This window comes from Streptomyces sp. GL_140, from assembly GCF_057834465.1.
Genome location: NZ_CM174404.1, coordinates 6,694,254 through 6,808,540, shown reverse-complemented (window position 1 = coordinate 6,808,540; position 114,287 = coordinate 6,694,254). Strand labels below are relative to the sequence as shown.

Sequence of the window (114,287 nt, the reverse complement as noted above, 5' to 3'; positions counted from 1 at the left end):
CCGCCGGCGAGGTCGTGGGCCGCTTCCGCCCGCGCACCGAGCCCGAGTCCCCCGAGGTCATCGCCGCGATCGAGGCGCAGCTGCCGGCGTAAGTGCGGGCGCGGTTGCCGGCGCGGCTCCCCGCGCGGTTGCCGGCGTGGTTCCCGGCGCGGGCGTCCCCTTGTGCGGACGCCCGCGGTACGGGCACCAGCGGCGCGGAGGTCAGTTCACCTGCCGGTCGCGGCCCGACCAGTACGGGTCGCGGAGCTTGAACTTCTGGATCTTGCCCGTGGCCGTGCGCGGGATGACGTCGCGGAACTCGACCGTCGTCGGCGCCTTGTAGCCCGCCATGTGCTGCTTGCAGTGGGCGATGATGTCGGCCTCCTCGGCCGTGGCTCCCTCGGCCAGCACCACCAGGGCCTTGATCGTCTCGCCCCACTTCTCGTGCGGGACACCGATGACGGCGACCTCGGCGACCGCCGGATGGCTGAAGATCGTGTCCTCCACCTCGATCGAGGAGACGTTCTCGCCGCCGGTGATGATCACGTCCTTCTTCCGGTCGGAGATCGTCAGGTGGCCGTCGGCTCCGTCGACGGTTCCGCCGTCGCCGGTGTGGAACCAGTCACCCTCCAGCGCCGCCCCGGTCTCCTCCGGCTTGTCCCAGTAGCCGTCGAGCACCACGTTCGAGCGGGCCAGGACCTCGCCGGAGTCCGAGACCTTCAGCTTGACCCCGAGCGCGGGCAGGCCCGCACGGGACAGCTTGCGCGCACGCTCCTCGGCCGGCAGGGCCGCGTCGGCCGGCCGGGTCCGGTTGAAGGTGAGGAGCGGGGAAGTCTCGGTGAGGCCGTAGATCTGGGTGAATTCCCAGCCCAGCTCCTCCTCCACACGCTGGATGGTCCTGGTCGGCGGCGGGGCGCCCGCGCAGACGATGCGTACCGTGTCGCGGCCCGGGACGGCGCCCTCCCAGGTCGCCGCCGCGTCCAGCACCGTGTTCCACACGGCGGGCGCGCCGCACATCAGGGTCACCCCGTGCTCCTCCACGCGGCGCAGGATCTCCGTCCCGTCCACCTTGCGCAGGACGACCTGCTTCACGCCGAGGCCGGCCATGACGTACGGCATGCCCCAGCCGTTGCAGTGGAACATCGGCAGCGTGTGCATGTAGACGTCGCGCTCCCACACACGGGTGTGCAGGCCGAAGGTCAGGCCGTTCACCCAGATGTTGCGGTGCGTGAGCTGCACGCCCTTGGGGCGGGCCGTGGTTCCCGAGGTGTAGTTGATCGTCGCGGTGGCGTCCTCGTCCGGCCTCGACCAGGGGCGCGGCTCCACGCCGAAGCGCATCAGCTCGGTGTCGCTCTGGCCACCGAGGACGTAGCGGTGGCGCACCTTGACGCCGGAGAGCGACCGGTCCAGTTCCGGGTCCACCAGCAGGACCGAAGCACCGGACTGCTGGACCACGTACGCCACCTCCTCGGGCTTGAGGCGGAAGTTCACCGGCACGCAGATCCGGCCGCTCATCGGCACCGCGAACAGCAGCTCGAGCATCCGCGCGGAGTTGTGGCTGACCACCGCCACCCGCTCGCCCTCGCCGATCCCCAGCGCGTCCAGCCCCGCCTGCCAGGCCCGGACCCGCTCGCCCAGTCGCCCGTACGTCGACTCGGGCACCGGCGCCGCGGGCTGGTCGGGCTCGTCGACCACGCCGGGGCTGGAGGAGAACCCCAGCTCCGCCCGGTCGAGGAAGTCCGTGACGGTCATGGGAATCCGCATTGCTTGCTCTCTCCTATGTCCGGAACAGGTACGCGAAGCCGTTCGAGCCGTGCACGCCATGCGCGCACGGCGCACGCACGCACGCCGCACGCACGCCGCACGGTGCATGCATGACTCACGTCGCATCGTGCCGTGTCCGGAGGCCGGGCCACCAGAGCGGCGTCAGCCGTGGATTGACCCGAAGCGGACGGACCCCTCGGCGCCGTCCTCGACCATGGCGGCGAGGAGCCCCTCCCCCTCGGCGATGATCTCCGCCGTACGGGTCTTCGTAGCCTCGGCGAACAGCTCGACGGTGAGGGTGTTCCCGTCCAGCTTCCAGAGCCCGGCGAGGAAGCCGTCGAGCAGGAGGACGCAGTGGGCCTGGTTCACGGTCCAGGTGCGCCCCTTGAGCTCGGGGGCGATCACGCGGGTCCGGTCGGCGTGGGAGAGGAGCAGGTTGTCGAACTCGGGCAGGAAGCGCGGCGGCGCGGGCACGTCGGCGTCGGGGCGGGGCGCTTCGGGCAGATCGAAGAGTTCCACGCCGTTCTCGTCCCGGAAGACGACCAGCCGCGGCCGCAGCCGCTCGAAGGCTTCGCGCAACCGGGTGAGACCGGCCCAGGTCTGCATGTCCTTGACGGAGGCGGGCCCGAAGGCACCCAGATACCGCAGGACGGCGTCATCAACGGCCTCCACCCCGGCCCCACCCCTTCCCCCTCCCTCTCCTGCCCCCACCCCTGCCTCGACCTCGGCGCCCACCCACACCCCGAGGGTGGTGAGCCGCACCTGCCCGCTCCTCCCCCACACCCCGCGCGGGGTGATCTGCACGAGTGGCAGCCGGCAGCGCGCGGCGACGGACAGCGACTGCGGATCGGCATCGGGCCACTCCTTCAGCAGCTCCTCGCGGATCTCCCCCATGGTGCGGGGCTCCTCCTCCACGAAGTCCCGCGCGAGCCCGGCCAGCCGGTCCAGGTCGACCCCGACCAGGCCCTTGCGGAAGTTGTTGACCTCCCGGTCACGGGCGGGCTGCACGAGCGGCCGCAGCGTCAGCGCGTCGCGGGCCGTGTGGGTGTGGATGGTCGACCGCATGGTGACGATCCGGAGCACCTCCCGGGACTCCATCAGCCCGGCGAGCTCCGCGGGCCGGAATCCGGCGAGGCGGGCGTGGAGCTGGAAGTACGGCGGCTTCACGTTCTGCGCCTGCAGCCCGAGGAGATGTGCCACCGCATCCTGCGCGGGCATCTCGGTACGGCTGAGGAGCAGCTGGCGCGCGAGCGTGGCGCGGTTCAGCGAACGGGTATCAAGTACGGGATGCGTCGTCCTGGTGCTGGAGGCCATGACAGCAACCTAGCCACCCTTGCGGACAACTTCTGTCCGCAACCCAAACTCACCACCCACCCACCCCACACCCACCGCCCACACCCACCACCCACCACCCCATTCCGCCCTATATCCTGCCTCTTGCCCGCAAACCACACGACCGATCGCATCCGCCCGGGAGCTGCCTGCGATGTCACCCTCGATGTCGGAGCGCCCAGACCGCCGCCCCTCGTCCCCCGCCTCGCACGCGAAGCGCGCCGGTGGCTGGCGCCGACCGGGATCCCCTGCCGCGAGCCCCCCGGCCACACCCCCGCGGGCCCCGAAGGCCCCACCGGCCCCCACGCCCGCGGACCACCGCAGCGTGATCGACTCCGCCGTCTACCGCGACGGCGTCCGGGTCGCCTCCCCCACCACCCTCGCCGAAACCTTCCGCAGGCTGCGCGAACAGCCCGACGGCATGGCCTGGATCGGCCTGCACCGGCCCACCGAAGCCGAACTCCACTCCCTGGCCGCCGAGTTCAACCTCCACCCGCTCTCCGTCGAGGATGCCCTGGAAGCCCACCAGCGCCCCAAGCTGGAACGGTACGGCGACACCCTCTTCGTAGTGCTGCGCGCCGCCCGCTACTTGGACGCCCTGGAGGAGGTCGACTTCAGCGAGCTCCACATCTTCGTCGGCCCGGACTTCCTGATCACGGTCCGCCACGGCGCCGCCCCCGACCTCTCCGCGGTCCGCCGCCGTATGGAGGAGTCCCCGGAACTCCTCTCCCTGGGCCCGGAGGCCGCCCTCTACGCCATCCTCGACGCGGTCGTCGACGGCTACGCCCCGGTCGTCGCCGGCGTCCAGAACGACATGGACGAGATCGAGACCGAGGTCTTCCGCGGCGACCCCGAGGTATCCCGCCGCATCTACGAACTCTCCCGCGAAATGGTCGAGTTCCAGCGCGCCACCCGCCCCCTGGTCGGCATGCTCCACAGCCTGATGGCAGGCTTCGCGAAGTACGGCACCGACGAGGAACTCCAGCGCTACCTCCGCGACGTGGCCGACCACGTAACCCACACCAGCGAACGCGTGGACGGCTTCCGCCAGGCCCTCACCGAAATCCTGACGGTCAACGCCACCCTGGTCTCCCAGCAACAGAACGCCGAAATGCGCGCCCTGGCCGAAGCCGGCTTCGAACAGAACGAGGAAATCAAGAAGATCTCCTCCTGGGCCGCCATCCTCTTTGCACCCACGTTGGTGGGAACCATCTACGGCATGAACTTCGAGACCATGCCGGAACTGCATTGGGTGGCGGGCTACCCCTTCGCAATCCTGCTGATGGCAGTGGTCTGCGTCAGCCTGTACGTCATCTTCAAGAAGCGCGACTGGCTGTAGACCACACACTAGGACTGTTGATCAACTTAGCTCCTGCGAACGCAGAAAAATGGCCCGCAGGGCCTCTGGGGAGAATCTGGGGAGAATGCGCAGCCCGCCCATGCCGGCTCTCCCCCGCGCCTTGGGGCTGCCCCTCCCGCACCGCCAACCACCTCCGGACTTCATGTGGTCGCGGAGCGTAACGACAATGGGTGGCGCGAACCATCGTCCATTCCGAGATACAGGCAGGCTGCTGAGCGATAGATCGTGGCCAACAGGTGCTCGCCTACAGGGTCGGCAGTGACAGCCGTCAGGTACACGAACCAGTCGTGGACGGTGTCGCCGTCCCACACCGCCTCGATTGCCACGATGCGGCCGTCGCTCCCGGCAGCGCGGTAGGCCAGAGACTCAAGGTCAAGGGGACTGTCCGGCGTACGGGCGACTCTGTCGCCGTAGTGGAGATAGCGGTCACCGACTATGAGCTGTGCGGTACCAACCCCTATGCCGGCCATCAGGTATGTACTCGGGCACCGTGCCGAGCAGTGCGTCGATGGCCGCGTGGCCCTTGCCGCCGGCCTCCGGCATGAAGTGGGCGTAGTGATCGAGGGTGATGGTCGGACTTGAGTGACCGAGCCACCGGGCGAGCGTGACGACGGACTCGCCCGCACCGTCCTCCTCCCCGCCCGCCACTGCCCGGCGGACGGGACAGCCCGTCGGTCGCGGCACCGGAGGCGATCACCGCCGCCGAGGCGGGCAACGGCCCGATCCCATACGGGGCCGGGGCCCTTCTCGTATGCTCCGACGCATGCGACGCACCTTCGTACCGCTCGCCCTCGCCCTGACCGGGTGCACTACCGAACAGGACAAGGCCGCGAGGTACTGGGACGGCTACCGGTTCGGCGAGCAGACGGCGACGGACTCCTATGACGGACGATCAAGACCGTAGACCGTAGACCGTAGGCCTCAGACCGGTGCCCGGGGGCAGCATGGGCGCCCGGCGGCGCACTGACCGGCTGCTTCCTGGAGGCAGCCGCTCAGTGCGTCGGCGCAGGGTCCGGAATCAGTCGCGTGGCCGTGCGGATCAGGCTGGCGAGGGCGAGTGAGCGGCTGTGCGGGGGCCAGGCGATGTGGGTGTGGACGGGGGGTGCGTCGGTCAGGGGCACGGCGGCGTGTTCGTGCCACAGCCAGGTGCGCGCGGAGTCCGGGACGACGGCCATGGTGCGTCCGAGGGCGATCAGTTGGGCCAGCTGCGTGTGGTCGCGGACTTCCGGGCCCGGACCGGGTGCGTAGGCGCCGTGTCGTGGCCAGCGGGCGATCGGGAGATCGGGGACGTCGCTGATGTCGGCCATGGACAGGGCCTTGCGCGCCGCGAGCGGGTGCCTTGCGGGTAGGACGGCGATCCGCCCTTCGGTCAGCAGTTCCTCGCTGTCGAACCCGGCCAGGGAGTTGAACGGCACGATGAGGAGCGCTACGTCGGCGCGGCCGTCGCGCAGCATCTGTTCCTGCTCGGTGAAGCCGCCGGCCAGCACTTCGATCTCGGCGGCGTCGGGATCGGCGGCGTAGGCGTCGAGCAGCCGCTGCAGAAGGTCATGGGAGGCGGCGGCCTTGACCGCGATGACCAGGCGTTCCCGGGGGCCGCCCGGATGGTCCGCGCTGCCGGAGCGGCGGGTGCGTCGCGCCGCGGCGGCGGTCGCGTCCAGGGCCGCGCGGCCTTCGTGCAGCAGTACCTGGCCGGCGCCGGTCAGGCGCACGCCGCGGCGGTCGCGGTCCAGCAGACCGACCCCGAGGCGTTTCTCGAGCCGCTGGATGGCTCTGGACAGCGGCGGCTGGGCCATGCCCAGGCGTTCGGCGGCGCGGCCGAAGTGCAGCTCCTCGGCGACGGCGATGAAGTACCTGAGTTCGCGGGTCTCCAAGGCGTCCATGGCTGCCCCTTCCTGGGCTGATACCTGGTGGGTATCGCAGGATACCGTTTCGGTGTTGGACGCTCCGGTCGGCCGAGGGCGAGCATCGGCGGCATGAGCAAAGCGAAGATCGCGCTGGTGACCGGCGCTAACAAAGGCATCGGGTACGAAATCGCTGCCGGTCTGGGCGCCTTGGGACACCGCGTGGGCGTGGGAGCCCGTGACGACCGGCGGCTCGGGGCCGCCGTCGAGAAGCTGCGCGCCGCCGGGGTCGAGGCGTTCGGCGTGCCGCTGGACGTGACCAGCCGACGCAGCGTCACCGAGGCTGCCGAACTGGTCGAGCTGGAGGCCGGGGGCCTCGACGTCCTGGTCAACAACGCCGGCATTTCGGGGGAGATGGGGCCGGGATGGGAACAGGATCCGACCAGCCTCGATCTCGACGTGGTCCGGGCGGTGGTGGAGACCAACGTGCTGGGCGTCATCCGGGTGACCAACGCGGTGCTGCCGCTGCTGCGCCGCTCCAGGTCGCCCCGCATCGTCAACGTCTCCAGCGGCGTCGGCTCCCTGACCCGGCAGGCGGACCCGGACATCGAGATCGGTCCGGTCATGGCGGCCTACGCGCCGTCGAAGACGTTCCTCAACGCCGTCACCGTGCAGTACGCCCGCCAGCTCGCCGGCACGGACATCCTGATCAACGCCGCGTGCCCCGGCCTGGTCGCGACCGACTTCACCGGCTTCCACGGAACCCGCACCCCCGAGCAGGGCGCAGCCACGGCGATCCGGCTCGCCACGCTGCCGGACGGCGGCCCGACCGGTTCGTTCTTCGAGGACGACGGGACCATCCCCTGGTAATCCAAGTGATCCAACCCCGCACCACGAACCACCCCGACGGAACACCACCGGGGCCAACGCGCAGCAGCGTTGGCCCCGGCGGCATGTCCACGCCGACCTCTACGGCACGGCCATCACCGCCAAGCTCCGCGGAACGGGACGGCGCCGCTGATTCCAGGCACACCCCGTCCGCTCACATGAGGAACAGGGATTTCCATGTCGCCTTGAGATCGGCCGCACTTCGGAACTGCACCGCGGTAATACCAATTTCACCGGCCGCGTACACATTCGCCTCTTTGTCGTCGATGAATACGACTTCTGACGGGGAAGCCGATACGACGGAAAGGGCCTGCTCGAATGCGCGCGGGTCCGGCTTTTTCGCCCCGAGGTCACAGGAAAAGATCAGCTGGTCGAAGGATTCCGCGAGGCCGGGCATGACACGGGGCAGCGCGCGGAGCAGCAGCGCGTCGTTGTTGGTGAACAGGGCCGTCCGGCACGGACGGGACGCACGGACGAGGCGCAGTACGTCGTGATCGGGCTCGAAGGCCGTGCACCACAGGCGCTCCAGCTCAAGTGCACCCCCAGTGAAGCCGAGCCGGGAGCGAACCACTTCGTGGATGCGGCCGGCGGTCGCATTGCCGAGGTCCCATTGGCCGATGAGGCCGGAATCGTAAAGGGCGGCCCTTATGTCCTGCGGCGTAGCTCCGCACACGGTGGCCAGAATCTCCAGGCGCCGTTCCGGCACGAATCGGCAGACGACATCGCCGAGATCGAACAGAATGACCTTCGGGTTCATGGAGTTGGACCATAGCATGGCGCGATTTGGCGTGATTTCGGACCTGTATGGACAGTTGGAGAATTTTCGATCCATTGCGGAGGCGTCCCGCGGCCGGGTGGATGGGGTCGTCATGGCGCCCCTGTCCGACCGCCCGCGAAAGCCGGACTCGTCCCGGCAGAGGCCCTCGGCCGAGCCGTTCGATCCAGCTGTACGCCGTCCACCTCGCGGCCCTGCGCCGACGGACCCATCGGCTTTGGCCGGAGCGCAGCTCCGAGTCGACGTGGGCTTTCTCACTTCAGGGGGCGCCCTCAATTCCGGCGGCTCCGCCCGGCTTGGTTTCGGCCCAGATCGGCTTGATCTGCTTGGTGGGATGCACCCGGCGGCAGTCATGGGCGGGCGGGGCGGTGATGCCGTACGCCGCGGGTGGAACCCGATCCCGAGGGCCGTGGAATGGCGTCGAGCCGGGGCGTGCCGCGCTCCGCACCGTGGTCGGGGTGGACCTCGCGTCACCGGGGCTGTCGGGCAGCGACCCGGGTCGGTGGACAAATAGGGACAGAGGTCAACACGTCTACGGCATGGGCGACCTGGGCGCCGCCGACTGCCGGATGGGGACGTTCCGGGGGGGGGCGGTTGACAGCGGCTCGGATCGATGTGAGGGATCGCCGTCGCTCTCGTGAAGAACTGCTTAACGGATCGATGGCGAGGCGGGCGGGAGGAGGGTGGCCGGTAGTGGATGTGCGGAGTTGAAAGTCCATGTCAACCCGCCGCATTGGCGGCCTCGTTGGCCGAATATGACGCATTGGCAGGCGTCCGGTGGGCCGAAGATCCGGTGATAGCATCCCGGCATCTGTGATCTTGCTCCGTTTTGACGCAGATGCCGATCTGTGATCGGGGCATGCTCCCCGCGTAACCGCAGGTGAACCGTGCCGATCAGCTGTGTTGCGGGGCCTCGCGAGGTGCATCTGCAGCCGTCCGCATGACATGCGCCGGGAAAGGTTTCCATGAATCGAGACGCACTTGTGTGGTGCTTGGTTGCGGTGGCGGCGATAGCCGTCGTCGCGGTCGTGGCACTCGTCGCCCGCACCAGAGCGCTGGGGGCGAAGAAGGAGCACACCGAGGCCGAGCTGAGGCACCAGCTGCTCACGGCTGACAGTCACCTGCACTCCTCGCGCGCCGAACTGCAGAGGTTCCGCAGCGAGCAGGACGCCACGCTCCGCGCAGCCAAGGAAGCGGCGGAGGAGAACACCAAGGCCGTCCTCAAGGGCGCCGCCAGTCTTCTGCAGAGCCTCGCCGCCGAGCAGACGACGCTTCTGGACGGCATCCAGCGCAAGTACGGCGGACATGCCGTACTCGGCGACCTGTTGGACGTCAACCACTCCAACGCCCAGATGGCGCGCAAGGCCCAGGGCATCGCCGTCATGTGCGGTGCGCCGCTCGGCCGTCGAAACAGGCCCGCCAGCGTCTACGACGTGGTGCGCAGCGCCCAGGGCCAGATCCGCAACTTCCACCGGGTCGCCATCATGCAGCAGACCAGTCTCGCCCTGAAGGCGTACGCGGTCGCACCCGTGGCCCTCGCCGTGGCGGAGCTGCTTGACAACGCTGCCAGCTTCTCGCAGCAGGACGCACCGATTGAAGTGACGTTCCAGCGCGTCCAGAACAACCTGTGCATCGTCATCGACGACGCCGGCGTCAGCATGAACGACGAAGAGCGGCAGCGGGCGACCGCGCTGCTCTCCGGAGAAGTCGCCCCCCGTCTGTCGCAGCTCGGGACCCAGCCCAAGTTCGGCTTCCCGGTCATCGGCCTGATCGCACGTCAGCACGGATTCAGGGTCGACGTCACCGGAGTCTCCCGATACGGCGGCGTCAGGGCCGTCGTCCTCCTGCCCGAGGAGCTGTGGACCATGGAGGAGATACCGCCCGCGCAGGAGGCTCCGGTCAGCGACATCCGGCGCGTCGCCGAGAGTCGGCCCGAGAGTTGGTCGGAGAGCCGGTCCGAGAGCCGGTCCGAGAGTTGGTCCGAGAGCAGCCGTGCCCAGGGCGGCGAGATCAGACCCCAGGGCGCGATGTCGCGCACGATGCACGGTCTGCCCAAGCGCGGCGCGCGCCAGGCGCCCATCGCGAGCGTCCCCGATCCCGACACCACCTCGTCGGCGCCCCGGACCCCGGGGGACGCCGGCCGCGCTTCCGGGCGCAGCCTGGGCGCCTTCCAGCGCGGCACGCTCTCCGGCCGCAACCTTGACGCCACCTCGTTCGAAGGGCCCGAAGAGGTATGACCTCAGACCTGTCGTGGATGCTCGAGGACATCGTGCACAACGTGCCCCGTGCACGGCACGCCGTCCTGCTGTCCGCGGACGGCCTTCCCCGCGGCGCGACCGAAGGCCTGGCCGAAAAGGACGTACGCACCATCTCCGCGGCCATGGCCGGGATGCAGTCGCTCAGCCGGGCCACGGCCCACTTCGCCGGTCCGGAGGAGGACCGGCAGTGGAATCAGACCATCATCGAGTTCTCGCACGGCTGGAGCTTCCTGATCGGCGCGGGGCAGGGATCCTTCCTCGCCGCCGCGGCCGCGCCCGATGTGGACATGCAGCAGATCTCCTTCCGCATGCACCGCCTCGTCGCCCGGCTGGGCAACAACCTCACCTCGCCGCCCCGGGTGAGCACCGAGGACGCCGGAGGTCCGCGAGGGGACTCCCCCCGGCAGCAGGGCTCCGGTGACGCGGGATTCTTCCTCGGCGAGCTCGACCAGGTGATGTCCGAGGTCAAGGGCGCCCGCCACGCCGTACTGCTGGGATCGGACGGCCTTCCCCGCGGGGCGACCCACGGAATGAGCCGCGACCTCGCGGACACGATCTCCGCGGCCATGACGGGCATCCACGCCTACAGCCGGGTCACTTCCCAGTTCGCCGGGGTCGCCGAGGAACCCCATTGGCGTCAGACGGTCATCGAGTTCCAGCACGGCTGGATCTTCCTGATGGCGGCCGGCCCCGATGCCTTCCTGGCCGCTGCCGCCGAGCACGACTGCGACATAGAACAGTTCACCACGCGTCTGCACGAGGTGGTTCCCGGACTGACCGCGGCGGCGACACCGGGAAAGGGAACAGGCCGTGCCTGACGGGCCCGCACAGGACGAAGAGCTGGAACTGACGTCTCCATTAGTCCCGCTCTTCGTGATCACGAACGGACGAGCACTGCCCCCGGACCACGAGTACGAGCACACCACGCTCGTGACGGCGGCGGCGGAGGGCGGCCAGGTCTCGGCGCGCACGCTGTCCCCGGAAGCGGGGGCGGTCCTGGACCTGGTCGCGGACGGCTTCCTGGCCGTGGCCGAGGTGGCGGGGCACACGCACCTGCCCCTGGGCGTCGTCCGCATCCTGCTGGCGCAGTTGGAGGAGGACGGTCTCATCCTCACGAGGACACCGATACCGCGCGCCGAACGTGTCGACAGAGAACTGGTCAGCGCCGTCCTCGAGGGCCTGAAGAATCGATTCGGAGCGTAAACGCGTGTACCTGGATCCAGACGTCTCCCACGCGGTGAAGATCCTCATAGTGGGGCACTTCGGGGTCGGCAAGACCACCTGCATCGGCAGTCTCTCCGAGATCGAGCCCCTGCGGACCGAGGAGGAGATCACCGAAGCCAGCGTGGGCTTCGATGACCTGTCCGGTACCCCGGACAAGACGACCACCACCGTCGCCATGGACTTCGGCCGGCTCACCCTGAGCGACACCCTGGTGCTCTACCTCTTCGGAACGCCCGGCCAGGAGCGCTTCAAGGAGATGTGGGAGGAGCTCTCGCGGGGTGCTCTGGGCGCGCTGGTCCTCGTCGACCCGGAGCGCCTGCACGAGTCCTTCCCCGTCCTGGACCTCGTCGAACGTTTCGGCTTGACGTACGCCATCGCCGTGAACCACTTCGAGGGCACCACGCACTACCCGCTCGACGAGGTGCGCGAGGCCCTGAACCTCACCGCCGAGACCCCTGTCGTGGAGTGCGACGTACGGGACGAGAACTCCTCGGCGCAGGCCCTCATCACCCTCGTGAAACACCTCATGTCCCAACTCGGCTAGGAGCGCAGGAATGCAACAGCCACTTGACCCGCAGGAGATACCCCCCGGCTGCCCCGCGCACGGGAACGTCCAGATGTACGGGCCCTCGTTCGGAGCCGACCCCGACAGCCACTACGCGCAGCTGCGCGCGTACGGTCACAGCGCGCCCGTGGACATCGCCCCCGACGTCCAGGTCGAGCTCGTCACGAGCTACGACGCGGCCCTGTACGTCCTGCAGAACCCCACCTCCTTCGTGCGCGACTCCCGCCGCTGGAACGCCCTCAACGAAGGACGCGTCCCGGCCGACAGCCCGGCGCTGCCCATGATGGGCTACCGCCCCAACGCGCTCTTCAGTGACGGTGCGGCGCACGCCCGGCTGCGCCGGGCCGTCACCGACAGCCTCGCCACGGTCAACGAGCACCAGCTCATCAGGCAGACGCAGCAGTCCGCCAACTACCTGATCAGCCAGTTCAGCACCGACATCCTCGGCCAGGCGGAACTGATGGCCGAGTACGCCCAGCCGCTGCCCCTGCTGGTCTTCAGCGACCTGTTCGGCTGCCCGCCCGAGATCGGCGACCGCGTGATCGCCGGGATCAGCGGCATCTTCGAGGGAACGCCCGGGGCCGACGAGGTGCTCGGCGGAGCGCTCACCGAGCTGATCGCCCTCAAGCGACGGCGCCCGACGGACGACCTGACGACGCGCCTGATGGAGCACCCGGCCCAGCTGAGCGACGAGGAGGTGCTGCACCAGCTGGTCACCCTGCTCTCCGGCGGCACCGCGCCGCTGGCCGCGGCCATCGGCACCAGCAGCGCCCTGTACCTCGGAGAGGACTGGCAGGTCGGCCTCCCGGTCGAGGACGCGGTCTCCCAGGCCCTGTGGAACTATGCGCCGATCGCCAACTACGCGGCGCACTACTCGACTCACGACGTCGAGCTGGGCGGCAGGCTGATCCGTGCCAACGACCCGATTCTCGTCTCGTTCGCCGCGGCCAACACCGACCCGAAGCTGACCGAGCACCGCGAACAGCTCAGCGCCAAGGCGCACTTGGCGTTCGGAGCGGGTCCGCACGCGTGTCCCGCCAAGGACCCGGCCTTCATGATCGCCGTGACGGCCGTCGAGACGCTGCTCAACCAGCTCCTCGACGTCGAGCTGCGCGTCCCGTTCAAGTCGCTCACCTGGGCTCCGAGCCCGTGGAGCCGCTCGCTGGTCACCCTGCCGATTCGCTTCACCCCGAGGACCGTTCCCCAGGCGACCGGGTCGGCCGGGACCGCCGGAGCGTCCGGAGCGACCGCTTCGCACGCGGGCCAGCTGCCCCCGCAGCAGGCACCCGCCCCGTCGCCCTCCAACGCCGGTGCCGGGCGTCCGAGCGCCGCGCCGCAGCCCAAGGGAGGCCTGTTCAGCCGCTTCCTGGCCTGGACCAGGGGCGAATGAGGAATGTGTGATTCAGGTAACTCCCTGAGTGCTCAGTGACGGTGGATGCTTCAACGATCACATGGGTATGCATGGCGGCTGCTTCCCAGAAAGGAGCCGCCATCATGGGGGTTGCCACAACTCCGTCGTACGACCGCCGGGCGTCCGCCTCCCTCTTCTCCCGGCTGCGGACAGCCCGAGGGCAGGCCGACCCCTTCCCGGTGTACGCCGAACTCCTCGCGCGGGGCGAAGTGGTGCCCGCACCCTGGGGCGGCTTCGCCGTCACGGGCTTCGCCGCCTGCGACCAGGTCCTACGCAGCCGCCAATGGCTGGAGCCCGACAGGGAGTGGCGCGAGCGCCAAGGGCTGGGGACGCGCTGGAACGCGCCCTCCTCGCGCGAGATGAGCCATACGCTGGCCGCGCTCAACGCTCCGGACCACACCAGGGCGAGACGGGCGGCCGGCACCTTCGACCGGGGCACTGTGGAGCGCATCGGCCGCAATGTGACCCGGACCGCGGATCGCCTCCTCGACACCTTCACGGAGCGAATACGCACCGGCGAGGCGGACTTCTCGGAGCTTGTCTGCGAGGAGCTGCCGGTTGCCACCATCGGTGAATGGCTCGGACTGCCGCAGGCCGACTGGCCCCGGCTCCGGGAGTTGACGCACGACCAGGTATTCACCCAGGAGCTGCTGCCCTCGGCCAGCCAACTGGCGCTGTCCGACACGGCCACGGCCGAACTGCGCACCTACTTCACGGGCCTGGTGCGTGAGCGGCGCTCCCACCCCGGCGAGGACCCCGTCACCCGGTGGATCCAGATGTGGGACGCGATCGAGCCCGACCGGGACAAGGCCGACGAGGCCGTCTACTTCCTGGTGTTGTTCGTCCTGCTGGCCGCCCTGGAAACCACCGCGACCCTCCTCTCCTCGATGGCGCTCCGGCTCGTGGAGAGCCCGGAGCGCTGGGACATGATCGCCGACAACCCGGACCTCGTACCCGGGTTCGTGGAGGAGACGCTCCGCTACGACCCGCCCACCCACGTGATCAGCCGGGTCGCATCGCAGGACACCGTGCTGGGAGGCTTCGAGGTCCGCCGCGACGAGATGGTCCACCTCATGGTCGGAGCGGCCCACCGGGACCCCGCCAGACACGTCGACCCGGACCGGTTCGACCCCCGGCGCACACCCGACCACCTCGCGTTCAGCGGCGGGATCCACTACTGCCTCGGCGCGCCCCTGGCCCGCCTCGAAGCCCAGACCCTCCTGCGCCAGCTGCTCCGGCGCCTCCCGCGCCTCACCCTCGTACGCCCCCCGTCGATGGCGCCCCGCGTGGCGTTCCGGCGCCTGCTGAACCTGGACGTAGCACTCGCATGACCGAAGCGACCCCTGCCCCCACCCTCATCCCCACGCTCTCCCCCACCCCCACCCCCGCACCCGTGCCCGCCCGGACCGCCCTCAAGGCCATACGCACCGAGCAGGACGGCCCCGTACTGCACGTCCGCCTCAACCCCTGGGGGCAGGAGGACACGCTGGACACCGCGGTCCTCGACGACCTCATCACCCTGCTCGACGAGCTCCACGAGCGGCCCGACGTCCGGATCCTGACGCTGTCGTCACTGGGTACGGACTTCTGCCTGGGCGCCGACCGCAACGAGTACCAGGAGGCGCTGGCCGCCGATCCGTCCGGAGTGGGCCTGCGGCGCACAGCCGACAAGGCGCACCGCCTGTGCCAGGCCCTGGAGAACACCCACGCGGTCACCATCGCCCGGCTGCACGGACGGGTCGTCGGCGCCGGTCTGGCCCTCGCCTCCTTCTGCGATCTGCGCGCCGGCGCCGACACCAGCCGCTTTCGCATGCCGGAGGTCGGCATAGGGCTGCCGCCGGCGTGGGGCGGGGCGATGGGCCGGCTGGTCTCCGAGGCCGGCACCTCCAGGATTCGCGAGCTCATGCTCACCTGCGACGTCTTCGACGCCGACACGGCCCACCGGATCGGCCTGCTCCACCGGACCGCCCCGCTGGACCAGCTGGACAAGGTGATCGATTCCTGGACCAGGCCCCTCGTGCGGCGCTCGCCCGAGGCGCTCGTCCTGACCAAACGGATGCTGGCCGGCTACGCGCGGGCGGACAGGACGGCAGACGTCTCCCTGCTCGACTCCCACCTCCTGGCAGCCACCCTCCACCAGCACGCGAGGGGCTGATCCGGGCCCCGGCGGCCCGCCACGGGCCGCCGGGTCATGGCACGATGGCGCGCCGGGCCGTCTCCCCCGGCCGGCCGCCCACGAGGAGCTCTCATGCATCGGCAGCGCGAGGACGTCGACCGGCAGGCCGAGGACGTCGTCGACGGGCTGCTCCGGTCGGTCCGCGGGCGAGGGGCCGACGGCGCCGCCGGGGCTGCCGGGGTCGTCGGGGTCGTCGCCATCGACGGGGCCGGAGGGTCGGGCAAGAGCACGCTGGCCGCCGCCGTGGCCGGACGGCTCGACGGTTCCGTCGTCGTGCACGTCGACGACTTCTACCGACCCATGCCCGACCGCGAGCGGGAGCGGCTCGACGCGGAACAGGGCTACCACCGCTACTTCGACTGGGAGCGGCTCCGTGACCAGGTCCTGATCCCGCTGCGGGATCAGGACGCGGACGCGGTCGTCCCCTACCAGAGCTACGACTGGGCCACGGGACGGCTCGGAGCCTGGCACGAGATCGCCCCCGGAAGCCTGGTGATCGTCGAAGGGGTCTACGCCGCCCGCCCGGAGCTGGCCCGCTACTACCACTTCACCGTCTACGTCGACACCCCGCGGGACACCTGCCTGCGACGCGTGCGGGCCCGCGGGGAGAACCCCGAGGAGTGGATCGGGCGTTGGCGCGCCGCCGAGGACCACTACCTGCGGACCACATGGCCACAGACCAGGGTCGGACTCCTCGTCAGGGGCTACTGACGGACGCGGAGCGCACGACGACCGGGGCCTCGGTTCACCCGAACGGCTCGATTCGGGGTGTGCGGGCCGGGTAGGGGACGGGCCGTCCTTCCCCTATCAATCCGGAGGCATCCGTGCCCGACATGAACGGCCCCTACAAACCCGGTACTCCCTGCTGGATCGATCTGATGGTCCCCGACCAGCAGGCGGCGCTCGACTTCTACTGCGACCTGTTCGGCTGGCAGGGCGAGATCGGCCCCGCCGAGACCGGCGGATACTCGGTCTGCACGCTCAAGGGCAAGCCGGTCGCCGGGATCATGAAGGCGATGAACCCCGACGGCACGGTGCCCGACCCGATGCCGCCGACCGTGTGGACGACGTACCTGTCCACCGACGGGATCGACGCCACGCTCAAGTCCGTCACCGACGCGGGCGGCAGTGTCATGATGGGCCCGATGGACGTCATGGAGCTCGGGCGGATGGCCGTCGTCACCGACCCGACCGGCGCGGTCGTCGGGCTCTGGCAGCCCGGTTCCTTCGACGGGGCGGGCATCGTCAACGAGCACGGCGCGCTGATCTGGAACGAGCTGAGCACCGGTGACACCGATGCCGCAGCCGCGTTCTACTCGGCCGTGCTGCCGATCAGCCCGGCTCCTTCGCAGATGCCGGGCGCCGAGTTCTACACGGAGTTCAAGGTCGCCGGTCGCGCGGTCGCCGGAATGATGGACCTCTCGAACATGCCGGCCGGGGTTCCGCCGCACTGGCTGCCGTACTTCCACGCCGACGACGTCGACAGCGTCCAGGCGGCGGCGGTCCGGGCCGGTGGCAACGTCATGGCCCCCGCCTTCGACATGGCGGCCGGCCGGATGGCCGTCCTGACCGACCCGCAGGGCGGCGTCTTCGCGGTGATCACGGCCTCCGCACCGGAACAGCCCGCCTAGTACCGGCCACCGGCCTGCCGTACGGCCGCCCCCGCGACCTCCGACCGGACGTCGCGGGGGCGGCTGCCGGGCGCCGGCGGTTTGGAGGGTGGGGGGAATCTCAATACGATCCGGCGATGATCACTAGAAAATGGGTGGCGGCCGGCGCATGCGGCTTGCTGGTCACCCTGGCCACCGGGTTGTTCCCGGCAAGTGCCGTCGCCGGCGAACCGGTGGCGAAGGAAGCGCCCAAGGTCGAGTTGGTGCTCGACGTCAGCGGCTCGATGCGGGCGCAGGACATGGACGGGCAGTCCCGGATGTCCGCCGCGAAGCAGGCGTTCAACGAGGTACTGGACGCCGTGCCCGATGAAGTGCGGCTCGGAATACGGACCCTTGGCGCCAACTACCCCGGCGACGACAAGAACCTCGGCTGCAAGGACACCAAGCAGCTCTATCCGGTCGGTCCGTTGAACCGCACCGAGGCGAAGACGGCCGTGGCCACGCTCGCTCCCACCGGCTGGACCCCGATCGGGCCGGCCCTGCTCGGGGCCGCCGAGGACCTCAAGGGCGGCGACGCCACCCGGCGGATCGTGCTCATCACCGACGGCGAGGACACCTGCGCACCGCTCGACCCGTGCGAGGTCGCGCGGGACATCGCGGCCAAGGGGATCCACCTCGTCATCGACACCCTCGGGCTGGTGCCCGACGCGAAGACCCGAAACCAGCTGATCTGCATCGCGGAAGCCACCGGCGGTACGTACACCTCGGTGCAGCACACCGCAGAACTCTCGGGCAGAGTGCGCCAGTTGGTCGACCGGGCGGCCACTCCGGTGGTCAACCCGGTGGCCACCGAGGGCGCCAAGGAGTGCCAGGGCGCCCCGGAACTGAAGCCGGGCCTCTACAGCGACCGCGAGACCTTCGGGGAGCACCGCTGGTACCGGGTGGGTGTCAAGCCCGGCCAGGAACTGCGCGCTTCGGTCAGCATCGGGGCCGACCGCGCGGTCAACAACGACTACGGGATCCTGCTGCGCGCGACGACGCGGAGCGGACGGGAGATCGTACGCGGCCAGGAGGCGGGTGAGGGGCGCACCGACCTGATCTCGTCCGGGCTGCGCTATCCCAAGAGGGCGGAGAGCGGGGACGAAGCCGAGCAGCAGCCTGAGATCGTGTGCCTGCAGGTCAGCAACTCCTTCTCGGCTCCCGCCTCCGTCAAGACCACCCCGGGCATGCCCGTGGAGCTGACCATCGACGTGGTGGACGGCCCGGACGAGGCGAGCGACGTGGCCGCCTTCGGCCTCGGGCGCGGCTGGTGGCTGCTCGGCGCGCTCGTGCTCACCGGCTTCCTGGCCGGTCTGGTGTGGGGCTGGGTCTCCCGCTGGCGCATCGCGGTCTGGAGGACCAACTGATGAGTGACACCACTCGATACGCGCGGATCGCGCGAACCGTACGACGTGCGGCGACCGTCGGGCTGCTGGTCGGCGGCGGGCTGCTCGCCGTGGCAGCCTCGCCCTCGCCCTCGACGAGCCCGAGCGGGGACCCGAAGGCGCCGACCGAGGCCGGTACGGCCTTCCGTACCGCCACCCCGGTCAAGTTGGACCAGGAGGCCACGGCCGACGCGTCCACCGGCGACTACCTCTACTGGGTCCTCCCCCTCGACGCGGGACAGCGCCCCACCGTCCGGGCTTCGGTCACGCTGCCCGCCGCAGCCGGCCGGCACGCCTCCTCCACGTGGCAGCTCGACGTCTACGACGGCCTGCGCCGCCGCCAGCCCTGCATGTACGGCACGCAGACCGGCACGGCGGCCAAGGACGCCGCCACCGTCGAGCTCTCCTGCACCCTGCGCCCGGTCCACTCGGGCGCCGACCAGTGGAGCAACGACGCCCTGCCGGGGGCGTATTACATCCGGCTCACGGTCACCGACCTCGCACCGGAGGACCTCGGTCAGCCGGTACGGGCCCGCCTGCGGGCCGAGGCGAAGGACGTCGGCGGCGCCTACGCGGCCGACAACGCCTTGGCCAAGCCGCTCGTACCCGGCTCCGGTACGGCTTCCGCCCTGGAACCGGACGGCGGCTGGTCCGGCGGCTGGTGGTCCGACCGCTGGCTCTGGACGGCGGCCGGCGGACTCCTCGCCGCGCTCGCGGGCATCGGGGGCTACCGCCTGACCCGGGGCGCGGGCCACCCCGGACGGCGGGTACCGCCCACCGCCTGAGCCCGACGGCCCGGGTGCGGGGCCGACCAGCCCCGCACCCGGGAACCCTTGCAAACACCATGCTTCGGAGCCGTTGCCTCCCTTGCGCTGCGCCGAGATGATGCGCCCCAGGGCAGACTTGGGGGACCGCATGGACAACGGAGAAGCTCGGGGAGACCAGTACGACGACGAGTCGGAGGACTACGTCGGCTACTGGGAGGGGCGCAACTACGAGCACGCGGCGGAGATAGCGGCGGTCAAACGGCTGATCGGACAGGGCGGCGTCCGGTACGGGCTCGTATGCGAAGTGGGCGGCGGATTCGGAAGGTTGAGTCCGGTCCTCAAGGAGTACGCGGACCGGGTCATGATGTTCGACCCCAGCGCGAAGCACGTGGGCATCGCCCAGCGGCTCCTCGCCGGCCATCCCGGCATCACGGCGCACCTCATGCGCCCCGGGCAGATCCCGCTGGACGCCGGGGAGGCCGATCTCGTCTCCATGATCCGGGTCATGCACCACCTGCCCGACCCCGGCCCGACCCTGCGCGAGATAGCGCGCGTACTGAGGCCCGGCGGCCACGCCCTGATCGAGGTGGCCAACTCGGCGCACATGCTGAACAAGTTGCGCTACGCCAAGCGGCTGCGCGCGGTGCCGCGCCAGCCCGTGGACATCCGCTCCGCCGAGAAGGTGGCCGAGGGCAGCATTCCCTTCGTCAACCACCACCCGGACACCGTCGTGCAGCAGTTCACGTAAGCGGGACTGCACGTCGAGGAGAAGCTGTCCGTGTCGAACATGCGCAGCGGCCGACTCAAGCAGAGCGTGGGCGAGGAGCGGCTGCTGGCCGTCGAGCAGCGTATCCAGAGCCCGTTGGCCGCCCTCAACTTCGGACCGAGCCTGTTCTTCCTGCTGCGGCGCCGAAGCCCCTCCGCGTAGCGGCTACCCGGAGGGCGGGGTCGCGGGCGGGGTCCGGAAGGTCGCGGTGCCGCGCCCCGACAACAGTCCCTGCCAGTCGGGCGGAAGTTCGGACTCGTCGGCGAAGGACACGTCCGTGAACTCCGCGGCCTCCGCGAAGTCTGCCCGCTCGAAGGTGACTCCGGCCGCGAAGACCGCGTTCATGAACACCGTCGGCGCGGCGAAGGTGGCGCCCCGGAAGGAGGCACGGCCTTCGAAGCGGACTTCGTCGAACAGCATCTCGTCGGCCCAGACGGTGGATTCGAAGGAGACGGGCCCTAGGAAAGCCGCTCGGTCCCAGGCATTGCGGCTGTGGAACACGGTGTGGGTGAAGCCGGCCTTCCCCCGGACCCTCATCCGGCTCATGAGCGCCTCTCCCCACACCTCGGCCCAGGCCATGTCGAGCCCGCGGGTGAACATCGTGTCGGTGAACCCCGCACTCCCGCCGAAGTCCACCCTGTCGAACCGTGTTTCGCGGTCGAATGTGCTCCCGTCGAAGGCGCTGTCCCGGCGGAACACGGTCCGCCCGAAGGAAGCCGTCTCCCTGAACCGGGAGGTTTCGAAGCCCGCGCGGCCGTCGAACACGGCCCGGTCGAAGGAGACGCAGCCCTCGAACTCGGCCCCCACCGTGTTCCAGTCGTCGACGAAGTGCGCACGATCGAAGGTCGCGGTCCCCATCCGGACGTGGCCCGTCAGGGGGTCCCGCAGGCTGCGCAAAACGAGTTCGAGCAGACCGTCGGCGAAGGTGGTGCCCCGCAGGTCCACGGGGAGTCCGGGCCGCAACCTTCCCAGGTATGTCGCCTGTTCGGACTCTGCGGCATGGGCCAGACACCAGGGGTGGTTCGGCAGCCGGATGCCGCCGCAGCCCGCCGGATCCGCCGCGCCGCCCTGGTAGCCGCATCGCGGCCAGTCGACGGCCGGGTCGTCGCTCCTCAGCTCGGCGTCGGCCAGCGCCCGCGCCACTTCGACGGGTCCGTCCGAACAGATCCAGCCCGACTCGGCCTCCGGCTCCAGAGGCTCGGCCCTGAGGTCTTCCATTCCACTGACGGCGCGCAGCGACTCGCCCTGCACCAGGACGACGGGCCCACTCGTGCCCGTCCGCCTCAGCCGCTCGGTGACCGTCCGATGGCCGACCACGCGCAGCGCTTCGTCCGCCGCCCGTCCGTGCACCTCCCGTTCGCCGACCGTGAGCTCCCCTCTGGCGAGGCCCACCGCCAGGGAGACGTCCCATTCGCCGGAGCCCCCGCGCAGCCGGGCCAGCACCCCCGGCAACTCGGCGAGCAGCCGTCCGGACTTGCCCAGGGATCCGGGCCCCGGCACCGTGACGAGCAGTGCGGCACCACTGTCCGCGGCCGCGACCGTCCCGGTCACTGCGCTGTCCGCCTGTGCCCGCAGCAGGAGCTCGACGAGCTCGGGATGCAACGGCCGTCCGATGGGCGCCCTCTCCACCTCGGCCCGTACCGCCAGGCAGATCCCGGAATCCTCCGCCCGCGCCCTGGCATGGGCCGCCATGACTTCACGGAATCCGGGCTGTTCGAGCAGGGCCTGCCCGGAGAGGAACACCATCCGGTCCGGCCATACGGTGTGCACGATGCCCGCCAGCCGCCCGTCCCGGGAGACCGGGGCGCCGACATAGTGGGTCCAGGTTCCCGGTTCGTCCGAGAGCCGGACCAGCTCCCCGTTGCGCTCCCCCCGGTACGGAAGGAACTCGCCGGTCAGCGCGATCGGCTGGCCCTCGTCCGTACAGGCGTCGACCCTTAGTCGGGCGGCCTCCACGGCGGCGTCGGCCCACTCCGGCGGTGACCAGGTCCCCGGGTCCACCAGATCCTCGTCGGCCAGCAGCAGGAACACCGTGGGAGTGGCCTCGTCCCACCACACGGACCGGCTGGACAGCTCTCGGTCTCCGGTGCGGACCCAGGCGATCGCACTGCGCCCAAGCCTGTCCCCGACGGCGAGGACCATGCGGGGCGACAGCAGCACCCCCACCGCCTGCGGATCCCGCGCCGGCTCGAACCGGACGCGCACCACCCGGTCGGCCAGTCCGGGATCGGGCCGGGCCGCCGTGGCGAACGGCTGGGCCCCGTCGGGCACTTCGCGGCGGCCCTGCACTCCGTCGGTGAGGCGGATCGCCGTGAAGTCGGGGCCGGTGCCGCGGTGCCGGGACATGTACTCCCAGACCCGCCGACGCACCAGTTCCCGTACCGCGGCCACGTCCCCGCGCAGCTGCGATCCGAGCAGGGCTTCCCGTACACCCGGCAGGAACTCGAACTCGACCTGGTCCGCGATCTGTTCGGCGCCCCACGGCGCGAACAGCCCGCCCAGCGCCACCTCCGCGAGGTGGCTGTGCTCGGAGTCCCGCAGCAGGGAGCGGCGTACGAGGGTCATGACGGGCAGCGTCAGCGGTACGGCGGCCAGGTGGGCGGCGAGGCGCTGGGCGGTCGGCGAGGCGTTCGCACGGAAGCGTTCCACCGCCGCCAGGGGGTCCGGGAAGGGCTCCCGGTGGCCGGGGCTCTCGTACGGGGCCTCGTGCGCGGGCTCCGCGTCCAGGCGCAGGCAGGCCAGCCGCCGCCAGCGGCCGTCGCCGGACACCACGCGCACCAGCCGGGCCAGGCTCCCCGAGGCGATGCCGACCACCGGGACCACCGCGCCGCCCCCGCGGGCCCGCCGGACCAGGGGGACCCGCTGCCAGGACCGGGTGGCGGCCGCGGGCCGGTCCGCGCGGACCGCGAAGGGGACCGGGCGGACGGCGCCGCGGGTCCACAGCCGCTCGGGCAGGACGTTGAGCACCGCCACGGCGTTGTGCGCGGACCACTGCCGGAGCACACCGCGCAGGGGGGCTTCGCGCCAGCCGCCGCCCACCGTGTCGGAGAGGACGAGGATCAGCCGGCGGCCCGCCGGGTCGGCCAGTTCCATGGGGTTGCGGGGCGCGGTGGCGCGACCGCGCGTGACCATGGGCGTGCCGCCGGGGCCGGTACCCGTGAGCTGCCAGGTCCGTACGTCGCGGAAGACCCCGCTGCGCGTGAGGACCCCGCGGACCTCCTCCACCAGGTCGGACCAGAGCAGCATCGAGTGGTGGGTGTCGACGACCAGGGCCACGTCCAGCCAGCGGCTCTCGGCGGGGCGCAGGACCGGGGTGAGGACCATCCGCTCGATGCTGCGTTCCACGGTGAGCTGCTCGTCCAGCTCCTCCCCCGGGCCGCCGATGTTGCGGCGGCCGACCGGGCGCAGGGAACGCATCAGGGCCAGCGGGTCGTCGAGGGAGGCGGCGCGCGGCAGCCGCAGCGGCGTACCCCGGCGCCGGGGCGGTGCGGGGTCGTCGCCCGCGGCCTTGCCCTCCTCGGGGAAGGGATCGACGGATCCGGGGCGCGGACCGGGCGCCTGCGCCGGCCCCTGCGCCGGGAAGAACTGGGCGGCGGGCTCCGTTCCCCCGCGGGAGCCTCCGGGCAACTCCACCGAGGGCGCGGGCGGTGCGGGTTCGCGGGACGGCTCGGGCGGCGGCGGGAGCGGTCCGGCGGCCGGGCGGCGGGACTGCGCCGCGTCCACCCGGGTCGCCAGCCACAGGATGTCGGCGATCTCCTCGGCCCCCGCTCCGGGACGCGGGCCGCCGTTCTCGGCGCCTTCGGCGAAGGCGGCGAGGAGCTTCTCGATCACGCCGAGGGCCCGGTGAGGTGGTGCATGACGGTGGCGAGGAACCGGTCGCGGTCGCCGGGCGCGGACCAGGCTCCGGCCAGGCGGAGTTGGATGGCGTTGAGGAGCTGGTCGGTGGCCAGGTCCCCGTCGTCGGCGCGTTCGAGGAAGCTGGTGACGAGTTCGCGGTACTCGTCGCTGTGCTCGATGTCCACGCCGAGCCGCCCGCGCACGATGCGGGCGAGTTTGTCGAGTCCGGGCGGGTCCAGGTGGAGCCGGACGCAGCGGCGCAGGAAGGCGGGCGGGAAATCGCGTTCGCCGTTGCTGGTGAGGACCACGATGGGGAAGTACCGGCACTGGACGCGGCCTTCGGCGATCCGGACGGCGGCGTCCGGGTCGTCGTCGGTGCCGATGGCGACGGTCGGGTCCTCCTTCGCGAGCCGGGCGAGTTCGGGGATCACGAAGCCGCCGTCCTCGAAGACGGTCAGGAGGTCGCCGGGGAGGTCGATGTCGCTCTTGTCGATCTCGTCGACGAGCAGGACGCGCGGGCGGTCCTGCGGCAGGAGCGCCGTGCCGAGCGGTCCGAGGCGCAGGTAGCGGGCGATGGACGGACCGCCCGGGCCAGGGGCGGGGGCCGGGGGCGGGGCCGGGGCGCCGGTGCCGGGGGTTGCGGGATCCGGGTTCGCGGCGGGGTACCCGGCGGCGGCAGCGCCCGGCGTGCGCATCTGCTCCAGCCCGGCTTCCTGCAGACGGCCGATCGCGTCGTACAGGTAGAGCCCGTCGCGCAGGACGGTCCGGCTGGTGATCGGCCAGTGCAGTACGGGGCCCAGGTCCAGGTCCGAGGCGATGCTGTAGGCGAGCGTGGACTTGCCGACGCCGGGCTTGCCGGTGATCAGGAGCGGCCTGCGCAGGTGCAGGGCCGTGTTGACCACGTCCTTCTCGATCTCGTCGGGTACGTAGCCCTCGCCCCGCCTCCAAGTGCGGTCCCAGGCCGGGCCCGAGCACCCGGGGGGCGTGTATCCCGGGTCCGGGACACCGGTGAAATCCCGCCAGGGCGGTGGCGGTCCGGCTTCCAGCCTGGTCCGACGCTCGGCGGCCTCGCCGGTCCCGTGGTACAGCCACCAGTCCTTCACCACTGCCTCTGCCTCCATCGTCGGATGTCGCGGTCTGTCGTCGGGGTCGGTATCGGGTTCGGTGGCCGGCATCAGGATCGGGATCGGGATCCGGATCGGACGAGTGGTCGGTATCGGGATCGGTTCAGGCCAGGGGCCGCAGGGTGAGCGTGTCGTCGGGATCGTCCCACAAGAGCACCAACCGGTCTGCCCCCACTGCCTGTTGTCGACTGCCGTAGGGGGCGCCCGCACCCGCTCCGACGGCCGCCCGGCGCACCTCCCGTACGCGCGCCGGCAGTGTGCGCACGTCGAGTGCGCCGGGGTCGGGGCGCCCGCCCTCGCCGGCCGGCGCGAGCAGGGCGAGGAGACCGGGCGGAGCGGGGGAACCGGGGGGAGCGAGCTGGCCGGGCGGAGCCGGGGCACCGGGGGGACCGCCCGCGCGCCGCCAGACCGCCACCGGGACCCCTCCCTCCAGCACCGCCTCCACCACCGCCCCCGTCCGCGCCCCGCCCGGCGTGTGGGCCAGTACGCAGGCGGGTGCGAGCTCCGCCCCCAGCTCCACGCCGAGTCCGTCGTACACGTCCGCATCCGTCACCACCCGGACCGCGTCGGCGTGCCGCCCGCCCTGGGTCCACAGCCAGCGCCATTTGGTACGCCATTCCCTGCCCGTGTCCTCGCGCTCCTGCGGACAGCTCACCACCACCTGGTAGACGAGCCCCAGAGCCCTGGTCCGGCCGCCGGGGCCGCGCGGGACGAGCCACTGGTCGAAGTCGAGGTCCAGCAGCTCGTACGGGACGTGGAACTCGATCCGCTCCACCGCGTCGGAGGGCAGCCCGGCCTCCGGATGCCCCACCAATGCCCGCCCTACGGTGCCCAGTTGCCGTACGAGCTCGTTCCGTACTGCATCCAGCCGGACCGGCTCGCCCTCCGACTCCCAGATGTGCTCGGCCGTATCGCGCCGCAGCCACATCCGGGCCAGGAATCCGTCCTCACCGCCCGGCGGCGATTCCAGCCGCACGTGCAGGGCCGTTCTGCGCGGGGGCGGGGGCGGGGGCCGCAGCGCGGGCAGGGCCAGGCGTTCGCGGGTGCCCTGTACCCAGTCGCGCAGCCGGGCCGCCCAGCGTTCGTCGCCCGCGTCACCGGCGCCGGCCGCTGCGGCCCGGTCGCCGAGGAACCGTACGAAGGGCACCACGAGCGGCATCCCGCCCGGCCCACCGTGCCGCTCGTCCAGGTCCTGGACCACCTCCAGCAGACTGTCGCCCGGCAGGCCGCCGTGGACCGGGGGTGCGCAGCCGGTGGCCCTGAAGGCCCACAGGTATGCCTCGTAGGAGCATCGCGGCAGGTCGCGGCCCTCGAAGAGCTCGCCGAGTCCGTCCCAGGCCGTCTGGTCCAGGCGGGCCGCGCGGGGCGGCGGCGCCGCCCCGGGCAGGTCCTCGTCGAGGAAGGAACAGGCGTCCCAGTCCCGGTCCACGACGAACTGCGGGAGCTGCCAGCCCTCGCCGCGCTCCCGCCGCTCGCGGAAGGTGCGGTGGATGGAGCGGGCCGTGTCGGCGAGTGCGGCGGCGCCGTCGCGGACCGTGCGTTCGCCGAGTTCCCCGAGGAGGGCCTCGGTGAAGAGGCCCGCGCCGCGCTCGGCGTCGTTCTGCGCGGCCTCGCCCTCGCGGGAGGCGTAGAGCCGGAACTGCCTGCGCCCGGGGACCGTGGCTCCGCCGCCGTAGTCGTTGGCACCGAAGTTCCACCGGGTGTCGCGGGGCGCGTCGACCCGGCAGGCGTCCACCAGGGCCGCCTGGAGCGGGAACCGGCGGTGTTTGACCAGGTCGGTGCGCCACCAGCGCAGCGCGGAGTCAAGGTTGAGGTGGCGGATCTGGCCGGGGCTTGCGTCGGCGCAGGGGAGCATGAGTTCGCCGCCGCGCGGCTCGATGTAGCCGTGCCCCGCCCAGAAGATCCACAGCAGGTCCCCGTCGCAGGCGGGGAGTTCGTCGAGGAGCACCGCCTTCACGTTCTCCTCGGTGGCCGGCCGGTGGGTGGCTCGCAGGGCCTCCAGACCCGGGGAGGCCGACCAGCCGAGCGTGTCGGGGTCGTCCAGCGGGGACAGCAACAGCTTCACGTTGCCCGGCGGGACCTCCCCCGGCCCGGTCAGCCAGCGCGCGAACCGCAGGGCGTCGCGGGCCGGGCCGCGCAGGTTCCAGCGGTGGCTGACGGCATAGCTTTCGACCCCGGCGACGAGCGCGAAGGTGCGCCGGGGGCCGAGGGCGGGAGGGAGGAAGCCGGCCGGAATCACCCGATCTCCGCTTCGGCCACCGCCTGTTCGATGCGCGCGTAGAGCGAATCCTGTTTCCAGTAGGCGCTGTGGCAGGCGGGGAAGGGCTGGCGGCTGCCGATCTCGTGGTCGCTGACGCGCGGGTCGCCGGGGAAGACGGGCTCGGCGAGGTACGAGAGCACGTCCTGGCGGTCGTAGACGTTGAGCCAGCGCGGGAAGGCGTACGGGAGCTCGTGCCCGGCGCGATCCCGGTCAGCGCGCCGAGTTCGTAGAGGAACGGCGCCTGCGAGCCGACGGTGACGAGCAGCGCGGCCCCGGGGACGGGTTCGCCGCGGGCGGCGGCGAGCGCGAGCAGGTCCACGAGGGCGATCCCGCCGAGGCTGTGGCCGATGAGCACGGTCGGGCCGGGTTCGGCGGTGATCCGCTCGCGCAGGAACGCGCGCAGGTCGGCGCCCCGGGCCTGGTAGCGCAGGATGTCGCCGAGGGCCGGGGTGGCGCCGACGGTGAGGGAGCCGCGCCAGGCGTTGAGCAGGGGCTGGGTGCTCACGCGCATCGCGAGCCGGCCCAGGACCGCGGCGGCCCGGGCTCCGGGCACCCGGGCATCGCCGCCGAGCCGGGCGGTGAGCAGCTCGACCAGGCGGTCGCGTTCGGCCCCGGTGCAGTCGGCCTCGGCTCCGGCCGAGGCGAGCGCGGCGGCGGTCACCGCGCGGGCGAGAGCGGTGGCCAGCTCCCGGGCCTGGGGTTCCTCGGTGGCGCGGGCACCGGCGCGGGCGGCCTCGGCGGAGCCCGCGACGATCTCCAGCGCGGCGGGGAATCCGGCGGCGAGCCCGGTGCCGAGCAGCAGCGCGGCCTGCTCACCGGCGCCGGGCGCTCCGGGCGGCCCGGACACTCTGCCGCCCTCGGCCAGGTCGGCCGGAGCGGCCGGATCCGCCTGGTCCGCCAGGTCGGCCAGGTCCGCCAGCAGCTCCAGCACCCGGACCCCGGCGGACCGCACACCAGGCATGGCGAAGCCGTCGTCCTCCTGCCGGTCCCCGTCGGCGCCGGTGTCCCAGCCGGCTTCGGCCAGGACCCGCAGCTCGCAGAGCGGGTCGGCGATCAGCAGCCCCCACTCGGCGGTCCCGTCATCCCCCGGCCCCGGGGTCCCGTCGGGGAGCCGCAGTCCGGGTACGGAGCGGCCCTGGGCGCTGAGGGTGGCGCCGAAGCGTTCCCCCCAGAAGCAGGAGTCGACGGTCGCGTCGGGGAACCGTCCGGTCAGCCGGTCCCGGAGCAGTGCGAAGAGCTTGTCGTGCCGCTCGCGCCGCACCCCCGTGCCGTGCACAAACAGAAATCGCATCGCGGCTCCGCCCCCTCGCACCGTCTTCCCCCGCCCGGCACCATAGCGCCGCTCGGCGAACGGGGCCTCGGTAACGGCGAGTTCGGACCGTACGCACCCGGAAACCGGCGGCGCCGGATGCGGCTGGATTCAGCCGGTCCCGGCGCACATCCACACCTATCAATCACCTGTCACATGTGAAATATTACTCGCGCTCCAATCCGAACCCCCGGAAAGGTCCGCCACGTTGCGCCGACTCGCTGCGGTGGGAGCGGCGATATCCCTCGCCCTCCTCGCCGCCACCGCCACCACCCCCGCGCTCGCCGCCACCGCACCCCCGCCACCGGCCGGGCAGCAACAGCAGACCGGACAGCAGGAGGCCCCCGCCCCGCCACCCGCACCCCTGGAGGTCCAGCGCCAGGCCCTGCGCCGCCAGGCCCTCGAAGACGTCGCTTCGGGCCGGCCCGGCGGCCTGCGGGCCGAGGCCGACGGAACGCTGCCGCGCCAGGCCAAGGTCGGCAAGCGGTACGTCGAGCTGGCCCAGGAACGCAAGGACAAGGTCTTCGTGATCCTCGCCGAATTCGGCGACCAGGTGGACAACACCACCGAGTTCGAGGGCAAACCGCGCTTCGGCGGCACCCCCGGCCCCCTGCACAACACCATCGACAAGCCGGCCAAGGACGACAACCACACCCTGTGGCGCAAGGACTTCGACCGGGCCTACTACCAGCAGCAGTTCTTCTCCGCCGACCCGCAGTCGGCCTCCCTGCGCGCCTACTACAACCTGCAGTCCTCCGGTCGCTACGACATGGACGGAACCGTGAGCGCCTGGGTCAAGCTCCCCTGGAACGAGGCCCGTTACGGCACCGACCACTGCTCCGAGCCGGGCCAGTGCCAGACCAACTGGGACATGGCCCGGGACGCCACCGCCGCCTGGTACGACTCCGAACGCGGAGCAGGCCGTACGCCCGAGCAGATCAAGGCGGAGCTCGCCGAGTACGACGTCTGGGACCGCTACGACGCCGACCACGACGGCAACTTCGACGAGCCGGACGGCTATCTCGACCACCTCGTCGTGGTCCACGCGGGCAAGGACCAGACCTGGGGCGGCGGCGCGCAGGGCAAGGACGCCGTGTGGGCGCACCGCTGGTTCGCGTACTGGAACCAGGCCGGCAGCGCGGGTCCCCAGGGCAACAAGGCGGGCGGCACCCCGATCGGCGACACCGGCATCTGGGCCGGCGACTACCTGACGGGCGGGGAGAACAGCGGCGCAGGCCTGTTCTCGCACGAGTTCGGCCACGATCTGGGGCTGCCGGACCTGTACAGCTCGGACGGGGACAACAGCGTCAACTTCTGGTCGCTGATGTCCTCGGCCTCCTATCTCGGCAAGGGCCGGAACACCACCGGCCAGTTCCCCGGCGACCTCGACCCGTGGAGCAAGCTCCAGCTGGGCTGGCTCCAGTACACGGAGGCCGACGCGGGCCGCACCACGCGGGCCACGCTCGGGGTCTCGGGCTACAACACCGAGGATCCGCAAGCCCTGTTGGTCCATCTGCCGCCTTCGGTGACCACGACCGAACTGGGCGATCCCTACGAGGGCGGCAGCCAGTGGTGGAGCGGCACGGGTGACTTCATGGACAACACCCTGAGCCGCACCGTCGACCTCACGGCGACGGCGCCCTCGGACGCGGCCCGGCTCGATGCCCGGGTCTGGTACGACATCGAGCAGGACTTCGACTTCCTGACGGTGGAGGCCTCCACGGACGGCGGCGCGGGCTGGAGCGCCCTGCCGGGGACCGTGGACGGCACGGCGATCGGCGCGAAGGGGATCACCGGGACCTCGGCGGGATGGAAGCAGCTGTCGGTGCCGCTGGACCGGTTCGCGGGCAGGAGCGTGCAGCTGCGGCTGCGCGCCACCTCCGACAGCAACACCCACGGCAAGGGCGTCGCGTTCGACGACATCCGCGTCACCGCGGGTGGCCGGGAACTGCTGCGCGACGGCGCTGAGCAGGGTGCGAACGGCTGGACGGCGGTCAAGTGGTCGCGCACCCAGGGCCGCACGGGCAGCGAGGAGCACCCGCGCGCGTACTTCGTGGAGAACCGGCGCTACACCGGCTACGGCACCATGCTGAGGACCGGCCCGTACAACTTCGGCTTCACGGGCGACAAGGTGGAGTTCTTCCCGTACCAGCAGGGCGTGTTGATCTGGCTCTGGGACACCGCGTACAGCGACAACACCACCAAGGCGCATCCGGGCGGCGGGCTGCTGCTGCCCGTCGACTCCCGGCCCGAGCCGCTCGCCTACACGGACGGCACCCTGCTGGGCGCCCGCGCGCAGACCTTCGACGCCACCTTCTCGCTCCGCGCGAGCGAGAGGGTCGTCCTGCACAAGGCGGGGGTACCGGTGGTGATCCCGGCGCGGCCCGGGGTGGCGGTCTTCGACGACCGCCACGGCTCCTACTGGGACGCACGGCTGCCGCAGCTCGGGGTCAAGGTGCCGGACACCGGGACCCGGATCGCGGTGGCGAAGGAGGCCTCGGGCGGGACGGTGACGACGGTGCAGGTCAGCCCGTCGAAGCCGTGAACTCCCCCAGCTGAGCACGCGGGTTGAGGGAGGCGTACTCCAGTGGTGCGGACGGGTCGATGGTGAGCTCGTGGGGGGCGGGCTCCACGCCCGCCCGCACCAGGAGGTCCCCGACGGCGGCGATCATCGCCCCGTTGTCGGTGCACAGCGTCATCGGGGGCACCCGCAGTTCGATCCCGGCGGAGGCGCAGCGCCGCTCCGCGAGCTCCCGTACGCGGGAGTTCGCGGCCACCCCGCCGACCACCACCAGGGTCCTGACCCCGTACTCCTTGCAGGCCGCGACCGCCTTGCGGGTCAGTACGTCGGCCACCGCCTCCTGGAGCGAGGCCGCGCCGTCGGCGACCGGCGGCTCCTCGCCGCGCAGCCGGTGGCTCTCGGCCCAGCGGGCGGCGGCCGTCTTGAGCCCCGAGAAGGAGAACGAGTAGGCGTACCGGTCCTGCGCGCGCGGCCCGCCGGTCAGCGGGCGGGGGAAGGGGACGGCCTTCGGGTTGCCGCCCCGGGCGGCGCGGTCGATGGCGGGGCCTCCCGGGTAGGGCAGGCCCAGCACGCGGGCGACCTTGTCGAAGCATTCGCCCGCGGCGTCGTCCAGGGTGTCCCCGAGGTGCAGGATCGGCTCGCGCACGAGGTCCCGTACGAGGAGCAGCGAGGTGTGGCCGCCGGAGACGATCAGCACCATGCAGGGCTCGGGCAGCGGCCCGTGCTCCAGGGTGTCGGCGGCGACGTGGCCGGCGAGGTGGTGGACGCCGTAGAGCGGCAGGCCGAGCGCGTAGGCGAGGGTCTTGGCTCCGGCAAGACCGACCTGGAGGGCGCCGGAGAGGCCGGGGCCGGTGGTGACGGCGATCGCATCGAGCTGGTCGGGGCGGAGCCCGGCCTGGTCGAGGGCCCGGCGGACGACCGGGTTGAAGGAGTGCAGGTGGGCGCGGGCGGCGATCTCGGGTACGACGCCGCCGAAGCGGGCGTGCTCGTCCATGCTGGTGGCGACGACGTGCGCGAGCAGCCGGCCGTCCCACACGATGCCCGCGCCGGTCTCGTCGCACGAGGACTCGATGCCGAGCACCACCGGAGAGCCCATTGCGCCGCCACCTTCACCCTTATTGCGAACTAGTCGCAATAAGGGTACCGGTCGCGGACCCGCCCGCGTCCCCCGTCAGTCGCACACCAGGCAGAACGGGTGCCCTGCCGGGTCGGCGTAGACCCGCCAGCCCTCGGCCGCCCGGCTCTCGTCCAGCAGCTCGGCGCCGCAGGCCAGCACCTCCTCGTGGGCCCGGTCCAGGTCCGCGACGACGAAGTCGAGGTGGAGCTGCTGGGGACGTTCCGGATCCGGCCACTGGGGCCGGCGGTGGTCGTCGGCCCGCTGGAAGGCGAGCACGGAGCCCGCCGGGGTGTGCAGGGTCGCCCAGCGCGCGTCGGTCGTCCAGCGCCGGTCGGGCCGGTTGACCTCGCCGCCCGTCAGCGACTGGTAGAACGCGGCCAGCGCGGTCGGATCGGGACAGTCCAGCACCACGCACTGCATCTCAGCGATCATGGGCCGATCCTAGTGCCGGGTGCGGGGCCCGCGCCGGGGAGCTGTGAGGACGGACACGTTCCCCTTCCGGAACCGCGACCGCGTCGCACGTCTCCGTTCGGGAGACGGATGATTCGGATGATTCGGTCTTGACGCATGAGATTTCAGGGGCAGGAGCGCACCGCATGTTCACCAGGGTCCAGGGCAGGGCCGCACGGGGCCTCGTGCTGTCCGGCATCTGCTGCATGCTGCTCATCGGCGGCGCCGGGTACGTCTGGAAGCTGCGCGCACTGGCCGCGTACGTGGCCGAGGGCGACCCCGGCCGGGGCAGCTACCTCCGGGACCCCGCGAGCACGGACGACGCGGCGACGGTGACCGCGGTACTGAACGGCGCGCCGGACGGCGGGGCGGCGGCCGACGACAAGGGCCCGACGGCTTCCGCCCCCGCCCCGGGACAGCCCCTGGCGGCCGCGACGGTCCCCGCCGAGCCCGCCGTCGGCGCCCTGTTCTCCCCCGGCGACGACGGCGACTCCGGCCACCACTGCTCGGCGAGCGTGGTCCACTCCCCCGGCGGGGACCTCATCGTCACCGCCGCCCACTGCGTCTACCGCGGCGGCTTCCGCACCAACCTCGCCTTCGCCCCCGGCTACCGGGACGGCTCCTTCCCGTACGGGGTCTGGGTCCCGGACCGGATCGACGTGGACCCCCGCTGGATCGAGGACCGGGACCCCGACTACGACGTGGCCTTCCTGCGGCTGAGCCGCCCCGGCCATCCCCGGGAGCGGCTGGAGGACGTCACCGGCCCGGCCGCGACCATCCGGTTCGGCACGGAACTCCCCGTGCCCGCCCGGCTGATGGGCTACCCCAACACCTCCGAGGAGCCATTGGGCTGCCCGACCACCGCCGTCGCCGCCGGGCCCGCACAGGTGCGCCTCGACTGCGAGGACGTACCCAACGGGACCAGCGGCGGTCCGGTCCTGACCGACGGGAACACCCTGATCGGGGTGATCGGCGGCCGGGACGGCGGCGGCGACGACGAGACCTCGTACAGCTCCTACTTCGACCACGGCATCCGCGACCTCTACCTGCGCGCGATCGCGGGCTAGGTCGTGTCTGACGGTTCTGCGTGGGGAAGGAGCGGCGTCCGGTGCTCTCGGCGTGCCGGCCGAATGCGCTCGTACTGGTTGTACGTGGCCTTTCGGCCGGTGCGTCGAGAGTGCGTGCCGGGCGCCGCGACGCCGCGCAGAGCCGTCAGACACGGCCTAGGCCCGCTCGACGGCCGGTCCGTGGTGGGCCGGGTAGTCGGTGGTGTCCGGGGCGGTGGGCAGCCGCCACTTGGACAGGACGCGGATCATCGTGGCCGGACTGAGCAGGGTGTTGGGCGAGGCGGTCAGCGACAGGACCCCGAAGAACCGGCCCGAGATCACCGGGTCGGCGTTGGCGCCGACCATCACCCTGGACATGTAGTTCTGCAGGATCCGGGTGGCCCGGTCCGGCGGTGGCCCGTCCGTCACCGCGTAGCGCATGTCCTCGCTGGTGGCGATCTGCCAGGGCACGGCCGCCGCGGCCGTGGTGCTGCGCTGGATCCGCCGGGAGGCCGCGGCGATCTGCTCCGGGTCCAGGGTGCGGATCTCCTTGGCCAGGGCCTCCGCGGCGAGCGCGGCGACCGTCATCCCGTGCCCGTACACGGGGTTGAACCGGCAGGCCGCGTCGCCGAGGACCACCAGTCCGGCGGGCCAGCGCTCCATGCGCTCGTAGTGCCGCCATTCGTTCACGGTGCTCCGGAAGGCGGTGGCCCCCGAGAGCGGGGTCGCGTCGCGGATGGCGTCGTAGAGGGCCGGGCTGCGCAGGCTGCGGGCGAACGCGAAGAACTCCTCGTCCTTGACGGGCGGGGCGTGTTCGCCGTTGCCGATGAGCGTCACCAGCCAGCGGTCGTCGCCCTGCGGTACGAGCACACCGCCGCGCGGGAGGTCGGGCCGGCTCTGGACGTACATGCCGTGCCAGCGCCGCGCCGGATCGGCAGGCGTGGCGAAGTAGCGGCTGGAGTAGCCGAGATGGGGGTCGTAGCGGGTGACCTTCGGGGCCGGGTGGCCGAGGGCCGAGAGCCAGGCGGGGGCCTTGGAGGTGCGGCCGGTGGCGTCGACCACCAGGCGGGCGGCCAGCGGGGCGGCGTCGCGGAGCCGCACTCCGGCCACCGAGCGGCCGTCCGGTCCGGCCACGAGCCCGGTGGCCGTCGTACCGCTCAGGATCCGGATGCGCCCGTCCCGCAGGACCTCCTCGCGCACCGTCCAGTCGAGCAGGTCCCGGCCCCCGATCAGGACCTTGGTGCCCGGCACCGACTGGAACCAGTCCGCCGGGCTCAGCCAGAGGAAGTCCCGCGGGGTCTCCAGCAGACGGGCCCCGCCCTCCACCAGCTTCGCGGTGATGCCCGGCAGCATCTTCTCCATGAGGTCGATACCGCGCGACCACAGGATGTGCGCGTGTCTGGACTGCGGGATCCCGGACCGCAACTCCGGCCCGATCCCCGCCAGTTCGTCCCGCTCGATCAGAATGACCCGGGGGAACCTCCGGGCGAGGACCCGAGCGGCCAGCAGCCCGGCCATGCCCGCCCCGAGGACCACCGCGTGGCCCCCTGCCTCCGGATCGGTGTGTGGGTGGTTGTCCGTAGCGTCGTCGTCCATTCCGTCGAGTCTGCTGCGGGCGCGGCGGACCGGTCAGGGCCCGGACGGGGCGCCCGGAGGCTTCCCGGGGGCGGACGGGCTCATGGCGGGGCGCGCTCGACCTGGCCGACGTCCTGCCGGGTCAGGGGCAGAGCACGGTCCAGACGACCTTCACGTGCCCGCCGTCGTCCCCGTAGAACTCGCTGGTGCGGGTGCCGGGTTGGTCGGTCCAGGGGTCCCAGGCCACGGTGCCCCGGGCGACCAGGTCGTCGGCCGAGGAGGCGTCGTGGTCCCAGAGGTGGACGCCGACCTCGAACGGGCCGGGCGAGTACGTGGCCCCCGAGCCGACCCGCTGGTAGAAGTACGGGTCCGGGTTGCTGCGGTTGCCCTGGTTGGGGAAGGTCGACGGGTCGGACGCGGAGCGCGACCACACGGCGGTGCGGGCGCCGCCGCCGGTGCGGACCGCGATGTCCCCGTAGAGCGCGGGCCGGGTGGTGCCGTCGTCGAAGTAGGTCAGCTCCGCCTGGTCCACGCGGAGCCGGCAGGCGGGGGCGGCGGACTGCGCCGGGGTGACGGTGTAGGTGACGGCCGCCTCGCCGCCGTCCACGCCGAGGATCCTCGCGGTGAAGCGCCCGAAGCCGAGCGCCGGGTCCCAGTGGACCCGCCCGGCGGCCATCACGTCGTCGTTGTTCCCGGCGCTGTAGTCGGCGTCGGTGAGGTAGGCGGTGACGGTCGCCTCCGTGGTGAAGATCTGGCTCCGGGTGGTGTCGTCCAGGCCGAACCAGGGGTCGTGGTCGGGGAAGGCGGTGGCGCCGGCCCGGTCGCGGTGCCACAGGGTGCGGGCAGTTGCGTCGGTGGTGAGGGTGAGGCCGTCGTAGAGCTCGGGGCCGCTCTCACCGCTGGAGGTGAACCGGGCTGAGTCGACGGTGATGCGGAACGGGCCGCTCCTCAGGTCGACTTGGGAAACCGGGTCCTTGGAGAACTCGGCGACGATCTGCCGCCGGACCCAGTCGTCGGAGAGCAGTCCGTAGTGCGAGGGGCAGCCGCTGCCACCGACCGGCAGGACGTGGTTGACGGCGCCCGCCAGTTCGGTGGAGTGCGGGGCACGGCTGTCGCCGGGCGGGATCTGCTGGTCGCAGGAGGAGCTGAAGGTGGTGTAGCGGGTGGCGCCCGGGGTCTCGTCGCCCGCGTTGAGGGAGTTCAGGAAGGCACTGCCGGGGGTCATGTCGGCGAGGGAGGCCGCGTGGATGTCGCAGAAGCCGGCGAAGGGCCCACAGGGCGCGGCGTCGCCGGCGCCGTGGTTGGGACCGCCGAGGGAAACCCAGGCGCGGACCCGCGAACTCCCTCCGTCCTTGAGGTACTTGCGGGTGAGCAGCGAGCCCATGCTGTGCGCGACCACGTCGACCTGGCGGGAGCCGAACCGCTCGGAGAGAAAGGCTCCGAAGCGGGTGGCGTTGGACTCGTTGGTGGCGGCCCAGTCGTAGCCGAATTCGGCGAGGTCGCTGAAGAGCCAGCCCTGCGCGTGGAGGTAGTCCTCCAGCCCGTCCAGGGAGGCCGCGGTGTCACCGTAGCCGTGGACGAGGACGACGGGCGTACGCTGCTGCGCGCGGGCGGTGGCCGGTACGGACGCCCGCGCCGCCGGGGCGGCGAGGAGTGTTGCCAGGAGCGCGCCGAGCAGCCCGGCGACGGTGGCGATGAGCATCGGGGACAGCAGGCCAACGGGCAGAGGAACGGTGGGCAGGGCGGATCTGCGCATGGCTCTCCCGGGGGATGCGGCTCGACAGCCTGAAGTGACTGGGGAGTAGCAAGTTAGCCCCCGGGGATTCAGCGCGATAGGGACGCGTACGAGACTCCCGTGAGCTTTTCCGAGGCGGCCCAGAGCCGTTCGCCGGACTTGTCGTCCAGGGTCCATTTCGCCCGCCCGGAGCGGGCGGGCGCGCCGCGGAAGCTGAACCGCGGCCCGATGAACTCGTCCGGCCGGACCCCGGGCGCGGTCGCCGCGTACAGGGCGGGCAGCGCGCCGGAGGCCGCGGACTGGGCGATGATTCCGTTGCCGACGGCGATGCCGAGGCCGTTGGCGGCGACCGCGATCCGCGAGCCGAGGGTGGTGCCCGCCTGCGGGGCCGCGGCGACGTGCAGGTTGGTCGACGCGTAGCCGGGATGGGCGGCGGCCGCGACGATCCCGGATCCGGCGGCCTCGAGCCTGCGGGCGAGCTCGTGGGTAAAGAGCAGGTTGGCGGTCTTGGAGCGGCCGTAGGCGATCCAGCGCCGGTAGTTCCGCTCGCTGTGGAGGTCCGCGTGGTCCACGTCCCCGAACATGTGGAAGCCGCTGGAGAGACTGACGATCCGGGCCCCGGGCGCGGCGGCGAGGAGCCGGGGCAGGAGCAGCCCGGTGAGGGCGAAGTGGCCGAGGTGGTTGACCCCGAACTGGGTCTCGAACCCGTCGGCGGTCCGCCCGAACGGCAGGGCCATCACACCGGCGTTGTTGACGAGGACGTCGAGACTGCCGTGCCGCTGCGCGAAGGCCTCCGCGAACTCCCGCACAGTGGCCAGGTCGGCGAGGTCGAGCGGGATGAACTCCACCTTCGCACCGGGCACTTCGGCGCGCATCCGCACCTCGGCGGCCCGTCCGCGGGCGGCGCTGCGGCATGCCAGCACCACCGAGGCGCCGTGCCGCGCGAGTTCGAGGGCGGTGAAGTAGCCGATCCCGCTGTTGGCTCCCGTGACCACGGCCGTGCGGCCGCTCTGGTCGGGCATGTCCGACGCACGCCAGCCTGCCATTGCCCCCACCTCGTCCTGTCCTGCTCGCCGATTTCACCCGTCGGAGCCGGTGGCCGCCGACACCAGGACGTCCCCGGCCGCGACCCGGCTGTAGAGCACCGTACGCCCCGTGCGCCGCCGCAGGATCAGCCCGGCGGCCAGCAGCACCTTCAGCTGTCCGGCCACCGCGCCCAGGCTCAGCCCGGTCAGCGCCACCAGCTGCGTGGTGGACTTCGGGCTCGCCAGCAGCACCAGCACCCTGGACCGGACCGGCCCCAACAGCCTGACCAGCGACTTCGGGGCGTCGGCGGCGGCGTCGGCGGCGGGCTGCGCGGCCGTACCCGGCTGGACGGCGGTGCCCGGCTGCGCGAGCTGTCCCTCGGCCGGGTAGACCAGGGCGTGCCGGTGGGCACCGCGCCAGGCGACCCAGCCGTGCGGCGGCGTGACCGGGACGAAGACCAGCCCGGCGGCGCCCGACAGTTCGCGCGGCGGCCGGTCCTGGAGGTTGATCCGCAGCCGTCCCTCGCCGAGCCACGCCATGCCCGGCCGCATCCCCGAGAGGGCGGCCGCCCACCCGCCGCGGCTCAACTGCGCGGTGCGCAGCAGGATGTCGGCCTCCGCGACCCGGCGGCGGCGCTCCCAGTCGGGGCGGACCGTCTCGGTCCACACCCACTCCAGCAGCTCCGCCGTGCGCGGGCCGAGTCCCCGGGCCCGTGCGAGGTCCTCGGGCAGCGCACCGGAGGCGGCGCGCAGGTACGTACGGACCGCGGCGTCGGGCGTCGCGCGGATCGGCTCCAGTTCCTCCTCGAAGGGACCGCCGTGCGGCGGCGGGGTCAGGTGGTCGGCGATCCACAGCCGGCCGAGGGCGGCCCGTACGAGGTGGGCGGCGACGGGGTCGGCCGCGAGGTGCGCGCGGTAGGCCGGGAGCCGGTGCGCCAGCCAGGCCCGGTCACCGGGGTGCGCGGCGGACCGCCGGTGCAGCGCGGTCAGCGCGGCCGTGGTCTCGGCCAGCGCGGACACCACGAAGCGGCTCCCGGCCAGCGCGTCGCTGTCGATCCGCCAGTAGCCCATGCCCGTCCCGCCGTCCCCTCCGTCGTCCCCTCCGCCGCGTCCGGTGCCGCGTCGCCCCGGCCCGCCGAAGCCACCCGCCCCGCGCACCAGTACCGGGTTTCGCGCCCACGCGAAACATTAGGCCGTCCCCGGACACCACCCAAGACTCCCCGCATGCCCAGGACCTACCGCTCCCTCGCCCGGACCCCCGAGTTCACCCCGTTCTTCCTCGCCTCCGCGCTGCGCGTCGGCGCCTCCACCATCAGCGGGTTCGCCCTCGCCGTCCTCGTCTACGAGCGCACCCGCAGCCCCCTGCTCGCCGCGCTCGGCATGTTCGGGCCCTCGTTCACCCAGATGCTGGGCGCGACGGTGCTCCTCTCCGCCGCCGACCGGCTGGAGCCGCGCACCGCCCTGGCCCGGCTCTCGCTGCTCGCCGCGCTCGCCGCCGCGCTGCTGGCCGTTCCCGCGCTGCCGCTGTGGGCCGTCTTCGCGGTGCTGCTCGCCCAGGGGCTCGCCGACTCCCTCGGGGGCGGGGTCCGGTACGGGCTGCTCACCGAGATCCTGCCGCCCGAGGACTACCTGCTCGGCCGCTCGCTGCTCGCCGTATCGGCCGGTGTGACGCAGATCGCGGGGTTCGCCCTCGGCGGGGTCCTGGTGGCGGCGCTCTCCCCGCGCGGCGCGCTGCTGGCGGCCGCCGGCCTCGCGCTCGCCGCCGCGCTCACCCTGCGGACCGGGCTGAGCCGCAGGCCTCCGCGGGCCGTCGGGCGGCCCTCGCCCGCGGAGACCTGGCGGACGAACGCCACCCTGTTCGCCGACCCGGCCCGGCGCACGCTCTACCTCGCCCTGTGGCTGCCCAACGGCCTGATCGTCGGCTGCGAGTCCCTCTTCGTCCCCTACGATCCCGGCCACGCGGGGCTGCTGTTCGGCTGCGCGGGCGTCGGAATGCTCGTCGCGGACATCCTGGGCGGGCGGTACCTGCCCGCCCGCTGGCGGGCCCGGCTCGCCACCCCTCTGCAACTGCTGCTCGCCGCGCCCTACCTCCTCTTCCTCCTGGAACCCGGCCCGGTGCCCGCCGCAGCGGCCGTCGCCCTGGCCTCCGTCGGCTACGGGGCGGGCCTGCTCCTGCAGGAGCGCCTCGTCGCCCTGCTCCCGCCCGGGACCCAGGGCCAGGCCCTCGGGCTGCACTCGGCGGGAATGCTGACGGCTCAGGGGCTCTGCGCGGCGCTGGCCGGAGCGGTCGCCCAGCTCACCTCGGCGCCGGTGGCGATCACCGTGCTGGCCTGCGCCTCCGTCCTGGTCACCCTGCTCCTGGCGCGGGGGCTGGGGCCCAGTAGGCTGCGGGTCCACCCCCTTCCCGTACCCCGAGGTTCCGCGCAGTGAGCTCCGCACCGCCACCGCCCCCCGTACCCGCGCCGGTCGCGCCGCCCGTGTCCGTCGTCGGGCTGGGCGCCGACGGCTGGGGCGGGCTCGCCGCCCCCTCGCGGGCCGCACTGGCCGGGGCCGAGGTACTGATCGGCGGACCGCGCCAGCTGGACCTGCTGCCGCGCGAGGAGTGCGGCGGCCTGCGGGTGGCCTGGCCGAGCCCGCTCAGGCCGGCCGTGCCGAAGCTGATGGCCGAGCACGCGGGCCGCCGGATCGCGGTACTGGCCAGCGGGGACCCGATGTTCTACGGGATCGGCCGCGCCCTGTCCGAGGAGCTCGGGGCGCAGGCCCTGCACGTGCTGCCCCACCCCTCGTCGATGTCGTACGCCTGCGCCCGCCTGGGCTGGCCGGTGGAGAACACCGAGGTGATCACCGCCGTCGGGCGTCCCGTGGCCCGGCTCGCGGCCGCGCTGTACGAGGGCCGGCGGGTGCTGGTCCTGAGTTCCGGAGCAGTGACCCCGAACGAGATCGCCGCTCTGCTTCGAGAGCGGGGCTTCGGTCCCAGCCGGATGCGCGTCCTGGAACAGCTCGGCTCCGAGCACGAGGACTCGTACGAGGGCCTCGCCCAGAGCTGGGAGCACCCGCCCGGCGACCCCCTCAACCTCGTCGCCGTCGAATGCCGTCGCGACCCCGCCGCCCCCGCGCCCCGGCTCGGCGCCACCCCCGGCCTGCCCGACGCCGCCTACGAGCACGACGGCCAGCTCACCAAGCGCCACGTCCGCGCCGCCACCCTCTGCGCGCTCGCCCCCGCCCCCGGCGAACTGCTGTGGGACATCGGCGGCGGCTCCGGTTCCATCGGCATCGAGTGGATGCGTACGCACCCCTCCTGCCGCGCCGTGACCGTGGAGCGCGTGACCGGGCGGGCCGAGCGGATCACCCGCAACGCGGCGGCGCTCGGCGTACCCGGGCTGCGCGTGGTCACCGGCGCCGCACCCGCGGCCCTGGCCGGACTGCCCGCCCCCGACGCCGTGTTCATCGGTGGCGGCCTGACCGCGCCGGGCCTGCTCGACGCGGCCTGGGAGGCGCTGTCCCCCGGCGGCCGGCTCGTGGTCAACACGGTCACCCTGGAGTCGGAGGCCGTCCTCACCGAGCGCTACCGGCGCCACGGCGGCGAACTGGTGAAACTGGCCGTCGCGCACGCCGTGCCGGTCGGCGGTTTCACGGGCTGGCGCCAGGCGATGCCCGTCACCCAGTGGTCGGTCACCAAGCCCCACCCCGGCAGCGGCACCGCCGGCGCCACCACCAGCGACGACGAAATGGATCAGACGACATGACCGTGTACTTCATCGGTGCGGGCCCCGGCGCCGCCGACCTGATCACGGTGCGCGGCGCCCGGACCCTGGCCGCGGCCCCCGTCTGCCTGTACGCGGGCAGCCTGGTCCCGCGCGAGCTGCTCGCCGAATGCCCGCCGGACGCCCGCCTGATCGACACGGCGCAGCTGAACCTGGACGAGATCATCGCCGAGTGCACAGCTGCGCACGCGGCCGGCCAGGACGTCGCCCGGCTCCACTCCGGCGACCCCTCGATCTTCAGCGCCGTCGCGGAGCAGATGCGCCGCCTGGACGCGGTCGGCATCCCCTACGAGGTCGTCCCCGGCGTCCCGGCCTTCGCCGCCGCGGCCGCCGCGCTGAAGCGGGAGCTGACCGTCCCCACCGTCGGCCAGACGGTGATCCTGACCCGGATCGCCCAGCAGGCCACGCCGATGCCGCCCGGCGAGGACCTCGCCACGCTGGGCCGCAGCGGGGCCCTGCTGGTGCTGCACCTGGCCACCCGCTACGTGGACCGGGTCGTCGGCGAACTGTTGCCGCACTACGGGGCCGAGTGCCCGGCGGCGGTGGTCGCGATGGCCAGCCGCCCCGACGAACTGATCCTGCGCGGGACGCTGGCCGACATCGCCGCCCAGGTGAAGGAGGCCGGCCTGGTCCGCACCGCCGTCATCCTGGTGGGCCGCACCCTGGGCGCCGAGCAGTTCCGCGACAGCCACCTGTACTCCGCCGAGCGCGACCGGCATGACTGCTGATCCGGGCCCCGGCCGTCCGCACGTCCTGATCCTCGGCGGCACCACGGAGGCCAGGCGGCTCGCGGAGTCGCTGACGGCCGGGGACGGAGCCCCGTACCGGGTGACGACCTCGCTGGCCGGCCGGGTCGCCGCGCCGGTGCTCCCGCCGGGCGAGACCCGCATCGGCGGCTTCGGCGGCGCCGACGGGCTGGCCTCCTGGATCGCGGAGCACCGGGTCACCCACCTGGTCGACGCCACGCACCCCTTCGCGGAGCGGATGAGCTTCAACGCGGCCGGGGCGGCGGCCCTTTCGGGCATCCCGCTGCTCGCGCTGCGCCGACCGGGCTGGACCCCGGGGCCCGGTGACGACTGGCACTTCGCGGACTCCCTCACCGGGGCCGCCGCCCTGCTGCCGGGCCTCGGCTCGCGCGCCTTCCTGACCACCGGCCGGATGGGCCTGCACAGCTTCGCGCACCTCACCGAGCCCTGGTTCCTGGTGCGTTCGGTGGACCCCCCGGCCGACCCGGTCCCGCCGCGCCTCGAAGTACTGCTGGCCCGCGGCCCGTTCACCCTCGCCGACGAGCGGGAGCTGCTCGCCCGGCACCGCATCGACCTCCTGGTAACCAAGGACAGCGGCGGCTCCGCCACGGCCCCCAAACTCACCGCCGCCCGCGAAGCGGGCATCCCGGTCCTGGTCGTCCGCCGCCCTGCGGTCCCCGCGGGCGTTCCGCAGGTGGCTTCGGTCGAGGGAGTGCGGGACTGGCTGTCCGGCTGAGGCCTGCGGTACGCGGATCGGTGCCGGTCAACCGGGCACCGCCCAGCCCCGGCTGCGGGTGGGCCGCTGCGCGGGGCACTGGTCCCCTACCCGCCCTTCCACCGTTCCCCGGGCTCCGCCCGGACCCGCCGGCCCTGGGCTGCGCCCGATCCCCCGGGGCCCCGCCCCGGACCCCGCGCCTCAAGCGCCGGCGGGGCTGGATTTTGCCGGGCCTCGGCCTACATCCAGCCCCGTCGGCGCTTGAGGCGCGGGGTCCGGGGGCAGGCCCCCGGCGAAGGGGCCGGGGCGGAGCTCCGGGGAACGGTGGAAGGGCGGGTAGGGGACAGCCCCGCAGGGACCCAACCGGTCGGCGCCGAGCACAGGGCCCGGGGCGGCGTACGCTCCGGGCCTCTTCACTTCGTCAGCCGGTCAGGACCGGGATCACCCGTACCGCCGCGGCGTCCACGTCACCCGTGACCCGTCGGGCCGCTCCGTGACCTGCGTCTGCGAGGACCCGATCAGCAGGATCGTCCGCATGTCCACCTCGGACGGCTCCAGTTCGGCCAGCGTGACGATGCGGACCGACTGCTCGGCACCGCCCACGTCGCGCGCGACGACCACCGGCGTCTGCGGCGCCCGAAGCTCCAGCAGCAGCTCCTTGGCCTGCGCCACCTGCCAGGTCCGGCTGCGCGAGCCCGGGTTGTACAGGGCCAGTACGAGGTCGGCGGCGGCCGCCGCGCGCAGCCGCTCCGCGATGACCTCCCAGGGCTTGAGCCGATCCGAGAGCGAGATCGTGGCGTAGTCGTGGCCGAGCGGCGCACCGGCCGCGGCGGCCGCCGCGTTGGCCGCCGTCACGCCGGGCAGCACCCGGACGGGCACGTCCTTGTACTCCGGCTGCGCCGCGACCTCCAGGACGGCGGTGGCCATGGCGAAGACCCCGGGGTCGCCGCCGGAGACCACCGCCACGCGCTTGCCGCGGCGGGCGAGGTCGAGCGCGAACTCGGCGCGCTCCGACTCCACCTTGTTGTCCGAACCGTGCCGCACCTGGCCCGGCTTGACCGGGACCCGGTCCAGGTACGTGGTGTACCCGACCAGCGCCTCGGCGTCGGCCAGCACCCGCCTGGTCTCGGCGGTCAGCCACAGTGGCCCGGCCGGGCCGGTGCCGACCACGGCGACCTCGCCGGGACCGGAGGGCACGCTGCCCGGGTTGCCGATCCGGCTGGGGACCACGGCGACGGCGAAGTACGGCACGCTGTCGGGGTCGGTGTCGGCGAGGACGCCGGTCCGCTCCCCCGCCATCGTCGCGCGTTCCACGTACCGCGCCTCGGCGAGCCGGCCGCTGTTCTCCATCGCCCGCCGCACGGCGGGGAAGGTGCGGCCGAGCTTCATCACGACCGCGGAGTCGGTGGCGGCGAGGCGCGCGGTGAGCTCCTCCTCGGACAGCGTGCCGGGCAGGATGGTCAGCACCTCCTCGCCCTCCACCAGCGGGGTGCCGAGCCGGGCCGCGGCGGCGCTCACCGAGGTCACCCCCGGGATCACCTCGGCCTCGTACCGGTCCGCGAGCCGCTTGTGCATGTGCATGTACGAGCCGTAGAAGAGCGGGTCGCCCTCGGCGAGGACGGCGACGGTCCGGCCGGCGTCCAGGTGGGCGGCGAGCCGGGCGGCGGAGGCCTCGTAGAACTCCTCCATCGCGCCCTGGTAGCCGCCGGGGTGGTCGGTGGTCTCGGTGGTGACCGGGTAGACCAGCGGCTCTTCGACGTGGTCGGCGCGCAGGTGCTCGGCTGCGATCGAGCGGGCGATCGAGCGGCCGTGACGGGCCGAGTGGTAGGCGACGACGTCCGCCTCCGCGATCACGGCCACGGCGCGCAGCGTCATCAGGGACGGGTCGCCGGGGCCGAGCCCGACCCCGTACAGCTTTCCGGCCTTCTGCGTGCTCCCGCTCATTCGGCCACGCTCGCAATGGCGTTGACGGCGGCGGCGGCCATGGCGCTGCCGCCGCGCCGGCCCCGGACGATCAGGTGGTCGAGTGCCGAGGGGTGCGCCGCGAGGGCGTCCTTGGACTCGGCGGCGCCGATGAAACCGACGGGGACGCCGATGACGGCGGCGGGGCGCGGGGCCCCCTCCTCGATCATCTCCAGCAGCCGGAAGAGCGCGGTCGGCGCATTGCCGACGGCGATCACCGATCCCCCCAACAGGCCCCGGTCCCGCCAGACTTCGAGGGCCGCGGCGCTGCGCGTCGTGCCCATCTTCGCGGCGAGTTCCGGCACGGCCGGGTCGGAGAGGGTGCAGATCACCTCGTTGTCGGCGGGCAGCCGCTTGCGGGTCACTCCGCTGGCGACCATCTGCACGTCGCACAGGATCGGCGCGCCGGCCTCCAGGGCGGCGCGGGCCCGCAGGACGACCTCGGGCGTGTAGCCCAGGTCCCGCGTCAGGTCGGTCATGCCGCAGGCGTGAATCATGCGCACCGCGACCTGGGCGACCGAGGCGGGCAGCCCGGAGAGGTCCGCCTCGGCGCGGATCGTGGCAAAGGACTGGCGGTAGATCTCTGCGCCGTCCTTCTCGTACTCGAACACGGTGTACTCGCTCATTTCTTCACTGCGCCTTCGGAACTGCTTCCTGAAACCTGTGGGGTGTTGCGGGCGGCCGCCAGAGCGGGAGCCAATTCACCTGCGGCCACCAGCTGTCCGCCGATGCGGTAGCCCTCGGCCGTCGCCACCACGTCCACCCACGCGGTGCCGCGCGGATGCCCGCAGCGCCGCTCGCAGCCGGACCAGTGCACGGGCAGGGAGCCTGCCGTCCGCGCTACGAGGGCCCGCGCGTCGGCGCGTACGTCCGCGAGGGATTTCGCACAACCCGGCTGCCCGGTACAGGCGGTGACGGACCGCCAGGGATCCGCCGGGTCGGCGACCAGCCCGGCGGGGGCGACGGCGGTACCGGTGACGACGATGCTGCGCCACGGCGTGGTCCTGGGGGCGCCGGGCAGCTCCCGCCACTGGGCGGTGGTGAGCCGCCCGAGGGGGACCAGCACGCAGAGGGCGTCGCCGTGGACGCCGGGGGCGGGCGGCGGCGCGATGGGCCGGGGGGCGTCGCGCACGAACCGCGAGGCGATGGAGGTCGTGATCAGCCGGAGGCCGAACTCCTGCGCTCCCAGGGCGAATTCCGGCGGCAGCTCGGCGACCCGCCAGGCCCGCGTGCCCGCCTCCGACACGGCTTCGAGGAAGTAGTGGGCGGCTTCCAGCGCGGCCGCCGGGGCGTCGGCCGAGGCCACCTCGACGGCGTCGCTCTCGGCCCCGAGCCGGATCAGGGTGCGCCCGCCGGGCCGTGCGAGGAGGGTGACGTCCGGGTCGAGGGCGGCGACGTCCCCGCGGCCGTCGTCGACGGCGAACAGGAAGCGTCCGGAGAGACCGGCGGCCCCGGGGTCGGCGCACAGGGCCGCGTCCAGGGCCCGGACCTGCTCGGGCCCGCCGAGCGGGCTGGCCACGATGTTGCGGATCCGCTCGTGCGTGGGGGCGGGCAGCAGCCCGGCCGCGTCCAGCAGCTCGGCGAGCCCGGCTCCGCACCCGTCGGCGAGTCCGCGCAGCTCCACGTTGCCGCGCGAGGTGAGTCCCAGGTGCCCGTCCCCGAACCGGTCGGCGGCCAGCGCCAGCGCGGAGGCCTGAGGTGCGGTGAGCAGCCCGCCGGGGATCCGCACCCGGGCCAGGTACCCGTCGTCGGCGGCGTGCAGGCGCAGCGCGCCCGGGCATGCGTCACCGCGGTCCCGTATGACGGGTTCGTCCCGCACTGCGGCGGAAGGGGGCGTGGGCATGGCGGCGAGCATACCCACGATTCTGCGCCCACCCCCTGTGTCGATCACCACCCCGAACCGGCCACACCCGTCCGCGCCCCGGCGCATCCGGCCCCGCCCGAATCCGGCCCCGCCGGCGTTTGAGGCGCGGGGTCGGGGGCAGAGCCCCGGCAACGACCCCGCACCCGACCACGAACCCCCGCCCACCGGCCCCCTAAGATGAGTCCTCGGCGGCCAACAGGCCCGCCATCGCCGAGGACGGCGACATGGGAGGAAGCCCGGTGCGAATCCGGCGCGGTCCCGCCACTGTGAATCCGCGCGGCCCCGGCCACCGGATGAGTCAGGAACTCCCGCCGTCCTCACTGCCCGGGGCGCGGAAACCCCGAGGAAGGCCTGCCGCCGCATGATCCTGCTGCTGTCGACGTCCGACACCGATCTGCTCAGCGCTCGCGCCGCCGCGGACGGCCCCGTCCCGTACCGGTTCGCGAACCCCTCCCGCCTTCCCCTCGACGATCTCCCGGGCCTGCTCGACGGCGTCGACCTGGTCGTCGTACGGCTCCTCGGCGGCCTGCGCGCCTGGCAGGACGGCCTGGATCTGCTCCTCGCCCCGTCCCAGACGCGTCCGGTCGTCGTCCTGACCGGCGAACAGGCCCCCGACGCGCAGCTGATGGAGGCCTCGACCGTCCCGATCGGCATCGCGGCCGAGGCCCACGGCTACCTCGCCCACGGCGGCCCGGCCAACCTGGACCAGCTGGCGCGCTTCCTCTCCGACACGGTGCTGCTGACCGGCCACGGTTTCGAGCCCCCGGCGGCCTCCCCCACCTGGGGCCCGCTGGAGCGCACCGCGCAGCGGACGGAGGGCCCGCGGGTCGCCGTGCTGTACTACCGCGCGCACCAGATGAGCGGGAACACCGCCTTCGTCCACACCCTCTGCGAGGCGATCGAGGCCCACGGCGCGCAGGCGCTCCCCCTCTTCGTCTCCTCCCTGCGCACCCCGGAGCCGGAGCTCATCGCGGAGCTGGAGTCGGCCGACGCGGTCGTTACCACCGTCCTGGCGGCGGGCGGCACCAAGCCCGCGACCGCCTCGGCCGGCGGTGACGACGAGTCCTGGGACGCGGGCGCGCTGGCCGGCCTCGGCGTGCCGATCCTCCAGGCCCTGTGCCTGACCGGTTCGCGCAGCGCCTGGGAGGAGAACGACGAGGGCCTGTCGCCCCTCGACGCCGCCACCCAGGTCGCCGTCCCGGAGTTCGACGGCCGTCTGATCACCGTCCCGTTCTCCTTCAAGGAGCTGGACGAGGACGGGCTGCCCGCCTACGTCGCGGACCCCGAGCGGGCCGCCCGCGTGGCCGGGATCGCCGTGCGCCACGCCCGGCTGCGGCACATCGAGCGCCGCGACAAGAAGATCGCGCTGGTCCTTTCCGCGTACCCCACCAAGCACTCCCGCATCGGCAACGCGGTCGGCCTCGACACCCCGGCCAGCGCCGTGGAGCTGCTGCGCACGCTCATCGCGGGCGGCTACGACTTCGGCCCCGTCGAGGACGTCCCGGGCCTGGTCTCCGGTGACGGCGACGAGCTGATCCGCGCCCTGATCGAGGCCGGCGGCCACGACCAGGACTGGCTCACCGAGGAGCAGCTGGCCCGCAACCCGGTCCGCATCCCGGCGGCCGACTACAAGCGCTGGTTCGCCGAGCTCCCGGCCGAGCTGCGGGACAGCGTCGAGCAGCACTGGGGCGAGGCCCCGGGCAACATGTTCGTGGACCGCTCGGCCAACCCGGAGGGCGACATCGTCCTCGCGGCCCTGCGCCGCGGCAATCTCCTCATCCTCATCCAGCCGCCGCGCGGCTTCGGCGAGAACCCGATCGCGATCTACCACGACCCGGACCTGCCGCCCTCGCACCACTACCTGGCCGCGTACCGCTGGATCCAGGCGCGCGCCGAGGACGGCGGTTTCGGCGCCGACGCGATGATTCACCTGGGCAAGCACGGCAACCTGGAGTGGCTGCCGGGCAAGAACGCCGGCCTGTCGGCGTCCTGCGCCCCCGACGCAGCGCTCGGCGACCTGCCGCTCATCTACCCGTTCCTGGTCAACGACCCGGGCGAGGGCACCCAGGCCAAGCGCCGCGTGCACGCCACCCTGGTCGACCACCTGGTGCCGCCGATGGCGCGCGCGGAGTCGTACGGCGACATCGCGCGCCTGGAGCAGCACCTGGACGAGTACGCCCAGATCTCGGCGATGGACCCGGCCAAGCTGCCGGCCATCCGCGCCCAGATCTGGACGCTGATCCAGGCCGCGAAGCTGGACCACGACCTGGGTCTGGAGCAGCGCCCCGACGACGACGGCTTCGACGACTTCCTGCTGCACGTCGACGGCTGGTTGTGCGAGATCAAGGACGCCCAGATCCGCGACGGTCTGCACGTCCTGGGCGGCGCCCCGACCGGCGACTCCCGCGTCAACCTGGTCCTGGCGATCCTGCGCGCCCGCCAGATCTGGGGCGGTACGACGGCGCTCCCGGGTCTGCGCGAGGCGCTCGGGCTGGACGAGTCCGCGGCCACCCGTACCACCGCCGACGAGGCGGAGGAGCAGGCCCGCGCGCTGGTCCAGGCGATGGAGGACGCGAACTGGGACCCGGAGGCGGTGGCTTCGGTCGCCGCCGGGTTCTCGGCGGACGTGGCGGCCGTGCTGGACTTCGCGGCCCGCGAGGTCGTCCCGCGGCTGGCCGGCACCACCGACGAGATCGCCCACGTGGTCAGCGCGCTGGACGGTGCCTTCGTCCCGGCGGGCCCCTCCGGCTCCCCGCTGCGCGGCCTGGTCAACGTGCTGCCGACCGGCCGCAACTTCTACTCGGTCGACCCGAAGGCCGTCCCCTCCCGCCTGGCGTGGGAAACCGGCCAGGCGCTGGCCGACTCCCTGCTGACCCGCTACCGCACGGACAACGGCGAATGGCCCGCCTCCGTGGGCCTGTCCCTGTGGGGCACGAGCGCGATGCGCACCTCGGGCGACGACGTGGCCGAGGCCATGGCGCTGCTGGGCGTGCGCCCGGTCTGGGACGAGGCCTCGCGCCGCGTGACCGGCCTGGAGCCGATCCCGCTCGCCGAGCTCGGCCGCCCGCGCATCGACGTCACCCTGCGCATCTCGGGCTTCTTCCGCGACGCGTTCCCGCACGTCATCGGCCTGCTGGACGACGCGGTGCGGCTGGCGGCCTCGCTGGAGGAGACCGCGGAGGACAACTTCGTACGGGCCCACGCGCAGGCGGACCTGGCCGTGCACGGTGACGAGCGGCGCGCGACGACCCGTATCTTCGGTTCGCGCCCGGGTACGTACGGCGCGGGCATCCTGCAGCTGATCGACTCCCGCGACTGGCGCACGGACGCCGACCTCGCGGAGGTCTACACGGTGTGGGGCGGGTACGCGTACGGCCGGGGTCTCGAAGGGCGCCCGGCGCGCGAGGAGATGGAGACCGCCTACAAGCGGATCACCGTCGCGGCGAAGAACACGGACACCCGCGAGCACGACATCGCCGACTCGGACGACTACTTCCAGTACCACGGCGGCATGGTGGCCACCGTGCGCGCGCTGCGCGGTACGGCCCCCGAGGCGTACATCGGCGACTCGACCCGCCCGGAGACGGTCAAGACGCGCACGCTGGTGGAGGAGACCTCCCGGGTCTTCCGTGCCCGTGTGGTCAACCCGAAGTGGATCGAGGCGATGCGCCGCCACGGTTACAAGGGTGCGTTCGAGCTCGCCGCCACGGTCGACTACCTCTTCGGCTACGACGCCACGACCGGCGTGGTGGCGGACTGGATGTACGACAAGCTGACCGAGACGTACGTCCTGGACCCGGAGAACCGCGCCTTCCTGGAGGAGGCCAACCCCTGGGCCCTGCACGGGATCGCGGAGCGGCTGCTGGAGGCGGAGTCCCGCGGCATGTGGGAGAAGCCGGACCCGCAGGTGCTGGAGGCGCTGCGCCAGGTGTACCTGGACACGGAGGGCAACCTCGAGGGCGAAAGCGAGTAACCGGCCCGCGGCTGGATCACACTGGCCGCATGTGCCACTACTGCGGCTGCCGTGAGATCCCCCTGATCAAGGAGTTCATCGCCGAGCACGAGGCGGTGACGGACGCGGCGGGCGATGCCCTGCGCGCCCTGGACTCCGGGAACACCGCCAGGGCCGCAGCTCTCGTGGCGGACATGACGGCCGTCCTCCTCGCCCACTGGAAGGGCGAGGAGGACGGCCTGTTCGCCGTCATGGAGCAGGACCCCGAGTACGCGGGTTACATCGAGGCCCTGGTCCGGGAACACCGCGAGCTGGCGGCCTTCCTCTCCCGCGCGGATCTGACGGATCCGGCGGACGTCGCCGCCCTGCGCGCCGCGGTGGAGGAGCTCCACCACCACATCGCGAAGGAGGAGGACGGCCTCTTCCCCGCTTCCCTCACCGCCCTGACCGGCGAGGACTGGGACCTGTCCATCGCGGCCTGGCGCACCGCCCATCCCGACGGGGACCTGAGGCCCGCCGGGTAGCGGGCGCCGGCCGCCGGGGTTACGCCTTGGTGGTCTGGTTCAGCGCTACGAGGGCCTGCGCCCAGCGCGCGTACTTCAGCTGGCCGAAGTCGGCGACGGTCTTCACTCCAAAAGCTTCGAGGAGCAGTTCGCCGTCCTTGTCGGTGACGCCCTTGAGCGCGGCGACCGGGGCCGCGAGCACCTCCGCGAGCGGCTTGTCGGCCCACGCCTTGTCCAGCACCTTGTCGAGATCGATCGCCATGAGTGTCCCTCCCGGAACGCCGAAATCTGTACCGATGGCGCAAATCTAGAACAATCGGACAAGCATCCCGCGCTACGACACCCGCACCCGACGCGGCACGGCGCGGCGGGCTCGGTGCCCAAGGGGCGGGCGGCCACTCTCGCCGATAGCGATTCCGCGTATAATCCGCCGCGTTGATTCGCGTCGGAAATCGGAATCGAAAAGGCAGTGACCGGGAAATGAATTCAATGCGCGCACTTCTGGACGACGGGATTCCACTGGTGGCCGTCAGCTTCGACGACACCGACGCCGAACTGCGCGCGCACGAGGCGCAGGCGGCCGGAGTGGACGTCGCCGAGCTGCGCGTCGACCGGTACGCACGGACCGACACCGCCCATGTCCTGGCCCAGGTGGACGCGTTCAAGGCCCTTCCGGTCCTGGCCACGCTCCGCTCCCCGCTCGAAGGCGGCGACTGGAAGGGGACCGAGGCCGAGCGCCTCGACCTCTTCCGCGCCCTCGCCCCCCGGGTCCAGGCCCTGGACATCGAGCTGTCGTCCCGGGAAATCCTCTCCGGCGTGATCGAGGCCGCCCGCACGCACGACACGGTGGCGATCGTCTCGTACCACAATTTCGAATTCACCCCGCCCACCGAGGAACTCCAGGCCGTCATCGACGAGGCATCGATCGCCGGCGCCGACGTGGTCAAGGTGTCGACCATGGTGGAGTCCGAGGACGACGTACGGCGGCTGGCCGCGCTGCTGCTGCGGGCCGGAGCCGACGGGACCCGGCTGATCGTCATCGCCATGGGTGCGGCCGGCGCCGTCTCGCGCGTCTTCTTCCCGGCCCTGGGATCGCGGATCACCTACTCCTTCTTCGGCGCCAGCTCCGCCCCGGGCCAGCTCGACTTCCCGGAGACCTTCGGTCTGCTGCGCCGGTTCTACCCGGCCTTCGACCGGCGGAAGTCCGCCTGAGCGGCCGGCGGATGCGGGAGGAGGGCCGTTCCCACCGGCCCCTCTACCCGCCGGCCGCCCCCCACATCGCAGAACGACTTCCGCGTCACCTGATGAAGTGAACTCCCCCTTATCCGACCGGCACCACGGGTAGGGCCCTGCTGATCTCGTGCGGAAGGTCCCTCACCGGCCTTCCGCCTCCGTCCGCGAGACAGACAGACGAAAGGTCCACCCTGCCGTGACGCAGCCGTTCCAACTGCCGGATTTCTATGTGCCTTATCCGGCGCGACTGAACCCCCACCTGGAGAACGCCAGGGCCCACACCAAGAAGTGGGCCCGCGCCTTCGGGATGCTGGAAGGTTCCGGCGTCTGGGAGGAGAGCGACCTCGACTCGCACGACTACGCCCTGCTGTGCTCGTACACCCACCCCGACTGCGACAGCGAAGCGCTGTCCCTGGTCACCGACTGGTACGTGTGGGTGTTCTTCTTCGACGACCACTTCCTGGAGATGTACAAGCGCTCCCAGGACCGCGCGGGCGCCAAGGCCTACCTCGACCGGCTCGGCGCCTTCATGCCCATGGACCTGGCCGACGGGTTCCCGGAGGCCACCAACCCCGTGGAAGCGGGCCTCGCCGACCTGTGGGCCCGTACCGTCCCCGCCATGACGATGGACTGGAGGGAACGGTTCTCCGTATCCACCAAGAACCTCCTCGACGAGTCCATGTGGGAACTCGCCAACATCAACATCGGGCGGGTCGCCAACCCCCTCGAATACATCGAGATGCGCCGCAAGGTCGGCGGCGCCCCCTGGTCGGCCGGTCTCATCGAGTACGTGTCCGCCGAGGTCCCGGCGCGGGTCGCGCACTCCCGTCCGCTCGGGGTGCTGCGCGACGCCTTCTCCGATGCCGTGCACATCAGGAACGACATCTTCTCCTACCAGCGCGAGGTCGCCGACGAGGGCGAACTCTCCAACGCCATCCTGGTGTTGGAGACCTTCCTCGGCTGCACCACCCAGGAGGCCGCCGAGGCCTCCAACGACCTCCTCACCTCCCGGCTCCACCAGTTCGAGCAGACCGCCCTCGCCGAACTCCCCCAGCTCTTCGCCGACCACGCCATGGACCCCGCCGAGATCGGCGCCGTCCTCGCCTACGCCAAGGGCCTGCAGGACTGGCAGTCCGGCGGCCACGAATGGCACATGGTCTCCAGCCGCTACATGAACAAGGAGGCCCGCGCCACCGCCCCGCTCACCCTGCCCTTCCTCCCCTCCGGCCTGGGCACCACCGCCCTCGACCTGCGCTCGATCCTCGCCCCGCGCGCCCTGGAGCTGCGCCGCCGCTCCTTCACCCACGTCCCCTTCGAGCGCACCGGCCCGTCCCTGGTCCCGGACGTCTACATGCCCTTCCCGCTCACCATGAGCCCCCACCACGCCCACGCGCGGGAGCGATCCGCGCTCTGGGCCAAGGAGATGGGGCTCGTCGACCCACAGCCCGGAGACCCCGGCTCGGCAATCTGGAACGAGGAGAAGCTGCGCGGCTACGACTTCGCGCTCTGCTCGGCCGGCATCGACCCCGACGCCACCCCCGAGGCCCTCACCCTCAACGCCTGCTGGCTGACCTGGGGAACCTACGGGGACGACTACTACCCGGTGGTCTTCGCCCAGGCCAAGAACCTGCCGGGCGCCAAGGCCACCACCGGCCGGCTCATCGCCATGATCCCGGTGGACCACGCCGAACAGGCGGTGGCGGCGACCGCGATGGAGCGGTCCCTCGGCGACCTGTGGGTGCGCACCAGCAAGGACATGTCCCCCGAGGTGCGGGCCGAGTTCCGGGCCACGCTCGTGAGCATGCTGCAGAGCTGGCTGTGGGAGATCGAGAACCAGATCCAGAACCGCATCCCCGACCCGGTGGACTACGCCGAGATGCGCCGCCACACCTTCGGCTCCCACCTCACGATGTACCTGTGCCGACTCGGCCAGGCGGGCCGGGGCATCCCCGACGAGATCTACGCCTCGGGCACCATCCGCTCCCTGGAGAACGCGGCCGCCGACGCCGCCTGCCTGATGAACGACATCTTCTCCTACCAGAAGGAGGTGGAGGTCGAGGGCGAGGTCCACAACTACGTGCTCGTCACCCGCAACTTCTTCGACATCGACTACCCGCAGGCCCTGCACATCTGCCACTCGCTGATGACGCAGCGCACCGAGGAGTTCGAGCACATCGTGGCGAACCAGCTGCCGCTGCTCTACGACGACTGGAAGCTGGACGCGCAGGCGCGGGCCGGACTCGATGCGTACGTGGGCGAGTTGCAGGACTGGCTCGCCGGAATCCTCAACTGGCACCAGAAGACCAGGCGTTACCGCGAGGAGGACCTGCACCGGCTGGGTGACGGGATCTCCACCGGCGTTCTGAGCTCCGCCTTCGGCATGTCCGCGGCCCGGATCTCGCTGCCCGCCACCGGCTGAGCCGGAGCGGGAGCGGGAGCCGCCGGATCGCTCAGCGGACGGGTCTAGAACTCGTCCGCCGTGTGCGCCAGCAGCGCGGTCCGCAGCCCCGCGTCCAGGGCGGCGGCCGCGCCGGGGGTGTGCTCCGCCACCAGCCCGGCCGCGGCCAGCTCGACGGCCCGGGTCCCGCCCAGGTAGCAGGCCGCGAGCTCCCGTACGTCCAGTGCCAGATCGGGAGCCTGCCCGTCTGCGGGCTCGTACGCCGCCCCGTGCGGCCCCGCCTTCAGCCGGAACCGCCCCGCGTTCGCGGGCAGTCGGGCATCGGTCAGCTCCAGTACGAGTTCCACGGGCTCGGCCCACGACCGCCCGGTCAGCGCCGCCCCCACGTCGACCAGCCGCAGCCAGAGCGCGGGGAACACGGCGGTGACCCTGACCTGGTCCCGGTCGGCGGCGAAGTGCAGCAGCGGGTCGTCGGCCGGGCGGCCCCACGCGCAGACCCGGCCGGTGAGGTCGAGGGAGGCCAGGCACTCCCACAGCGCCGCGGCCACCGCCGGGGTGTCCGCCTCCAGCTCGTAGACCTGGACCTGACCCGGGGTGCGGGAGGGGCCGCTGTCGTCCTCGGGCTTGGTCCGGTAGAGGACGTAGCCCGCGACCGGTTCGCCCGGCTCCCCCAGGACGATGATCCGGGGTGGGCTCAACTCCTCGTCCTCCTCGTCCTGTTCGGTCAGCCACTCCTCGGTCCACCGCCACTCGCCGCGGGTCGGGCGGCCGGCCCGGGTCGCACGGGCCGCCTCGTGGTACGGGCCGATCACGGCGACGGCATCCCCGGGGTCGACCAGGCGCAGCGGCCGCCGGTCCGCCGCGATGCGCAGGGCCAGCGGCCGGGTGGAGTCGATCTCGATGGTGACGCCCTGGGTGGCGCTACCGAAGCCGAAGCGCCCGTAGATGGCGGCCTCGGAGGCCCACAGGGCGGCGATCGGGCTGCCGGCGGCCCCGGCCCGGCGCAGCATCTCGCCCATCAGGGAGGTCAGCACGCCCCGGCGGCGGTGGGTGGGGGAAACGGAGACGAAGGTGAGCCCGGGGCAGGGCAGGTCCGCCCCGGGCACCGAGAGCCGGAAGTCGTGCGCGGCCATGAAGCCGACCAGCGCGTCCCCGTCGTAGGCACCGATGCGGACGCAGTGCAGGAGCAAGTCGTGGTGGCGTTCGCGCGCCTCCTTCTCGGGCCGGTCGTGAAAGACCAGGTACGCGAGCTCCAGAGCGCGGTCGATGTCGGACTCGGGTACCTCGCGAATGTCCACCATGATCGGGAGACTAATCGGTCATCGCGGACCAGTCACATCAAAGCGGCCCGATTTGGCGGTCAGGGCGCCGTCGGCCCGGTCCAGCCGGCCGGAACGTGCCCGAGCCGCACGCGCTGCGGGTGGTCGCCGACGGGTACGGAGACCCGCTTGGTGCCGGTGGCGAAGTCGATCGCCGTCACGCGGTCGGCGCCGCTCTCGGAGATCACGCAGCCGGCGCCGTCGCCGTCCACGGTGGCCCAGTAGGGCTTGACGGCCGGCACTAGGGGCCCCGGTTCCAGGGTGGCCCGGTCCACGACGGTCGCGTAGTCGTCCATGGTTCCGGCGATGCAGAGCTTGGCTCCGTCGGGACTCATGGACATGCCGTGGTGCCGGGAGTCGTTGACCCAGGTGGTGCGGTCGGTGCTGGTGGCCGGGTTCACGGGGAGGGTCTTGATCCGGGTGATCCGGTCGGCGGCCACGTCGTACTCGACGAAGCCGTTGAAGAAGGAGACTTGGAAGTAGAGCTTCGACTCGTCCGGGCTGAAGGACATCGGGCGCACCGCGTCGGACAGGTCCGGGCGCCCGAAGGCGTCGAGGCGGGCGCGCATGTCGATCACCCGGACCGGGCGGAAGGTCTGGGCGTCGACGACGGTGATCTTCCGGTCGCCCTTCGTCCAGTCCAGCCAGGGCGCGTCGAGGGCGGAGGTCACGTCACCGATCGAGCTGTTCCACAGGAAGCGGCCACCCTGGGTGAAGGTGTTCTCGTGCGGTTTGTCGCCGGTGGTGAAGGAGCCGACCTGGCGCCCGCTCGCGATGTCCAGGACGTGCACGGTGTTGGCGGTGGAGGCGGAGACGGCCACGCGCGTGCCGTCCGGGGAGACCGCCATGTGGTCGGCCCGGTAGCCGGCCACCGGGAAGCGCCAGTTGATCCGGCCGGTCCGCAGGTCCACGGAGACGACGTCGGCGAAGCTGGGGCGCGAGGCGACGACGGCGGAGCCGTCGGGGGTGGTGTACAGGTCGTCCACGAACTGGTCGTGACCCTCGCCCGCCGTGGCCCGGATGCCCAGGAAGTAGCCGAGTTTGACGGGGTTGAGGTAGATCTCCCGCAGCCGCTCCGCCTTGTCGGGGATCACGTTGATCCGGCCCACCGCGGCCAGGTCCCCGGTGGAGGCGAGGACGTCGGCGGTGCCCTCCCAGTTGTTGCCCACGAACAGCACTTCGCGCAGGCCCGGTCCGGCGGCCGGGGCTCCCGACGCGGCCCGGGCTCCGGACGCGGTCTCGGCGCCGGCCGCGGGTCCCGCCGCAAGGGCGGCGGCGAGCAGGGCGGCCAGGCCGGCCATGGCCGACAGGGCCCGGCGGGTACGTAAGGGGGTGGCGAACATCCGGTCAACTCCGTTGCGGGCAGACGCTGTTACCGGCGGGTAAAATAGGCGGAACGCCGAAAGGGCGCAACCCCCACGGGGTCGCGCCCTTTCGCACCGCGTTGCGGACCGCCGCAGCGCCCGGTACTTCAGGCGACGGAGCCGATCCGGCTGATCACCGTCCTGGAGAGGTCCGGGTGGATCGGGATGTGCGCGCCGGTCAGGGACACGCCCGTACCGCCGCGCCGGTTGGCGACGATCTCGGCGGCGATGGACAGCGCGGTCTCCTCCGGGGAGCGGGCGCCGAGGTCCAGGCCGATCGGGGAACGCAGCCGGGCCAGTTCCATCTCGGTCACGCCGACTTCGCGTAGCCGCGCGTTGCGGTCCTCGTGGGTGCGGCGGGAGCCCATGGCGCCGACGTAGGCGACGGGAAGTCTGAGGGCCAGTTCGAGGAGGGGGACGTCGAACTTGGCATCGTGGGTGAGGACGCACAGGACGGTCCGGCCGTCGAGGACACCGGCCCGGGACTGTTCCTCCAGGTAGCGGTGCGGCCAGTCGACCACGATCTCGTCCGCCTCGGGGAAACGATTCCTCGTGGCGAACACGGGCCTCGCGTCGCACAGGGTCACCCGGTAGCCGAGGAACTTGCCGATCCGCACCAGGGCGGACGCGAAGTCGATGGCACCGAAGACGATCATCCGGGGCGGCGGGACGCTGGCCTCGACCAGCACCTTGAGCGGCTCTCCGCAGAGCCGGCCGTCGGCGCCGATCTCCAGCACGCCGGTCCGCCCGGCGTCGAGCATGGCGCGGGCCTCTTCGGCGATGGTGCGGTCCAGCTCGGGGTGTCCGCCGAAACCGCCCTCGTGGGCGCCGTCCGCGCGGACGAGCACGGCGCGGCCCATCAGCTCGGCCGGGCCTTCGGCGATCCGCGCGACAGCCGCCGCCTCCCCCCGGGCGGCGGCGGCGAGCGCGGCCGCGAACACCTCCCGTACGGGAGAGTCCGCGGGTATCGGGGTGATCAGGATGTCGATGATCCCGCCGCAGGTCAGACCGACGGCGAAGGCATCGTCGTCGCTGTACCCGAAGCTCTCCAGGACGGTCTCGCCGTCCTCCAGCGCCTGCTGACACAGCTCGTAGACCGCACCCTCCACGCATCCGCCGGAAACCGAACCGATGGCCGTGCCTTCGCTGTCGACGGCGAGGGCCGCTCCGGGCTGCCGCGGGGCGCTTCCGCCGACGGCCACGACCGTGGCGACGGCGAAGTCGCGTCCCTGCTCGACCCACCGGTTCAATTCTTCGGCGATGTCCAGCATTGCGGCCTCCTCGGAGAGGTATCGGTATCCAGTATCGGATACGTGGAGGGTGCGGTTACTTACTCCGGATCAGGTCCGGCGGCTCAGCCGACGCCGAGCCAGCCCTCGATCGGGTGCAGGGCGTAGAAGACCACGAAGATCGCGGTCAGGCCCCACATGAAGCCGCCGATCTCACGGGCCTTGCCCTGAGCGATCTTGATGGCGACGAAGGAGATGACACCCGCGGCGACACCGGCGGTGATCGAATAGGTGAACGGCATGATCACGACGGTCAGGAAGACCGGGATCGCGGTCGCGCTGTCGGCCCAGTCCACGTGGCGGGCGTTCTGCATCATCATCGCGCCGATGACGACCAGGGCCGCGGAGGCGACCTCACCCGGGACGATCTGGGTGATCGGGGTGAAGAAGAGGCAGGCGGCGAAGAACAGGCCGGTGACGACGGAGGCGAGACCGGTACGGGCTCCCTCACCGACGCCGGTGGCGGACTCGACGAACACGGTCTGGCCGGAGCCACCTGCGATGCCACCGATGGCGCCACCGGCACCGTCGATGAACAGCGCCTTGGACAGGCCCGGCATGCGGCCCTTGTCGTCGGCGAGCTTGGCCTCGGTGCCGACGCCGATGATGGTGGCCATCGCGTCGAAGAAGCCGGCGAGCACCAGGGTGAAGACGATCATGCCGACCGTCATGTAGCCGACGTCGCCCCAGCCACCGAACGAGACGTGACCGAAGAGCGAGAAGTCGGGCATCGAGACCGCGGAGCCGGACAGCTCCGGCGGACCGCTCTTCCAGGCCTTCGGGTCGATGTCCGCGACGGCGTTCACGATGGCGGCCAGAACGGTTCCGCCGACGATGCCGATCAGGATCGCGCCGGGGACCTTGCGTGCCTGCAGCATGAAGATGGTGAGCAGGGTGATGCAGAAGATCAGGACGGGCCAGCCGGCGAGTTCACCGACGGAGCCGAGCTGAACGGGGGGACCGAACTCCGGACCCCGACCGACGAAGCCGGCCTTGACCAGGCCGATGAGGGCGACGAACATGCCGATGCCCATGGTGATGGCGTGCTTGAGCGCCAGCGGGATCGCGTTCATGATCATCTCTCGGAGGCCGGTGACGACCAGGAGACAGATCACGACGCCGTAGACCACGCACATGCCCATGGCCTGCGGCCAGGTCATCTGGGGGGCCACCTGCGAGGCCAGCACGCCGGAGACGGAAAGACCGGCGGCGAGCGCGAGCGGGACCTTGCCGACGAAGCCCATGAGGAGCGTCGTGACGGCTGCGGCGAACGCCGTGGCGGTGATGATCGCCGAAGCCGCCATGGTGTGGCCGTCGACGTCCTTGCCCGAGAGGAGCAGGGGGTTCAGCAGCAGGATGTACGCCATCGCCATGAAGGTCGTGATACCGCCACGAACCTCATTGCCGACGTTGGACTTGCGCTGCGTGATGTGAAAGTACCGGTCGAGCCAAGACGATCCGGCGGGGGTACGAGAGCCGTCGCCGGCCTCTTCCGCACTCGTCTTCGGCTCCACGGAGGACTGGGTCATGGTGCCTAACTCCCAAGGTTCATAGGGGCACCCGCATAAAGATTGGAGACACGGGATTTGGGAAACTGCGTTGGCTGCACGACCCGGGGTGACGGCCCGAGGCGACGCGAGATGTGCATTGCGTGTACTGCGGGTACTGCGGGGGTTCGCGGTACTGGGAAGGCACCAGGGGGTATTGGGTGCTTCCCGTAGTTACTGCATTTCCTGTTGTGCGGGTGCTGCCGGTGAAAACTGACCGCGAGCGGTGCGGCCCTGATGACTCCGGACTTACTGCTCCGGGCGGTGCGGCTGGAATTGTGACGTTCCCGTGTCACACCGCCCGGAAATCTGTGGGGCGGTCCGGGGGCCTCTCGGCCCCCGGACCATGCCGTCCTAGAGGGTGCCCGTGAGGGCTTCCGGACGGATCGGCGTCTTGTTGATCTCCAGACCCGTCGCCGCCCGGATGGCCGCGATGACGGCCGGGGTGGACGAGAGGGTCGGGGCCTCGCCCATACCGCGCAGGCCGTAGGGGGCCTTCGGGTCGGCGAGCTCCAGGACATCGACCGGGATGGTCGGGGTGTCGAGGATGGTCGGGATCAGGTAGTCCGTGAAGGAGGGGTTGCGCACCTTCGCGGTCTTCGGGTCCACGATGATCTCTTCCATGATCGCGACGCCCAGGCCCTGGGTGGTGCCACCCTGGATCTGTCCGACCACGGAAAGCATGTTCAGCGCCTTGCCGACGTCCTGGGCGGTCGCCAGCTCGACGACCTTGACGAGGCCGAGCTCGGTGTCCACCTCGACGACCGCGCGGTGCGCGGCGAAGGTGTACTGGACGTGGCCGTTGCCCTGGCCGGTGACCAGGTCGAAGGGCTCGGTCGGCGCGTGACGGAATTCGAGCTCGAGGTCGATCACCTCGTCCTCGAGGATGTCGGCGATGGCCGCGAGGACCTCGCCGCCGTCCGTGACAACCTTTCCGCCTTCGAGCACCAGCTCGGCCGTGGCCCACGCGGGGTGGTACGAGCCGTTCTTGCGGCGGCCGATCTCCAGGAGGGCCTCGCGGACCGCCTCGCAGGTGTTCTTCACGGCGCCACCGGTCATGTACGTCTGCCGCGAGGCGGACGTGGAACCGGCGGAGCCGACCTGTGTGTCGGCCGGGTGGATGGTCACCTGCTGGACGCCGAGCTCGGTACGGGCGATCTGCGTGTGGACGGTGATGCCGCCCTGGCCGACCTCCGCCATGGCCGTGTGGACCATCGCGACGGGCTCTCCGTTGATGACCTCCAGCCGCACGCGGGCGGTGGAGTAGTCGTCGAAGCCCTCGGAGAAGCCAACGTTCTTGATGCCGACCGCGTAGCCGACGCCGCGGACGACGCCCTCACCGTGGGTGGTGTTGGAGAGGCCGCCGGGCAGTGCGCGGACGTCCGCGCCCTCGCCGGCGGTCTCCCACTGGCGCTCGGGCGGCAGCGGGCGGGCCTTGACCCTGCGCAGCAGCTCGGCGACGGGCGCCGGGGCGTCCACGATCTGGCCGGTCGGCATGACCGTGCCCTGGGACATGGCGTTCAGCTGGCGGAACTCCACCGGGTCCATGCCCAGCTTCGCCGCGAGCTTGTCCATCTGGGCCTCGTAGGCGAAGCAGGCCTGGACGGCGCCGAAGCCGCGCATCGCGCCGCAGGGCGGGTTGTTCGTGTAGAGCGCGATCGCCTCGATGTCCACGTCCTCCAGGACGTAGGGACCCACTGAGAGCGAGGAGGCGTTGCCCACGACCGCCGGGGAAGCGGACGCGTACGCGCCGCCGTCCAGGACGATCTTGCACTTCATGTGCGTGAGCTTGCCGTCCTTGGTCGCGCCGTGCTCGTAGTAGAGCTTCGCGGGGTGGCGGTGCACGTGGCCGAAGAAGGACTCGAAGCGGTTGTAGACGATCTTGACCGGCTTGTTCGTGGCCAGGGCCAGGAGGCAGGCGTGGATCTGCATCGAGATGTCTTCGCGGCCGCCGAAGGCACCGCCGACGCCGGAGAGCGTCATGCGCACCTTGTCCTCGGGGAGACCGAGGACGGGGGCTATCTGCTTGAGGTCCGAGTGCAGCCACTGGGTGGCGACGTACAGCTCGACGCCGCCGTCCTCGGTGGGCACGGCCAGACCGGACTCCGGGCCGAGGAAGGCCTGGTCCTGCATGCCGAAGGTGTACTCGCCCTCGATGATGACGTCGGCGCGCTTGCGGGCCTCTTCCACGTTGCCGCGGATGATCGGCTGGCGGTGCACGATGTTCGGGTGCGGGACGTGACCGATGTGGTGGTCGTCACGGCCCTCGTGGATCAGCGGCGCGCCGGGGGCGAGGGCGGAGGCCTCGTCCGTGACGAGCGGCAGCTCACGGTATTCGATCTTGATCTTGGCGGCCGCGCGGCGGGCGGTCTCCGGGTGGTCGGCGGCCACGAGGGCGACCGGCTCACCGTGGTGACGGACCCGGCCGTGGGCGAGAACCGGGGTGTCCTGGATCTCGAGGCCGTAGTTCTTCATCTCGGCCGGCAGGTCGTCGTACGTCAGCACCGAGTACACGCCGGGCATGGCGATCGCCTCGGTGATGTCGATGGAGACGATCTCGGCGTGGGCCACGGTGCTGCGCAGGGTCTGGCCCCACAGCATGTCCTCGTGCCACATGTCCGAGGAGTAGGCGAACTCGCCGGTGACCTTGAGGGTGCCGTCGGGACGCAGGATCGACTCGCCGATGCCGCCCTTGTTGTGGCTCTGGGTGACGTTGGTGGGCGTGCCGGCGGGCGCGGTGCGGGTGCTGCGAGCCATGGTCAGACCACCTCTCCCTGACGGGCGGCCGCGAGGCGGACCGCGTCGAGGATCTTCTCGTAGCCCGTACAGCGGCAGAGGTTGCCGGACAGGGCCTCACGGATGTCCTGGTCGGACGGAGAGGGGTTCTCCTCCAGGAGCGCGTCCGCCTGGATCAGCAGACCCGGGGTGCAGAAACCGCACTGGACGGCGCCGGCGTCGATGAACGCCTGCTGGACGCTGGAGAGCGGGGCGCCCTCGCCGGTCTGCGAGTCGGTGGGCCTGGCCTGCCACTGCTTGGCCGTGTCGAGGCTGACGCCCTTGGAGCCGCAGCCGCCACCGGTGCCGCAGGCACCGCCGTGGCCGTGCTCGTCACGCTGCTTGGCGAACTCCGCCAGGCCCTCGACGGTCACGACGTCGCGCCCCTCGACCTGACCGGCCGCGACCAGACAGGAACAGACCGGCACACCGTCGAGGCGGACGGTGCAGGAACCGCACTCGCCCTGCTCGCAGGCGTTCTTCGAACCCGGCAGACCCATGCGCTCGCGCAGGACGTAGAGGAGGGACTCGCCCTCCCAGACGTCGTCGGCTTCCTGCTGACGGCCGTTGACCGTGAAATTGACGCGCATGGTTACGCAGCCCCTTCGAGCGAGCGGCCGGTGTTCGAGCCGCGGTACTGCTCCCACGTCCAGACCAGCTGGCGGCGAGCCATGATGCCGACCGCGTGGCGGCGGTACTTCGCCGTGCCGCGGACGTCGTCGATCGGGTTGGCCGCGGCGGACGCGAGGTCGCCGAACTGCTTGGCGATCGACGGGGTGATGATCCGGCCGGACTCCCAGAAGCCGCCCTCTTCGAGCGCGGCGTTCAGGAACTCTTCGGCGACCTTCGCCCTGATCGGGGTCGGCGCGGCCGAACCGATACCGGTGCGGACCGTGCGGGTCTCGGGGTGCAGCGCCAGGCCGAACGCGCAGACCGCGATGACCATCGCGTTGCGGGAGCCGACCTTGGAGTACTGCTGGGGGCCGTCCGCCTTCTTGATGTGAACGGTCTTGATGAGCTCGTCGGCGGCCAGCGCGTTGCGCTTCACACCGGTGTAGAACTCGTCGATCGGAATGAGCCGGGAGCCGCGTACGGATTCCACCTCGACCTGCGCGCCCGCCGCGAGCAGCGCGGGGTGGGAGTCGCCGGCCGGAGAGGCGCAACCGAGGTTGCCGCCGACGCCGCCGCGATTGCGGATCTGCGGGGATGCGACCGTGTGCGAGGCGAGCGCGAGCCCGGGAAGCTCCGTGCGGAGGTTCTCCATGATCTGCGTGTACGGGACCGAGGCACCCAGACGGACCACGTCCTCACCGATTTCCCACTCCCGCAGCAGTTCGATGCGGTTCAGGTCGAGGAGGTAATCCGGCCGACGGTGGTCAAAGTTGATTTCGACCATCACATCGGTGCCACCTGCGATCGGCACAGCTGTGGGGTACTCGGCCTTTGCGGCGAGCGCCTCCTCCCAGCTGGCGGGGCGAAGGAAGTCCATGTGCGGCTCTCTTCTTCGTTCGTAATCGGGCCGTTCACTTCAAGCCAGGAGGCCCAAGGGCCCTCGACTGGTCGTTCACGTGCTGTTAACGCGGTGTGGACCCAGTACACAAGCCGCCCGTCCCCCGAGTGCAGTCACCGAAACCATGAAGGAGTTGGCTGGGCACCTCCCTCGTCTTGTAGATTCGTATGAAAGGCAGGATGCGACGACCTGCCCGATTTCCAACGGCAACATTCGAGACAGATCGGCGGCGACATCATGCGGCTGCGCGCACTGCTGGAAACCGAGGCGCTGGGGCTGCGGCTGCTCGGCGGCGAGGATGAACTGGACCGGACGGTCCGCGGGGTCATGACGACCGACCTGCGCGATCCCAGCCGGTACCTCTCCGGGGGCGAGCTCGTCCTCACTGGCCTGGCCTGGAGACGAAATTCGGCCGATTCCGAGCCGTTCGTACGAATCCTCGCGAGCGCCGGTGTGGCAGGGCTCGCCGCCGGCGAGGCGGAGCTGGGAGACATCCCCGACGACCTCGTCTCGGCCTGTCTGCGCAACCGTCTCCCGCTGTTCGTCGTGAACGAGAACGTTGCATTCGCCACGATCACGGAGTACGTGGTCCGGCAGGTTTCGGGAGAGCGCGCCGGCGATCTGGCGGCCGTCGTGGACCGCCACCGGCGGCTCATGACCTCCGGTCCGGCCGGTGGTGGACCCGATGTGGTCCTCGATCTGCTCACCACGGACCTCGATCTGCGGGCCTGGGTGCTCTCGCCCACGGGCCGGCAGATCGCCGGAGCGGGCGAACCGCTGGCACCGGGCGTCTGCGCGGCGCTGGCGAGCGAACACCTCGCGGCGGTCCGGACGGGCCGACGCGGGCCTCACCGGATCTCCATCCAGGGTATTACCTACTCCCTCTTCCCGATCAGGGGACACGGCCGCGGCCCGGCCGGTCCGGCCTCCCGGGACGTGCGCGAGAGCGTGCTCTCGGACTGGCTGCTGGCCGTCGAGGCCGACGCGGGCGACTGGCCGGCCGAGCGGCTCGACCTGCTCCAGGGCGTCACCCAGCTGATCGCCGTCGAGCGGGACCGCCGCGACGCGGCCCGCACGGTGCGCCGCCGGCTCGCCCAGGAGGTGCTGGAGCTGGTCCAGACGGGCGCCGCGCCCGCCGAGATCGCCGCCCGCCTGCGGGTGGCCGCGCCGGTGCTGCTGCCGGGGCTGGGCAGCGCCCCGCACTGGCAGGTCGTGGTGGCCCGGGTGGACTGGGACGGCGGGGACATCCCCGGCGGACCGGTAGCCCAGTCGCTCCTCGAGGAGATCCTCGTGGACCCGTCGATCTCCGGTCCGGAGCCCTCGGACCGGATCGCCGTCGCGCACGCCGGGGACGAGGCGATCGCCCTCGTACCGCTGCCCGCGCCCGCCGGGGAGCCCGGGGACGAGAAGGGCCCCGACAACGCCCTGCACGCGGAGACGCTGCTCGCGTCCGTACGGGACCCCCTCGCGGCCGGACTCGCCGACGACGGCCGGCTCACGCTGGGCGTCAGCGCGGCCGTGCACTCCGCCGAGGGGCTCCGCGGGGCCCTGGAGGAGGCCCGGCACGCCCGCCGCGTCGCGGCGGCCCGTCCGGGCCGGGTCTGCGCGGCCGGCCACCACGAGCTCGCCTCGCACGTCCTGCTCCTGCCGTTCGTGCCGGACGACGTCCGGCGCGCCTTCACGGCCCGGCTGCTCGACCCGCTGCGGGACTACGACCGGCGCCACCGGGCGGAGCTCATTCCCACCCTCGAGGCGTTCCTGGACTGCGACGGTTCGTGGACCCGCTGCGCGACGCGGCTGCACCTGCACGTCAACACGCTGAGGTACCGGGTCGGGCGAATCGAGCAGTTGACGGCGCGGGACCTGTCCCGGCTGGAGGACAAGCTCGACTTCTTCCTGGCACTGCGGATGAGCTGAGGAGATCCGCTCCCGGGGCTCCCGGGGTCGGGGCAGGGGCGGCTGATGATCCGTCCGGACTTTGTGAAAGAGTTCACCCGACCCCTTGGCCGGAGCCGCTGATCCGTGCTCTCATTTCGCCCCAGGGCTCAACGACGTGCTGCTTGGTTGCTTTGGGGAGGGCAATGTGGCGGATACCGCCATGTCCGGTGCCGGAACTACCGGGGGAGACGACCCCCTCCAGCGGGCGATATGGCGGCTGCGCTCGCGCGGCTGTTGGACCGACGCGGCGGCCCTGCTGACGCCGCACGTGCACGATCCCGGAGCCGCCGTGCAGCGGACCTCGCTGCTGGTCGAGCGCTGCCTGTTCACCGGGCAGGGCTGGGCCGAGGCGGAGGACGCCCTGCGGGTGGCCGAAGCGGTGGCCCACGAGGACGACGACCGCGGCGCGGCCGCGTGCGAGCGGGGTCACCTGGCGTACGCGGCGACCGTGCTGGGCGTACGGGACCGGGCGGACGAGGCCCGCTCCGCGCTGGGCCGCGCGGCGGCCCTGCTGTCCCCGGGGTCCCGGACCCGACCGCTGCTGGACTTCCGGCGCGGGCTGGTCGCCGAGCACCTGGCGGACGCCCCGCAGTCGGCCCTTCCGGCGTACCGCCGGGCCCATGCGGGGGCGGTCGCCCACGGCGACACCCTGCTGCTGTCGTTCACCTGGCGCCACCTGGCCGCGCTGGCCCTGCGCGAGGGCGAGGTGGCCGAGGCCCGCCAGGGCTTCGCCGAGTCCCTGCGCATCCGGGAGGACCTGGGCTTCCTGGTGGGCACGGCCCCGGCGCTGGCGGCCCTGGCCGAAGCGGAACCCGAACCGGAGGCGACCCGGCTGCGCGCGGAGGCCCGGCGGCTGTTCCACCTCCTGGGTGGCATCCCGACCTGGCTGGCGGACCAGCTCCAACCGGCCCCGACGGTCTGACCCCCGGGCCGGGTCCTGCGGGGCCCGGCCGTCAAGGGGCGGCGGCGGTCCGGGCGAGGCCGTCCGGCCCTGTGGTCAGGGGTCGGTGATCAGGGGCCGGTGGCCAGGGGCCGGTGATCAGGGTTCGGCCGTCAGGCTTCGGCCCTCAGCGCCCGGTCGCCGGGCGGACCGGCGGCGCGAAGTGGTCGCGGATCACGGACTCCGCCAGCGCGAGGTCCCCCGCCGACAGGGCGTCGAGCATGGCCGTGTGCTGCGCCGCGTCCGCCGGGAGGTCCGCCCGGGGGAACCGGGTGGGGCCCGAGACCGGCCAGCGGGCCCGGCGGTGGACGTCGTCGGTGACCAGCAGGAGCTGGGAGTTGCCCGACAGGGCCAGGACCGCGCGGTGGAAGGCCCGGTCCGCCTCCGCGTACCGCGCCAGGTCCCCCGAGGCCGCCGCCTGCGCGGCCGAGTCGGCCGCCGGACGCATCGCGGCCCAGACCCCGGCGTCGACCGTACGGGCCAGTTCCAGGATCACCGGGAGTTCGAGCAGCGCCTTGACCTCGGCCAGTTCCGCCAGCTCGTGCCGGGTCCGGGGCAGGACCCGGAAGCCCCGGTTGGGGAGGCATTCGACGGCCCCCTCCAGCGCCAGCTGCTGCATCGCCTCGCGGACGGGGGTCGCGGAGACCCCGAAACGCTCGCCCAGCGCCGGGCCGGAGTAGATCTCCCCCTGCACCAGGTCGCCGTCGACCAGCGCCGTGCGCAGCGCTTCGAGGATCTGGCCGCGCACCGAATGGCGCATCACCTTGCGTGTTTTCTGCTCCGGCACCCGGGCTCGGGCCGCGTCCTGCACTCGGACCTCCTACGGGTCTAGACCTGAGCAGAGAATATCCCGAACCCTCAAGAGGTCAGGTAAGGTAAGGCTTACCTGTTAACGATCGTGTGATTCGGTGGCACTCATGACCGTCATGGCCGTCCTGCCCGCTGGGCCCGCTCTGCCCGTCACGGCGCCCGTCCCCGCCACCTCCCCCGTGGCGGATGCCTACGCGCGGCTGACCGGAGCCTACGGCGGACTGCGCGTCACCGAGCTCGCGGCGCACGAGCCCTCCCCCCGCGGTGCGGGGTGGGTCGGCGCGTACGAGCTCGCGGCGGGCGGCGAGGCCCTGGAGGCCTTCCTCGCCTGGGACGAGGCCCAGGTGCTCCGGGACTACGGGCGCCGGGCGCGGCCCGACGTGGTGGCCGGCTTCGGGCTCCACCGGTTCGCGTGGCCCGCGTGCCTGCTGATCACCGTGCCCTGGTTCCTGGACCGCCGGGTGCCCCTGCTCACGCCGGACCGGGTGGACTTCCACCGGACCGAGGGGCGGATGGCCGTGCGCGTGGAGTCCTTCGCCTGCCTGCCGGACGATCCGGCGGCCGTCCTCCCCGGGGCCCGGGTCGTGCCCGACGCGGAGGCGCTGCGCGCGCAGGTGCGGGCCGCAGTGGCCCGGTACCTCGGACCGGTACTGGAAGGCTTCGCCCCGCGCATGCGGCGCGGGCGGCGCGCGCTGTGGGCCATGGCGACCGACGAGATCGTCGAGGGGCTCTGGTACCTCGGCAACCTGCTCGGCGAGGGCGAGGAGCGGCGGGCCATGCGCGAGCTGGAGCTCCTGCTGCCCGGCGCGACGGCCCCGTACACGGGCGGCGCGGGTTTCCGTACCCTCGAAGGCCCTGACGGCCGGGAGTTGACCACCCGCGACCGGGTCAGCTGCTGCTTCTTCTACACGATCCACCCCGAGGACACCTGCGTCACCTGCCCGCGCACCTGCGACGCGGAGCGCGTCACCCGCCTGGCGGCCGCGGCCGCCTGATCACCAGGGGGCCGCCGGTCCGAAGGGCCGCACGAGCCGCTCCCCCGACGCCCCGCGGAACCAGGCCCCGCCCCGGCCGCGGGACGCACACGTCCACCACAACATGCCGGGCCGCCGTCCCCGCCATCCGAACCCACCCTTCCGGCTGACCGTGAATCGAACTCAACCACGCGTGTCCGCGCGACAGTTCGAGCCGCAACACCCTATCCGGCGGGCTCCGCCCCCCGATGGCGTCCACTTGCCCCGAAACCCGCGTGTACGACGCACCGGCTGCGCCACTATGGCGCCCGGAAAGCCGCAACGGCCACAAGCCAACAGCCGCATACGCGAGGCGAGGGACATCCGCATGAGACTGACCGACATATCGCTGGACTGGCTGCTGCCCGGCAGCCTGCTGATCCTGGGCGTACTTGCGGCAGTGGCGGTGCTGGCCCGGGGCAAGCGCGAAGGCGAGAAGGCCGCGGCGGCCGAGGACAGCTGGGAGCGCAGCGAGGAGCGCCGGCGGCGCAAGGAGGCCGTCTACGGGACCGCCTCCTACGTGCTGCTCTTCTGCTGCGCGGCGGTGGCGGCCGCACTCTCCTTCCACGGACTGGTCGGCTTCGGCCGGCAGAACCTCAACCTCTCGGGGGGCTGGGAGTACTTGGTGCCCTTCGGGCTCGACGGCGCCGCCATGTTCTGCTCGGTGCTCGCGGTCCGCGAGGCCAGCCACGGCGACGCGGCCCTCGGCTCGCGCATGCTGGTCTGGCTGTTCGCGGGCGCGGCGGCCTGGTTCAACTGGGTGCACGCCCCGCGCGGCGCCGGCCACGACGGGGCTCCGCAGTTCTTCTCCGGAATGTCCCTCTCGGCGGCCGTGCTCTTCGACCGGGCCCTCAAGCAGACCCGCCGGGCCGCGCTGCGCGAACAGGGCCTGATTCCCAGGCCGTTGCCGCAGATCCGGATGGTCCGCTGGATGCGGGCCCCCAGGGAGACCTTCGGCGCCTGGTCGCTCATGCTGCTGGAGGGGGTGCGCACCCTCGACGAGGCCGTGGACGAGGTACGCGAGGACAAGAAGGAGAAGGAGCAGGACCGCCACCGCAGGCGGGACCAGCACCGCCTGGACCGGGCCCACATCAAGGCGTTGGGCCGGCAGAACCGGGCCTTCGGGCGCGTGGCCCGCGCCCGTCAGGTCGACATGCCGGGGCTGGCCCCCGGAGCGGGCTCCGCGCCGGTCGGCGCGGAGCCGGCCATAGCGGAAACGGATCAACTGCCGCTACGCCGCAGGCCCTCCCTCCAGGCCGTCAGCAAGACGGAGTCCGCTGACCCGGCCGGTGGCCCCCGGACGGTGGACCTCACCGCCGAGGACGACACCCAGACGCTTCCCCGGCTCGACTCGCTGGAGCGCAAACTGAAGGATCTGGAGCAGCAGTTCGGCTGACCGGAAGAACACCACCACGTGGGGCCCGCCCGATCCGTCAGGCGGGCCCCACGTCCTCGCTCCCGTCCAGTTCGAACCACACCACCTTGCCCGCGCCCAGTGCCAGCGAGTCCACGCCCCAGGCGTCCGCGAGCGCCTGGACCAGCACCAGCCCCCTGCCGTGCGTACCGTGGTCGGCGGACGGTACGTACGGCCGGGGTCGGCGGGCGGCGTAGTCCCGGACCTCCACGCGCAGGCGGGCGCGGGCGAGGGTCGCGGACACCTCGGCACCCTGGTCGGTGTGGACGAGGGCGTTGGTGACGAGCTCGGTGATCAGCAGCTCGGCCACCTCGGCGGTGTCCGCCCGGCACCGGTGGCGCATCAGTTCCCTCAAGGCCTTTCGGACTTCTCCGACTGCTTTGAGATCCGCCCGGCGCACGCTGCGGGTGATCCCCAGCGTGTCCACCGCTCCCCCGTCGTCGACCGACGGTTCGCGCGGTACCGGCCGCCCCCTCTTCCACAGCTTTCCGGTCTTCGCCCCCACCCGCACGGCGATGTACCTCCCGTGTGCCGCTCCCGAAGGCCCGCCTCTCGAACAGGCCTACGGGATGCATGCCCCCCAGGGGAATCCGCACGCATACGGGCTTACGGGCGCGGCACGTTGCGGAGGTTGGATCGAGCCATCTGGATCATCCGGCCGACCCCGCCGTCCAGCACGATCTTGCTGGCGGATAGTGCGAATCCGGTCACCATTTCGGCGCTGATCTTCGGTGGAATCGACAGGGCGTTGGGGTCGGTCACCACGTCCACCAGGGCCGGCCCCTTGTGCCGGAAAGCATCCTTCAAAGCGTCCTTGAGCTGCTTGGGCTTCTCCACGCGGACCCCGTACGCACCCGCCGCGCGGGCGATGGCCGCGAAGTCGGGGTTCTTATTCGTAGTTCCGTACGAAGGCAGGCCGGAAACCAACATCTCCAACTCGACCATCCCGAGGGATGAGTTGTTGAAGAGAACCACTTTGACGGGGAGGTCGTACTGCACGAGGGTGAGGAAATCTCCCATCAGCATGGAGAAACCGCCGTCGCCGGACATCGACACCACTTGACGTCCGCGATCGGTGAACTGTGCGCCGATGGCCTGCGGGAGGGCATTGGCCATGGATCCGTGGCTGAAGGAGCCGATGATGCGGCGCTTGCCGTTCGGGGAAAGATAGCGCGCCGCCCACACGTTGCACATGCCCGTGTCGACCGTGAAGACCGCGTCCTCGTCGGCGAGTTCGTCGAGCACGGCGGCCACGTACTCGGGGTGGATGGGCGTGTGCTTCTCCACCTTGCGCGTGTACGCCTTCACCACCCCTTCCAGCGCGTCCGCGTGCTTCTTCAGCATCCGGTCCAGGAAACGGCGGTCCGTCTTGGCCTTCACCCGGGTGTTCAGCGCGCGCAGGGTCTCCCGAACGTCGCCCCAGACCGCGAGGTCCAGTTTCGAGCGGCGGCCGAGGTGCTCGGGCCTGATGTCCACCTGGACGATCTTCACGTCGTCGGGGAGGAAGGCGTTGTACGGGAAGTCCGTGCCGAGCAGGATCAGCAGATCGCATTCGTGGGTGGCCTCGTAGGCCGCGCCGTAGCCGAGCAGGCCGCTCATGCCGACGTCGTAGGGATTGTCGTACTGGATCCACTCCTTGCCGCGCAGGGCATGCCCGACCGGGGCCTTGACCCGTCCCGCGAACTCCATCACCTCGGCGTGCGCCCCGGCGGTGCCGCTGCCGCAGAACAGGGTGACCCTGTCCGCCTCGTCGACGAGCCGGACCAGTTTCTCGATCTCCCCGTCCCCCGGGCGCACCGTCGGCCGCGCGGTGACCAGGGCGTGTTCGACGCTCTTCTCCGGAGCCGGCAGCGAGGCGATGTCCCCCGGCAGCGAGATCACGCCGACTCCGCTGCGGCCCACGGCGTGCTGGATGGCGCTCTGCAGCACCCGGGGCATCTGCTGCGGGTTGGAGATCAGCTCGCTGTAGTGGCTGCACTCGGTGAACAGCCGGTCGGGGTGGGTCTCCTGGAAGTAGCCGAGGCCGATCTCGCTGGAGGGGATGTGGGAGGCCAGTGCGAGGACGGGAGCCATGGAGCGGTGGGCGTCGTAGAGCCCGTTGATGAGGTGGAGGTTGCCGGGGCCGCAGGAGCCCGCGCAGGCGGCGAGGGTGCCGGTGATCTGCGCCTCGGCGCCGGCCGCGAACGCGGCGGTCTCCTCGTGGCGGACCTGGATCCACTCGATGTCGCCCGTACGGCGGATCGCGTCCACGACGGGGTTCAGGCTGTCGCCGACGACCCCGTACATCCGCCGCACGCCCGCGCGCACGAGGATGTCCACGAACTGCTCGGCCACGTTCTGCTTTGCCATGGAGGGGGCGCCCTTTCCGGTTCTGCTCTGCCGTCTGCGCCTCCCATCCACGCATGGTCCGCCCGGTTACGCCTCCCAGACCGCGGCGGCCGTCCGGTCGTCGGCGTAGCCCTTGAGGCGGAGCTGGGTGTCCGCGAGGAAGGCCGCGAGGCCCGGCGGCGGCTCGTCGGACCAGCGGGAGGCGAGTTCGGCGGACAGCATCTGCTCCTCGCGCATCGGTTCGGCGAGGCCGGCGGAGCACAGCAGCAGGGTGTCTCCGGGGCGGGCCACCGAGCCGCGGAAGCGGAACCCGGTCTCCGATGCCGGAGCTTCCTCCAAGTCGTGCCACTGCCCCGCGCGGAGCCGGAACAGTCCGCCCGCGCCGGCGCCGAAGGAGATCCGGGTCCGGCACTCCGGATCGACGGGCAGCAGCAGCCCGCGCAACCCGGCCGTGTAGGACTCCTCGGCGAGTCCGAGCTCCGCGGAGCGGGCGCGCAGCAGGCCGTAGCCCCGGTCGGTGAGGCGCTGGAGCCCGGAGCGCAGCGCCTCGCGCCGCCCGGCCCGGATGTCCTCGGCCAGCCGCTCCTGGCTCCGCCCGACGGCCCCCGCGACGGACCGGCACAGCTCCGCGGCGGCCGCGGCGGCTCCGGGCGCGGCCCGGTCCCCGCCGGCGAGGACGACCAGGACCAGGGCGTCGGGGCCCGCGCCGAAGCGGGCGGTGAGCAGGAAGTCCCGTCGGGGCTCGCCCCGGAACCGGGCGGAGTCCCCGCGCAGCGAGGCTGCGCGCAGGGTGTAGCCGCCGTACTGGGCCCCCTCCAGCACGGTGTCGGGAGTCAGCGCGTCGAGGGCGGCCGGATCGGCGGTGGGCAGCGCGACGGGCTCGGGCGCGTAGGTCGGCGGGCGGTCCCCGAGGTGCGCGGTCACCGGCCGTTCGGCGAGAACGGCCGGAGCGGGGTCCGTCCAGGCCCCGGCCACCGCGGTCGCGCCGGTCTCCGAGGGCTCTTCGGCACCGGCCTCGGGGGCGGGTTCCGGCTCGGGGGCGGCGGCGGGGCCGGGGCCGGGCTCGTCGCCCCGTGGACCCTCGTAGCCCCATGGGCCCTCGTCTCTCCGCGGGCCCCAGTTCCAGACGGGCAGTTCCTCCGGTTCCGCTTCCGCCGGCTCCTCGGCGGGCAGCGCGGGCGGTACGTGGACATCGCCGAGCGCGTACCAGGTCTGGCCGCCTGCCCGGGGATCCCGCGGCGGGGGCAGCAGGGACTCGCCGTACGCCCCCTCGGCCGGGGACCAGGCCTCCGGTGCCGTCGGCTCCGGTACGGCCGACTCCGGTACCGCCGGTTCCGGTACCACCGGCGGCGGGGGCTCCGCCTCGGGTGTCACCGGCGGCCGGTCCGGGCGGTCGGGGTCCCGGCGCTGGCCGGGCAGGATCGCGCCCTCCCCCGAAACCGGTGGGGCCACCATCACCGCCGCCGAGCGGAAGCGGTGGTCAAGCGTGTCCCGGGGATCGGTCTCCGGTCCCGCGTCGGGGTCCTCGTAGAGTTTCTGCCACCAGTCATCCGCGCCCGCGCCCTGCTGACTCATGTCCCACATTGTCATGCTCGGCTGCGGGCGGAATCCGGCGAACGCACGAAAAAGGGGAGCCCACCGGACCGCCGTCCGGTGGACTCCCCTCGTATCAGTCGTACGACTCAGCGAATGTCGTACGCACGCACGACCGTCTGGGTGACGGTGGCGCCGTTCACATCGGTCAGCTCCACCTTGAGCGTGACCTGCTTGCCGGCCGCTCCGGCGTGGTCCACGGTCGCGGTCCACTGACCGCCGCGCAGCCCGGTCCTCGCCTCGGTCCAGCTCTCACCGTTGTCGTACGAGTACGACAGCTTGGCCGACTTGAGGGCCCCGGGCGTGTAGCCCGCGTGCCCGGCGACCGCGAGGACGATCTTCTGGCCGTTGGCCGCGGCCAGCGTCTTCATGCCGTCCAGCGGGGCGGAGATCCGCGGGAAGAGGAGCGGCAGCGGCTGCGAGTACTGCGCCGCGTCCAGCTTCGAGCGGAAGGTCCACGTCGTGGAGACCGCCTGCGAGCGCTGCCAGGTGCGGGCGGGCTGGCCGAACTTCTCCAGCTGCTGGGTCAGTTCGTACGTGGCCTCGCCGGCCGGGACCTCGAAGACCCCGAACGGGTAGCCGCTGTCGCCGAGGGACTCGCCGTCGCGCTTGAGCGAGACGTTGCCCAAGTCGCCGAAGCCGCCCTGCTGCGCGTAGTGCTGGGCGTCGCCCCACATCGCGGAGGAGAAGCCGATCAGGTTGCCCTGGCGTTCGCCGGCCAGCTGCTCCTTGCCCGCGGTGTCCCGGGAGGCCACCGGACCGATGATCCCGTCGTACCAGCTCTCGGTGCGCTTGCCGCCCCTGGCGTAGGTGCGGTGCTGGTCGGTCATGAACTCGCCCCACGGGAAGCTGCTGGAGACGAGGTGGTCCCAGGCGGTGTCCCCCGCGGAGTAGAACTCGGTGCGCTTGCCCGGTACCGCCACGGTGTCCAGGGAGCCGAAGTACACGGCGGTGCCCAGCGGACGGTAGGCGGAGGTCAGGTCGACGAAGTCGGCCGCGACGCCCATCGAGCTGTAGGTGGACTCGGCGGTGCCGAGGTCGCGGTCGTGCACCCGGTAGGTGCGCTCGCCCTGGACCGGGCCCTTCTCGATCTGGGCCAGGTTGTAGACGTAGGGGCTCTTCGCGGTGCCCTTCCAGCTCATCGTGACCTTGCCCTTGGCGAGCTTGGCCAGCAGGGCCTGTCCCTCGCCCGTCTCCAGGGTCATCGCGGGCAGGGAGCCGCCCGCGTAGCCGGTGAAGCCCTGCCAGCGGCCGGGCTCGTCGCGGTAGGCGACCACCGCCTTGACCCCGGCGGCCCGCGCGTTGCCCACGACCTCGTAGAAGCCGTCGCGGTCCGTCCTGACCAGCGCGATCGCGTTCTTCGCGGCGACGGCGGCGAACTCCTCGGGGGTGCCGGTGCCCGCGTTGACCAGCGGGGCGCTGCCCGTGCCGTCGAGGTTGTCGCTGCCCGTGGAGGCGGTGAGCGGGTGCAGCGCGGGGCCGCCGCCCGCCTTCAGCTCGGAGAGGACCGGCGCGGCCGCCCTCCAGTAGCTGCCGAACTCGTACTCGCCGTCCTTCGCCCTGCCCTCGACGGAGGCGTAGTAGCCGCGGATGGTGCGGCCGCCCATGGCGGTGCCCGCGTGCAGCCAGCTCTCGTCCCAGTAGCGGGAGAAGGCGAGGGTGGTGCTGCGTGCCTCGGTGGGCCGGTCGGCCTCGATCTTCAGCCGGGCCGCCCTGCGGGCGTCCAGCACGATCACCGTGTCCTTCTTGATCTCCGTCTGCGGACGGCCGAGGTAGGTGAGCGAGTCGGTCATGACCGCGTCGCCGCTCGCGCCGGCGTCGGCGGTGCCGACGAAGGCCGAGAGGAAGTACGCGCCGGGACGGACCCGGTAGACCTGGTCGACGGAGCCCTCGTTGAAGCGGCGCTCGCCGCTGGCGTCGTCGGTGCCGATCACGTCCAGGGAGGACGCTCCGGTGGCCGGCTTGCCGTCGCGGTCGATGAGCTTGACCCGCAGGGTGACCGTCTCCGGCTGCACGTACAGCGAGAACGGGGTGGAGACGTGCACACCGTCGGCCGTGGCGACCACCCGGCCGGCCACGTCCCCGTACTGGGAACGCTCCAGCTTCGCGGACGGGTCCAGGGCGAGCGGCACCTTGACGGTGGCGCCGGCCGGGACGGTCACGGTGCGCTTGCCCAGGCGGGCCACCTGGCTGCGGACCGCCGAGCCGTCGTTGCCGGTGACCTTCTCGACGGAGAGGTTCAGCGTGACGGGCTTGCTGCCGGTGTTGGTGTACGGGACCTCGACGCTCGTGCGGTCGCTGCGGTCCTGCGGCCAGTTGTAGGCGCCGCCCTGGAGCGAGAAGGCGCTGGTGACGGTGGTGTCGATGGCGGCCTTGACGTCGAGGCGGCCACCGCCGGTCTCCCGTACGTCACCCGGGATCGCGGTGTTCGCGGATCCGACGAGCGCGGCCTTGATCTGCTGCGGGGTCCAGTCGGGGTGGCGCTGCTTGACGATGGCGGCGGCGCCCGCGACGTGCGGGGTGGCCATCGAGGTGCCGGACATGGACTGGTACGCGTACACCCCGCGGCCGCCCATGCTGGCGGCGGAGATCCCGACGCCGGGGGCGGCGATCTCGGGCTTGAGGGTGTGCTGCAGTCCAGCCGGGCCGCGGCTGGAGAAGGAGGCCGTCGAGTCGTCGCGGTCGACGGCGCCGACGGTCAGCACGCTGGGCGCGCAACCGGGGGACGAGACGGTGTTGTTGCCGGGGCCGGAGTTTCCGGCGGCGATGACGAAGAGGGTGTTGCTGCTCCGCGCGAGCGCCTCGGTGGCCGCGGCCATCGGGTCGTCGCAGGAGAGCTGGGAGGGGTCGCCCAGGCTCATGGAGACCACGTCGGCCTTGCTGTCCACGGCCCACTGCATGCCCGCGATGATCCACGAATCCAGGCCGTAGCCGGAGTCGTTGAGGACCTTGCCGCTGAGCAGCCGGGCGCCCGGCGCGACGCCCTTCTTCGCGCCCCCGCTCGCCGCGCCGGAGCCGCCGACGGTGGAGGTGGTGTGGGTGCCGTGGCCCTGGCGGTCCTCGGCGGAGTCCGAGTCGGTGAAGTTCTTCGCCTCGGCGACTCGGCCCTTGAGGTCGGGGTGTTCGAGGTCCACGCCGGTGTCCAGGACGGCGACCTTGGTGCCCGTGCCGTCGAAGCCGGCGGCCCACGCGGCGGTGGCGTTCACCTGCTTGGTGGAACGCTCCAGATTCGCCTGGACCTTGCCGTCCAGCCACAGCTTCTTCAGCGGGGCGGCGGCCGCGGATCGGGTGTGCGGGTTCGTGGCCCCGCCGGTGACGTCGGACCAGAACTCGGCGGCTTTCGTCTTGTCGGCGGCGAGCGCCACACCGCCGATGGACCCGAGGACGAGCGACTGCTCGGCGCCGCGCGGCACGGGCGGGGCGCTGCGCGCCAGGCTCGCCGAGGCCTCGTAGACCGCGATGAGCGGGAGCTTCTTGGCGTGCGCGTCGTCGTAGCCCTGCCGGATCAGGCCGGTGACGTTGAAGAGTTCCTCGTCGACCTTGCCCGCGGCGAGCGCCTTGACGGCGCTCTCGGGGTAGACGTACAGGTCCTTGCCCGACTGGCGGGTCTGCACGAGCGGCTGCGAACCGTCCTCGCGGGGCATCGCGGTGGCGGCGGTGCGGCCGGCCGCGTCCGTGGAGACCAGGACCCGGTCGCCGGTGACCAGGGTGACCGTGACGGGCGCGGTGGGCTGCTTGGAGGCCTCCCCGCTCCCGGTGAGGGGTCTGTTCGCCGTGCCGGTCCCCGCTCCGGACGCTCCGTCGCTCGGCTGTGCCGTGGACGGGCCCACGGCGGTGACGGCCAGGACGGCCGCGATCGCCGCTCCCAGTGCCGTACGCGATATCGGGCGCATCGCTCTCCCCAGGTGAATTCCGGCCAACTACTGCATTGCACGGCGAAACCGCCGCGTAAATGGCTTCTGGCCAGCGGATGTTGGTGCTGCGGTGGCGTCACCTTGGCAGAGAGACGGTGGGTGCGGCGATGATGTCCGAGGCGGGTTTGCGCCGTGGCCGCTTCCCGCCAGGAACGGCACTGAGAGGGCTGGGTGGACGGGTTGCTGGGTGCGATAGGTCTCGACGAGGGGCAGGAGTCCGCGTACCGCGCGCTGGTCGCGCTGGGGGCGGCGGAGATACCCGATCTCGCGCACCGGCTGACGCTGCCGGTGCAGCAGGCCGAACGGGCCCTGCGCCACCTGGAGCGGCAGGGGCTCGCCGCCCAGTCCTCCGCCCGGCCGGGCCGCTGGGTGGCGGCCCCGCCCGGGGTGGCGCTCGGTGCGCTGCTCACCCAGCAGCGGCACGAGCTGGAACAGGCGGAGCTCGCGGCGGCGCTGCTGGCCGAGGAGTACCGGGCGGAGGCCGCCGAGCCGGCCGTGCACGACCTGGTCGAGGTGGTGACGGGCGCCAGCGCGGTGGCCCACCGCTTCCACCAGCTCCAGCTGGGCGCGGTGGAGGAGGTGTGCGCGCTGGTCAGCGGCCGCCCGCAGGTGGTGACGGGGACGGACAACGAGGCGGAGGACCGGGCCTCCGTAAGGGGCGTCTCCTACCGGGTCGTCATCGAACGGGAGGTCCTCGCGCTGCCCAGCGGGATCCGCGAGGCGTCCTCGGCGCTGGCCCGCGGGGAGCACATCCGGGTGACGGGCCAGGTGCCGACCAAGCTGATGATCGCGGACCGGGCGCTGGCGATGGTCCCGCTGACGGCCCGCGGCGCGGAGCCCGCGGCGCTGGTCGTCCACGCGTCGGGACTGCTGGAATCCCTGATGGGGCTCTTCCAGGCGGTCTGGCGGGAGTCCCTGCCGCTGCGGCTGGGCTCCTCCGGCGCGCCCGAGGAGGGGGACGGCGGCCCGGACGCCACCGACCTCGAAATCCTGTCGCTGCTCCTGGCCGGCATGACGGACGCGAGCGTGGCGAAGCATCTGGAACTGGGCCTGCGCACGGTCCAGCGGCGGGTCAAGGGGCTGATGGAGCTCTCCGGGGTCACGACCCGGCTCCAGCTGGGCTGGCACGCCTACGAACGGGGCTGGGTGGCCCGATAGCCCCGGGGCAGGCAGGCTGAGCAGATGGATCTGCCTCAGCTGCTCCTGGTGGGGCTGGTGCTGCTGCTCGGAGTGGTCGGGGTCATGGTCCCCGGCGTCCCGGGGACCTGGCTGGTCTGGGCCGGCCTGCTGTGGTGGGCCCTGCACGAGCGGTCGGCGGCGGCCTGGACCCTGCTGGCCGCGGCCACGGCCCTGCTGCTGGTGGTCCAGGTGGTGAAGTGGCTGCTGCCGCCGCGCCGCCTGCGGGGCGTGGGCGTGACCCGCCGGATGGTGGCGTACGCGGGCGCCGGGGCGGTACTGGGCTTCGTGCTGGTGCCGGTGGTGGGGGCGGTTCCGGGGTTCGTGGGCGGCATCTACCTGTGCGAGCGGGGGCGTCTGGGATCGCACGGGGAGGCGTGGGCCTCCGTCCGGTCGGTGATGCGGGCAGTGGGGACGAGCGTGCTGGTGGAACTGTTCGCGTGCCTGCTGGTGGTGGGGGCGTGGGTCGGCACCCTGCTGTGGGCGTAGGCCCCGGTCGTAGGCCATTGGCCCGATGTGCGGCGCGGGCCGGCCTGGGATCGTCTCCCCCATGACGGACTTCGAGGGTTTCAGCGAGCCGGAACTGGCATACCTGCGGTCGCAGCACCTGGGGCGGCTCGCGACCGTGGACGCGACCGGGCAGCCGCAGGCGAACCCGGTGGGGTTCTTCCCTCAGGACGACGGAACGGTCCTGGTGGGCGGACTGGCGATGGGCCGGACGAAGAAGTGGCGCAACCTGGCGGGGAACCCGCGGCTGTCCCTGGTCGTGGACGACCTGGTGAGCACCAGGCCGTGGAAGGTCCGGGGCCTGGAGATCCGCGGCCACGCGACGCTCGAGACCGGCCCGCACACCCTGGGTCCCCACTTCAGCCCGGAGGTCATCCGGATCCACCCCGACCGCGTCCTGTCCTGGGGTCTCGACGACGCGTAGCCCGCGGCCACGGCCACCCGCGGCCCCGAGGGGGCTGCGGGTGGCCGTGACCGGGGCCCGGACGGTGCCTCAGGCCCGTCCGGTCCGCTTCGCCGAATAGTTCGCGCGGCCCTCCGCGGAGCGCAGCCGCCAGTCGCGCCTCAGCTCCGCCCGGAGCCTCGCGTCGGTCTTCGCGACGATCCGCTGGTTCTCCCGCAGCAGCTTGCGGTAGCTCTCCAGCCGCCGCTCGGGCAGCGCTCCCGAGTCCACCGCCCCCCGGACCGCGCACCCCGGCTCCGCCTCGTGCGCGCAGTCGTGGAACCGGCACTGCGAAGCGAACTCCTCGATCTCCGAGAAGACCTGCCCGACGCCCGCTCCGGCGTCGTACAGCCCCACGCCCCGCAGCCCGGGGGTGTCGATGAGCACGCCGCCGCCCGGCAGGACGAGCAGGTTGCGCGTCGTGGTGGTGTGGCGGCCCTTGCCGTCGACCTCACGAGCCTCCTGGACCTCCATCACGGCCTCCCCGAGCAGGGTGTTGGCCAGGGTGGACTTGCCCGCGCCGGAGATTCCCAGGAGCACGCTCGTACCCCCCGCGGCGACCGCGGCGAGTACGTCCGTACCCTGTCCCGTCATCGAGGACACGGTCAGGACCGGGACTCCGGGAGCCGCCCCCTCCACGTCCTGGACGATGTGACCGAGCGTGACCGGGTCCGGGACCAGGTCGGCCTTGGTCAGGACGACCAGCGGCTGAGCCCCGGATTCCCATGCGAGCGCGAGGAAGCGCTCGATGCGGCCCAGGTCGAGTTCGACGGCCAGCGATACCGCGATGATCGCCTGGTCGACGTTGGCGGCGAGGATCTGGCCCTCGGACCGCTGCGAGGAGGTGGACCGCACGAAGGCGGTCCGGCGCGGCAGGTACGCCTTCACGTAGCGCGGACTGCCGTGTGCCTCCACCGCCGCCCAGTCTCCGGTGCAGATGACCCGGAGCGGGTCGTGCGGGGTGACGAACGCGGTGTCGGCGCGGACGATTCCGTCGGCGGTCATGACATCGCACTGGCCCCGGTCGACCCGTACCACCCGGCCGGGCACGAGGCCCTCTTCGGCGTACGGGACGAATTCGGCGGCCCAGGCTTCGTCCCAGCCGTAGGGGGCGAGAGCGTGCGGGAGCAGAGCCTGCGGGAAAGAAGAGAAAGACAAGGGAAACCCTTCACAGGGTGGCCCCGGCGGTGCGCGCCGCATTCGGGCGCGAAAGATGAGGAGAGGTCAGCCGGAGACCACGGAAGTGACATTGATGGTCTTCTGAGTGCGGGCAACGCCCTGCGCCATGACAGTCATCAATGAACTCACCTCCGAGTCGTACACACACGTGCTGACGAGCGGTCCCGCACCGATCGGCGGGAACGTCCCCACCGTAACAAGGTCCTTCGGGCCCGCGCCAATTCTTTTTCGGGTTCTTCCACGGATTCTTCTCCGCACGGCATCGCGACCGGCCGGGACTTACCGTCGGTCAGGAATCCCGTCCGGTTCCGGATCCCAAGTCGTTCGAGGAGTTAGGCTGCTCCGCGTGGACAACTCTGAGCTCGCAGATTCTGAGACGCTTTACGAGACGCGGACCGGCCGGTCCGCCCCGTGCGACGAGCCGGTTTCCGAGACGGCCTCGGACACCAGGAAGCGGATTCTGCGGGTGGCCACGGAACTGTTCTCGGTCCACGGTTTCCACGAGACCTCGCTGCGCGAGATCGCCGAGCGGGTCGGCGTCTCCAAGCCGGCGGTGCTGTACCACTTCCCCGGCAAGGCCGACATCCTCGGCGCCCTCGTGGAGCCGATGCTCCGCGATCTGACGGCGGCCATGTCCCGCGCCGCGGCCACCGGGGCCGGTGGAACCGCCGGAGCCCCGGGAGCAGGTGGCACCGGCCGGGCCGACCGAACTGACCGGGCCGACCGGGCCGACCGGGTCCGCTGGGCCGCGATCGAGGGGGTCCTCGACACCTGGCTGAGCCACCGCCACCTGCTCCGGCTGAACCTCCAGGACATGGCCGTGGCCACCCCCGGGCCGGCCTTCGCCCGCCTGCGGGACGCGATGCTCCGGGCGAACGCCCTGGTCGCGGGGGCCGATCCCGGGTTCGCCGAGCGGGTGCGGGCCGCTCAGGCCATCGCGATGCTCTCCGGTCCGGCGGTCCTGTTCACCGATGCCCCCGTGCCGGAGCTGCGCGCGGCCGTCCTGGACGGCGTACGACGCCTGCTGGACGGGTCCGCCGAGCACCCTTACCCGGCCGTGGCCGGGCGTCCCGCGCCGGGGGGACGGCGCGGGCGGCCCGCCGCCATGACCACGGCGATGACCGAGGCCGCGCGCCGGATGCACGCGGCGGGCAGCGGCGCCACGGCGATCGCCGCCACGCTCGGCGTCTCCCGGGCCACCGTCTACCGCCACCTGCCGCAGGAGGAGGACGCCGGGTGAGGTCCCGTCCCGTGGCCCGGCCCATGACCCGCGCCCCACGACCCGCCTCGCGGCCCGCCCATGTCCGATTCCTTCAAGACCGGCGGCCCCGGCCGAACCTAACCTGACGGCATGACTCCCCGACTCGACATGATCGGCATCGTCGTCTCCGACATGGCCGCCTCACTCGCCTTCTACCGCCGCCTGGGCATCGACGTCCCGGCCCCGGCCGACTCCCAGCCGCACGTGGAGGCCGTCCTGCCGGGCGGTCTGCGGATCGGCTGGGACACGGAGGACGTCATCCGCTCCTTCGACCCGTCCTGGACCCGGCCCGAGAGCGACGGCCGGGTGGGGCTCGCGTTCCTGTGCGACTCCCCCGCCGGGGTGGACTCCCTGTACGCGGAATTGACCGGGGCCGGGCACACCGGCCACCTCAAGCCCTGGGACGCCTTCTGGGGACAGCGCTACGCCGTGGTCCTGGACCCGGACGGCAGCGGGGTCTCCCTCTTCGCCCCGGCCGACACCGCCTGACCGCCCGCCCCCGCCGCGTAGGCCCCTGGCGTGGTCCCAGCCAGGGCCCGTACCTCGCGGGCGTAGTGCGCCTGGTCGGCGTAGCCGGCCCTGTGGGCCACCTCCGCGTGCGGCAGCCCGCGCCGGGTCAGTGCGAGGGCCCGCTGGAGGCGCAGGATCCGCCCCAGCGTCCGGGGGCCGTATCCGAAGGCGTCCAGTGAGCGCCGGTGCAGCTGCCGCTCCCCCAGGCCGACCGCCGCCGCGACGGCCGCCACGCCCTGCCCGGCCCGCAGCCGGGCCGCGACCTCCTGGGCCAGCGCGTCCGCGGGGCCGCCTTCGCCCGCGCGGAGCCGGGCCAGCTCCTCCAGTCCCAAGCACGGATCCTCGTACGGGGCCACCCGGGCCGCGAGGCGCCGTACCTCGGCGGCCGGCCACAGGTCGGCCAGTTCGACCCGGCGGTCGCGCAGCGCGCTCGCCGGTACGCCGAGCAGCGCGGGCGCCGTGCCGGGGGCGAGCCTGATCCCGGCGAAGCGGGTGCCGGGGACCTCGCCGGCCGGGTGGGCCGCAGTGTCGGGTCCGGCCACCAGGAGCCGCCCGTCGACCCACAGCAGGTCCATGCAGCCGTCGGGCAGCACCACCCCGCCGCCGGCCCCGGCTGCCCGCCAGAGCACGGCGCCGGGCAGTACCCGGGACGGCCGTTCCTCGTACACGTCCCTCAGGCTACGACCGGCGGGTCAGTGCTTGCGCAGCCGGGAGTGGTAGTCCTCCGGCGGCAGGAACTTCGACCAGCGCTCCGGGAACTCCGAGGGCATGTCGTCGTCCTCGTCGTCCTCCGACTCGCCTTCGGCGAGCGCCCGCCAGGCGGCGGCGCGGGCGACCAGCTGAGCGGCTTCCGCCTCGCGGACCCGCTCGTTCGCCTCGCGCGCGGCCGCCGTGGCCACCGAGGGCCAGACGCGGTCGATGGCCGCGTTGACGGCCGCGCCGACGAGGACGGCGAAGGCCGAGATGCCGATCCACAGCAGGACGGCCACGGGGGCGGCGAGCGATCCGTAGATCGTCGGGCCCTCCACGGTGTTGGTGAGGTAGATCCGCAGCAGGAACGAGCCCAGCACCCACATCGCGAGGGCGACGAGCGCGCCCGGTACGTCCTCGATCCAGGGCGAGCGGACGGGGACGGAGACGTGGTAGAGCGTGGTCAGGAAGGCGATGCAGAGCAGGGTGACGACGGGCCAGTACAGGACCGCGATCACTTCCGTGCTCCACGGCAACAGCCGCACCACCGCGTCCGGGCCGACCACCATAAGCGGCAGCACGATGGCGCCGATCAGCAGGGCGATGACGTAGAGGAGGAAGGCCAGCAGCCGGGTCTTGACGATGCCGCGCTGCCCGTCGAGCCCGTACATGACGGTGATGGTGTCGATGAAGACGTTGACGGCGCGCGAACCGGACCACAGGGCGAAGGCGAAGCCGAGGGAGATGAGGTCGGGGCGGCCCCGGTTGGTGACGTCGTCGAGCATCGGTTTGGCAATGTCGTTGACGCCCCGGTCGGAGAGGACCGTGCCGACCGCCCGCAGGATGTTCTCCTCGATGCTGGCGACGGTGGTGCCGCCCGACCAGCCGTCCACGTAGCCGAGCAGACCGAGCAGGCCGAGGAAGAGCGGGGGCAGCGAGAGCAGGGTGAAGAAGGCCGCCTCGGCGGCGAGTCCGAGGATCCGGTACTCGATGCACGAGTTGACGGTGTCTTTGAGCAGCAGCCACGCCATCTTGCGCATGGAGACGTTGCGGTAGAGGACTCGGGCCCGGTGGAGCCGCCCTGGGATCCGCTCGGGTGTTTCTTTTGCTGGCTGCACGTCCTTACGGTATCCGCATGGCAGCCACCACCCACACAGTCACCAATCAGGCCCCGCTCCTCACGGGCTACGACGTCTACGGCAGCGACCAGGTCCTGAGCGAGGGCGTGGAGCGGCATCTCGCGGGCGCGGCGCCCGAACTCGCCGCGGAGGTCGGGGAGGAGCTCACGGAGCTGGGCCGCGCGGCCGGCTCCCGGCAGGCCCAGGAATGGGGGACGCAGGCGAACGAGAACCCGCCGAAACTGCGGACGCACGACCGGTACGGCAACCGGATCGACGAGGTGGAGTTCCACCCCGCGTGGCACCGGCTGCTGGGGCACGCGGTGGGCGCCGGGCTCACGGACGCGTGGGGGCGTCCGGCGGGGCATCTGCGGCGCGCGGCCGGGTTCTTCGTGTGGTCGCAGGCGGAATCGGGGCACGGCTGCCCGGTTTCGATGACGCACGCGGCGGTGCCCGCGCTGCGGACCGATCCGGAGTTGGCCGCCGAATGGGAGCCGCGGCTGACCTCGCACGTGTACGAGGAGGGGTTGCGACCGGCCGGTCAGAAGGCCGGGGTGCTCTTCGGGATGGGGATGACGGAGAAGCAGGGCGGCAGCGACGTACGGGCGAACACGACGGCGGCGGTGCCGCTGGACACCTCGGGCGAGTACCTGCTGACGGGGCACAAGTGGTTCTGTTCGGCGCCGATGTGCGACGGGTTCCTGGTGCTGGCGCAGGCGCCGGGAGGGCTGACGTGCTTCCTGGTGCCCCGGGTGCTGCCGGACGGCACGCGCAACGTCTTCGCGATCCAGCGGCTGAAGGACAAGCTGGGGAACAAGTCGAACGCTTCGAGCGAGGTGGAGTTCGACGGGACCTGGGCGCGGCGGGTGGGCGAGGAGGGCCGGGGGGTGCGGACCATCATCGAGATGGTCGCGGCCACCCGGCTGGACTGTGTGATCGGCTCGGCCTCGCTGATGCGGCAGGCGCTGACACAGGCCGCTCACCATTCGGAGCACCGCTCTGCTTTCGGAGCACCGCTCATCGACCAGCCGCTGATGCGCAACGTGCTCGCCGACCTCGCCCTGGAGTCGGAGGCCGCCACCACCCTGACCCTGCGCCTCGCGGCCGCGTACGACGCCGGCACCGAGCAGGAGCGGGCCTTCCTGCGCCTCGCGGTACCCGTGGCGAAGTACTGGGTGACCAAGCGCTGTACGCCGATGGTGGCGGAGGCACTGGAGTGCCTGGGCGGAAACGGCTACGTCGAGGAGTCCGGGCTGCCCAGACTGCTGCGCGAGTCCCCCCTGAACTCCATCTGGGAGGGATCGGGCAACGTACAGGCACTCGACGTGCTGCGCGCCCTCCAGCGCGAGCCCCTGGCGCTGGGCGCGTTCCTCCAGGAGGTCGGTCTGGCGCGCGGCGCCGACCACCGACTGGATTCGGCCATCAAGAACCTGCTGACCGAGCTCGCGGACCTGGAGGGGATCGAGGCACGGGCACGCCGGGTGGTGGAGCGGATGGCCCTGGTGCTGCAAGGATCCCTGCTGGTGCGATGGGCCCCGCCGGAGGTGGCGGACGCCTTCTGCGCCTCACGGCTGGGTGGCGACTGGGGCGCGGCCTTCGGCACGCTGCCGCACAGCCTGGACCTGCGATCCGTCGTGGAACGGGCCCGGATCGCGGGCTAGCGGTGGTCCCCAAACCGCCGCGGGCATGGATCCGGGCCCGTCGACCGGTAACAGGGATGGCGCCGCGCCGACTCGGCACCACCCCTGATCCGAGAAGCCCCGAGGAAGGAGCTGCAACGTCGCTCGGCGACGTCCGCACAGTTTCGGTCGACCGACCGGGAGTTGGCGAGAGTTGCATGACGTTGCAACCTTTGAGACATCACCCGCACGGCGTACCACCTGCGCCGCGCACCATGTGCACGACCTGCATCACGTGCACGACCGGCACAACCAGCACCTCGTGCACGACCAGCACCACGTGCACGACCCGCACCGACGCACCACACGCTCCACACGGGGAGGTTTCGGTGGCTCACACCACAGGCAGCGCGGTCGATGCAGCACGCATCTCGGCCATGGACGCGCGGGAGGCCGCACGTCTGCTCAAAGGAGTACGGGAGGCCGCGCTCGCCGGGGACCGGCCGCCGGCCGCACCGCGCCCGGAGATCGCCGAGTCCTGGCGCCGGATGCTGGCGGGCGGGGTCCACCCGGACCGCGACAGCCGCAGCCGGATGCTGTCGGCCGCCGAAACCGAGGAACGGCGCCAGACCTCCCCGCTACGGGAACTCCTGCCCGTCCTGCGCGAGGGGCTGCTGCCCGCGCTGGACGAGGCCCTGCACATCATGGTCGTCGCCGACGCCGACGGGCGGCTGCTCTGGCGCGAGGGCCACTCCTCCATCCTGCGCAAGGCGGACCGGCTGGGCTTCGGTGTGGGAGCCGACTGGGACGAGGCCGTGGTCGGCACCAACGGGGTGGGCACCGCCCTGGTGGCCCGCAGACCGGTCCAGGTGTTCTCGGCGGAGCACTTCGTCTCCAGCCACCACGACTGGACCTGCGCGGGAGCCCCCGTACGCGATCCCCGGGACGGGCAGCTGCTCGGAGTCGTCGACGTCAGCGGCCCGCTGGCCACCATGCACCCGGCGACCCTGGCCTGGGTGAGCTCGGTGGCCCGGCTCGCGGAGCGGGAGCTGCGGATCCGGCACCTGGAGTCCCTGGAGCGGCTGCGCTCCGTCGCGGCCCCGCTGCTGGCCCGGCTGCCCGGCCGCGCGGTGGCCGTCGACAGCCACGGCTGGACGGCGGCCGTCACCGGGCTCGCGCCGACGGACCGGATCCCGCTGCCGAAGTCCTTCCGGCCGGGCCGGGTGTGGGTGCCGCAGCTCGGCGACTGCCTGGTGGAGCCCCTGCCCGGCGGCTGGCTGCTGAACGTCGCGGAGGTCCGCAGCGGCCCGGAGGCCGCCGCCCGCGTCGTCCTCGACCTCAGCCGGCCGGGGGCGTGGCTGGCCACCGTCTACGGGGCTTCGGGCAGCTGGTCCCAGGAGCTGAGCCCGCGCCACGCGGAGCTGCTGTTCCTGCTGGCGGAGACCCCCCGGGGGCGCTCGGCGGCCGAGCTCTCCCAGGAGCTGTTCGGCGACCCGACGCGCACGGTGACGGTGCGCGCGGAGATGTCCCGGGTCCGGCGCAACCTCGCGGGCGTCCTGACCCACCGCCCGTACCGCTTCGCGGAGGACGTGGAGGTGGAACTGATCCGCCCGGGGAACCCGGCCGCCCTGCTGCCGCACTCCACGGCCCCGGCGGTGATCAGGGCCCGGCTGTCCCGTCCGGGGTCCGAGATCCCTGCCGGGGGGCGCGGAGGCCCCGGGGGTCCCGGCGGCTCTGCCGGGGGTCCCCCGAGCGACGACTGGGGAATGTGATTCCCTGGCGTCCATGAGCACCATCACGCTGACCACCTGGTCCCTGGAAATGACCTCGCCGTCCGACCTCGTCGCGGCGGCCGTCCCCGGACCGGAGATCCGGATCGTCCGGTCGGAGGTCCCGTCCCCGGAGTTCAGCCGCTTCCTCTACGCCTCGGTGGGCGGCGACATCCACTGGACGGACCGGCTGGCGCTGACCCGCGCGCAGTGGGTGGAGCAGTTGGAGCGCCCCGGCGTGGAGACGTGGGTGGCGTACGACCGGGGCACGCCCGCGGGCTACGTGGAACTCGACCCTCAGCCGGACGGTGTGGTGGAGATCATGTACTTCGGCCTCCTCCCCGATTTCCGGGGCCGCCGGATCGGCGGGCACCTGCTGTCGGTGGGCGTCGAGGCGGCCTGGTCCCTCGCTTCCCGCTGGCCGTCGCTGTCCCCGACCACCCGGGTCTGGCTCCACACGTGCAGTGAGGACGGCCCGACGGCCATGTCCAACTACGTCCGCCGCGGCTTCAAGGTCTTCCGTGAGGAATCGGAGCCCAAGGAGTCCGCCCCCACCCCGGGCCCCTGGCCGGGCGCCTAGACCTCTCTTAGGCCTCTCCTCGGCCGCTGTCCGGGCCCCGAGGGGCCCGATCTCACCTTTCCGCTCCGTCCGTGGGCCGTATGCGGCCCACGGACCGGGTCCGATGGGGCAAAAGGGGCCCCCGAGGTGACCCCCATCACCGGGATCTTGCGATGCGAGACGAGTTCGTCCGGATTGTGGACAGTAGTGGACTCCTCCAATCGCCACATGCCACGCTTCCGCCATGAACGGAGCTGGAATTGCCTTGGTGAGTCGGCGGCACGTCGACCTCGGCCGCATGTCCAGCGCCATCTGTCCGGCACGCTGAGGGAACCAGCACCGCCGCACGGCGTACAGCGCGCAGCCGCCGCGCCCGCCGTAAAAACAGATGATCACCGCAGCCCCCTGTAGGCCGGCGCCGCCCCAAAAAGGCGGTGACCAGCCACATCCGCTCCATGCGCTCCAGGGGTCACGCCGCCGCTCCGCCCCCTGCCCTTGCCTCGAGCCGCCGAAGAAGGACGTACCGCCATGGCCGCCATCCCCGAAACGACCGCAGCCGCCGCACCCGGCGCCGCCGCGCGCCGCAAGACCGGCCGTCACCGCGGTGAGGGCCAGTGGGCCGTCGGACACCACACGCCCCTCAACGGCAACGAGCAGTTCAAGAAGGACGACGACGGTCTCAATGTGCGGGCGCGCATCGAGAACATCTACTCCAAGGCGGGGTTCGACTCGATCGACCCCAACGACCTCCGCGGCCGTATGCGCTGGTGGGGGCTGTACACCCAGCGCAAGCCCGGGATCGACGGCGGCAAGACCGCGATCCTGGAGCCGGAGGAGCTGGACGACAAGTACTTCATGCTGCGCGTGCGCATCGACGGCGGTCGGCTGACCACCGAGCAGCTGCGCGTCATCGGCGAGATCTCGCAGGAGTTCGCCCGCGGCACCGCCGACCTCACGGACCGGCAGAACGTGCAGTACCACTGGATCCGCATCGAGGACGTCCCGGAGATCTGGCGCCGTCTGGAGGCCGTCGGCCTCTCGACCACCGAGGCCTGCGGTGACACCCCCCGCGTCATCCTCGGCTCGCCCGTCGCCGGCATCGCGCTGGACGAGATCATCGACGGCACCCCCGCCATCGACGAGATCTACAAGCGCATCGTGGGCAACCCGGACTTCTCCAACCTGCCCCGCAAGTTCAAGTCCGCGATCTCCGGCTCGCCGCTGCTCGACGTGGCGCACGAGATCAACGACATCGCCTTCGTCGGGGTCACCCACCCCGAGCACGGCCCCGGCTTCGACGTCTGGGTCGGCGGCGGCCTCTCCACCAACCCCAAGCTGGGCGTGCGCCTGGGCACCTGGGTCTCGCTGGACGAGGTCCCGGACGTCTACGAGGGCGTCATCTCGATCTTCCGCGACTACGGCTACCGCCGCCTGCGCACCCGCGCCCGCCTGAAGTTCCTCGTCGCCGACTGGGGTCCGGCCAAGTTCCGCCAGGTCCTGGAGGACGAGTACCTGAAGCGCAAGCTGACCGACGGCCCCGCGCCCGAGCAGCCCAGCGGCCAGTGGCGCGACCACGTCGGCGTCCACCAGCAGCAGGACGGCAAGTTCTACGTGGGCTTCGCACCCCGCGTGGGCCGCGTCGACGGCGCCACCCTGACCAAGATCGCGGACGTCGCGGTCCAGCACGGCTCCGGCCGGCTGCGCACCACGGCCGAGCAGAAGATGATCGTGCTCGACATCGAGGCCGACCAGGTCGACTCGGTCGTCGAGGCGCTGGAGGCGCTGGACCTGCGGGTCAAGCCGTCCCCGTTCCGGCGCGGCACGATGGCCTGCACCGGCATCGAGTTCTGCAAGCTGGCCATCGTCGAGACGAAGGCGCGCGGCGCCTCGCTGATCGACGAACTGGAGCGCCGCCTGCCCGAGTTCGCCGAGCCGCTGACCATCAACATCAACGGCTGCCCGAACGCCTGCGCCCGTATCCAGGTGGCGGACATCGGTCTCAAGGGCCAGCTGGTCCTGGACGACGACGGCAACCAGGTCGAGGGCTACCAGGTCCACCTGGGAGGCGCACTCGGCCTGGAGGCCGGATTCGGCCGCAAGGTCCGTGGTCTCAAGGTCACCTCGGCCGGTCTGCCGGACTACGTCGAGCGGGTCGTCACGCGCTTCGAGAACCAGCGCGAGGACGGCGAGCGCTTCGCCGCCTGGGTGACCCGCGCCAAGGACGAGGATTTGTCGTGAACGCAGTGAACGACACGAGGAGCACAGGATGAGCGAGCGCGCCGCACCGTTCTACTGCCCGTACTGCGGCGACGAGGACCTGTTCCCGAACGAAACAGGCCACGGCGCCTGGGAATGCAGGGCCTGCAACCGAGCCTTCCAGCTGAAGTACCTCGGGCTGCTGGCCCGGGGTGTTCAGTCCAACGACGCTGGAGGGGACGAGATATGACCACGATTCAAGACGCGAGTCTCACCACGGACCAGCTCAAGGCGCTGGCCGAGCAGGCGGGCCGCGACCTGGAGGACTCCTCCCCGCTGGAGATCCTCACCTGGGCGGCCGAGACCTTCGGCAAGAAGTTCGCCGTGACCTCCTCCATGGAGGACGCGGTCGTCGCCCACCTCGCCTCCCGCGCCTTCCCCGGCGTGGACGTGGTCTTCCTCGACACCGGCTACCACTTCGAGGAAACCATCGGCACCCGTGACGCGGTCGAGGCCGTGATGGACGTCAACGTCATCACCCTCACCCCGCGCCAGAGCGTCGCCGAGCAGGACGCCGAGTACGGCCCCAAGCTGCACGACCGCGACCCCGACCTGTGCTGCGCGCTGCGCAAGGTCAAGCCCCTCGAAGAGGGCCTGACGGCGTACGACGCATGGGCGACGGGCCTGCGCCGCGACGAGTCCCCGACCCGGGCGAACACCCCGGTGGTCGGCTGGGACGAGAAGCGCCGCAAGGTCAAGGTCTCGCCGATCGCCCGCTGGTCCCAGGACGACGTGGATGCGTACGTCCTGGAGCACGGGGTTCTCACCAACCCGTTGCTGATGGACGGTTACGCCTCTGTCGGCTGTGCTCCGTGCACCCGGCGGGTGGTGGAGGGCGAGGATGCCCGTGCCGGCCGGTGGGCGGGGCGTGGGAAGACCGAGTGCGGACTGCACGGCTGATGGCGGCCTCGAGCGTGACCGATGAACGTACTGAACCGACGGAGACGAACCAGATGAGCGTGAGCGACCAGGGCGCCACGGTGTGGCTGACCGGGCTGCCGAGCGCGGGCAAGACCACGATCGCCTACGCGCTGGCGGAGCGGTTGCGTGCCGAGGGCCACCGTGTGGAGGTCCTCGACGGTGACGAGATCCGCGAGTTCCTCTCCGCGGGTCTGGGCTTCAGCCGCGAGGACCGGCACACCAATGTGCAGCGGATCGGGTTCGTCGCCGAACTCCTCGCGTCCAACGGCGTGAAGGCCCTCGTCCCGGTGATCGCGCCGTTCGCGGACAGCCGTGAGGCCGTGCGCAAGCGCCATGGCGCCGAGGGCACTTCATACCTGGAGGTCCATGTGGCGACCCCGGTCGAGGTCTGCTCCGAGCGTGACGTCAAGGGCCTGTACGCCAGGCAGGCGGCGGGCGAGATCTCCGGTCTGACCGGGGTCGACGACCCGTACGAGGCACCGGACTCCCCGGACCTGCGCATCGAGTCGCACACGCAGTCCGTGCAGGAGTCGGCTTCGGCCCTGCACGCGCTGCTCACCGAGAGGGGCCTGGCATGAGCGCCACCGTCGCACACGTCCACGAGGGGACGGACGCGCCGTACGCGCTGTCGCACCTCGACGCCCTCGAGTCGGAGGCCGTGCACATCTTCCGTGAGGTGGCGGGGGAGTTCGAGAAGCCGGTGATCCTTTTCTCCGGCGGCAAGGACTCGATCGTGATGCTGCATCTGGCGCTGAAGGCGTTTGCGCCGGCGCCGGTCCCCTTCACCCTGCTCCACGTGGACACGGGTCACAACTTCCCGGAGGTCCTGGAGTACCGGGACCGTGCGGTGGCCCGGCACGGGCTGCGGCTGCACGTGGCCTCGGTCCAGGAGTACATCGACGCCGGGAAGCTGCGCGAGCGTCCGGACGGGGTCCGCAACCCGCTGCAGACCGTCCCGCTCACGGAGGCGATCCAGCGGCTGAAGTTCGACGCCGTGTTCGGCGGCGGCCGGCGTGACGAGGAGAAGGCCCGCGCCAAGGAGCGCGTCTTCTCCCTGCGGGACGAGTTCTCCCAGTGGGACCCGCGCCGTCAGCGTCCCGAGCTGTGGCAGCTGTACAACGGCCGCCACGCGCCGGGTGAGCATGTGCGTGTGTTCCCGTTGTCCAACTGGACCGAGCTGGACGTGTGGCAGTACATCGCGCGGGAGAAGATCGAGCTGCCGGAGATCTACTTCGCGCACGAGCGTGAGGTCTTCAAGCGCAACGGGATGTGGCTGACGGCCGGCGAGTGGGGCGGCGCGAAGGCGGACGAGGTCCCCGAGACCCGCCTGATCCGTTACCGCACGGTCGGTGACATGTCCTGCACGGGTGCCGTCGATTCCGATGCCACCACGCTGGACGCCGTGATCACCGAGATCGCCGCCTCCCGTCTCACCGAGCGGGGCGCGACCCGCGCCGACGACAAGATGTCCGAGGCCGCGATGGAAGACCGAAAGCGCGAAGGGTACTTCTAACCATGACCTCCACCACCGAGCAGTTCGCCGACCTCTCGGCGACCACACTGCTGCGCTTCGCGACCGCCGGTTCCGTCGACGACGGCAAGTCCACCCTGGTCGGACGCCTCCTGCACGACTCCAAGTCGATCCTCACCGACACCCTCGAAGCCGTCGAGGCGGTCTCCGCCCAGCGTGGTCAGGACACGCCCGACCTGGCGCTGCTCACCGACGGCCTGCGCGCCGAGCGCGAGCAGGGCATCACCATCGACGTGGCCTACCGCTACTTCGCCACCACCCGGCGCCGGTTCATCCTGGCCGACACCCCCGGGCACGTGCAGTACACCCGCAACATGGTCACCGGCGCCTCCACCGCCGACCTCGCAGTCGTCCTCGTCGACGCCCGCAACGGCGTCATCGAACAGACCCGCCGCCACGCCGCCGTAGCCGCGCTGCTGCGCGTCCCGCACGTGGTCCTGGCCGTCAACAAGATGGACCTGGTCGGCTACGAGGAAGCCGTCTTCGCGAAGATCGCGGAGGAGTTCACCGCGTACGCCAAGGACCTGGGCGTCCCGGAGATCACCGCGATCCCGATCTCGGCGCTGGCCGGCGACAACGTGGTCGAGCCCTCCGCGCACATGGACTGGTACGGCGGCCCCACCGTCCTGGAACACCTCGAGACCGTCCCGGTCAGCCACGACCTGACCACCTGCCCGGCGCGTTTCCCGGTGCAGTACGTGATCCGGCCGCAGACCGCCGAACACCCCGACTACCGCGGTTACGCGGGCCAGATCGCCTCCGGTGTGCTGCGGGTCGGCGAGGCCGTCACCGTGCTGCCGTCGGGCCGTACTTCGGTCATCGAGGGCATCGACGCGCTCGGCCAGGGCGTGGACATCGCCTGGGCCCCGCAGTCGGTGACCCTGCGTCTGCGGGACGACATCGACATCTCGCGCGGTGACCTCATCGCCCCGTCCTCGAACGCTCCCGCTACCACGCAGGACGTCATCGCGACGGTCTGCCACGTCGCGGACCAGCCGCTGGCCGTGGGCGCCCGGGTGCTGATCAAGCACACCACGCGCACGGTCAAGGCCATCGTCAAGGAAATCCCCTCGCGGCTGACCCTGGACGACCTGTCCCAGCACCCCAACCCCGGGCAGCTCGTGGCCAACGACATCGGCCGCGTCGTCGTCCGTACCGCCGAGCCGCTCGCGCTCGACTCGTACGCCGACTCGCGCCGCACCGGTTCCTTCCTGCTGATCGACCCGGCCGACGGCACGACGCTGGCGGCCGGCATGGTCGGCGAATCCTTCGCCTCGCAGGCCGCGACCACCGTCCAGGCCGATGAAGAGGGCTGGGACTTCTGATCATGATTGCCGACATCTACTCGACCTTCGCGAAGGAGGGCGGCCGCGTCGGCAGCGGCGCCCTCGGCAGCGGCCAGGGAGGGGTGGCGCGATGTGCGCGATGACGTACGCGCACCGCATGCGCGCCCTCACCCTCCACGAGCTGTACCCGCCCTTGCTCCACAGACGAAGACGTGCGTCGTGAAACGACGCTACGAGAGGAAGTCCTCCCGTGCCTGCCATCGGTACCCCTGCTAAGACCCTGCGCCGCGGCCTCGCCGCCGCGGCCGCCCTGCCGCTCCTGATCGGCGCGCTCGCCTCCTGCGGCTACGGCTCCGAGGCCAAGAAGGAAGACGCCGCGAAGCCGAGCGTCGCCAGCGACAAGGCGCTGTCGGCTTCGGAGGTCCGTATCGGTTACTTCCCGAACCTGACCCACGCCACGGCGCTGGTGGGTCTCCAGGAAGGACTGATCCAGAAGGAGCTGGGCGGCACCACGGTCAAGCCGCAGACCTTCAACGCCGGACCCTCCGAGATCGAAGCCCTCAACGGCGGTTCTCTCGACATCGGGTTCATCGGCCCCTCCCCGTCGATCAACGGCTACGTCAAGTCCAAGGGCTCCAACCTGCGGATCATCTCCGGATCCGCCTCCGGCGGCGTCAAGCTCGTCGTCAACCCGGACAAGATCAAGACCCTGGACGACCTCAAGGGCAAGAAGATCGCCACCCCCCAGAAGGGCAACACGCAGGACGTCGCGTTCCTCAACTGGATCGCGGAGAAGGGCTGGAACGTCGATCCGGAGTCCGGCAAGGGCGACGTCTCCGTCGTGCGCACCGACAACAAGGTCACCCCCGACGCGTTCAAGCAGGGCTCCATCGACGGCGCCTGGGTGCCGGAGCCCACCGCCTCCAAGCTCGTCTCCGACGGCGGCTCCGTCCTCCTCGACGAGACCTCCCTGTGGCCCGACAAGAAGTTCGTGATCACGAACATCATCGTGTCGCAGAAGTTCCTCAAGGAACACGCGGACGTCGTCGAGGCCGTGCTCAAGGGCACCGTGAAGACCAACGAGTGGATCAACGCCAACCCCGACAAGGCCAAGGCCTCCGCCAACGCCAAGCTCGCCGCCGACAGCGGCAAGGCCCTCGACGCGAAGGTCATCGACCCCGCCTGGACCTCCATCCTGGTCACCGACGACCCCCTCGCCTCCACCCTGAAGACCGAGTCGGACTGGGCGGTCAAGGCCAAGCTCATCGAGCAGCCCCAACTCGCCGGGATCTACGACCTCACGCTCCTGAACAAGGTCCTCAAGGCCGCAGGCAAGCCCGAAGTCTCCGACGCCGGCCTCGGCACCAAGTAACCCCGCAGCCCCGTAACCGTCTCGAATCCCAGGAGGTGACGACCATGGCCACCACATTCGCCAAGGCTGCCGAAAGCGCCGTCGCGGAGCAGCACCACCACGCCGCCCGCATCGAGCACGTCTCGAAGTCCTTCTCCGGCCCGGCCGGATCGCAGCTCGTCCTGGACGACATCAGCCTCGATGTCGCTCCCGGCGAGTTCGTCACCATCCTGGGCGCCTCCGGCTGCGGAAAGTCCACCCTCCTCAACCTCGTCGCCGGACTCGACAAACCCACCACCGGATCGATCGAGACCCCCGGCGGCCGCCCCGCCCTGATGTTCCAGGAACACGCCCTGTTCCCCTGGCTCACCGCCGGCAAGAACATCGAACTCGCCCTGCGCCTGCGCGGAGTCGCCAAAGCCGACCGCAAGCCCGAAGCCGAACGCCTCCTGGAACTCGTCCGCCTCACCGGCTCCCACGGCAAACGCGTCCACGAACTGTCCGGCGGCATGCGCCAGCGCGTCGCCCTCGCCCGCGCCCTCGCCCAGGACAGCCGACTCCTCCTCATGGACGAGCCGTTCGCGGCACTCGACGCCATCACCCGCGACGTCCTGCACGGCGAACTCACCCGCATCTGGGCCGAGACCGGTCTCTCCGTCCTCTTCGTCACCCACAACGTCCGCGAAGCCGTCCGCCTCGCCCAGCGCGTCGTCCTCCTCTCCTCCCGGCCCGGCCGGATCGCCAAGGAATGGACCGTCGGCATCCCCCAGCCCCGCCGCATCGAAGACGCCGACGTCGCGGAACTGTCCCTCGAGATCACTGAACACCTGCGTGGGGAGATCCGCCGCCATGGCCAGCACTGACACCACCCCGAAGGCGAAGGCCGACGATCTCGCCGGACTCGAAGCGGGCCTCGACGCCCTCGACGCCGTCCAGACCCACCGCACCCCGGTCCGCGAAGTCCTCGTCAAGAAGGTCCTCCCGCCGGTCCTCTCCGTCGGACTCGTCCTGGTGGTCTGGCAGATCCTCGTCACCGCGAAGGTCGTCGAGGAGACCAAACTGCCCGCGCTGTCCGCGGTGTGGGACAGCCTGACCGCGATGTGGCTCAAGGGCACCCTGCTCGAGGTCGTCTGGACCAGCGTCTCGCGCGGTCTGCTCGGCTTCCTCCTGGCCCTGGCCATCGGCACGCCCCTCGGACTGCTCGTCTCCCGCGTCAAGTTCGTCCGCGCCGCGATCGGCCCCATCCTCCAGGGCCTGCAATCCCTGCCCTCGGTCGCCTGGGTCCCCCCGGCCGTCCTCTGGTTCGGCCTCAACGACACCATGATGTACACCGTCATCCTGCTCGGCGCCGTCCCCTCCATCGCCAACGGACTCGTCTCCGGCGTCGACCAGATCCCCCCGCTCCACCTCCGCGCCGGCCGCACCCTCGGCGCCACCGGACTCCGCGGCGCCTGGCACATCGTCCTGCCCGCCGCACTCCCCGGCTACGTCGCCGGCCTCAAACAGGGCTGGGCCTTCTCCTGGCGCTCCCTGATGGCCGCGGAACTCATCGCGTCCTCCCCGGACCTGGGCCTCGGCCTGGGCCTGCTGCTGGAGAACGCCCGCAACAACATCGACCTGCCGGGCGTGTTCCTCGCCATCATCCTGATCCTCGTCGTCGGCATCGCCATCGACCTGCTGATCTTCAGCCCCGTCGAGCGGTGGGTGCTGCGCACCCGCGGCCTCCTCGTCAAGAGCTGATCACCATGCACACGGACTCCGCCCACTCCCCCGCCCTGCTGGTCATAGCCCATGGCAGCCGCGATCCGCGGCACGCCGCGACCGTCCACGCCCTCACCCGGCGGGTACGGGCGCTGCGGCCGGGACTGCGCGTGGAAACGGCCTTCCTGGACTTCGACACCCCGACCGTCGACCAGGTGGTGGCCTCCCTCTACCTGTCGGGCGTACGGGAGATCGTGGCCCTGCCACTGCTCTTGACGCGGGCGTTCCACGCGAAGTCCGACATCCCGGCGGTGCTTTCGGGAGCCGGATCCCACCTGCCGGACCTCTCCATCCGCATCGCGGACGTACTCGGCCCTTCCCCGCTGCTGCTCGCGAACCTGGAGCGCCGCCTGTGGGAAGCCGGCCTCACCCCGGCGGACCGCGCCACCACCGGTGTGGTGCTCGCGTCCGCCGGTTCCTCTGACCCGGAGGCGATCGCAGTGATCGCTGAAATCGCGCGGGAGTGGCGGCACACCGGTTGGTGCGCCGTGCGGCCTGCGTTCGCCTCCGCTGTTCTTCCCCGGACGGAGGACGCCGTACGGGCACTGCGCGCTGAGGGCGTCCGCCGGATCGCCGTGGCCCCGTACGTGATCGCCCCCGGCCGACTCCCGGACCGCATCGCGGCCGGCGCGGAAGCCGCGGGCGCGGACGTCCTGTCCGCTGTCCTGGGCCCTTCTCCGGAACTGGCCCGTCTGCTGCTCACCCGGTACGACGCGGCGACCCCGTCCCGGATCCCGGCCCTGACGGCCTAAGCCGCCTCTCATCGGCTCAGGCGCGCGCCACCGCCTCATCGGCCAGGGCCGTCAGGTCCGCGATGGACATCGCACCCGGCGGAAGACCCTCCCGGGCAAAGATGTTCGCCGCATGCCGCAGCGTGTCATTGACGGGCGTGACCACGCCATGCAGGCGGCCCAGCAACACGATCTCCCCGTTGAGATAGTCGGCCTCCACCGACCCCGTCCCCCGCGCCAGCGACTGCCAGGACGACCCGCCCCGCACCCCCGCCGGCTGCTCCACCTTGCCGTCGCGCGCCTCGGACTGCTCCGCCTCCGAGGCGTACTCGATCCCCGCGGCCTCGTAGACGGCCTTGGCTTCGCGGATGGCCCGCAGCAGCAGCGCGCCCTTGGCCGGTTCCGGCTCCGGCCCCGTCGTCGCCTGGATCGCGTTGCTCAGGTTGCCCAGCAGCTTGGCGTACTTCCACCGCATCACGTCGTCGACGACCGGCGCCTCGAAGCCCGCCTTCTCCAGGTCGGCGGCGATCCGCCGGGCCTTCCCGTCCGCCGGGCCGCCGGCGGCCCGCCCGATGTGCAGGATCCCGGTCAGCGGGGCGCACAGCGCCGATACCGCGCCGGGCTCCAGGAAGGTCGCCGGCAGCCACACGCAGACCCCGTACACGCGCGCGAAGCGCCGTAGGGCGAGGCGTTCGCTCTCCACGCCGTTCTGCGCGCACAGCACCGGCAGCCGCTGCGCCGCGGTGCCGCCGCCCTCGACCTCGGCGTCGCCCCACGCGTCGAGCGCGGCGAGCGCGTCCTGGGTCTTGACGGTCAGCAACAGGACGTCGTCCGGCCGCAGTTCACCGAGGTCTCCCGGTCCGCCGACCACGGGCAGCCGGTGGACGCGTTCCCCGTCCGCCGTCGTGAGCCGCAGCCCGTCCGCCCGGAGGGCCTCCGCGTGGGCGCCCCGCGCGACGAGGACGACCTCATTGCCGGAGTCCGCGAGCCGTCCGCCGATGGTCGCGCCGATCGCCCCGGCGCCGATGATGATGTAACGCATGCCCACGAGCCTGGCACATCCACGGCCCTGGGCTACCGTCGGGCCATGTCTGTTGACGTGGATGAGACGTTCACCCTTGGCGGGGACCTGCCCCTGCGCCGCCTCGGGCTCGGCACCGGAGGACTGGTCGGCGCAGGCTACTGGGGCCCGCGCGGCACCCGCGCCGAAGCCCGTACGGTGCTGCGCGCGGCCGTGGAGCGCGGGGTCACCCTGATCGACACCGCCGACAACTACGGCCCCGGCCTCGCCGAGGAGCTGGTCGCCGAGGCCCTCCACCCGTACCCGGAGGGGCTGGTGGTCTCCACCAAGGGCGGGGTGGTGCGCACGGGGCCCGACCAGTGGCACGCGGCGGGCCGCCCGCAGGACCTCCGGGCGATGTGCGAGTCGAGCCTGCGCAGGCTGCGCCTGGACCGGATCGACCTCTACCAGTTGCACCGCTTCGACCCGGCCGTCCCGATGGCGGAGCAGCTGGGCACGCTGGCCGAGCTCCGGGCGGAGGGCAAGATCCGCCACATCGGGCTGAACACGGTGACGGCGCGGGAGCTGCGCGAAGCCCTCTCGCTGGTCCCCGTGGCCAGTGTCCAGAACCCGTACAACCTGCTCGACCGCGGATCGGCGGAGGTCCTCGCCCTCTGCGAGGAGCGCGGCATCGCCTTCCTCCCCTACTACCCGCTGGGCAGCGGCACCCTGACCCGCGAGAGCGCGGCCGCGCTGACGGCGGTGGCCGCCGAACATGGCGCGTCCACCGGCCAGATCGCCCTGGCCTGGCTGCTCCACCACTCGCCGGTCCTCTGCCCTTCCCCGGGCACCGGCTCCCCGGACCACCTGGCGCAGAACCTGGACGCGGCAACGATCCACCTGACCCAGCGCGAGGTCACCCTGCTGGACGCGCTGGCGGGCTAGGGGGTGTCGCCGAGGGTGCCGATCAGGACCTCCGACGCCCCCGGATCGCCGGCGAGTCTCCCGGCCTCGCGGATCTGCTCATGCGTCATGGCCGCACGCCGGGCCAACTGGACGGCCTCGTGAACCCCGTCCCCGTTTCCGTGGGCGAGCATGACGAAGAACCAGCGAACCGCCTGCACCGGGTCCGATGGGCCGCCGTAGCCGTCGCGGTACCAGCAGGCGGCGGTGACGACCGCGCCGCGTTGCCCTCGCTCGGCCGCCCAGACGTACCAGCGCAGGGCCTCCTCGTCCCGGTCGAGGGCAGACAGCCGGTCCCCGAGAGCAGTCCCCGCCATCAGCAGACCGCCCTCGGCGGCGCGCCGGAGCAAGAGCATCGACGCGGCGGCGTCCTCGGTCCGTTTGGCGAGGTTGAAGGCGCCAAAGGCGTCGCCGCCTTCACTGGCCGCAGCGAACAACTCGACCGCCCGGACGGGGTCCGCCTCCACCCCTACGCCTTCGGCGAGCAGGTAGGCGTACGTCCGCTGCCCCGCCGGGTCACCCGCTTCGGCCGCCGCCCTGGCATACGCGACGGCCATCGGCAACGCCGACTCGTGGAAGTACTCCAGGAAGATCCCCGCGAGCAACGCGGCTGCCGGAGCGGATCCGCCGTCGGCGAGCTGCCTGATCGGCCCGGCCACCTGGCTCGCCGGCCTTGCACCTTCGGCGCTGCCGAGCATCGCGGCGGCTACGCCGGCGTGACCTGCGGCGATCCAGTCCTCCGCCTCCGCGGCCGCGCGGGCCCGCTCCATCAGTTCCGCCTCGGCGGGCGGTATCGGTACGCCGTCCGGCGGGCTGAGGGAGTCGTTCACGCACGGCACTCTAGAGCGCGGCGGGAGCGCTCCGCTGTCGGGCCGGGATCAGTCCCCCGTCAGTTCGACGAGCTTGGCGACCGTGTTCCAGTTGCGGGTGGTGACGTCGAGGCCCTTGACGACGGCCGGCTTCGCGAGGGCCTCGGCCAGTTTGGAGCGGCCGAGGCCGTTCGGGGCGTAGAGGTAGATCACGCGGTCGCCGATGCGGTACTCCTCCGGGAGGTACGCGGGTCCGTCGATCGAGGCGAAGCGGGACTCGGCGGGCTGCTCCGAGCAGAAGGTGGCGTGGAGCTGCTTGCCTTCGAGTTCGGCGGCCGGGAAGGGGCAGGCTTCGGCGACGGTGCGCAGGTAGGTCCCGTCGACCACGAGGCAGGGGACCCGGAAGCCGAAGTGGGCTTCGATGGCGGTCTCCAGCTCGCGGGCGAGGGTCTGCGTGGTCTTCTTCGCCGAGGTGGCGAAGACGGCGTTGCCGCTCTGCAGGTACGTCTGCGCGTCCGTGTGGCCGAGGCCCGCCAGGACCGTGCGCAGTTCGGCCATCGGGACCTTCTTGTTCCCGCCGACGTTGATGCCGCGCAGCAGCGCCGCGTACTTCCGATTGGTCATGCCCGAACGATAGGGCGGGCCTGTGACATTCCGGCCCCTTCGGCCGGTTCCCTCTGCACCGTCGGTCCCGTCAGCTCCGCCTCGAGCAGGTCGGCCGCCTGCCGCGTGCCGCCCTCGGTTGCCATCTGTGCGCGGATCGCCTCCGCCCGCTGCGCCACCGCGGGGTCGGCGAGCAGGCCGAGTACGGCCTCCCGCAGGGTCTCGGCGGTGGCTTCGGCCATCGGGACGTGCCGGGCCACGCCGAGGGCGGCCAGCATGTCGGCGTTGCCGAACTGGTCGACGGCCTGCGGGACGGCGACCATCGGGGTGCCGGTGGCCAGTCCCTCCTGGCTGCCGCCCGCGCCCGCGTGGGTGATGAAGGCGTCGGCCCGGTGCAGGATGTCGAGTTGGGGAACCCAGCGGTGGACTTCGGCGTTGGCGGGGATCTCGCCGAGCTCGGTCTCCTCGGTGAACTTGCCGATCTGGAGCACCACGTACCAGTCGGGCAGGTCCCGGAAGGCCTCCAGGCAGGCGCGGTAGAAGGCGGGCTGCCGGGTGAAGGTGGAGCCGAGGGAGACCAGGAGGATCTTCTTCCCTTCGGCCCGCGCCGGGCGTCGCCACGTCCCCTGGGTGGCGCTGCGGTCGCCCTGGCAGGCGCCGACGAAGGTGTACACGGCTTCGTCGACCCGGTCCGCGTGCGGCTGGAGGGCGCGCGGGATGAGTACGAGGCTGCGGCGGGGGCGGCCGACGAACCGGTCGCTGTCCTCGTCGATGCCGTTCTCGTCGAGCCAGGACCGGAAGCGGGCGTAGTACGCCTTCCCGCGCTCGGAGGCGCGCAGCTCGGCGAACATCGGCTCGGCGACCTCCTCCTCGTAGCCGGTCCAGGCGACCAGGTTCGGGGAGAGGGAGACGGCCGGGACCCCCCAGCGGTGGGCGAGGACGATCGCCGGGTAGGCGGTGATGTCGTGGAGGACGAGGTCCGGCTGGTCGCCCTCGAAGGCGGCCGCCAGCTGCGGGAGGGCCTGGACGGCGTCGGTGAGGAAGGGCTCGATGTTGTCGATGAGTTCGGTGCCCCAGGCCTCGGGGGCGTCCTCGGTGGGGAGGGTGGAGTTCCAGATCACCGGGGTGGCCCCGGTTTCGGCGACCCTGTCCGCGTAGGCGGCGGGGATGGCGTAGCTGACGCGGTGGCCGCGGGCGACGAGTTCCCGGATCACTTCGATGCTCGGATTGACGTGCCCGGCGGCGGCGATGGAGAACATGGCGATGTGCGCGGGCCGGCCCGGCAGGCCGTGGGCTGAGGTCATGCCCCCACCATAACGAGACGAGACGTCTCGTTCAAATGGAAGGAGTGAGCCGGGTGCGAAACTTGGCGCATCACGATCACCCCGGGACTCCACCGAGCCCCCGGGACACCCGGAGCACCGGGACGGACGGCGGAGAACGGTATGGACGAGGCACGGGCCAGGGACGCACTGACGGCGGCGGGCCTCGCCGCGCGGGCCGGATCGCCCGAGCTGCTGGCCCTCGGCGAGAACGCCGTCTTCGCGCTCGGCGACGGCCTCGTCGCCAAGGTCGGCCGGGAGGCGGCGCTGCTGCCCCGCGCCGAACTGGAGCTCGCGGTGGCGGGCTGGCTCGCGCAGTGCGGTGTCCCGGCGGTCCGCGCGGCCGAGCCGAAGCCCCGGCTGGTCGACGGCCACCCGGTGACGGTGTGGCACCGGCTCCCCGACGCGGTCCGCCCGGCCGGCCCCGAGGACCTCGCGGTGCTGCTGCGGCAGATCCACTCCCTGCCCGCACCCCCTTTCGTACTGCCCCCGCGGGATCTGCTGGGCGGGGTCGAACGCTGGCTCCGGCTCGCGGGCGACGCCATCGACCCGGCGGACGCGGACTACCTGCGGGCCCGCCGCGACGGGTACGCCTCCGAGGTCGCCGCCCTCACCCCCCACCTGGCGCCGGGCCCGATCCACGGCGACGCGCTGCCCCGCAACGTCCACGTCGGCGCGGACGGTCCGTTCCTCGTCGACCTGGAGACCGTCTCCTCGGACCTGCGCGAACACGACCTGGTGGTGATGGCCCTGTCCCGCGACCGCTACGGCCTCCCCGCCGAGTCCTACGAGGCGTTCGCGGCCGCCTACGGATGGGACGTACGCGACTGGGAGGGCTGCGCGGTCCTGCGCGGCGCCCGCGAAACAGCCAGCTGCGCCTGGGTCTCCCAGCACGCCCCGGCCAACCCGAAGGCCCTGGCCGAGTTCCGCCGCCGGGTCGACTCCCTGCGCGAGGGCGACACCGAAACCCGCTGGCACCCGTTCTAGCGGTGCCGTATCAATTTCCCCCTATGGACCTACCCGTCACCATCCATCGGGCCCGGTGGGACCTGGAGGAGCCGGCCCGGAACACCCGCTGATGTCCCGAGGATCCACGGAGGAGTTGGCTCGTGCGTGAGCAGGCATGGCAGAGGTCGCGCGGGGCCGGGCCGACCGCGTTCGTGGTGGCCCTGGCCGTGGCCGCCGGCGTCCTGACAGCCGGCCTCCTGGCCCCGCCCGCCGCGTCCGCGGCCTCTGCCGCCGGGCCGGACGGCGTGCAGCGGGGCCTGAACGCGCTGGTGCGCTCCGACGGCATGCCCGCCGCGCTGGCGAGCGTCGAGGACCGTGAGGGCCGTACCCGTACCTACACCGCCGGGGTGGGCGACCTGGCCACCGGCTCGAAGGTGCCGGTGGACGGACAGGTACGGATCGGCAGCAACACCAAGGTGTTCACGGCGGTGGTCGCCCTGCAGCTGGTCGGCGAGGGAAGGATCGGCCTCGACGACTCCGTCGACACCTACCTCCCCGGGCTCGTCCGCGGGGAGGGCATCGACGGACGCGGGATCACCGTCCGCATGCTCCTCCAGCACACCAGCGGACTTCCCGACTACGGGGACCTCGTCGGCGACGACATGATCCGGCGCCGGTACTTCGACCCCCGCGAACTCCTGGACCTCGCGCTCCATCGCGAAGCCGGCTTGGCCCCGGGGGCGCGGTGGCGGTACAGCAACACGAACTACGTGGTGGCCGGCCTGATCATCCAGAAGGTCACGGGCCGGCCCCTCGCCGAGGAGATGGGCGACCGCGTCATCCGGCGCATCGGGCTGCGCCACACCTACTTCCCCGCCCCCGGGGACACCACCGTCCGGGAACCGCACGCCGCGGGCTACCAGCGGGATCCGGCGGGCGCGCCGGTGCGGGAGGTCACGGAGATCGACCCCTCGGCGGGCTGGGCGGCGGGACAGATGATCTCCACCGGCTCCGACCTCAACCGGTTCTACGGCGCTCTCCTGGCCGGCCGGCTCCTCCCGGCGGCCCAGCTCGCCCAGATGCGGACCACCGTCCCCATCGGGGACACCGGGGCCGGCTACGGACTGGGGATCGTGAGCAGACCGCTGTCGTGCGGCGGCGTCTACTGGGGCCACGGCGGCGACATACCGGGATACGAGACCCGGGGCGGAGCCACCGAGGACGGCCGCGCCGCCAACGTCACCGTGACCGGGATCCCGGCCGACCCGGCGGTCACGGCCCGCCTGGAGGATGTCGTGGACACGGCCCTGTGCCGGAGCTGAACCGCACCCCCGGGCTGGACCGGTCCGGTGACGCTCCGGCTCCGGCTCCGGCTCAGGCCCCCGCAGCCACCAGCGACCGCAACGGCCACGCCGGGTCGATCACCGCGTCCGGACTGCCCTGCTTGCGCAGGTACGCCTGGAAGTCCCGGGCCCAGCGCTCGTGCCAGTCGCCCTGGCGGGCGTGCAGGGCGGCGGGGGCGAGGGCGGCCACCTCGGGGTGACGGGAGGCTATCGCCCGGGCCACGCCCACCGCGGCCAGCGCATCCGCCCCGGCGTCGTGCGCGGAGTCGAGGGTGACCCCGTAGACCCCGCAGACCGCTTCCAGCGTGCGCTTGCCGCGCCGGTAGCGGTCGACGGCCCGGTCTATGGTCAGCGGATCCACCACGGGCCCGGTCTCCGCGCCGCCCAGCCGGTCGGCGAGCGAGGGCAGTCCGTGCCGGGCGAGCTCAGCCGAGAGCAGGGTCAGGTCGAAGGCGGCGTTGTAGGCGACGACGATCGCTCCGGCCCGCCAGTGCCCGACCAGCGCCGCCGCGATCTCGTCCGCGACCTCGCGCACCGGCCGCCCCTCCGCGACCGCCCGCTCGGTGCTGATGCCGTGGATCGCGGAGGCCTGCTCCGGGATCGGTATCCCGGGATCGGCGAGCCACGTGCGCCGGCCGCGCACCTCGCCGCCGCGCACCTCGACCAGCGCGGCCGTCACGATCCGCGACTCCCCCGGCTCCGTACCGGTCGTCTCCAGGTCGAACCCGATCAGCACTCCGCCGTGCCAGTCCCCCATGCCGTGCAAGTCCACCCCGTGCCTCCCCCACCCGTCCCCGTACTTCGGTCAACGACTTTCAGCCTGCCACGGGCCACTGACAGTCAGGACACCGGGCCGGTCAGGACACCGGGCGGGAGTCCTGCCAGATCGACTCGAATTCCTCACGGTACGTCGGGAACAGTCCTTGCTCCGCATCACGACCGTCGCGACCGTCGCGGCCGTCGCGCCCGGCCTCGCGAGAGGCGCCGCGGCCGCCGCCGCGCAGGACCAGGACCGGGGCCTCCATGCCCCGTGCGCGCCGCAGGTACGACTGGACCACCGCGATGCCCGAGGACTCGCCCTCCACCAAGTAGGCCGTGAAGCGCGGGGTCTCGTCGAACACGTGGATCTCGAAGCCCGAGGCGTCCCTCAGCCCCGCCCGGACCCTCCGCACGTGCAGGATGTTCATCTCCACCGAGCGGCTCAGCTCGCCCTTGCGCAGCCCGAGCTCGCGCTCGCGCCGTTTGACCGCGCTGCTCGCCGGGTTCAGGAACAGCAGCCGCACCCGGCAGCCGGCCTCGGCGAGGCGTACGAGTCTTCGGCCCGAGAAGTTCTGGACCAGCAGGTTGAGGCCTATGCCGATCGCGTCGAGCCTGCGCGCGCCGCCGAACAGGTCCTCCGCGGGGAGCTGGCGCTGCAGCCGCACCCGGTCCGGGTGGACGGAGATGACGTCCGCGTACCGGTCCCCGACCAGGTCCTCGACGGCGTCGATCGGCAGCCGGTCCGCCGACGGCGAGCCCGCACCGCCGCCCAGTACCTCCAGCAGCCGCGCGGAGGCCCGCTCGGCCTGCTCCAGGACCGCCCGCGACAGGGCGCGGTTGCGGGAGACGACGTTGCGCGTGACCTCCAGCTCGTCCAACGCCTGTTCGATGTCGCGCCGGTCGTCGAAGTACGGCTCGAAGCAGGGCCAGTGCTGGACCATCAGCTCGCGCAGTTGCGGCAGGGTCAGGAAGCTGAGCACGTTGTCGTCGGCGGAGTCCAGCAGGTAGCCCTTGCGCCGGCTGACCTCCCGCACCGCGACCGCGCGCTGTACCCATTCCTGCCCGGCGGGCCCGGCGGCCGCGACCACCCAGTCGTCGCCGCCCCCGCCGTGGACGGGCTCGTAGACCGGTCGGAGCACCGCCCCGACCACCGCCCGCAGCCGCTGTTCGACCAGATTCAGCCAGATGTACGCACGGCCCGCGCGCTGGGCCCTGGTGCGGACCTCGCTCCAGGCGTCCGCGCCCCAGTCCAGCTCGGCCCCGGTCCCGGCTCCGGCCGGCTCCCGCCCGGTCCTCCCGGACTCCGGCGGGGCCAGTGACACCGCTCCGGCGGGCAGCCCTCCCGACGCTGTGCCTGCGGCGTCCGCCGGGCCTCCCTCGTGACCGCTGTCACCAGGGGGCAGCTCCAGACCTCCCGAGCTCACCCGTGCACCGCCTCCTGCGTCTGGACGCCCGTCTCCAGTGATCACGGAAGGGTACTCCGCCCGCAGGGCCCCCTGCAGCCCTATGCGGGCCGTCGGCCCGTACGGCGACTGTCCGTTGACCCATTATCCGATGTCCGCGTCATCCGATGTACCCACGGTCCGCCGACCCTCTTATCAGCTCTCCGGGTCACCCGGTAGGACCCTCCCAAGTCCCCGCGTGAGGGCCCTCTTTCGGGGAAGATCTGGCAGTGACGTGGTCCTCGCCGCAGAAGGCCAGCACGGTAGCCCGACACGTAACGGAAGAGTCGTCATCTATGCAGGTCTGGCCGGGACACGCTTATCCGCTGGGCGCCACCTACGACGGCGCCGGCACCAACTTCGCGGTCTATTCGGAGGCCGCCCGACGCATCGAGCTGTGCCTGCTGCACGACGACGGTTCGGAGACCGCGGTCGAACTGCGCGAGACCGACGCCTTCGTCCGGCACGCTTATCTGCCCGGGGTGATGCCCGGCCAGCGCTACGGATTCCGCGTGCACGGCCCGTACGAGCCCGAGCGCGGCCGCCGCTGCAACGCGGCGAAACTGCTGCTGGACCCCTACGCGCGGGCCATCGCCGGGCGCGTGGACTGGGGCGAGGAGGTGTACGGCTACCACTTCGGCCGCCCCGACTCCCGCAACGACCTGGACTCGGCCCCCAAGAGCATGAGCTCGGTCGTGGTCAACCCGTACTTCGACTGGGCCAACGACCGCCCGCCGCGCCACGAGTACCACCACACCGTGCTGTACGAGGCCCACGTGAAGGGCCTGACCATGCGTCACCCGGACCTCCCCGAGGAGCTGCGCGGCACGTACGGGGCGCTGGCCCACCCGGCGGTGATCGGGCACCTCACCAAGCTGGGCGTCACCGCGCTGGAGCTGATGCCGGTCCACCAGTTCGTCAACGACCACCGTCTCGTGGACGACGGGCTCAGCAACTACTGGGGCTACAACACCATCGGCTTCTTCGCCCCGCACAACGCCTACGCCTCGGGCGATCGCGGCCAGCAGGTGCTGGAGTTCAAGTCGGCCGTCAGGGCCCTGCACGAGGCGGGGATCGAGGTGATCCTCGACGTGGTCTACAACCACACCGCCGAGGGCAACCACCTGGGCCCGACCCTGTCCTTCCGCGGGCTCGACAACGCCTCGTACTACCGGCTCGCGGACGATCCCCGGCACTACATGGACACCACGGGGACCGGGAACTCGCTGCTGATGCGCTCCCCGCACGTGCTCCAGCTGATCATGGACTCGTTGCGGTACTGGGTCACCGAGATGCACGTGGACGGCTTCCGCTTCGACCTGGCGGCCACCTTGGCCCGGCAGTTCCACGAGGTGGACCGGCTGTCCTCGTTCTTCGACCTGGTGCAGCAGGATCCGGTGGTCAGCCAGGTCAAGCTGATCGCGGAGCCCTGGGACCTGGGCGAGGGCGGCTACCAGGTGGGCAACTTCCCGCCGCTGTGGACCGAGTGGAACGGGAAGTACCGGGACACGGTACGGGACCTCTGGCGCGGGCAGCCGCGCACGCTGGCCGAGTTCGCGGGGCGGCTGACGGGCTCCTCCGACCTCTACCAGGACGACGGGCGGCGCCCGCTGGCGTCGATCAACTTCACCACCTGCCACGACGGTTTCACCCTCAACGACCTGGTCTCCTACAACGAGAAGCACAACGAGGCCAACCGCGAGGGCAACCGGGACGGCGAGACCCACAACCGGTCCTGGAACTGCGGGGTGGAGGGTCCGAGCGAGGACCCGGAGACGGTGGAGCTGCGCGAGCGGCAGATGCGCAACTTCACGGCCACGCTGATGCTTTCGCAGGGCGTGCCGATGATCAGTCACGGCGACGAGTTCGCCCGCACCCAGGGCGGCAACAACAACGCCTACTGCCAGGACAACGAGCTGTCCTGGGTGGAGTGGCCGGAGCCCGGCAAACCGGCTCCCGCGCTGCTGGAGTTCACCCGGCGGATGGTGTGGCTGCGGCGCGAGCACCCGGTGTTCCGGCGGCGCCGGTTCTTCCACGGCCGGCCGGTGGAGGGGACCCACGACGACCTCTCGGACATCGCCTGGTTCACCCCGCACGGCGAGGAGATGCGGGCCCGCGACTGGCAGGCGCAGCACGCGCGGGCGCTGGCGGTGTTCCTGAACGGGGAGGCTATCTCGGAGCCGGGGTCCCGCGGGGAGCGGATCACCGACGATTCGTTCCTGCTGATGTTCAACGCGGGTGCGGAACCACAGGACTTCACGGTCCCGGCCGGGCACGGCGCGCAGTGGCGCCTGGTCGTGGACACGGCGCGGGCGGATGTACTGCCACCCGGCACCGGACCGCAGTATGCGGCCGGTGACCGGGTGACGCTGACAGGGCGGTGTCTGGTGGTGCTTCAGCGCCCGGCGTAGGCGGCGCCTTCGAGGACGGGTCCGGGCTCCTCGGATCCGGCCCCCACCTCCGCCGGCTCCGCGAGGACGGCCGGGGCCTGGGCCGCGGGTGCGTGCGTACGGGCGGAGGGCACCTTGGTGACGAGGGCCAGGGTCAGGCACAGGGCGGCGGCCCCGACGGCCACCGCGAAGGCGGCCCAGGGCCCGTACCACTCGGCGAGCCGCCCGGAGACGGCCAGCGAGGCGGCCTGTCCGGCGACGAGCGAGCTGGCGGCGAAGGCCATCGACTCGGCGAGCCGGGAGGGTTCGACCGCCCGCTCCGTGAGGGCGAAGGCGGTGATCAGGTGCGGGGCGTAGGCGGCCCCGAGCACGGTGACGACCACGTACAGCGGCCACAGGGTGTCGGTGAGGAGCAGCGGTACGGAGAGCACGAGCGCGGCGGCGGTGGCCACCCGCCAGCGCAGCCGCAGCCCGAAGCGGGCGGGCAGCGCGCCGAGCGAGATCCCGACGGCGGCGCTGACCACGCCCATGCAGGCGTACACGATGCCGGCCTGTCCGGGGACGCCCAACTGTGCGGTGAGGGCGGCGATTCCGGCCTGGCAGCCACCGAACATGGCGCCCTGGAGCGCGAGCGAGCCGCGCACCGAGTAGACGACGCCCGGCGGCCGGACCTTGATCCGGTCCCGCGTCGTACGGAGCCTCGCGGGCACACCGGCCGTGACGGCGGCGGTCGGGTGCAGTGCGAAGGCGGTGCCGAAGACGGCGACGAGAACGGCCGCGCCGCAGAGGGCGACGGCCGGGTGGGCGACGAGGGTGGCGAGGCCGACGAGGGCGGGTCCGAAGACGAAGGAGATCTCGTCCAGGGTGCCTTCGAGCGAGTGGACGGCGCCCACGACGCTCTCGTCGGCCTTGGCCCGGTGGGCCAGGGCAACGGAGCGGGTCCGGGCCAGCGGACCGATCAGGGGTATCGAGGCGCCGGTGACGGCGCCGATCGCGGCGAGCGGGACGGTGGCGAGGCCGGTCAGTGCCCCGGCCACGAGGGCGGCGGTCGCGCAGGCGTTGACGGTGGCGGCCGCGAGCACCACCGGGCGCTGTCCGTGGCGGTCCGCGAGCCGCCCGAGGACCGGCCCGAAGACCACCTGCCCGGCGGAGAGGGTACCGCCGACTATGCCGGCGGTGGCGAGGGAGCCGCTGGTCTCGGCGACGAGCAGAACGCTGCCGAATTGCGACATGGCGACGGGCAGTCGGGCGAGGAAGGAAATGAGCGGAAGGAGGGGCCCGGTCAGGGCGATGACTTGACGATAGGTGTTGACGGTTCCAAACACTTGAGCAACGTTAACCCGGCGCAGTCACCCGGATGCATTGGGTAATGGCACGGAATCCCGCATCCTGGGTACGTACGTTCTCATGAGCCTGCCCGCGCGCACCGGTCTTGCATCCGACCCATCGGAATCTGATGTTCCGCCAGCCGTCACCCCGGCGTCGACCTACCGACTCCAGCTCCGCCCCGAGTTCACCTTCAAGGACGCGCGGGCAGCGGTGCCCTACCTCGCCTCCCTCGGCGTGTCGCACCTGCACCTCTCCCCCGTGCTCGAAGCGGTCCCGGGCTCGTCCCACGGGTACGACGTCACCGACCACACCCGGGTCCGGGTGGAGCTGGGCGGGGAGGACGGGCTGCGGGAGCTGTCGGCCACCGCCCGGGCGCACGGGCTCGGGCTGGTGCTCGACATCGTGCCGAACCACATGGCGCTGCCGGCCCCGCTGCGGCTGAACCGGCCCCTGTGGGAAGTGGCGCGGGAGGGTCCGAGCTCCCCGTACGCGCGCTGGTTCGACATCGACTGGGAGGCGGGCGGCGGCAAGCTCATGCTGCCGGTGCTCGCGGCGCCCCTGGACCCGAAGGACGCCGAGGTGGACGGGCGGGACGACGGCGCGCCCGGCGACCGGGGCGCCGTACTGCGGATCGGGGAGCTGGAATTCCCGCTCCGGGAAGGCACGGCCGGACTGGATCCGGCGGCGCTGCTCGCCGCCCAGTGGTACCGGCCCGCCCACTGGCGGGAGGCCCGGACCGGGCTCAACTACCGCCGCTTCTTCACCATTTCCGAGCTGATCGGGGTCCGGGTGGAAGATCCCGAGGTCTTCGCGGTCACCCACGCCAAGGTGCTGGAGCTGGTCCGGGACGGGGTGGCCGAGGGGCTGCGGATCGACCACGTGGACGGCCTCGCGGACCCGGAGGGGTACCTGCGGCGGCTGCGGGCCGCCGTCGGCGCGCGCTGCTGGGTGGTGGTCGAGAAGATCCTGGCCCGTCACGAGCGACTGCCGAGCGCCTGGCCGGTTGCCGGGACCACCGGGTACGACGCGCTCCACCGGGTGGACGGGGTGTTCACCGACCCGGCCGGTGCCGCACGACTCGCCGCCGATTTCCGGGAGTCGACGGGGCAGCCGGAGTGGTCGCGCACCGCCGGGTCGAGCGCGCGGGAGGTCCTGACCGGCGACCTGGCCGCCGAGCTCGCGGCCCTGGAGCGGCTGGCCGGCCCCGGACTGGCTCCGGCCGTCCGCGAACTGCTGATCGCCTACCCCGTCTACCGTCCCTACCCGGGCGATCCGGAGCTCGCGCCCGCCGCCCTGTCCCAGGCCGCCGCGCGGGCCGGCGCGGACGCAGTGGCGGGCGTACGGGACCTCGTGCTGCGGGATCCGGCCTTCGCGGCCCGCTTCGCCCAGACCTCGGCTGCCCTGCGCGCCAAGTCCCTGGAGGACAGGGCCTTCTACCGGTACGCCCCGCTGCTGTCCGCCACCGAGGTCGGCGGGGATCCCGGGAACCCGGCGGTCACCGTGGCGGAGTTCCACGCGTACTGCGCCGAACTGGCCCGGCAGTGGCCCGGCTCCGGGACGGTGCTGACCACGCACGACACCAAGCGCAGCGCGGACGTCCGGGCCCGGATCTCGGCGCTGTCCCAGGACCCGGCCCTCGCGGCCGGCCCCCTCGGCCCGGATCCCCAACTCGCCTGGGTGGC

The 114,287-nt window shown here is 72.1% G+C and carries 96 protein-coding genes, 2 pseudogenes and 1 riboswitch (2 of these 99 cut by a window edge); of the genes and pseudogenes, 56 read left to right on the top strand and 42 right to left on the bottom strand.

Features of this window, described 5'->3' with window-relative positions; all coding sequences use genetic code 11:
* Positions 1-92, top strand: partial view of a glutathione peroxidase gene (locus tag AC3IYJ_RS31805; RefSeq protein ID WP_489397959.1) — the end only. 397 nt of this gene lie to the left of the window's left edge; the window shows 92 of its 489 coding nt (coding positions 398-489); its start codon lies beyond the left edge, outside the window; it ends in the stop codon at positions 90-92.
* A gap of 109 nt (positions 93-201) precedes the next feature.
* On the opposite strand, the gene AC3IYJ_RS31800 is transcribed toward AC3IYJ_RS31805, so the two are convergent.
* Positions 202-1,743: an AMP-binding protein gene (locus AC3IYJ_RS31800; RefSeq protein WP_489397958.1), complete on the bottom strand. Its 1,542-nt coding sequence runs from the start codon at positions 1,741-1,743 to the stop codon at positions 202-204.
* A 162-nt stretch (positions 1,744-1,905) separates the two neighbouring features.
* Positions 1,906-3,057: a winged helix DNA-binding domain-containing protein gene (locus AC3IYJ_RS31795; protein WP_489397957.1), complete on the bottom strand. Its 1,152-nt coding sequence runs from the start codon at positions 3,055-3,057 to the stop codon at positions 1,906-1,908.
* A gap of 184 nt (positions 3,058-3,241) precedes the next feature.
* Between AC3IYJ_RS31795 and AC3IYJ_RS31790 the strand changes: the two genes are divergently transcribed.
* Positions 3,242-4,414, top strand: a complete 1,173-nt coding sequence (locus tag AC3IYJ_RS31790) for a magnesium and cobalt transport protein CorA (RefSeq protein WP_489397956.1) — start codon at positions 3,242-3,244, stop codon at positions 4,412-4,414.
* A gap of 161 nt (positions 4,415-4,575) precedes the next feature.
* Here AC3IYJ_RS31790 and AC3IYJ_RS31785 read toward each other — a convergent pair whose 3' ends face one another.
* On the bottom strand, positions 4,576-4,905 hold the full coding sequence (locus AC3IYJ_RS31785; protein WP_489403069.1) for a hypothetical protein: 330 nt from the start codon (positions 4,903-4,905) through the stop codon (positions 4,576-4,578).
* Positions 4,862-5,059 (bottom strand): annotated as a pseudogene (locus AC3IYJ_RS31780) (hypothetical protein); the annotation flags it as partial. The pseudogene AC3IYJ_RS31780 and the gene AC3IYJ_RS31785, both read right to left, overlap by 44 nt.
* A gap of 139 nt (positions 5,060-5,198) precedes the next feature.
* Between AC3IYJ_RS31780 and AC3IYJ_RS31775 the strand changes: the two are divergent.
* Positions 5,199-5,339 carry a hypothetical protein gene (locus tag AC3IYJ_RS31775; RefSeq protein ID WP_489397955.1) on the top strand — a complete coding sequence of 47 codons (141 nt, stop codon included), beginning with the start codon at positions 5,199-5,201 and terminating at the stop codon, positions 5,337-5,339.
* Between the two features lie 88 nt (positions 5,340-5,427).
* Here the strand turns inward: AC3IYJ_RS31775 and AC3IYJ_RS31770 are convergent, their stop codons facing one another.
* The gene (locus AC3IYJ_RS31770) at positions 5,428-6,315 is read right to left on the bottom strand and encodes a LysR family transcriptional regulator (RefSeq protein ID WP_489397954.1); all 888 of its coding nucleotides are present in this window, start codon (positions 6,313-6,315) and stop codon (positions 5,428-5,430) included.
* A gap of 93 nt (positions 6,316-6,408) precedes the next feature.
* Here AC3IYJ_RS31770 and AC3IYJ_RS31765 point away from each other — a divergent pair, with 93 nt between their 5' ends.
* Positions 6,409-7,146, top strand: coding sequence for an SDR family oxidoreductase (locus AC3IYJ_RS31765; protein ID WP_489397953.1), 738 nt, complete (start codon positions 6,409-6,411; stop codon positions 7,144-7,146).
* A 172-nt stretch (positions 7,147-7,318) separates the two neighbouring features.
* Here AC3IYJ_RS31765 and AC3IYJ_RS31760 read toward each other — a convergent pair whose 3' ends face one another.
* Positions 7,319-7,921 carry an HAD-IA family hydrolase gene (locus AC3IYJ_RS31760; protein WP_489397952.1) on the bottom strand — a complete coding sequence of 201 codons (603 nt, stop codon included), beginning with the start codon at positions 7,919-7,921 and terminating at the stop codon, positions 7,319-7,321.
* 983 nt (positions 7,922-8,904) lie between these two features.
* Between AC3IYJ_RS31760 and AC3IYJ_RS31755 the strand changes: the two genes are divergently transcribed.
* The 13 genes from AC3IYJ_RS31755 (at position 8,905) to AC3IYJ_RS31695 (ending at position 20,302) form a co-directional block, all read left to right on the top strand.
* Entirely contained in the window at positions 8,905-10,176 is a 1,272-nt protein-coding gene (locus AC3IYJ_RS31755) for an ATP-binding protein (protein WP_489397951.1), read from the top strand.
* Positions 10,173-11,015 (top strand): roadblock/LC7 domain-containing protein, encoded by an 843-nt coding sequence (locus AC3IYJ_RS31750; RefSeq protein ID WP_489397950.1) that lies wholly within the window; start codon positions 10,173-10,175, stop codon positions 11,013-11,015. Before AC3IYJ_RS31755 ends, AC3IYJ_RS31750 begins: the two co-directional genes overlap by 4 nt.
* Positions 11,008-11,400 carry a DUF742 domain-containing protein gene (locus AC3IYJ_RS31745; RefSeq protein ID WP_489397949.1) on the top strand — a complete coding sequence of 131 codons (393 nt, stop codon included), beginning with the start codon at positions 11,008-11,010 and terminating at the stop codon, positions 11,398-11,400. Before AC3IYJ_RS31750 ends, AC3IYJ_RS31745 begins: the two co-directional genes overlap by 8 nt.
* Positions 11,401-11,404: 4 nt before the next feature.
* Positions 11,405-11,965, top strand: a complete 561-nt coding sequence (locus AC3IYJ_RS31740) for a GTP-binding protein (protein ID WP_073908861.1) — start codon at positions 11,405-11,407, stop codon at positions 11,963-11,965.
* A gap of 10 nt (positions 11,966-11,975) precedes the next feature.
* The gene (locus tag AC3IYJ_RS31735) at positions 11,976-13,376 is read left to right on the top strand and encodes a cytochrome P450 family protein (RefSeq protein ID WP_489397948.1); all 1,401 of its coding nucleotides are present in this window, start codon (positions 11,976-11,978) and stop codon (positions 13,374-13,376) included.
* 104 nt (positions 13,377-13,480) lie between these two features.
* Positions 13,481-14,728, top strand: coding sequence for a cytochrome P450 (locus tag AC3IYJ_RS31730; protein WP_489397947.1), 1,248 nt, complete (start codon positions 13,481-13,483; stop codon positions 14,726-14,728).
* Entirely contained in the window at positions 14,725-15,552 is an 828-nt protein-coding gene (locus AC3IYJ_RS31725; RefSeq protein WP_489397946.1) for an enoyl-CoA hydratase/isomerase family protein, read from the top strand. Before AC3IYJ_RS31730 ends, AC3IYJ_RS31725 begins: the two co-directional genes overlap by 4 nt.
* 93 nt (positions 15,553-15,645) lie before the next feature.
* The gene (locus tag AC3IYJ_RS31720; protein WP_489397945.1) at positions 15,646-16,284 is read left to right on the top strand and encodes a uridine kinase family protein; all 639 of its coding nucleotides are present in this window, start codon (positions 15,646-15,648) and stop codon (positions 16,282-16,284) included.
* Positions 16,285-16,406: 122 nt separating this feature from the next.
* Positions 16,407-17,204 carry a VOC family protein gene (locus AC3IYJ_RS31715; protein WP_489402986.1) on the top strand — a complete coding sequence of 266 codons (798 nt, stop codon included), beginning with the start codon at positions 16,407-16,409 and terminating at the stop codon, positions 17,202-17,204.
* Between the two features lie 116 nt (positions 17,205-17,320).
* A complete protein-coding gene (locus AC3IYJ_RS31710) occupies positions 17,321-18,589 on the top strand; it encodes a VWA domain-containing protein (RefSeq protein WP_489397944.1) in 1,269 nt (422 codons plus the stop codon).
* Complete coding sequence (locus AC3IYJ_RS31705) at positions 18,589-19,392, top strand: hypothetical protein (RefSeq protein WP_489397943.1); 804 nt, start codon at positions 18,589-18,591, stop codon at positions 19,390-19,392. Before AC3IYJ_RS31710 ends, AC3IYJ_RS31705 begins: the two co-directional genes overlap by 1 nt.
* A 130-nt stretch (positions 19,393-19,522) precedes the next feature.
* Positions 19,523-20,122: a class I SAM-dependent methyltransferase gene (locus tag AC3IYJ_RS31700; protein WP_489397942.1), complete on the top strand. Its 600-nt coding sequence runs from the start codon at positions 19,523-19,525 to the stop codon at positions 20,120-20,122.
* Positions 20,123-20,152: 30 nt separating this feature from the next.
* Positions 20,153-20,302: a hypothetical protein gene (locus tag AC3IYJ_RS31695; RefSeq protein ID WP_489397941.1), complete on the top strand. Its 150-nt coding sequence runs from the start codon at positions 20,153-20,155 to the stop codon at positions 20,300-20,302.
* A gap of 3 nt (positions 20,303-20,305) precedes the next feature.
* On the opposite strand, the gene AC3IYJ_RS31690 is transcribed toward AC3IYJ_RS31695, so the two are convergent.
* The 4 genes from AC3IYJ_RS31690 to AC3IYJ_RS31675 all read right to left on the bottom strand — a co-directional run bounded on the left by AC3IYJ_RS31690 (position 20,306) and on the right by AC3IYJ_RS31675 (position 27,501).
* Complete coding sequence (locus AC3IYJ_RS31690; RefSeq protein ID WP_489397940.1) at positions 20,306-23,971, bottom strand: SAV_2336 N-terminal domain-related protein; 3,666 nt, start codon at positions 23,969-23,971, stop codon at positions 20,306-20,308.
* Positions 23,968-25,098, bottom strand: coding sequence for an AAA family ATPase (locus AC3IYJ_RS31685; protein ID WP_489397939.1), 1,131 nt, complete (start codon positions 25,096-25,098; stop codon positions 23,968-23,970). The genes AC3IYJ_RS31690 and AC3IYJ_RS31685 overlap by 4 nt, the downstream gene beginning before the upstream one ends.
* Before the next feature lie 106 nt (positions 25,099-25,204).
* Positions 25,205-27,340 carry a VMAP-C domain-containing protein gene (locus AC3IYJ_RS31680; protein ID WP_489397938.1) on the bottom strand — a complete coding sequence of 712 codons (2,136 nt, stop codon included), beginning with the start codon at positions 27,338-27,340 and terminating at the stop codon, positions 25,205-25,207.
* Positions 27,337-27,501 carry a hypothetical protein gene (locus tag AC3IYJ_RS31675; RefSeq protein WP_489397937.1) on the bottom strand — a complete coding sequence of 55 codons (165 nt, stop codon included), beginning with the start codon at positions 27,499-27,501 and terminating at the stop codon, positions 27,337-27,339. The genes AC3IYJ_RS31680 and AC3IYJ_RS31675 overlap by 4 nt, the downstream gene beginning before the upstream one ends.
* A gap of 200 nt (positions 27,502-27,701) precedes the next feature.
* Between AC3IYJ_RS31675 and AC3IYJ_RS31670 the strand changes: the two genes are divergently transcribed.
* Together AC3IYJ_RS31670 and AC3IYJ_RS31665 are read left to right on the top strand one after the other, a co-directional pair.
* A complete protein-coding gene (locus AC3IYJ_RS31670; protein WP_489397936.1) occupies positions 27,702-28,832 on the top strand; it encodes a hypothetical protein in 1,131 nt (376 codons plus the stop codon).
* Positions 28,833-28,878: 46 nt separating this feature from the next.
* On the top strand, positions 28,879-31,215 hold the full coding sequence (locus tag AC3IYJ_RS31665) for an immune inhibitor A domain-containing protein (protein ID WP_489397935.1): 2,337 nt from the start codon (positions 28,879-28,881) through the stop codon (positions 31,213-31,215).
* On the opposite strand, the gene tsaD is transcribed toward AC3IYJ_RS31665, so the two are convergent.
* Entirely contained in the window at positions 31,196-32,287 is a 1,092-nt protein-coding gene (gene tsaD, locus AC3IYJ_RS31660; protein WP_489397934.1) for a tRNA (adenosine(37)-N6)-threonylcarbamoyltransferase complex transferase subunit TsaD, read from the bottom strand. The genes AC3IYJ_RS31665 and tsaD overlap by 20 nt on opposite strands.
* A gap of 75 nt (positions 32,288-32,362) precedes the next feature.
* Entirely contained in the window at positions 32,363-32,740 is a 378-nt protein-coding gene (locus AC3IYJ_RS31655) for a VOC family protein (RefSeq protein ID WP_489397933.1), read from the bottom strand.
* 164 nt (positions 32,741-32,904) lie between these two features.
* On the opposite strand from AC3IYJ_RS31655, the gene AC3IYJ_RS31650 reads away from it, so the two are divergent.
* Positions 32,905-33,825: a trypsin-like serine peptidase gene (locus AC3IYJ_RS31650; RefSeq protein WP_489397932.1), complete on the top strand. Its 921-nt coding sequence runs from the start codon at positions 32,905-32,907 to the stop codon at positions 33,823-33,825.
* A 156-nt stretch (positions 33,826-33,981) separates the two neighbouring features.
* Here the strand turns inward: AC3IYJ_RS31650 and AC3IYJ_RS31645 are convergent, their stop codons facing one another.
* The 4 genes from AC3IYJ_RS31645 to AC3IYJ_RS31630 all read right to left on the bottom strand — a co-directional run bounded on the left by AC3IYJ_RS31645 (position 33,982) and on the right by AC3IYJ_RS31630 (position 39,210).
* Positions 33,982-35,400, bottom strand: coding sequence for an NAD(P)/FAD-dependent oxidoreductase (locus AC3IYJ_RS31645; RefSeq protein WP_489397931.1), 1,419 nt, complete (start codon positions 35,398-35,400; stop codon positions 33,982-33,984).
* A gap of 121 nt (positions 35,401-35,521) precedes the next feature.
* On the bottom strand, positions 35,522-37,135 hold the full coding sequence (locus tag AC3IYJ_RS31640) for an esterase/lipase family protein (protein WP_489397930.1): 1,614 nt from the start codon (positions 37,133-37,135) through the stop codon (positions 35,522-35,524).
* 68 nt (positions 37,136-37,203) lie between these two features.
* The gene (locus tag AC3IYJ_RS31635) at positions 37,204-38,160 is read right to left on the bottom strand and encodes an oxidoreductase (RefSeq protein ID WP_489397929.1); all 957 of its coding nucleotides are present in this window, start codon (positions 38,158-38,160) and stop codon (positions 37,204-37,206) included.
* A 33-nt stretch (positions 38,161-38,193) separates the two neighbouring features.
* The gene (locus AC3IYJ_RS31630; RefSeq protein WP_489397928.1) at positions 38,194-39,210 is read right to left on the bottom strand and encodes a transcriptional regulator; all 1,017 of its coding nucleotides are present in this window, start codon (positions 39,208-39,210) and stop codon (positions 38,194-38,196) included.
* A gap of 153 nt (positions 39,211-39,363) precedes the next feature.
* On the opposite strand from AC3IYJ_RS31630, the gene AC3IYJ_RS31625 reads away from it, so the two are divergent.
* The 4 genes from AC3IYJ_RS31625 to AC3IYJ_RS31610 are packed head-to-tail and all read left to right on the top strand — an operon-like array spanning position 39,364 to position 43,385.
* Positions 39,364-40,569 carry an MFS transporter gene (locus tag AC3IYJ_RS31625; protein ID WP_489397927.1) on the top strand — a complete coding sequence of 402 codons (1,206 nt, stop codon included), beginning with the start codon at positions 39,364-39,366 and terminating at the stop codon, positions 40,567-40,569.
* Positions 40,566-41,885 (top strand): precorrin-6y C5,15-methyltransferase (decarboxylating) subunit CbiE, encoded by a 1,320-nt coding sequence (gene cbiE / locus AC3IYJ_RS31620; RefSeq protein WP_489397926.1) that lies wholly within the window; start codon positions 40,566-40,568, stop codon positions 41,883-41,885. The genes AC3IYJ_RS31625 and cbiE overlap by 4 nt, the downstream gene beginning before the upstream one ends.
* Entirely contained in the window at positions 41,882-42,631 is a 750-nt protein-coding gene (gene cobM, locus AC3IYJ_RS31615) for a precorrin-4 C(11)-methyltransferase (RefSeq protein WP_489397925.1), read from the top strand. The genes cbiE and cobM overlap by 4 nt, the downstream gene beginning before the upstream one ends.
* Entirely contained in the window at positions 42,621-43,385 is a 765-nt protein-coding gene (locus tag AC3IYJ_RS31610; RefSeq protein ID WP_489397924.1) for a cobalt-precorrin-6A reductase, read from the top strand. The genes cobM and AC3IYJ_RS31610 overlap by 11 nt, the downstream gene beginning before the upstream one ends.
* Positions 43,386-43,805: 420 nt before the next feature.
* Here AC3IYJ_RS31610 and AC3IYJ_RS31605 read toward each other — a convergent pair whose 3' ends face one another.
* Genes AC3IYJ_RS31605 through AC3IYJ_RS31595 form a run of 3 tightly spaced genes read right to left on the bottom strand, consistent with a single transcriptional unit; the run spans position 43,806 to position 47,169 of the window.
* Positions 43,806-45,308: a precorrin-2 C(20)-methyltransferase gene (locus AC3IYJ_RS31605; RefSeq protein WP_489397923.1), complete on the bottom strand. Its 1,503-nt coding sequence runs from the start codon at positions 45,306-45,308 to the stop codon at positions 43,806-43,808.
* Positions 45,305-45,952: a precorrin-8X methylmutase gene (locus AC3IYJ_RS31600; RefSeq protein ID WP_489397922.1), complete on the bottom strand. Its 648-nt coding sequence runs from the start codon at positions 45,950-45,952 to the stop codon at positions 45,305-45,307. Before AC3IYJ_RS31600 ends, AC3IYJ_RS31605 begins: the two co-directional genes overlap by 4 nt.
* Entirely contained in the window at positions 45,949-47,169 is a 1,221-nt protein-coding gene (locus AC3IYJ_RS31595) for a cobalamin biosynthesis protein CobG (RefSeq protein WP_489397921.1), read from the bottom strand. Before AC3IYJ_RS31595 ends, AC3IYJ_RS31600 begins: the two co-directional genes overlap by 4 nt.
* Positions 47,170-47,397: 228 nt before the next feature.
* Positions 47,398-47,498, top strand: a riboswitch (cobalamin riboswitch).
* A 53-nt stretch (positions 47,499-47,551) separates the two neighbouring features.
* Here AC3IYJ_RS31595 and cobN point away from each other — a divergent pair.
* Together cobN and AC3IYJ_RS31585 are read left to right on the top strand one after the other, a co-directional pair.
* The gene (cobN, locus tag AC3IYJ_RS31590; protein ID WP_489397920.1) at positions 47,552-51,163 is read left to right on the top strand and encodes a cobaltochelatase subunit CobN; all 3,612 of its coding nucleotides are present in this window, start codon (positions 47,552-47,554) and stop codon (positions 51,161-51,163) included.
* Between the two features lie 29 nt (positions 51,164-51,192).
* Positions 51,193-51,666 carry a hemerythrin domain-containing protein gene (locus AC3IYJ_RS31585; protein ID WP_489397919.1) on the top strand — a complete coding sequence of 158 codons (474 nt, stop codon included), beginning with the start codon at positions 51,193-51,195 and terminating at the stop codon, positions 51,664-51,666.
* A gap of 19 nt (positions 51,667-51,685) precedes the next feature.
* Here the strand turns inward: AC3IYJ_RS31585 and AC3IYJ_RS31580 are convergent, their stop codons facing one another.
* Entirely contained in the window at positions 51,686-51,907 is a 222-nt protein-coding gene (locus tag AC3IYJ_RS31580) for a hypothetical protein (RefSeq protein WP_489397918.1), read from the bottom strand.
* 227 nt (positions 51,908-52,134) lie between these two features.
* Here AC3IYJ_RS31580 and aroD point away from each other — a divergent pair, with 227 nt between their 5' ends.
* Together aroD and AC3IYJ_RS31570 are read left to right on the top strand one after the other, a co-directional pair.
* Entirely contained in the window at positions 52,135-52,857 is a 723-nt protein-coding gene (gene aroD / locus AC3IYJ_RS31575) for a type I 3-dehydroquinate dehydratase (protein WP_489397917.1), read from the top strand.
* Positions 52,858-53,074: 217 nt separating this feature from the next.
* Positions 53,075-55,297 (top strand): terpene synthase family protein, encoded by a 2,223-nt coding sequence (locus AC3IYJ_RS31570; RefSeq protein ID WP_489397916.1) that lies wholly within the window; start codon positions 53,075-53,077, stop codon positions 55,295-55,297.
* A 44-nt stretch (positions 55,298-55,341) separates the two neighbouring features.
* Here the strand turns inward: AC3IYJ_RS31570 and AC3IYJ_RS31565 are convergent, their stop codons facing one another.
* The 7 genes from AC3IYJ_RS31565 to AC3IYJ_RS31535 all read right to left on the bottom strand — a co-directional run bounded on the left by AC3IYJ_RS31565 (position 55,342) and on the right by AC3IYJ_RS31535 (position 65,059).
* Positions 55,342-56,577, bottom strand: coding sequence for a GNAT family N-acetyltransferase (locus AC3IYJ_RS31565; RefSeq protein WP_489397915.1), 1,236 nt, complete (start codon positions 56,575-56,577; stop codon positions 55,342-55,344).
* Between the two features lie 59 nt (positions 56,578-56,636).
* Positions 56,637-57,938: a YncE family protein gene (locus AC3IYJ_RS31560; RefSeq protein WP_489397914.1), complete on the bottom strand. Its 1,302-nt coding sequence runs from the start codon at positions 57,936-57,938 to the stop codon at positions 56,637-56,639.
* Between the two features lie 128 nt (positions 57,939-58,066).
* The gene (locus AC3IYJ_RS31555; protein ID WP_489397913.1) at positions 58,067-59,230 is read right to left on the bottom strand and encodes an XdhC family protein; all 1,164 of its coding nucleotides are present in this window, start codon (positions 59,228-59,230) and stop codon (positions 58,067-58,069) included.
* A gap of 83 nt (positions 59,231-59,313) precedes the next feature.
* Positions 59,314-60,777 carry an NCS2 family permease gene (locus AC3IYJ_RS31550; RefSeq protein ID WP_489397912.1) on the bottom strand — a complete coding sequence of 488 codons (1,464 nt, stop codon included), beginning with the start codon at positions 60,775-60,777 and terminating at the stop codon, positions 59,314-59,316.
* Between the two features lie 372 nt (positions 60,778-61,149).
* A complete protein-coding gene (pucD, locus tag AC3IYJ_RS31545; protein WP_489397911.1) occupies positions 61,150-63,552 on the bottom strand; it encodes a xanthine dehydrogenase subunit D in 2,403 nt (800 codons plus the stop codon).
* Positions 63,553-63,554: 2 nt separating this feature from the next.
* Positions 63,555-64,160, bottom strand: a complete 606-nt coding sequence (locus AC3IYJ_RS31540; protein ID WP_489397910.1) for a (2Fe-2S)-binding protein — start codon at positions 64,158-64,160, stop codon at positions 63,555-63,557.
* Positions 64,161-64,162: 2 nt separating this feature from the next.
* Complete coding sequence (locus AC3IYJ_RS31535) at positions 64,163-65,059, bottom strand: FAD binding domain-containing protein (RefSeq protein ID WP_489397909.1); 897 nt, start codon at positions 65,057-65,059, stop codon at positions 64,163-64,165.
* A 258-nt stretch (positions 65,060-65,317) separates the two neighbouring features.
* Between AC3IYJ_RS31535 and AC3IYJ_RS31530 the strand changes: the two genes are divergently transcribed.
* Positions 65,318-66,997 carry a PucR family transcriptional regulator gene (locus AC3IYJ_RS31530; RefSeq protein WP_489397908.1) on the top strand — a complete coding sequence of 560 codons (1,680 nt, stop codon included), beginning with the start codon at positions 65,318-65,320 and terminating at the stop codon, positions 66,995-66,997.
* A 166-nt stretch (positions 66,998-67,163) separates the two neighbouring features.
* Complete coding sequence (locus AC3IYJ_RS31525; RefSeq protein WP_489397907.1) at positions 67,164-67,940, top strand: hypothetical protein; 777 nt, start codon at positions 67,164-67,166, stop codon at positions 67,938-67,940.
* Positions 67,941-68,085: 145 nt separating this feature from the next.
* Here AC3IYJ_RS31525 and AC3IYJ_RS31520 read toward each other — a convergent pair whose 3' ends face one another.
* Positions 68,086-68,718 (bottom strand): GntR family transcriptional regulator, encoded by a 633-nt coding sequence (locus tag AC3IYJ_RS31520; RefSeq protein ID WP_489397906.1) that lies wholly within the window; start codon positions 68,716-68,718, stop codon positions 68,086-68,088.
* A 157-nt stretch (positions 68,719-68,875) separates the two neighbouring features.
* Here AC3IYJ_RS31520 and AC3IYJ_RS31515 point away from each other — a divergent pair, with 157 nt between their 5' ends.
* Positions 68,876-69,763 (top strand): (2Fe-2S)-binding protein, encoded by an 888-nt coding sequence (locus AC3IYJ_RS31515; RefSeq protein ID WP_489402985.1) that lies wholly within the window; start codon positions 68,876-68,878, stop codon positions 69,761-69,763.
* A 346-nt stretch (positions 69,764-70,109) separates the two neighbouring features.
* Complete coding sequence (locus AC3IYJ_RS31510; protein ID WP_489397905.1) at positions 70,110-71,177, top strand: DUF2637 domain-containing protein; 1,068 nt, start codon at positions 70,110-70,112, stop codon at positions 71,175-71,177.
* A 37-nt stretch (positions 71,178-71,214) separates the two neighbouring features.
* On the opposite strand, the gene AC3IYJ_RS31505 is transcribed toward AC3IYJ_RS31510, so the two are convergent.
* From AC3IYJ_RS31505 to AC3IYJ_RS31490, 4 genes are all read right to left on the bottom strand, one after another.
* Positions 71,215-71,595, bottom strand: a complete 381-nt coding sequence (locus tag AC3IYJ_RS31505) for an ATP-binding protein (RefSeq protein WP_489402984.1) — start codon at positions 71,593-71,595, stop codon at positions 71,215-71,217.
* Between the two features lie 206 nt (positions 71,596-71,801).
* On the bottom strand, positions 71,802-73,544 hold the full coding sequence (locus AC3IYJ_RS31500; protein ID WP_489397904.1) for a pyruvate dehydrogenase: 1,743 nt from the start codon (positions 73,542-73,544) through the stop codon (positions 71,802-71,804).
* Positions 73,545-73,610: 66 nt separating this feature from the next.
* Positions 73,611-75,098 (bottom strand): protein phosphatase 2C domain-containing protein, encoded by a 1,488-nt coding sequence (locus AC3IYJ_RS31495; protein ID WP_489397903.1) that lies wholly within the window; start codon positions 75,096-75,098, stop codon positions 73,611-73,613.
* 107 nt (positions 75,099-75,205) lie between these two features.
* Positions 75,206-79,009, bottom strand: a complete 3,804-nt coding sequence (locus tag AC3IYJ_RS31490; protein ID WP_489397902.1) for a S8 family peptidase — start codon at positions 79,007-79,009, stop codon at positions 75,206-75,208.
* 201 nt (positions 79,010-79,210) lie between these two features.
* On the opposite strand from AC3IYJ_RS31490, the gene AC3IYJ_RS31485 reads away from it, so the two are divergent.
* The 3 genes from AC3IYJ_RS31485 to AC3IYJ_RS31475 all read left to right on the top strand — a co-directional run bounded on the left by AC3IYJ_RS31485 (position 79,211) and on the right by AC3IYJ_RS31475 (position 81,137).
* On the top strand, positions 79,211-80,188 hold the full coding sequence (locus AC3IYJ_RS31485) for a helix-turn-helix domain-containing protein (protein WP_489402983.1): 978 nt from the start codon (positions 79,211-79,213) through the stop codon (positions 80,186-80,188).
* Positions 80,189-80,212: 24 nt separating this feature from the next.
* A complete protein-coding gene (locus AC3IYJ_RS31480; protein ID WP_489397901.1) occupies positions 80,213-80,695 on the top strand; it encodes a DUF456 domain-containing protein in 483 nt (160 codons plus the stop codon).
* 61 nt (positions 80,696-80,756) lie between these two features.
* A complete protein-coding gene (locus AC3IYJ_RS31475; RefSeq protein WP_489397900.1) occupies positions 80,757-81,137 on the top strand; it encodes a PPOX class F420-dependent oxidoreductase in 381 nt (126 codons plus the stop codon).
* Positions 81,138-81,206: 69 nt separating this feature from the next.
* On the opposite strand, the gene rsgA is transcribed toward AC3IYJ_RS31475, so the two are convergent.
* Positions 81,207-82,355 (bottom strand): ribosome small subunit-dependent GTPase A, encoded by a 1,149-nt coding sequence (rsgA, locus tag AC3IYJ_RS31470; RefSeq protein ID WP_489397899.1) that lies wholly within the window; start codon positions 82,353-82,355, stop codon positions 81,207-81,209.
* 445 nt (positions 82,356-82,800) lie between these two features.
* On the opposite strand from rsgA, the gene AC3IYJ_RS31465 reads away from it, so the two are divergent.
* Both AC3IYJ_RS31465 and AC3IYJ_RS31460 read left to right on the top strand, forming a co-directional pair.
* A complete protein-coding gene (locus tag AC3IYJ_RS31465) occupies positions 82,801-83,574 on the top strand; it encodes a TetR family transcriptional regulator (RefSeq protein ID WP_489397898.1) in 774 nt (257 codons plus the stop codon).
* A 111-nt stretch (positions 83,575-83,685) separates the two neighbouring features.
* Positions 83,686-84,084, top strand: a complete 399-nt coding sequence (locus AC3IYJ_RS31460; RefSeq protein ID WP_489397897.1) for a VOC family protein — start codon at positions 83,686-83,688, stop codon at positions 84,082-84,084.
* Here AC3IYJ_RS31460 and AC3IYJ_RS31455 read toward each other — a convergent pair.
* Both AC3IYJ_RS31455 and AC3IYJ_RS31450 read right to left on the bottom strand, forming a co-directional pair.
* Positions 84,018-84,773 carry a helix-turn-helix domain-containing protein gene (locus tag AC3IYJ_RS31455; RefSeq protein ID WP_489397896.1) on the bottom strand — a complete coding sequence of 252 codons (756 nt, stop codon included), beginning with the start codon at positions 84,771-84,773 and terminating at the stop codon, positions 84,018-84,020. The genes AC3IYJ_RS31460 and AC3IYJ_RS31455 overlap by 67 nt on opposite strands.
* A 24-nt stretch (positions 84,774-84,797) precedes the next feature.
* A complete protein-coding gene (locus tag AC3IYJ_RS31450; protein ID WP_489397895.1) occupies positions 84,798-85,913 on the bottom strand; it encodes a YihY/virulence factor BrkB family protein in 1,116 nt (371 codons plus the stop codon).
* 17 nt (positions 85,914-85,930) lie between these two features.
* Here AC3IYJ_RS31450 and AC3IYJ_RS31445 point away from each other — a divergent pair, with 17 nt between their 5' ends.
* From AC3IYJ_RS31445 to AC3IYJ_RS31380, 14 genes are all read left to right on the top strand, one after another.
* A complete protein-coding gene (locus AC3IYJ_RS31445; RefSeq protein WP_489397894.1) occupies positions 85,931-87,574 on the top strand; it encodes an acyl-CoA dehydrogenase family protein in 1,644 nt (547 codons plus the stop codon).
* A 395-nt stretch (positions 87,575-87,969) separates the two neighbouring features.
* The gene (locus tag AC3IYJ_RS31440) at positions 87,970-89,304 is read left to right on the top strand and encodes a GAF domain-containing protein (RefSeq protein WP_489402982.1); all 1,335 of its coding nucleotides are present in this window, start codon (positions 87,970-87,972) and stop codon (positions 89,302-89,304) included.
* A gap of 13 nt (positions 89,305-89,317) precedes the next feature.
* On the top strand, positions 89,318-89,881 hold the full coding sequence (locus tag AC3IYJ_RS31435) for a GNAT family N-acetyltransferase (RefSeq protein WP_489397893.1): 564 nt from the start codon (positions 89,318-89,320) through the stop codon (positions 89,879-89,881).
* Positions 89,882-90,104: 223 nt separating this feature from the next.
* A complete protein-coding gene (locus AC3IYJ_RS31430) occupies positions 90,105-90,188 on the top strand; it encodes a putative leader peptide (RefSeq protein ID WP_312847410.1) in 84 nt (27 codons plus the stop codon).
* A 200-nt stretch (positions 90,189-90,388) separates the two neighbouring features.
* A complete protein-coding gene (locus AC3IYJ_RS31425) occupies positions 90,389-92,098 on the top strand; it encodes a nitrite/sulfite reductase (protein WP_489397892.1) in 1,710 nt (569 codons plus the stop codon).
* 28 nt (positions 92,099-92,126) lie between these two features.
* A complete protein-coding gene (locus AC3IYJ_RS31420; RefSeq protein WP_214956597.1) occupies positions 92,127-92,306 on the top strand; it encodes a DpnI domain-containing protein in 180 nt (59 codons plus the stop codon).
* The gene (locus AC3IYJ_RS31415; protein ID WP_489397891.1) at positions 92,303-93,016 is read left to right on the top strand and encodes a phosphoadenylyl-sulfate reductase; all 714 of its coding nucleotides are present in this window, start codon (positions 92,303-92,305) and stop codon (positions 93,014-93,016) included. The genes AC3IYJ_RS31420 and AC3IYJ_RS31415 overlap by 4 nt, the downstream gene beginning before the upstream one ends.
* Positions 93,017-93,069: 53 nt before the next feature.
* Complete coding sequence (gene cysC / locus AC3IYJ_RS31410) at positions 93,070-93,615, top strand: adenylyl-sulfate kinase (protein WP_489397890.1); 546 nt, start codon at positions 93,070-93,072, stop codon at positions 93,613-93,615.
* On the top strand, positions 93,612-94,550 hold the full coding sequence (gene cysD / locus AC3IYJ_RS31405; protein WP_489397889.1) for a sulfate adenylyltransferase subunit CysD: 939 nt from the start codon (positions 93,612-93,614) through the stop codon (positions 94,548-94,550). The genes cysC and cysD overlap by 4 nt, the downstream gene beginning before the upstream one ends.
* A 2-nt stretch (positions 94,551-94,552) precedes the next feature.
* Positions 94,553-95,893: a sulfate adenylyltransferase subunit 1 gene (locus tag AC3IYJ_RS31400; RefSeq protein WP_489397888.1), complete on the top strand. Its 1,341-nt coding sequence runs from the start codon at positions 94,553-94,555 to the stop codon at positions 95,891-95,893.
* 211 nt (positions 95,894-96,104) lie between these two features.
* The gene (locus tag AC3IYJ_RS31395) at positions 96,105-97,226 is read left to right on the top strand and encodes an aliphatic sulfonate ABC transporter substrate-binding protein (RefSeq protein ID WP_489397887.1); all 1,122 of its coding nucleotides are present in this window, start codon (positions 96,105-96,107) and stop codon (positions 97,224-97,226) included.
* A gap of 35 nt (positions 97,227-97,261) precedes the next feature.
* Positions 97,262-98,068: an ABC transporter ATP-binding protein gene (locus AC3IYJ_RS31390; protein WP_489397886.1), complete on the top strand. Its 807-nt coding sequence runs from the start codon at positions 97,262-97,264 to the stop codon at positions 98,066-98,068.
* Positions 98,055-98,945 (top strand): ABC transporter permease, encoded by an 891-nt coding sequence (locus AC3IYJ_RS31385; protein WP_489397885.1) that lies wholly within the window; start codon positions 98,055-98,057, stop codon positions 98,943-98,945. Before AC3IYJ_RS31390 ends, AC3IYJ_RS31385 begins: the two co-directional genes overlap by 14 nt.
* Positions 98,946-98,950: 5 nt before the next feature.
* Positions 98,951-99,718, top strand: a complete 768-nt coding sequence (locus AC3IYJ_RS31380) for a sirohydrochlorin chelatase (protein WP_489397884.1) — start codon at positions 98,951-98,953, stop codon at positions 99,716-99,718.
* Positions 99,719-99,734: 16 nt separating this feature from the next.
* On the opposite strand, the gene AC3IYJ_RS31375 is transcribed toward AC3IYJ_RS31380, so the two are convergent.
* Entirely contained in the window at positions 99,735-100,739 is a 1,005-nt protein-coding gene (locus AC3IYJ_RS31375) for a ketopantoate reductase family protein (RefSeq protein ID WP_489397883.1), read from the bottom strand.
* Positions 100,740-100,784: 45 nt separating this feature from the next.
* On the opposite strand from AC3IYJ_RS31375, the gene AC3IYJ_RS31370 reads away from it, so the two are divergent.
* The gene (locus AC3IYJ_RS31370; RefSeq protein ID WP_489397882.1) at positions 100,785-101,642 is read left to right on the top strand and encodes an aldo/keto reductase; all 858 of its coding nucleotides are present in this window, start codon (positions 100,785-100,787) and stop codon (positions 101,640-101,642) included.
* Here the strand turns inward: AC3IYJ_RS31370 and AC3IYJ_RS31365 are convergent.
* The 3 genes and pseudogenes from AC3IYJ_RS31365 to mgt form a co-directional block, all read right to left on the bottom strand.
* Positions 101,639-102,490, bottom strand: a complete 852-nt coding sequence (locus tag AC3IYJ_RS31365; protein WP_489397881.1) for a tetratricopeptide repeat protein — start codon at positions 102,488-102,490, stop codon at positions 101,639-101,641. The two genes, AC3IYJ_RS31370 and AC3IYJ_RS31365, sit on opposite strands and share 4 nt — an antisense overlap.
* Before the next feature lie 48 nt (positions 102,491-102,538).
* On the bottom strand, positions 102,539-103,093 hold the full coding sequence (locus tag AC3IYJ_RS31360) for a DUF1697 domain-containing protein (protein WP_489397880.1): 555 nt from the start codon (positions 103,091-103,093) through the stop codon (positions 102,539-102,541).
* A pseudogene (gene mgt / locus AC3IYJ_RS31355) lies at positions 103,090-104,447 on the bottom strand (macrolide-inactivating glycosyltransferase). The gene AC3IYJ_RS31360 and the pseudogene mgt overlap by 4 nt, the downstream one beginning before the upstream one ends.
* A gap of 70 nt (positions 104,448-104,517) precedes the next feature.
* Here mgt and AC3IYJ_RS31350 point away from each other — a divergent pair.
* Both AC3IYJ_RS31350 and AC3IYJ_RS31345 read left to right on the top strand, forming a co-directional pair.
* Entirely contained in the window at positions 104,518-105,381 is an 864-nt protein-coding gene (locus AC3IYJ_RS31350; RefSeq protein ID WP_489397879.1) for a phosphotransferase enzyme family protein, read from the top strand.
* A 122-nt stretch (positions 105,382-105,503) separates the two neighbouring features.
* Positions 105,504-106,664 carry a serine hydrolase domain-containing protein gene (locus AC3IYJ_RS31345; protein WP_489397878.1) on the top strand — a complete coding sequence of 387 codons (1,161 nt, stop codon included), beginning with the start codon at positions 105,504-105,506 and terminating at the stop codon, positions 106,662-106,664.
* Positions 106,665-106,716: 52 nt separating this feature from the next.
* Here AC3IYJ_RS31345 and AC3IYJ_RS31340 read toward each other — a convergent pair whose 3' ends face one another.
* Entirely contained in the window at positions 106,717-107,442 is a 726-nt protein-coding gene (locus tag AC3IYJ_RS31340; RefSeq protein WP_489402981.1) for a 3'-5' exonuclease, read from the bottom strand.
* 100 nt (positions 107,443-107,542) lie between these two features.
* Entirely contained in the window at positions 107,543-108,868 is a 1,326-nt protein-coding gene (locus AC3IYJ_RS31335) for a DUF5919 domain-containing protein (protein ID WP_489397877.1), read from the bottom strand.
* 314 nt (positions 108,869-109,182) lie between these two features.
* On the opposite strand from AC3IYJ_RS31335, the gene glgX reads away from it, so the two are divergent.
* Entirely contained in the window at positions 109,183-111,297 is a 2,115-nt protein-coding gene (glgX, locus tag AC3IYJ_RS31330; RefSeq protein WP_489397876.1) for a glycogen debranching protein GlgX, read from the top strand.
* On the opposite strand, the gene AC3IYJ_RS31325 is transcribed toward glgX, so the two are convergent.
* Positions 111,282-112,601, bottom strand: coding sequence for an MFS transporter (locus tag AC3IYJ_RS31325; protein ID WP_489397875.1), 1,320 nt, complete (start codon positions 112,599-112,601; stop codon positions 111,282-111,284). The two genes, glgX and AC3IYJ_RS31325, sit on opposite strands and share 16 nt — an antisense overlap.
* An 82-nt stretch (positions 112,602-112,683) precedes the next feature.
* On the opposite strand from AC3IYJ_RS31325, the gene treY reads away from it, so the two are divergent.
* On the top strand, positions 112,684-114,287 hold the 5' portion of the coding sequence (gene treY, locus AC3IYJ_RS31320) for a malto-oligosyltrehalose synthase (protein ID WP_489397874.1). 712 nt of this gene lie beyond the right edge of the window; only the first 1,604 of its 2,316 coding nucleotides appear in the window; it begins with the start codon at positions 112,684-112,686; its stop codon lies off the right edge, out of view.

Bases quoted from the DNA above. Each gene is read 5' to 3' on its own strand.
- AC3IYJ_RS31445 (WP_489397894.1), top strand. From the start codon at position 85,931: ATGGCAGCCACCACCCACACAGTCACCAATCAGGCCCCGCTCCTCACG.
- AC3IYJ_RS31640 (WP_489397930.1), bottom strand. From the start codon at position 37,135: ATGCGCAGATCCGCCCTGCCCACCGTTCCTCTGCCCGTTGGCCTGCTG.
- AC3IYJ_RS31495 (WP_489397903.1), bottom strand. From the start codon at position 75,098: ATGAGTCAGCAGGGCGCGGGCGCGGATGACTGGTGGCAGAAACTCTAC.
- AC3IYJ_RS31645 (WP_489397931.1), bottom strand. From the start codon at position 35,400: ATGGACGACGACGCTACGGACAACCACCCACACACCGATCCGGAGGCA.
- AC3IYJ_RS31380 (WP_489397884.1), top strand. From the start codon at position 98,951: ATGCACACGGACTCCGCCCACTCCCCCGCCCTGCTGGTCATAGCCCAT.
- AC3IYJ_RS31565 (WP_489397915.1), bottom strand. From the start codon at position 56,577: ATGGTGGACATTCGCGAGGTACCCGAGTCCGACATCGACCGCGCTCTG.
- AC3IYJ_RS31425 (WP_489397892.1), top strand. From the start codon at position 90,389: ATGGCCGCCATCCCCGAAACGACCGCAGCCGCCGCACCCGGCGCCGCC.
- AC3IYJ_RS31415 (WP_489397891.1), top strand. From the start codon at position 92,303: ATGACCACGATTCAAGACGCGAGTCTCACCACGGACCAGCTCAAGGCG.
- AC3IYJ_RS31595 (WP_489397921.1), bottom strand. From the start codon at position 47,169: ATGCCCACGCCCCCTTCCGCCGCAGTGCGGGACGAACCCGTCATACGG.
- AC3IYJ_RS31560 (WP_489397914.1), bottom strand. From the start codon at position 57,938: ATGTTCGCCACCCCCTTACGTACCCGCCGGGCCCTGTCGGCCATGGCC.
- AC3IYJ_RS31480 (WP_489397901.1), top strand. From the start codon at position 80,213: ATGGATCTGCCTCAGCTGCTCCTGGTGGGGCTGGTGCTGCTGCTCGGA.
- AC3IYJ_RS31760 (WP_489397952.1), bottom strand. From the start codon at position 7,921: ATGAACCCGAAGGTCATTCTGTTCGATCTCGGCGATGTCGTCTGCCGA.
- AC3IYJ_RS31520 (WP_489397906.1), bottom strand. From the start codon at position 68,718: ATGCGCCATTCGGTGCGCGGCCAGATCCTCGAAGCGCTGCGCACGGCG.
- AC3IYJ_RS31385 (WP_489397885.1), top strand. From the start codon at position 98,055: ATGGCCAGCACTGACACCACCCCGAAGGCGAAGGCCGACGATCTCGCC.
- AC3IYJ_RS31800 (WP_489397958.1), bottom strand. From the start codon at position 1,743: ATGCGGATTCCCATGACCGTCACGGACTTCCTCGACCGGGCGGAGCTG.
- AC3IYJ_RS31420 (WP_214956597.1), top strand. From the start codon at position 92,127: ATGAGCGAGCGCGCCGCACCGTTCTACTGCCCGTACTGCGGCGACGAG.
- AC3IYJ_RS31550 (WP_489397912.1), bottom strand. From the start codon at position 60,777: ATGACCCAGTCCTCCGTGGAGCCGAAGACGAGTGCGGAAGAGGCCGGC.
- AC3IYJ_RS31515 (WP_489402985.1), top strand. From the start codon at position 68,876: ATGACCGTCATGGCCGTCCTGCCCGCTGGGCCCGCTCTGCCCGTCACG.
- AC3IYJ_RS31510 (WP_489397905.1), top strand. From the start codon at position 70,110: ATGAGACTGACCGACATATCGCTGGACTGGCTGCTGCCCGGCAGCCTG.
- AC3IYJ_RS31370 (WP_489397882.1), top strand. From the start codon at position 100,785: ATGTCTGTTGACGTGGATGAGACGTTCACCCTTGGCGGGGACCTGCCC.
- AC3IYJ_RS31785 (WP_489403069.1), bottom strand. From the start codon at position 4,905: ATGGCCGGCATAGGGGTTGGTACCGCACAGCTCATAGTCGGTGACCGC.
- AC3IYJ_RS31795 (WP_489397957.1), bottom strand. From the start codon at position 3,057: ATGGCCTCCAGCACCAGGACGACGCATCCCGTACTTGATACCCGTTCG.
- AC3IYJ_RS31400 (WP_489397888.1), top strand. From the start codon at position 94,553: ATGACCTCCACCACCGAGCAGTTCGCCGACCTCTCGGCGACCACACTG.
- AC3IYJ_RS31775 (WP_489397955.1), top strand. From the start codon at position 5,199: ATGCGACGCACCTTCGTACCGCTCGCCCTCGCCCTGACCGGGTGCACT.
- AC3IYJ_RS31435 (WP_489397893.1), top strand. From the start codon at position 89,318: ATGAGCACCATCACGCTGACCACCTGGTCCCTGGAAATGACCTCGCCG.
- AC3IYJ_RS31375 (WP_489397883.1), bottom strand. From the start codon at position 100,739: ATGCGTTACATCATCATCGGCGCCGGGGCGATCGGCGCGACCATCGGC.
- AC3IYJ_RS31580 (WP_489397918.1), bottom strand. From the start codon at position 51,907: ATGGCGATCGATCTCGACAAGGTGCTGGACAAGGCGTGGGCCGACAAG.
- AC3IYJ_RS31475 (WP_489397900.1), top strand. From the start codon at position 80,757: ATGACGGACTTCGAGGGTTTCAGCGAGCCGGAACTGGCATACCTGCGG.
- pucD (WP_489397911.1), bottom strand. From the start codon at position 63,552: ATGGCTCGCAGCACCCGCACCGCGCCCGCCGGCACGCCCACCAACGTC.
- AC3IYJ_RS31490 (WP_489397902.1), bottom strand. From the start codon at position 79,009: ATGCGCCCGATATCGCGTACGGCACTGGGAGCGGCGATCGCGGCCGTC.
- cobN (WP_489397920.1), top strand. From the start codon at position 47,552: ATGATCCTGCTGCTGTCGACGTCCGACACCGATCTGCTCAGCGCTCGC.
- cysC (WP_489397890.1), top strand. From the start codon at position 93,070: ATGAGCGTGAGCGACCAGGGCGCCACGGTGTGGCTGACCGGGCTGCCG.
- AC3IYJ_RS31765 (WP_489397953.1), top strand. From the start codon at position 6,409: ATGAGCAAAGCGAAGATCGCGCTGGTGACCGGCGCTAACAAAGGCATC.
- AC3IYJ_RS31555 (WP_489397913.1), bottom strand. From the start codon at position 59,230: ATGCTGGACATCGCCGAAGAATTGAACCGGTGGGTCGAGCAGGGACGC.
- AC3IYJ_RS31635 (WP_489397929.1), bottom strand. From the start codon at position 38,160: ATGGCAGGCTGGCGTGCGTCGGACATGCCCGACCAGAGCGGCCGCACG.
- AC3IYJ_RS31735 (WP_489397948.1), top strand. From the start codon at position 11,976: ATGCAACAGCCACTTGACCCGCAGGAGATACCCCCCGGCTGCCCCGCG.
- AC3IYJ_RS31725 (WP_489397946.1), top strand. From the start codon at position 14,725: ATGACCGAAGCGACCCCTGCCCCCACCCTCATCCCCACGCTCTCCCCC.
- AC3IYJ_RS31650 (WP_489397932.1), top strand. From the start codon at position 32,905: ATGTTCACCAGGGTCCAGGGCAGGGCCGCACGGGGCCTCGTGCTGTCC.
- rsgA (WP_489397899.1), bottom strand. From the start codon at position 82,355: ATGCGGCGCGCACCGCCGGGGCCACCCTGTGAAGGGTTTCCCTTGTCT.
- AC3IYJ_RS31730 (WP_489397947.1), top strand. From the start codon at position 13,481: ATGGGGGTTGCCACAACTCCGTCGTACGACCGCCGGGCGTCCGCCTCC.
- AC3IYJ_RS31710 (WP_489397944.1), top strand. From the start codon at position 17,321: ATGATCACTAGAAAATGGGTGGCGGCCGGCGCATGCGGCTTGCTGGTC.
- AC3IYJ_RS31770 (WP_489397954.1), bottom strand. From the start codon at position 6,315: ATGGACGCCTTGGAGACCCGCGAACTCAGGTACTTCATCGCCGTCGCC.
- AC3IYJ_RS31600 (WP_489397922.1), bottom strand. From the start codon at position 45,952: ATGAGCGAGTACACCGTGTTCGAGTACGAGAAGGACGGCGCAGAGATC.
- AC3IYJ_RS31500 (WP_489397904.1), bottom strand. From the start codon at position 73,544: ATGGCAAAGCAGAACGTGGCCGAGCAGTTCGTGGACATCCTCGTGCGC.
- AC3IYJ_RS31715 (WP_489402986.1), top strand. From the start codon at position 16,407: ATGAACGGCCCCTACAAACCCGGTACTCCCTGCTGGATCGATCTGATG.
- AC3IYJ_RS31750 (WP_489397950.1), top strand. From the start codon at position 10,173: ATGACCTCAGACCTGTCGTGGATGCTCGAGGACATCGTGCACAACGTG.
- AC3IYJ_RS31460 (WP_489397897.1), top strand. From the start codon at position 83,686: ATGACTCCCCGACTCGACATGATCGGCATCGTCGTCTCCGACATGGCC.
- AC3IYJ_RS31530 (WP_489397908.1), top strand. From the start codon at position 65,318: ATGCGGCTGCGCGCACTGCTGGAAACCGAGGCGCTGGGGCTGCGGCTG.
- AC3IYJ_RS31350 (WP_489397879.1), top strand. From the start codon at position 104,518: ATGGACGAGGCACGGGCCAGGGACGCACTGACGGCGGCGGGCCTCGCC.
- AC3IYJ_RS31340 (WP_489402981.1), bottom strand. From the start codon at position 107,442: ATGGGGGACTGGCACGGCGGAGTGCTGATCGGGTTCGACCTGGAGACG.
- glgX (WP_489397876.1), top strand. From the start codon at position 109,183: ATGCAGGTCTGGCCGGGACACGCTTATCCGCTGGGCGCCACCTACGAC.
- cobM (WP_489397925.1), top strand. From the start codon at position 41,882: ATGACCGTGTACTTCATCGGTGCGGGCCCCGGCGCCGCCGACCTGATC.
- AC3IYJ_RS31755 (WP_489397951.1), top strand. From the start codon at position 8,905: ATGAATCGAGACGCACTTGTGTGGTGCTTGGTTGCGGTGGCGGCGATA.
- aroD (WP_489397917.1), top strand. From the start codon at position 52,135: ATGCGCGCACTTCTGGACGACGGGATTCCACTGGTGGCCGTCAGCTTC.
- AC3IYJ_RS31790 (WP_489397956.1), top strand. From the start codon at position 3,242: ATGTCGGAGCGCCCAGACCGCCGCCCCTCGTCCCCCGCCTCGCACGCG.
- AC3IYJ_RS31705 (WP_489397943.1), top strand. From the start codon at position 18,589: ATGAGTGACACCACTCGATACGCGCGGATCGCGCGAACCGTACGACGT.
- AC3IYJ_RS31440 (WP_489402982.1), top strand. From the start codon at position 87,970: ATGGACGCGCGGGAGGCCGCACGTCTGCTCAAAGGAGTACGGGAGGCC.
- cysD (WP_489397889.1), top strand. From the start codon at position 93,612: ATGAGCGCCACCGTCGCACACGTCCACGAGGGGACGGACGCGCCGTAC.
- AC3IYJ_RS31700 (WP_489397942.1), top strand. From the start codon at position 19,523: ATGGACAACGGAGAAGCTCGGGGAGACCAGTACGACGACGAGTCGGAG.
- AC3IYJ_RS31585 (WP_489397919.1), top strand. From the start codon at position 51,193: ATGTGCCACTACTGCGGCTGCCGTGAGATCCCCCTGATCAAGGAGTTC.
- AC3IYJ_RS31540 (WP_489397910.1), bottom strand. From the start codon at position 64,160: ATGCGCGTCAATTTCACGGTCAACGGCCGTCAGCAGGAAGCCGACGAC.
- AC3IYJ_RS31720 (WP_489397945.1), top strand. From the start codon at position 15,646: ATGCATCGGCAGCGCGAGGACGTCGACCGGCAGGCCGAGGACGTCGTC.
- AC3IYJ_RS31605 (WP_489397923.1), bottom strand. From the start codon at position 45,308: ATGAGCGGGAGCACGCAGAAGGCCGGAAAGCTGTACGGGGTCGGGCTC.
- AC3IYJ_RS31630 (WP_489397928.1), bottom strand. From the start codon at position 39,210: ATGGGCTACTGGCGGATCGACAGCGACGCGCTGGCCGGGAGCCGCTTC.
- AC3IYJ_RS31360 (WP_489397880.1), bottom strand. From the start codon at position 103,093: ATGACCAATCGGAAGTACGCGGCGCTGCTGCGCGGCATCAACGTCGGC.
- AC3IYJ_RS31625 (WP_489397927.1), top strand. From the start codon at position 39,364: ATGCCCAGGACCTACCGCTCCCTCGCCCGGACCCCCGAGTTCACCCCG.
- tsaD (WP_489397934.1), bottom strand. From the start codon at position 32,287: ATGGGCTCTCCGGTGGTGCTCGGCATCGAGTCCTCGTGCGACGAGACC.
- AC3IYJ_RS31610 (WP_489397924.1), top strand. From the start codon at position 42,621: ATGACTGCTGATCCGGGCCCCGGCCGTCCGCACGTCCTGATCCTCGGC.
- AC3IYJ_RS31430 (WP_312847410.1), top strand. From the start codon at position 90,105: ATGAACGGAGCTGGAATTGCCTTGGTGAGTCGGCGGCACGTCGACCTC.
- AC3IYJ_RS31685 (WP_489397939.1), bottom strand. From the start codon at position 25,098: ATGGAGGCAGAGGCAGTGGTGAAGGACTGGTGGCTGTACCACGGGACC.
- AC3IYJ_RS31535 (WP_489397909.1), bottom strand. From the start codon at position 65,059: ATGGACTTCCTTCGCCCCGCCAGCTGGGAGGAGGCGCTCGCCGCAAAG.
- AC3IYJ_RS31655 (WP_489397933.1), bottom strand. From the start codon at position 32,740: ATGATCGCTGAGATGCAGTGCGTGGTGCTGGACTGTCCCGATCCGACC.